The sequence below is a fragment of the Rhizobium sp. Root1204 genome, assembly GCF_001424965.1.
Lineage (GTDB): Bacteria > Pseudomonadota > Alphaproteobacteria > Rhizobiales > Rhizobiaceae > Pararhizobium.
Window position 1 is genome coordinate 56,501 of record NZ_LMCZ01000012.1, and the last position, 113,572, is coordinate 170,072.

Annotated in this window: 110 protein-coding genes and 1 tRNA gene (2 of these 111 cut by a window edge); 56 read left to right on the forward strand and 55 right to left on the reverse strand. The window is 60.1% G+C overall.

What is annotated here, in order from left to right:
- The 4 genes from rpsF to rplI form a co-directional block, all read left to right on the forward strand.
- A protein-coding gene (gene rpsF, locus ASC96_RS13375; RefSeq protein ID WP_037107253.1) for a 30S ribosomal protein S6 crosses the window boundary here: on the forward strand, positions 1 to 325 show its 3' portion. The gene continues 119 nt to the left of window position 1, outside the view; the window shows 325 of its 444 coding nt (coding positions 120-444); its start codon lies off the left edge, out of view; it ends in the stop codon at positions 323 to 325.
- Between the two features lie 12 nt (positions 326 to 337).
- On the forward strand, positions 338 to 586 hold the full coding sequence (rpsR, locus tag ASC96_RS13380; protein ID WP_037107250.1) for a 30S ribosomal protein S18: 249 nt from the start codon (positions 338 to 340) through the stop codon (positions 584 to 586).
- A 201-nt stretch (positions 587 to 787) separates the two neighbouring features.
- Positions 788 to 1,765 carry a DUF2232 domain-containing protein gene (locus tag ASC96_RS13385; RefSeq protein WP_060503550.1) on the forward strand — a complete coding sequence of 326 codons (978 nt, stop codon included), beginning with the start codon at positions 788 to 790 and terminating at the stop codon, positions 1,763 to 1,765.
- Between the two features lie 25 nt (positions 1,766 to 1,790).
- Entirely contained in the window at positions 1,791 to 2,366 is a 576-nt protein-coding gene (rplI, locus tag ASC96_RS13390; protein WP_060503551.1) for a 50S ribosomal protein L9, read from the forward strand.
- A gap of 108 nt (positions 2,367 to 2,474) precedes the next feature.
- Here the strand turns inward: rplI and ASC96_RS13395 are convergent, their stop codons facing one another.
- The 3 genes from ASC96_RS13395 to ASC96_RS13405 all read right to left on the reverse strand — a co-directional run bounded on the left by ASC96_RS13395 (position 2,475) and on the right by ASC96_RS13405 (position 5,673).
- The gene (locus ASC96_RS13395) at positions 2,475 to 3,530 is read right to left on the reverse strand and encodes an HlyD family secretion protein (protein WP_060503552.1); all 1,056 of its coding nucleotides are present in this window, start codon (positions 3,528 to 3,530) and stop codon (positions 2,475 to 2,477) included.
- Between the two features lie 18 nt (positions 3,531 to 3,548).
- Positions 3,549 to 5,120, reverse strand: a complete 1,572-nt coding sequence (locus tag ASC96_RS13400) for an MFS transporter (RefSeq protein WP_244482047.1) — start codon at positions 5,118 to 5,120, stop codon at positions 3,549 to 3,551.
- Between the two features lie 109 nt (positions 5,121 to 5,229).
- Complete coding sequence (locus ASC96_RS13405) at positions 5,230 to 5,673, reverse strand: MarR family transcriptional regulator (RefSeq protein ID WP_060503554.1); 444 nt, start codon at positions 5,671 to 5,673, stop codon at positions 5,230 to 5,232.
- A gap of 356 nt (positions 5,674 to 6,029) precedes the next feature.
- On the opposite strand from ASC96_RS13405, the gene ASC96_RS13410 reads away from it, so the two are divergent.
- The 7 genes from ASC96_RS13410 to ASC96_RS13440 all read left to right on the forward strand — a co-directional run bounded on the left by ASC96_RS13410 (position 6,030) and on the right by ASC96_RS13440 (position 14,460).
- Positions 6,030 to 7,532, forward strand: coding sequence for a replicative DNA helicase (locus tag ASC96_RS13410; RefSeq protein ID WP_060503555.1), 1,503 nt, complete (start codon positions 6,030 to 6,032; stop codon positions 7,530 to 7,532).
- Between the two features lie 134 nt (positions 7,533 to 7,666).
- A complete protein-coding gene (locus ASC96_RS13415) occupies positions 7,667 to 8,314 on the forward strand; it encodes a TerC family protein (protein WP_060503556.1) in 648 nt (215 codons plus the stop codon).
- 130 nt (positions 8,315 to 8,444) lie between these two features.
- On the forward strand, positions 8,445 to 9,605 hold the full coding sequence (gene alr, locus ASC96_RS13420) for an alanine racemase (RefSeq protein WP_060503557.1): 1,161 nt from the start codon (positions 8,445 to 8,447) through the stop codon (positions 9,603 to 9,605).
- A gap of 179 nt (positions 9,606 to 9,784) precedes the next feature.
- Positions 9,785 to 11,188, forward strand: a complete 1,404-nt coding sequence (gene radA, locus ASC96_RS13425) for a DNA repair protein RadA (protein ID WP_060503558.1) — start codon at positions 9,785 to 9,787, stop codon at positions 11,186 to 11,188.
- 143 nt (positions 11,189 to 11,331) lie between these two features.
- Entirely contained in the window at positions 11,332 to 11,946 is a 615-nt protein-coding gene (locus tag ASC96_RS13430) for a CvpA family protein (protein WP_060503559.1), read from the forward strand.
- A gap of 153 nt (positions 11,947 to 12,099) precedes the next feature.
- Positions 12,100 to 13,590 (forward strand): amidophosphoribosyltransferase, encoded by a 1,491-nt coding sequence (gene purF / locus ASC96_RS13435; protein WP_060503560.1) that lies wholly within the window; start codon positions 12,100 to 12,102, stop codon positions 13,588 to 13,590.
- 129 nt (positions 13,591 to 13,719) lie between these two features.
- Positions 13,720 to 14,460: an SDR family NAD(P)-dependent oxidoreductase gene (locus ASC96_RS13440; RefSeq protein WP_060503561.1), complete on the forward strand. Its 741-nt coding sequence runs from the start codon at positions 13,720 to 13,722 to the stop codon at positions 14,458 to 14,460.
- 88 nt (positions 14,461 to 14,548) lie between these two features.
- Here ASC96_RS13440 and pssA read toward each other — a convergent pair whose 3' ends face one another.
- A complete protein-coding gene (gene pssA / locus ASC96_RS13445; protein ID WP_060503811.1) occupies positions 14,549 to 15,406 on the reverse strand; it encodes a CDP-diacylglycerol--serine O-phosphatidyltransferase in 858 nt (285 codons plus the stop codon).
- Positions 15,407 to 15,438: 32 nt separating this feature from the next.
- Positions 15,439 to 16,137: a phosphatidylserine decarboxylase gene (locus ASC96_RS13450; protein ID WP_060503562.1), complete on the reverse strand. Its 699-nt coding sequence runs from the start codon at positions 16,135 to 16,137 to the stop codon at positions 15,439 to 15,441.
- 193 nt (positions 16,138 to 16,330) lie between these two features.
- On the opposite strand from ASC96_RS13450, the gene ASC96_RS13455 reads away from it, so the two are divergent.
- The gene (locus tag ASC96_RS13455) at positions 16,331 to 16,978 is read left to right on the forward strand and encodes a VOC family protein (RefSeq protein WP_060503563.1); all 648 of its coding nucleotides are present in this window, start codon (positions 16,331 to 16,333) and stop codon (positions 16,976 to 16,978) included.
- Positions 16,979 to 16,981: 3 nt separating this feature from the next.
- Here ASC96_RS13455 and ASC96_RS13460 read toward each other — a convergent pair whose 3' ends face one another.
- Positions 16,982 to 18,868 (reverse strand): ABC transporter ATP-binding protein/permease, encoded by a 1,887-nt coding sequence (locus tag ASC96_RS13460; protein WP_060503564.1) that lies wholly within the window; start codon positions 18,866 to 18,868, stop codon positions 16,982 to 16,984.
- 204 nt (positions 18,869 to 19,072) lie between these two features.
- The gene (locus ASC96_RS13465; RefSeq protein ID WP_060503565.1) at positions 19,073 to 20,938 is read right to left on the reverse strand and encodes a LysM peptidoglycan-binding domain-containing protein; all 1,866 of its coding nucleotides are present in this window, start codon (positions 20,936 to 20,938) and stop codon (positions 19,073 to 19,075) included.
- Between the two features lie 258 nt (positions 20,939 to 21,196).
- On the opposite strand from ASC96_RS13465, the gene ASC96_RS13470 reads away from it, so the two are divergent.
- The 3 genes from ASC96_RS13470 to ASC96_RS13480 all read left to right on the forward strand — a co-directional run bounded on the left by ASC96_RS13470 (position 21,197) and on the right by ASC96_RS13480 (position 22,464).
- Positions 21,197 to 21,817 (forward strand): TIGR00730 family Rossman fold protein, encoded by a 621-nt coding sequence (locus tag ASC96_RS13470; RefSeq protein WP_082512060.1) that lies wholly within the window; start codon positions 21,197 to 21,199, stop codon positions 21,815 to 21,817.
- A 117-nt stretch (positions 21,818 to 21,934) separates the two neighbouring features.
- Entirely contained in the window at positions 21,935 to 22,171 is a 237-nt protein-coding gene (locus tag ASC96_RS13475; RefSeq protein ID WP_060503566.1) for a hypothetical protein, read from the forward strand.
- A 5-nt stretch (positions 22,172 to 22,176) separates the two neighbouring features.
- A complete protein-coding gene (locus ASC96_RS13480) occupies positions 22,177 to 22,464 on the forward strand; it encodes a type II toxin-antitoxin system RelE/ParE family toxin (protein WP_060503567.1) in 288 nt (95 codons plus the stop codon).
- Positions 22,465 to 22,550: 86 nt separating this feature from the next.
- Here ASC96_RS13480 and rarD read toward each other — a convergent pair whose 3' ends face one another.
- Complete coding sequence (rarD, locus tag ASC96_RS13485; RefSeq protein WP_060503568.1) at positions 22,551 to 23,489, reverse strand: EamA family transporter RarD; 939 nt, start codon at positions 23,487 to 23,489, stop codon at positions 22,551 to 22,553.
- A 244-nt stretch (positions 23,490 to 23,733) separates the two neighbouring features.
- On the opposite strand from rarD, the gene ASC96_RS13490 reads away from it, so the two are divergent.
- Positions 23,734 to 25,719, forward strand: a complete 1,986-nt coding sequence (locus tag ASC96_RS13490; protein ID WP_060503569.1) for a bifunctional 2',3'-cyclic-nucleotide 2'-phosphodiesterase/3'-nucleotidase — start codon at positions 23,734 to 23,736, stop codon at positions 25,717 to 25,719.
- Between the two features lie 360 nt (positions 25,720 to 26,079).
- On the opposite strand, the gene ASC96_RS13495 is transcribed toward ASC96_RS13490, so the two are convergent.
- Entirely contained in the window at positions 26,080 to 27,111 is a 1,032-nt protein-coding gene (locus ASC96_RS13495; protein ID WP_060503570.1) for an IS110 family transposase, read from the reverse strand.
- 163 nt (positions 27,112 to 27,274) lie between these two features.
- Here ASC96_RS13495 and ASC96_RS13500 point away from each other — a divergent pair, with 163 nt between their 5' ends.
- Positions 27,275 to 28,156: a DMT family transporter gene (locus ASC96_RS13500; protein WP_060503571.1), complete on the forward strand. Its 882-nt coding sequence runs from the start codon at positions 27,275 to 27,277 to the stop codon at positions 28,154 to 28,156.
- Between the two features lie 83 nt (positions 28,157 to 28,239).
- On the opposite strand, the gene cimA is transcribed toward ASC96_RS13500, so the two are convergent.
- From cimA to cysS, 8 genes are all read right to left on the reverse strand, one after another.
- Entirely contained in the window at positions 28,240 to 29,856 is a 1,617-nt protein-coding gene (gene cimA / locus ASC96_RS13505; RefSeq protein WP_060503572.1) for a citramalate synthase, read from the reverse strand.
- 210 nt (positions 29,857 to 30,066) lie between these two features.
- Positions 30,067 to 31,026 carry a prolyl aminopeptidase gene (pip, locus tag ASC96_RS13510; protein ID WP_060503573.1) on the reverse strand — a complete coding sequence of 320 codons (960 nt, stop codon included), beginning with the start codon at positions 31,024 to 31,026 and terminating at the stop codon, positions 30,067 to 30,069.
- Between the two features lie 34 nt (positions 31,027 to 31,060).
- Positions 31,061 to 31,534, reverse strand: coding sequence for a GFA family protein (locus ASC96_RS13515; protein ID WP_060503574.1), 474 nt, complete (start codon positions 31,532 to 31,534; stop codon positions 31,061 to 31,063).
- 1 nt (position 31,535) lies between these two features.
- Positions 31,536 to 32,030: a GFA family protein gene (locus tag ASC96_RS13520; RefSeq protein ID WP_060503575.1), complete on the reverse strand. Its 495-nt coding sequence runs from the start codon at positions 32,028 to 32,030 to the stop codon at positions 31,536 to 31,538.
- Entirely contained in the window at positions 32,030 to 32,509 is a 480-nt protein-coding gene (locus tag ASC96_RS13525; RefSeq protein WP_060503576.1) for a GFA family protein, read from the reverse strand. The genes ASC96_RS13520 and ASC96_RS13525 overlap by 1 nt, the downstream gene beginning before the upstream one ends.
- The gene (locus ASC96_RS13530; RefSeq protein WP_060503577.1) at positions 32,506 to 32,928 is read right to left on the reverse strand and encodes a type II toxin-antitoxin system VapC family toxin; all 423 of its coding nucleotides are present in this window, start codon (positions 32,926 to 32,928) and stop codon (positions 32,506 to 32,508) included. Before ASC96_RS13530 ends, ASC96_RS13525 begins: the two co-directional genes overlap by 4 nt.
- The gene (locus tag ASC96_RS13535) at positions 32,925 to 33,179 is read right to left on the reverse strand and encodes an AbrB/MazE/SpoVT family DNA-binding domain-containing protein (RefSeq protein ID WP_112834565.1); all 255 of its coding nucleotides are present in this window, start codon (positions 33,177 to 33,179) and stop codon (positions 32,925 to 32,927) included. Before ASC96_RS13535 ends, ASC96_RS13530 begins: the two co-directional genes overlap by 4 nt.
- 56 nt (positions 33,180 to 33,235) lie before the next feature.
- Positions 33,236 to 34,666, reverse strand: coding sequence for a cysteine--tRNA ligase (gene cysS / locus ASC96_RS13540; protein WP_060503579.1), 1,431 nt, complete (start codon positions 34,664 to 34,666; stop codon positions 33,236 to 33,238).
- A 413-nt stretch (positions 34,667 to 35,079) separates the two neighbouring features.
- Here cysS and ASC96_RS33330 point away from each other — a divergent pair, with 413 nt between their 5' ends.
- A complete protein-coding gene (locus tag ASC96_RS33330) occupies positions 35,080 to 35,217 on the forward strand; it encodes a hypothetical protein (protein ID WP_164491950.1) in 138 nt (45 codons plus the stop codon).
- A gap of 4 nt (positions 35,218 to 35,221) precedes the next feature.
- On the opposite strand, the gene ASC96_RS13545 is transcribed toward ASC96_RS33330, so the two are convergent.
- A complete protein-coding gene (locus ASC96_RS13545; RefSeq protein WP_060503580.1) occupies positions 35,222 to 35,986 on the reverse strand; it encodes an SOS response-associated peptidase in 765 nt (254 codons plus the stop codon).
- 65 nt (positions 35,987 to 36,051) lie between these two features.
- Here ASC96_RS13545 and ASC96_RS13550 point away from each other — a divergent pair, with 65 nt between their 5' ends.
- From ASC96_RS13550 to ASC96_RS13590, 9 genes are all read left to right on the forward strand, one after another.
- Complete coding sequence (locus ASC96_RS13550; protein WP_060503581.1) at positions 36,052 to 36,474, forward strand: NUDIX domain-containing protein; 423 nt, start codon at positions 36,052 to 36,054, stop codon at positions 36,472 to 36,474.
- 54 nt (positions 36,475 to 36,528) lie between these two features.
- Positions 36,529 to 36,951 carry a TIGR02301 family protein gene (locus ASC96_RS13555; RefSeq protein ID WP_082512061.1) on the forward strand — a complete coding sequence of 141 codons (423 nt, stop codon included), beginning with the start codon at positions 36,529 to 36,531 and terminating at the stop codon, positions 36,949 to 36,951.
- 125 nt (positions 36,952 to 37,076) lie between these two features.
- On the forward strand, positions 37,077 to 37,346 hold the full coding sequence (locus ASC96_RS13560; RefSeq protein ID WP_112834535.1) for a hypothetical protein: 270 nt from the start codon (positions 37,077 to 37,079) through the stop codon (positions 37,344 to 37,346).
- A gap of 13 nt (positions 37,347 to 37,359) precedes the next feature.
- Entirely contained in the window at positions 37,360 to 38,109 is a 750-nt protein-coding gene (locus tag ASC96_RS13565; protein ID WP_060503582.1) for a hypothetical protein, read from the forward strand.
- Between the two features lie 72 nt (positions 38,110 to 38,181).
- Complete coding sequence (locus ASC96_RS13570; protein ID WP_060503583.1) at positions 38,182 to 39,021, forward strand: folate-binding protein YgfZ; 840 nt, start codon at positions 38,182 to 38,184, stop codon at positions 39,019 to 39,021.
- Positions 39,018 to 39,626 (forward strand): HD family hydrolase, encoded by a 609-nt coding sequence (locus tag ASC96_RS13575; RefSeq protein WP_112834536.1) that lies wholly within the window; start codon positions 39,018 to 39,020, stop codon positions 39,624 to 39,626. The genes ASC96_RS13570 and ASC96_RS13575 overlap by 4 nt, the downstream gene beginning before the upstream one ends.
- Before the next feature lies 1 nt (position 39,627).
- Positions 39,628 to 40,167, forward strand: a complete 540-nt coding sequence (locus ASC96_RS13580; protein ID WP_060503585.1) for a tyrosine phosphatase family protein — start codon at positions 39,628 to 39,630, stop codon at positions 40,165 to 40,167.
- Positions 40,157 to 41,131: an NAD regulator gene (locus tag ASC96_RS13585; protein WP_112834537.1), complete on the forward strand. Its 975-nt coding sequence runs from the start codon at positions 40,157 to 40,159 to the stop codon at positions 41,129 to 41,131. Before ASC96_RS13580 ends, ASC96_RS13585 begins: the two co-directional genes overlap by 11 nt.
- Before the next feature lie 93 nt (positions 41,132 to 41,224).
- On the forward strand, positions 41,225 to 42,049 hold the full coding sequence (locus tag ASC96_RS13590) for a mechanosensitive ion channel domain-containing protein (RefSeq protein WP_060503586.1): 825 nt from the start codon (positions 41,225 to 41,227) through the stop codon (positions 42,047 to 42,049).
- Between the two features lie 11 nt (positions 42,050 to 42,060).
- On the opposite strand, the gene ASC96_RS13595 is transcribed toward ASC96_RS13590, so the two are convergent.
- Both ASC96_RS13595 and ASC96_RS13600 read right to left on the reverse strand, forming a co-directional pair.
- Positions 42,061 to 42,573 (reverse strand): superoxide dismutase family protein, encoded by a 513-nt coding sequence (locus ASC96_RS13595; protein WP_060503587.1) that lies wholly within the window; start codon positions 42,571 to 42,573, stop codon positions 42,061 to 42,063.
- A gap of 103 nt (positions 42,574 to 42,676) precedes the next feature.
- Positions 42,677 to 43,408: a sulfite exporter TauE/SafE family protein gene (locus tag ASC96_RS13600; RefSeq protein WP_060503814.1), complete on the reverse strand. Its 732-nt coding sequence runs from the start codon at positions 43,406 to 43,408 to the stop codon at positions 42,677 to 42,679.
- 133 nt (positions 43,409 to 43,541) lie between these two features.
- Between ASC96_RS13600 and ASC96_RS13605 the strand changes: the two genes are divergently transcribed.
- Together ASC96_RS13605 and ASC96_RS13610 are read left to right on the forward strand one after the other, a co-directional pair.
- Entirely contained in the window at positions 43,542 to 43,772 is a 231-nt protein-coding gene (locus tag ASC96_RS13605) for a hypothetical protein (RefSeq protein ID WP_060503588.1), read from the forward strand.
- Positions 43,773 to 43,782: 10 nt separating this feature from the next.
- Complete coding sequence (locus ASC96_RS13610; protein ID WP_060503589.1) at positions 43,783 to 44,004, forward strand: DUF6434 domain-containing protein; 222 nt, start codon at positions 43,783 to 43,785, stop codon at positions 44,002 to 44,004.
- 11 nt (positions 44,005 to 44,015) lie between these two features.
- On the opposite strand, the gene nadC is transcribed toward ASC96_RS13610, so the two are convergent.
- The 5 genes from nadC to ASC96_RS13635 all read right to left on the reverse strand — a co-directional run bounded on the left by nadC (position 44,016) and on the right by ASC96_RS13635 (position 50,331).
- Positions 44,016 to 44,924 carry a carboxylating nicotinate-nucleotide diphosphorylase gene (gene nadC / locus ASC96_RS13615; protein WP_060503590.1) on the reverse strand — a complete coding sequence of 303 codons (909 nt, stop codon included), beginning with the start codon at positions 44,922 to 44,924 and terminating at the stop codon, positions 44,016 to 44,018.
- Between the two features lie 168 nt (positions 44,925 to 45,092).
- Positions 45,093 to 46,691 (reverse strand): L-aspartate oxidase, encoded by a 1,599-nt coding sequence (locus ASC96_RS13620; protein WP_060503591.1) that lies wholly within the window; start codon positions 46,689 to 46,691, stop codon positions 45,093 to 45,095.
- 169 nt (positions 46,692 to 46,860) lie between these two features.
- Positions 46,861 to 47,940 (reverse strand): quinolinate synthase NadA, encoded by a 1,080-nt coding sequence (gene nadA / locus ASC96_RS13625; protein WP_060503592.1) that lies wholly within the window; start codon positions 47,938 to 47,940, stop codon positions 46,861 to 46,863.
- Between the two features lie 171 nt (positions 47,941 to 48,111).
- A complete protein-coding gene (locus tag ASC96_RS13630) occupies positions 48,112 to 49,356 on the reverse strand; it encodes an MFS transporter (RefSeq protein ID WP_060503593.1) in 1,245 nt (414 codons plus the stop codon).
- Positions 49,357 to 49,464: 108 nt separating this feature from the next.
- Positions 49,465 to 50,331, reverse strand: coding sequence for an AraC family transcriptional regulator (locus tag ASC96_RS13635; protein WP_060503594.1), 867 nt, complete (start codon positions 50,329 to 50,331; stop codon positions 49,465 to 49,467).
- A 124-nt stretch (positions 50,332 to 50,455) separates the two neighbouring features.
- On the opposite strand from ASC96_RS13635, the gene ASC96_RS13640 reads away from it, so the two are divergent.
- Positions 50,456 to 51,394, forward strand: coding sequence for a phytanoyl-CoA dioxygenase family protein (locus ASC96_RS13640; protein ID WP_060503595.1), 939 nt, complete (start codon positions 50,456 to 50,458; stop codon positions 51,392 to 51,394).
- Positions 51,395 to 51,504: 110 nt separating this feature from the next.
- On the forward strand, positions 51,505 to 52,503 hold the full coding sequence (locus ASC96_RS13645; RefSeq protein ID WP_060503596.1) for an aldo/keto reductase: 999 nt from the start codon (positions 51,505 to 51,507) through the stop codon (positions 52,501 to 52,503).
- On the opposite strand, the gene ASC96_RS13650 is transcribed toward ASC96_RS13645, so the two are convergent.
- From ASC96_RS13650 to rpoZ, 16 genes are all read right to left on the reverse strand, one after another.
- Entirely contained in the window at positions 52,500 to 53,345 is an 846-nt protein-coding gene (locus tag ASC96_RS13650; RefSeq protein ID WP_060503597.1) for an MOSC domain-containing protein, read from the reverse strand. The genes ASC96_RS13645 and ASC96_RS13650 overlap by 4 nt on opposite strands.
- Positions 53,346 to 53,426: 81 nt before the next feature.
- The gene (locus tag ASC96_RS13655) at positions 53,427 to 54,083 is read right to left on the reverse strand and encodes an HD domain-containing protein (RefSeq protein ID WP_060503598.1); all 657 of its coding nucleotides are present in this window, start codon (positions 54,081 to 54,083) and stop codon (positions 53,427 to 53,429) included.
- Positions 54,084 to 54,123: 40 nt separating this feature from the next.
- Positions 54,124 to 56,982: a DUF2339 domain-containing protein gene (locus ASC96_RS13660; protein ID WP_060503599.1), complete on the reverse strand. Its 2,859-nt coding sequence runs from the start codon at positions 56,980 to 56,982 to the stop codon at positions 54,124 to 54,126.
- A gap of 168 nt (positions 56,983 to 57,150) precedes the next feature.
- Entirely contained in the window at positions 57,151 to 57,660 is a 510-nt protein-coding gene (locus ASC96_RS13665; RefSeq protein WP_060503600.1) for a PaaI family thioesterase, read from the reverse strand.
- Between the two features lie 14 nt (positions 57,661 to 57,674).
- Positions 57,675 to 58,421, reverse strand: a complete 747-nt coding sequence (gene recO, locus ASC96_RS13670; protein ID WP_060503601.1) for a DNA repair protein RecO — start codon at positions 58,419 to 58,421, stop codon at positions 57,675 to 57,677.
- Between the two features lie 93 nt (positions 58,422 to 58,514).
- On the reverse strand, positions 58,515 to 60,839 hold the full coding sequence (locus ASC96_RS13675; protein WP_060503602.1) for a Tex family protein: 2,325 nt from the start codon (positions 60,837 to 60,839) through the stop codon (positions 58,515 to 58,517).
- Positions 60,840 to 60,961: 122 nt separating this feature from the next.
- On the reverse strand, positions 60,962 to 62,218 hold the full coding sequence (locus tag ASC96_RS13680) for a cyclopropane-fatty-acyl-phospholipid synthase family protein (protein WP_060503603.1): 1,257 nt from the start codon (positions 62,216 to 62,218) through the stop codon (positions 60,962 to 60,964).
- A 301-nt stretch (positions 62,219 to 62,519) separates the two neighbouring features.
- Positions 62,520 to 63,518, reverse strand: coding sequence for a glutathione S-transferase family protein (locus ASC96_RS13685; protein ID WP_060503604.1), 999 nt, complete (start codon positions 63,516 to 63,518; stop codon positions 62,520 to 62,522).
- 163 nt (positions 63,519 to 63,681) lie between these two features.
- Positions 63,682 to 64,614: a GTPase Era gene (era, locus tag ASC96_RS13690; protein ID WP_060503605.1), complete on the reverse strand. Its 933-nt coding sequence runs from the start codon at positions 64,612 to 64,614 to the stop codon at positions 63,682 to 63,684.
- 111 nt (positions 64,615 to 64,725) lie between these two features.
- A complete protein-coding gene (gene rnc / locus ASC96_RS13695; protein WP_060503606.1) occupies positions 64,726 to 65,442 on the reverse strand; it encodes a ribonuclease III in 717 nt (238 codons plus the stop codon).
- Positions 65,439 to 66,185 (reverse strand): signal peptidase I, encoded by a 747-nt coding sequence (gene lepB, locus ASC96_RS13700; protein ID WP_060503607.1) that lies wholly within the window; start codon positions 66,183 to 66,185, stop codon positions 65,439 to 65,441. Before lepB ends, rnc begins: the two co-directional genes overlap by 4 nt.
- A gap of 188 nt (positions 66,186 to 66,373) precedes the next feature.
- Positions 66,374 to 66,781 (reverse strand): holo-ACP synthase, encoded by a 408-nt coding sequence (gene acpS / locus ASC96_RS13705; protein ID WP_060503608.1) that lies wholly within the window; start codon positions 66,779 to 66,781, stop codon positions 66,374 to 66,376.
- Between the two features lie 77 nt (positions 66,782 to 66,858).
- A complete protein-coding gene (locus ASC96_RS13710; RefSeq protein WP_244482031.1) occupies positions 66,859 to 67,488 on the reverse strand; it encodes a DUF2062 domain-containing protein in 630 nt (209 codons plus the stop codon).
- A 161-nt stretch (positions 67,489 to 67,649) separates the two neighbouring features.
- On the reverse strand, positions 67,650 to 67,802 hold the full coding sequence (locus ASC96_RS31695) for a DUF3563 domain-containing protein (RefSeq protein WP_081928008.1): 153 nt from the start codon (positions 67,800 to 67,802) through the stop codon (positions 67,650 to 67,652).
- Between the two features lie 292 nt (positions 67,803 to 68,094).
- The gene (locus tag ASC96_RS13720; protein WP_060503610.1) at positions 68,095 to 70,317 is read right to left on the reverse strand and encodes a bifunctional (p)ppGpp synthetase/guanosine-3',5'-bis(diphosphate) 3'-pyrophosphohydrolase; all 2,223 of its coding nucleotides are present in this window, start codon (positions 70,315 to 70,317) and stop codon (positions 68,095 to 68,097) included.
- Between the two features lie 158 nt (positions 70,318 to 70,475).
- On the reverse strand, positions 70,476 to 70,883 hold the full coding sequence (gene rpoZ, locus ASC96_RS13725; protein ID WP_060503611.1) for a DNA-directed RNA polymerase subunit omega: 408 nt from the start codon (positions 70,881 to 70,883) through the stop codon (positions 70,476 to 70,478).
- 584 nt (positions 70,884 to 71,467) lie between these two features.
- On the opposite strand from rpoZ, the gene ASC96_RS13730 reads away from it, so the two are divergent.
- Complete coding sequence (locus ASC96_RS13730; RefSeq protein ID WP_060503612.1) at positions 71,468 to 72,049, forward strand: NYN domain-containing protein; 582 nt, start codon at positions 71,468 to 71,470, stop codon at positions 72,047 to 72,049.
- Positions 72,050 to 72,106: 57 nt separating this feature from the next.
- Here ASC96_RS13730 and smpB read toward each other — a convergent pair whose 3' ends face one another.
- The gene (smpB, locus tag ASC96_RS13735; RefSeq protein ID WP_060503613.1) at positions 72,107 to 72,583 is read right to left on the reverse strand and encodes an SsrA-binding protein SmpB; all 477 of its coding nucleotides are present in this window, start codon (positions 72,581 to 72,583) and stop codon (positions 72,107 to 72,109) included.
- Positions 72,583 to 73,467, reverse strand: coding sequence for a 4-hydroxy-tetrahydrodipicolinate synthase (dapA, locus tag ASC96_RS13740; RefSeq protein WP_060503614.1), 885 nt, complete (start codon positions 73,465 to 73,467; stop codon positions 72,583 to 72,585). The genes smpB and dapA overlap by 1 nt, the downstream gene beginning before the upstream one ends.
- Before the next feature lie 299 nt (positions 73,468 to 73,766).
- On the opposite strand from dapA, the gene ASC96_RS13745 reads away from it, so the two are divergent.
- Together ASC96_RS13745 and ASC96_RS13750 are read left to right on the forward strand one after the other, a co-directional pair.
- Entirely contained in the window at positions 73,767 to 75,839 is a 2,073-nt protein-coding gene (locus ASC96_RS13745) for a lytic transglycosylase domain-containing protein (protein ID WP_060503615.1), read from the forward strand.
- Positions 75,840 to 75,966: 127 nt separating this feature from the next.
- Entirely contained in the window at positions 75,967 to 76,863 is an 897-nt protein-coding gene (locus tag ASC96_RS13750) for an alpha/beta hydrolase (RefSeq protein ID WP_060503616.1), read from the forward strand.
- Between the two features lie 110 nt (positions 76,864 to 76,973).
- On the opposite strand, the gene ASC96_RS13755 is transcribed toward ASC96_RS13750, so the two are convergent.
- Positions 76,974 to 78,017 (reverse strand): porin, encoded by a 1,044-nt coding sequence (locus tag ASC96_RS13755; RefSeq protein ID WP_060503617.1) that lies wholly within the window; start codon positions 78,015 to 78,017, stop codon positions 76,974 to 76,976.
- Between the two features lie 858 nt (positions 78,018 to 78,875).
- Positions 78,876 to 78,965, reverse strand: a tRNA-Ser gene (locus ASC96_RS13760).
- A 355-nt stretch (positions 78,966 to 79,320) separates the two neighbouring features.
- Here ASC96_RS13760 and ASC96_RS13765 point away from each other — a divergent pair.
- On the forward strand, positions 79,321 to 79,500 hold the full coding sequence (locus ASC96_RS13765) for a hypothetical protein (RefSeq protein ID WP_060503618.1): 180 nt from the start codon (positions 79,321 to 79,323) through the stop codon (positions 79,498 to 79,500).
- A gap of 88 nt (positions 79,501 to 79,588) precedes the next feature.
- On the opposite strand, the gene ASC96_RS13770 is transcribed toward ASC96_RS13765, so the two are convergent.
- A complete protein-coding gene (locus tag ASC96_RS13770) occupies positions 79,589 to 81,811 on the reverse strand; it encodes a caspase family protein (protein WP_060503619.1) in 2,223 nt (740 codons plus the stop codon).
- A 330-nt stretch (positions 81,812 to 82,141) separates the two neighbouring features.
- Between ASC96_RS13770 and ASC96_RS13775 the strand changes: the two genes are divergently transcribed.
- From ASC96_RS13775 to ASC96_RS13790, 4 genes are all read left to right on the forward strand, one after another.
- Positions 82,142 to 82,498: a PilZ domain-containing protein gene (locus ASC96_RS13775; RefSeq protein ID WP_060503620.1), complete on the forward strand. Its 357-nt coding sequence runs from the start codon at positions 82,142 to 82,144 to the stop codon at positions 82,496 to 82,498.
- A gap of 97 nt (positions 82,499 to 82,595) precedes the next feature.
- A complete protein-coding gene (locus tag ASC96_RS13780) occupies positions 82,596 to 83,009 on the forward strand; it encodes a DUF2177 family protein (RefSeq protein ID WP_060503621.1) in 414 nt (137 codons plus the stop codon).
- Between the two features lie 136 nt (positions 83,010 to 83,145).
- Positions 83,146 to 83,580, forward strand: coding sequence for a PilZ domain-containing protein (locus ASC96_RS13785; protein ID WP_244482033.1), 435 nt, complete (start codon positions 83,146 to 83,148; stop codon positions 83,578 to 83,580).
- Positions 83,581 to 83,721: 141 nt separating this feature from the next.
- Positions 83,722 to 84,843 carry a pyridoxal phosphate-dependent aminotransferase gene (locus ASC96_RS13790; RefSeq protein WP_060503622.1) on the forward strand — a complete coding sequence of 374 codons (1,122 nt, stop codon included), beginning with the start codon at positions 83,722 to 83,724 and terminating at the stop codon, positions 84,841 to 84,843.
- 61 nt (positions 84,844 to 84,904) lie between these two features.
- Here the strand turns inward: ASC96_RS13790 and ASC96_RS13795 are convergent, their stop codons facing one another.
- Positions 84,905 to 85,171, reverse strand: coding sequence for a sel1 repeat family protein (locus ASC96_RS13795; protein ID WP_060503623.1), 267 nt, complete (start codon positions 85,169 to 85,171; stop codon positions 84,905 to 84,907).
- Positions 85,172 to 85,710: 539 nt separating this feature from the next.
- Between ASC96_RS13795 and ASC96_RS13800 the strand changes: the two genes are divergently transcribed.
- The 5 genes from ASC96_RS13800 (at position 85,711) to ASC96_RS13810 (ending at position 88,764) form a co-directional block, all read left to right on the forward strand.
- Positions 85,711 to 86,052, forward strand: a complete 342-nt coding sequence (locus ASC96_RS13800; RefSeq protein ID WP_060503817.1) for a DUF2147 domain-containing protein — start codon at positions 85,711 to 85,713, stop codon at positions 86,050 to 86,052.
- A gap of 362 nt (positions 86,053 to 86,414) precedes the next feature.
- On the forward strand, positions 86,415 to 86,588 hold the full coding sequence (locus tag ASC96_RS33335; RefSeq protein ID WP_037107006.1) for a hypothetical protein: 174 nt from the start codon (positions 86,415 to 86,417) through the stop codon (positions 86,586 to 86,588).
- Between the two features lie 12 nt (positions 86,589 to 86,600).
- On the forward strand, positions 86,601 to 86,774 hold the full coding sequence (locus tag ASC96_RS33340) for a hypothetical protein (RefSeq protein WP_164491951.1): 174 nt from the start codon (positions 86,601 to 86,603) through the stop codon (positions 86,772 to 86,774).
- A gap of 90 nt (positions 86,775 to 86,864) precedes the next feature.
- Positions 86,865 to 87,185 carry a YnfA family protein gene (locus tag ASC96_RS13805; protein ID WP_060503818.1) on the forward strand — a complete coding sequence of 107 codons (321 nt, stop codon included), beginning with the start codon at positions 86,865 to 86,867 and terminating at the stop codon, positions 87,183 to 87,185.
- Positions 87,186 to 87,261: 76 nt separating this feature from the next.
- Complete coding sequence (locus ASC96_RS13810) at positions 87,262 to 88,764, forward strand: AMP nucleosidase (RefSeq protein WP_060503624.1); 1,503 nt, start codon at positions 87,262 to 87,264, stop codon at positions 88,762 to 88,764.
- A gap of 3 nt (positions 88,765 to 88,767) precedes the next feature.
- Here the strand turns inward: ASC96_RS13810 and ASC96_RS13815 are convergent, their stop codons facing one another.
- Positions 88,768 to 89,724 carry a lysylphosphatidylglycerol synthase domain-containing protein gene (locus ASC96_RS13815; RefSeq protein WP_060503625.1) on the reverse strand — a complete coding sequence of 319 codons (957 nt, stop codon included), beginning with the start codon at positions 89,722 to 89,724 and terminating at the stop codon, positions 88,768 to 88,770.
- 105 nt (positions 89,725 to 89,829) lie between these two features.
- Here ASC96_RS13815 and ASC96_RS13820 point away from each other — a divergent pair, with 105 nt between their 5' ends.
- Positions 89,830 to 90,840 (forward strand): glycosyltransferase family 2 protein, encoded by a 1,011-nt coding sequence (locus ASC96_RS13820; protein WP_200954861.1) that lies wholly within the window; start codon positions 89,830 to 89,832, stop codon positions 90,838 to 90,840.
- Positions 90,827 to 92,329, forward strand: coding sequence for a glycosyltransferase family 39 protein (locus ASC96_RS13825; RefSeq protein ID WP_060503626.1), 1,503 nt, complete (start codon positions 90,827 to 90,829; stop codon positions 92,327 to 92,329). The genes ASC96_RS13820 and ASC96_RS13825 overlap by 14 nt, the downstream gene beginning before the upstream one ends.
- An 18-nt stretch (positions 92,330 to 92,347) precedes the next feature.
- On the opposite strand, the gene ASC96_RS13830 is transcribed toward ASC96_RS13825, so the two are convergent.
- Together ASC96_RS13830 and ASC96_RS13835 are read right to left on the reverse strand one after the other, a co-directional pair.
- Positions 92,348 to 93,244: a diacylglycerol kinase family protein gene (locus ASC96_RS13830; protein WP_060503627.1), complete on the reverse strand. Its 897-nt coding sequence runs from the start codon at positions 93,242 to 93,244 to the stop codon at positions 92,348 to 92,350.
- A 119-nt stretch (positions 93,245 to 93,363) separates the two neighbouring features.
- Positions 93,364 to 93,711: a helix-turn-helix domain-containing protein gene (locus ASC96_RS13835; RefSeq protein ID WP_060503628.1), complete on the reverse strand. Its 348-nt coding sequence runs from the start codon at positions 93,709 to 93,711 to the stop codon at positions 93,364 to 93,366.
- A gap of 101 nt (positions 93,712 to 93,812) precedes the next feature.
- Between ASC96_RS13835 and ASC96_RS13840 the strand changes: the two genes are divergently transcribed.
- Both ASC96_RS13840 and ASC96_RS13845 read left to right on the forward strand, forming a co-directional pair.
- The gene (locus tag ASC96_RS13840) at positions 93,813 to 94,826 is read left to right on the forward strand and encodes a zinc-binding alcohol dehydrogenase family protein (RefSeq protein ID WP_060503629.1); all 1,014 of its coding nucleotides are present in this window, start codon (positions 93,813 to 93,815) and stop codon (positions 94,824 to 94,826) included.
- 200 nt (positions 94,827 to 95,026) lie between these two features.
- Positions 95,027 to 95,473, forward strand: a complete 447-nt coding sequence (locus tag ASC96_RS13845) for a DoxX family protein (protein WP_060503630.1) — start codon at positions 95,027 to 95,029, stop codon at positions 95,471 to 95,473.
- Between the two features lie 95 nt (positions 95,474 to 95,568).
- Here ASC96_RS13845 and ASC96_RS13850 read toward each other — a convergent pair whose 3' ends face one another.
- Complete coding sequence (locus ASC96_RS13850) at positions 95,569 to 96,141, reverse strand: ABATE domain-containing protein (RefSeq protein WP_060503631.1); 573 nt, start codon at positions 96,139 to 96,141, stop codon at positions 95,569 to 95,571.
- Between the two features lie 108 nt (positions 96,142 to 96,249).
- Here ASC96_RS13850 and ASC96_RS13855 point away from each other — a divergent pair, with 108 nt between their 5' ends.
- On the forward strand, positions 96,250 to 97,152 hold the full coding sequence (locus ASC96_RS13855) for an alpha/beta hydrolase (RefSeq protein WP_060503632.1): 903 nt from the start codon (positions 96,250 to 96,252) through the stop codon (positions 97,150 to 97,152).
- 81 nt (positions 97,153 to 97,233) lie between these two features.
- Here the strand turns inward: ASC96_RS13855 and ASC96_RS13860 are convergent, their stop codons facing one another.
- Together ASC96_RS13860 and ASC96_RS13865 are read right to left on the reverse strand one after the other, a co-directional pair.
- A complete protein-coding gene (locus ASC96_RS13860; protein WP_060503633.1) occupies positions 97,234 to 97,851 on the reverse strand; it encodes a L,D-transpeptidase in 618 nt (205 codons plus the stop codon).
- Positions 97,852 to 97,997: 146 nt separating this feature from the next.
- Positions 97,998 to 99,662, reverse strand: a complete 1,665-nt coding sequence (locus ASC96_RS13865) for an electron transfer flavoprotein-ubiquinone oxidoreductase (protein WP_060503634.1) — start codon at positions 99,660 to 99,662, stop codon at positions 97,998 to 98,000.
- Positions 99,663 to 100,035: 373 nt separating this feature from the next.
- Between ASC96_RS13865 and ASC96_RS13870 the strand changes: the two genes are divergently transcribed.
- The 5 genes from ASC96_RS13870 (at position 100,036) to ASC96_RS13885 (ending at position 104,503) form a co-directional block, all read left to right on the forward strand.
- Positions 100,036 to 101,334 (forward strand): Hsp70 family protein, encoded by a 1,299-nt coding sequence (locus ASC96_RS13870; RefSeq protein ID WP_060503635.1) that lies wholly within the window; start codon positions 100,036 to 100,038, stop codon positions 101,332 to 101,334.
- A 226-nt stretch (positions 101,335 to 101,560) separates the two neighbouring features.
- Positions 101,561 to 102,448 (forward strand): uracil-DNA glycosylase, encoded by an 888-nt coding sequence (locus tag ASC96_RS13875; RefSeq protein ID WP_060503636.1) that lies wholly within the window; start codon positions 101,561 to 101,563, stop codon positions 102,446 to 102,448.
- A gap of 153 nt (positions 102,449 to 102,601) precedes the next feature.
- Positions 102,602 to 102,778 carry a hypothetical protein gene (locus ASC96_RS33345; protein ID WP_112834538.1) on the forward strand — a complete coding sequence of 59 codons (177 nt, stop codon included), beginning with the start codon at positions 102,602 to 102,604 and terminating at the stop codon, positions 102,776 to 102,778.
- Between the two features lie 71 nt (positions 102,779 to 102,849).
- Positions 102,850 to 102,996, forward strand: coding sequence for a hypothetical protein (locus ASC96_RS33350; RefSeq protein ID WP_164491952.1), 147 nt, complete (start codon positions 102,850 to 102,852; stop codon positions 102,994 to 102,996).
- A gap of 226 nt (positions 102,997 to 103,222) precedes the next feature.
- Positions 103,223 to 104,503: an MFS transporter gene (locus tag ASC96_RS13885; protein WP_060503638.1), complete on the forward strand. Its 1,281-nt coding sequence runs from the start codon at positions 103,223 to 103,225 to the stop codon at positions 104,501 to 104,503.
- Positions 104,504 to 104,519: 16 nt separating this feature from the next.
- Here ASC96_RS13885 and ASC96_RS13890 read toward each other — a convergent pair whose 3' ends face one another.
- Complete coding sequence (locus ASC96_RS13890; protein WP_060503639.1) at positions 104,520 to 105,458, reverse strand: DMT family transporter; 939 nt, start codon at positions 105,456 to 105,458, stop codon at positions 104,520 to 104,522.
- Positions 105,459 to 105,978: 520 nt separating this feature from the next.
- Between ASC96_RS13890 and pepN the strand changes: the two genes are divergently transcribed.
- A complete protein-coding gene (pepN, locus tag ASC96_RS13895) occupies positions 105,979 to 108,627 on the forward strand; it encodes an aminopeptidase N (protein ID WP_060503640.1) in 2,649 nt (882 codons plus the stop codon).
- A gap of 208 nt (positions 108,628 to 108,835) precedes the next feature.
- Positions 108,836 to 111,205 carry an ATP-binding protein gene (locus tag ASC96_RS13900; protein WP_060503641.1) on the forward strand — a complete coding sequence of 790 codons (2,370 nt, stop codon included), beginning with the start codon at positions 108,836 to 108,838 and terminating at the stop codon, positions 111,203 to 111,205.
- A 4-nt stretch (positions 111,206 to 111,209) separates the two neighbouring features.
- Here the strand turns inward: ASC96_RS13900 and ASC96_RS13905 are convergent, their stop codons facing one another.
- A protein-coding gene (locus ASC96_RS13905; protein ID WP_060503642.1) for a bifunctional [glutamine synthetase] adenylyltransferase/[glutamine synthetase]-adenylyl-L-tyrosine phosphorylase crosses the window boundary here: on the reverse strand, positions 111,210 to 113,572 show its 3' portion. Its footprint extends 592 nt past the window's final position; the window shows 2,363 of its 2,955 coding nt (coding positions 593-2,955); its start codon lies beyond the right edge, outside the window — the gene reads right to left on this strand; its stop codon occupies positions 111,210 to 111,212.

Consider the following 113,572-nt stretch of genomic DNA (forward strand, 5'->3'; position numbering starts at 1 on the left):
CGAAAACTGGGGCCTCAAGTCCCTGACGTACCGCATCAACAAGAACCGCAAGGCTCACTACGTTCTGATGGACATCGATGCTCCGGCACCGGCCGTTCACGAGATCGAGCGCCAGATGCGCATCAACGAAGACATCCTTCGTTACATGACCATCGCTGTTGAGCAGCATGAAGACGGCCCGTCCGCCATGATGCAGAAGCGCGACCGCGACGACCGTCCGCGCCGCGATGGCGACGATCGTGGCCCGCGCCGCGAATTCGGCGACCGCCCGCCACGTGGTGATCGTGAAGACCGTCCGCGCCGTCCGCGCGAAGACCGGGCATAAGGAGAGAAGACCATGGCTGATACACTGTCCGCTCCGGCACGCCGCCCGTTCCATCGCCGTCGCAAGACCTGCCCCTTCTCCGGCGCCAACGCTCCGAAGATCGATTACAAGGACATCCGTCTGCTGCAGCGCTACATTTCCGAGCGCGGCAAGATCGTTCCTTCGCGTATCACGGCAGTTTCCCAGAAGAAGCAGCGCGAACTGGCCCAGGCCATCAAGCGCGCCCGCTTCCTCGGCCTCCTGCCTTACGTCATGTCCTAAGACTTGACCGTCCGTTGAGGCATTGACTCAACGGAAGCTGACTCAAGGTGAGGCGAACAGCCGATGGCATCGCCTCACCTTCTCCCTTCCGCGTTGGGCGCGGATCGGAAACACCGGCGCACTCAGCGCTAAAACCCATGTTGGGGCTTTGTTTCTGAATCAAGAAACGCCTCTAACTGCTTGATAGCAGGACAGCGAACCGTGAAGACATTGAACCAAACATCGCTGTTGACCGGCGCTTTCGCCGGCGTGACCGCTGCCTTGCTTTCGCTTGGCGCGAACACGCAGTCGTCGTTTGCAATCGTGCTTTACGCTGCGTCCGCGCTACCCATCCTGATTGCCGGCCTTGGCTGGGGCAACACCGCCGCGATCACCGCCGTCGTCGTTGCCGGCCTGACCGGCACCGTGCTTGTCTCCCCCTATTTCGCGCTTCTGATCGCCGTCATCACGCTGATCCCTGCCGCATGGCTCAGCCACCTCGCCAACCTCGCCCGTCCGGCGTCCGAGCTTGGCGGCCCTGATGGGGCAATGGCCTGGTATCCGCTCTCGGATATCCTGACCAATCTCGCCATCCTCGTGACGATCGGCATGCTCATCGTCGGCGTCATCATCGGTTACGACGGCGCCATGTCCGACCGGATGATCGATATCGTCATGGAAGCGCTGAAGGCGCAGGAACCCGGCTATAATCCGGATGCCGCCTCGATCGCGCAGATCAAATCGATCTTTTCCGTCGCCCTGCCTATGGTTCAGGGCGCCATCTGGGTGCTGATGCTGTTTGCGGCCTATTACATCGCCACCCGCATCGTCCAGACCTCCGGCAAGAGCCTTCGTCCGCGCGAAGACATGCCCTCGACGCTGCGCATGCACCGCTTTTCGATCTTTGCCTTCCTCGGAGGCCTTTTGCTCGCCTTCACGGGCGGCGTTCCGGCAATCGTCGGCGCCCTCATCTGCGGCACATTCGGCGCCGGATTCATGCTGGCCGGCTTTGCCGTCTTCCATTTCCGCACACGCGGCAAGTCCTGGCGGCTTCCCGTGTTGTGGCTTGGCTATCTGTCGGTTTTGCTCTTCACGATCCCGGCATTCTTCTTTCTCCTGTCGGGTCTGATGGACACGCGGCGCGCCATCGCGCTGTCACCGGCAGGGAAAACCACTGAGACTGACACTAAAGACCTCTGAACAGACACACGAAAGGACTAAACCAATGCAAGTCATTCTTCTCGAACGCGTTGCCAAGCTCGGCCAGATGGGCGAAACCGTCAAGGTTCGCGACGGCTTTGCCCGTAACTACCTGCTGCCGCTCGGCAAGGCGCTGCGCGCCAACGAAGCCAACAAGAAGCGTTTCGAAGCCGAGCGTGCAACGCTTGAAGCCCGTAACCTCGAGCGCAAGTCCGAAGCCCAGGCTGTCGCCGAAACGCTTGGCGGCAAGTCCTTCATCGTCGTCCGTTCGGCCGGCGAAACCGGTCAGCTCTACGGTTCGGTTGCTGCCCGCGACATCGTCGACGTTCTGGCTGCCGAAGGCTTCAACATCGGCCGCAACCAGGTCGACCTGAACAACCCGATCAAGACCATCGGCCTGCACGACGTTGTCCTGCACCTGCATTCGGAAGTCGAAATCAAGGTTCAGATGAACGTTGCCCGTTCGGCTGAAGAAGCTGAGCGTCAGCTCAAGGGCGAAAGCCTGACGTCGGCCGACGCCATCTACGGCGTTGACGAAGACGCCCTGAAGCCGGAAGACTTCTTCAACCCGGAAGCCGAATTCGAAGGCGAAGACGAGTAATCGTCAAAACGATCGGTGCACCGGCGGCACCTATCTTGCCAGACCGGCAAAACGAAAGGCCCGCGATGCAAATCGCGGGCCTTTCGCGTTTCAAGGGTTGATTGGCAATTACTTTAGCAGTTGCGGTTCCGCCGCCTTGTCGACGCTGACCTCCACCGACATGCCCGGCGCCAAAGCTGCTGCCAGCGGTTGGTCCGGATCGATCGAAACGCGAACGCCGACACGCTGGGCCACCTTGGTGAAATTACCGGTGGCATTGTCGGCACGGATGACGCTGAATTCGGAGCCGGCCGCCGGCGAAAAGCGCTCGACATGGCCGTTCAACCGCGCCTTGTTAAGGGCATCCACCGTAAACACCACCGGCTGGCCGATCTTCATCCCATCAAGCTGGGCTTCCTTGAAATTGGCGATGATCCAGACATCCTTCGGCACAACGGCCATCAATTGCGTGCCTGCCGTCACATACTGCCCGAGCCGCGCGCCGACTTCGCCAAGCCTGCCATCCTGCGGCGCGGTGATCGTGGTGTTGTCGAGATCGATCTGCGCCAGCTGGACGGCAGCTTCCGCGCTGCGCACACCGGCTTCGAGCCCTGCCCTGGAGCCGATCGTGGTGGCAAGATTTTGGCGAGACACCTCGATCGCCGCCGTCGCCTGATCGACACCGGCCTTTGCCTGATTAAGCGTTGCCTGAGCGGTGTCGACATCGACCGATGTGGCGATACCCTTTTCGGCCAGCGGTTGAATCCGCACCCAGGCCTGATTGGCCCTCGTCAACGCGGCGGCAGTGATGTCGCGCTGGGCTTCGCTGGCGACGATGCTTGCCCTGGCCGAGAGCTCCTGCTGGTATGAGTTGGCAAGCAACGCCTTCTGCGCGTCCAGCGTACCCTTGGCTTGCGCCAGCTTCTGGGCAAAAATCCGATCGTCGATCTTCACCAAAACCTGCCCTGCCCTGACCGCCTCATAATCCTTGACCGGGACTGCTGCCACATAGCCGGACAGCTGCGGGCTGACGATCGTCACAAAACCGCGAACGTAGGCGTTGTCGGTCATCTCTACGGTGGTGGCAAACGGCGGCAGGCGCCATGCGTAGAGGACCAGTAGCACGCCGGCAAGGCCTGCCAGGAGCGTCAGGATGGTCGCGGGGGAACGAAATGTCTTCAGCATGGATGAACTCTGGGCGTGTCAGGACTGGGTGGCAACCGCACTCGCGGCTGTTTTGTGCGGAATGAGGCGCTGCCAAGCGAGATGTCCGAGCAGCAGGACAAGACCAATGGCGGAGGCAACGGCAATGACGAGAAAGGCGTCGTTATAGGCAAGGATATTGGCTTCGCGCGTCACCTGCTGGCCAAGCAATTGCAGGCCTTCGGCATTCAGCAGCGACTTGTCGGTGATGACCTTGCCATAAGAGGCGGAGAGTTGCGACACGCGCTGCGCCACAAAGGGATTTGTAAGCAGGATATGCTCGACCAGGACGTTGGAGTGGAATTTTTCCCGCAGGGTGACAAAAGAACCGAGCGCCGCCTGTGCCAAAAGCGCTCCGATGCTCTGGGTGAACAGGAAGATCAGCAGGAAATTGACGATGAAAGCTGGCCCCCTGGCCAGGGCGGCAGCAAATCCTCGGGACATGACCGGCGGCAGGAACATCGCAGCGCCCGCCGCCACCATCGCCTGGCTAAGATACATCTGCTCCGGCCGGGTGAGGCTCGTCGATTGGCTGTCGAGAAAGGCGCCGGTGGCGATCAACACCAGGGCCAGCGCATGCGCCGTTTCGACATATCTCGTCAGCATCAGAACCGTGCAGGCTAGCCCGCCGGCAATCGAGGCCATCAGGATGATCGCGTACATCGTCTGCGTCTGCTCGTTGAGCAAACCCAGCTGCATGTAGAAATTGGCCGCTGTCGTGGTCTGCTCGGAACTGACAACACGAAACAGAAGCAGGATGCCGGCCATATGCATGTTCTCTTTCGAGAACACCCAGCGAAGATCGATCAAAGGTAATTTACGCGGCAACTCAAGCGCCACCATCAGCGTCAACGCTGCGATCGATCCGGCCAAAAGCAAACCGAGCCACGACGCCTCGAACCACCAGTAGAGCCGTCCGAGCGTCAAGAAGACCGCCAGACAACCGAAACCAACGGCCAGCAACAGATAACTGAGAATGTCCATCTTCTGGATGACGTTTGCACGTGGCGGCGGCGTCAACGGCAGAAGATAGACGACCGGCAGCGCCATCAATGCCAGCCCCATCTCGAAGGTGTAAAGCGCATGCCAGCCGCCGAGATCCATCAGCGGCGGCGAGATGATGCGGGCGATCGGCGCTGCGAGCGTCGTGTTCATCAAGGCAAGGCTCACCCCCACCGACAATTTACGCGCCGGCGGGAAGGCTTCGAGCATGTAGAGGAAGCCGAGTGTCGACAGAGGCGCCGCCGCCATGCCGCTGAGGAAGCGGACGACGGTTGCCGAATGCAGGTCGGAGACGAAGAGATTGAGGACGGACGCAAAAACGAAACAGATGATGCTGAGTTCGGCAAACCGCCGCAGGCCAAACTGGGCGCGAATCTTGAACAGCCCGATCGACATCGAGGCATAGGGCGCCATGTAAGCGGCCGAGAGCCAGGCGATTTCCGATGTCGTTGCCGAGAGTGATCCTTGAAGCTGGTAGATATTGGCGTTGAGCAGGTTCATGCCCAGGCCCTGTGTAAGAAACAGGAGAAGCGAGGACACCATGTAGATGGCAGCCCTCGCCGGGCTCATCGGCTCCGGCGGCGGCTGGATGGGGAGTGGGACCGGATCGGCGACCGGCGGTTCGCGCTCGATGTCATTGTCATCATCGATCCGCTGGTCCACCGTGCTCATGTGCAGCTCAGTTCCGGCCGATGGCAAGAATATTGCCATTCATCAGGCTGACCACCTGCAAAGCTGTCGCCTTGTCCCGCGCATCGACACCGCCCAGCACCTGTTCACGGATTTCGCAGGCGAGCTTGTCGATTTCGTCGGCGATGCCGCGGCCGTGGGCTGTCATGTGGATCTGCTTGGCACGTCTATCGCTCGCCTCGACCCGCCGCTCGATGAACCCCTGCTTCTCCATACCATCGAGCAGGCGCACGATCGTCGGCGTCTCGATGCCGAGCTCGTCGGCCAGTTCGCGCTGATTGAGGCCATCGCGCTTCGACAGGGCAAACAGGGCTCTGGCACGCGACAGCGTCAGCCCCCGCTCCTTCACCCGCGCATCAAACAGCGCCCGCAGCTTGCGGTTCACCGAAGCCAGCGCATCGAAGAGTTCGCGATTGACGGCGGAGTTCAACATTTCGTACCTTTTTCATATTAGTAGCATACTACTTATTTTAGTCCTACTTAATCGATCGAGGTCCGTCTTTCAAGCTGTTGATCCCGTCTCAGGTAAAAACCGTGTGAACTGCAATGGATCGGGGTAAGACACCGCAACCTACTGCCGGACGCCGATTCGAAAGGAATCCGGTCAACAGGAAATAGCGCTATCGACAGATTTTTCGAGTTCGCCCATAAGCCCCTGTGAACAACGGTGACGGCTGGCCGCTACTGCCACTGTGGCGGCCACTGTTGCAGCCAGGTCATTGACGCTTGGCAGCAAGCCGCTCAAACCGGTGGCACACCAAAAATGACGAAAGACAAAGGCGGAACGCCATGAATGAAGCAGCGCGGAGAATTGTACCCATGACGAAAGATCAGGGCGACACAGCCTATCGCGAAGCGCCAAACAATCTTGAGGCGGAACAGGCGTTGCTGGGCGCTATCCTGGTCAACAACGATGCCTTCTACCGCGTCTCGGACTTTCTGAAGCCCGTCCATCTTAACGAGCCCCTGCACCGTAAAATCTTCGAGGTCGCCGGCGACATCATCCGCATGGGCAAGACCGCCAATCCGGTGACGATCAAGACCTTTCTGAAGGCCGACGAGAAGGTCGGCGACATGACGGTGGCGCAGTATCTTGCCCGCCTCGCCTCGGAAGCCGTCTCGATCATCAACGCGGAGGACTATGGCCGGGCGATCTACGATCTGGCGCTGCGCCGCTCGCTGATCACCATCGGCGAGGACATGGTCAATATCGCCTATGACGCACCGCTCGACATGCCGCCGCAGAGCCAGATCGAAGATGCCGAACGCCGGCTGTTCGAACTTGCCGAAACCGGCCGCTACGACGGCGGCTTTCAGGCGTTCAACGATGCCGTGGCCCTGGCGATCGACATGGCCGGACAGGCCTTCGAGCGCGACGGCCATCTTTCCGGCATTTCCAGCGGCATCCTGTCGCTCGATGCCCGCATGGGCGGGTTGCAACGCTCCGACTTGATCGTTCTGGCCGGACGCCCGGGCATGGGCAAGACCTCGCTTGCCACCAACATCGCCTGGAACGTGGCGCATGCCTATGAACCGGAAGTCCAGGCAGACGGCTCCTTCAAGGCGAAGAATGGCGGCGTTGTCGGTTTCTACTCGCTCGAAATGTCCTCCGAACAGCTGGCCACGCGTATCATCTCCGAGCAGACCGACGTTTCGTCCTCAAAAATCCGGCGCGGTGATATTTCCGAAGCCGAGTTCGAGAAGCTGGTCGTCTTTTCCCAGACGATGCAGAAAACGCCGCTCTATATCGACCAGACCGGTGGTATCTCGATCGCCCAGCTATCGGCCCGCGCCCGCCGCCTGAAGCGCCAGCGCGGCCTCGATTGCCTGGTGGTGGACTATATCCAGCTGATGACCGGCTCGGGAAAGTCCGGCGAAAACCGCGTGCAGGAAATCACCCAGATCACCACGGGCCTGAAGGCGCTCGGCAAGGAACTGAACGTGCCGATCATCGCGCTGTCGCAGCTGTCCCGTCAGGTGGAAAGCCGCGAAGACAAGCGCCCGCAGCTCTCCGACCTGCGTGAATCCGGCTCGATCGAGCAGGACGCCGACGTCGTGCTGTTCGTGTTCCGCGAAGAATATTACGTGAAGAACCTTGAACCGCGCGACGAGTTCGACCCGAAATACGAAGAGTGGAAACAGAAGTTCGAATCGGTCAAGGGCACGGCGGACGTGATCATCGCCAAGCAGCGTCACGGGCCGACCGGCACGGTCAAGCTCGCCTTCCAGTCGGAATTCACCCGCTTCACCGATCTGGCAGATCCGTCCTTCACCCAATACGAGGAACCGTGACCCGCGAAAAATGACCCTTCCCCCGGCAACGGCCGCTGGCCGTGTTGCAAATATCCAGACTTGCGGTTAAGCGGGAAGAAATTTAGCAAAGCCTTCGCAGCCCTTGGCCGCGAAGGGCAGTCTGGAGAAATCAGTTGACGGAAGCTATTATCGCGCTGCTGCAGGTGCTTGCGATCGATCTCGTTCTCGCAGGCGACAATGCCATTGTCATCGGTCTTGCGGCAGCCGGTCTTCCCAAGGAACAGCGTGGCAAGGCGATCCTAATCGGCATCGCTGCAGCCACAGTCCTGCGTATCATCTTCGCCCTTCTCGCCACCCAGCTTCTACAGATTCTCGGTCTTCTGCTCGTCGGCGGCATCCTGCTTCTGTGGGTCTGCTGGAAGATGTGGCGCGAGCTGCGGACGTCCGCGAAGGAGGAAAACGAGGGCCTGGAGACGCTGACCGGCGAAGACATGGACAAGAGCGGCACAGTCGGCAACGGCGCGCCGCGCAAGACGCTGAAGCAGGCCGCAATCCAGATCGTCATCGCTGACGTTTCCATGTCGCTCGATAACGTGCTGGCCGTGGCCGGTGCCGCGCGCGAGCATCCGAACATCCTCATCCTCGGCCTTGCGGTATCCGTCGCGCTGATGGGCATTGCCGCATCCTACATCGCCAAGCTTTTGCACCGCTTCCCCTGGGTTTCCTATCTTGGCCTTGCCATCATCCTCTTCGTCGCGCTGAAGATGATCTACGAAGGCTTCATGGAAGTCGAACCGCTGATCACATCATCGCTGATGTAATCCGGCGGGCGAAACGTCGCCCTTTCCGTGATCGCAACCGTTGCGATCGCGGGCCACACAACGCACGGTGCCGGCCGATGCATGGTGCTGACGATTGCAGCCGCCCCGATCTGGCTGTATCTCTCTTGCCATGGCCAATTTGCACACTCCCCCCTTCGCCGATCCCGCCTTTGAGGCTGCGTCCAACCGTCTGACCATCGATCTCGGTGCGCTCGCCAGCAACTGGCGCCATATGGACAAATTGTCCGGCAAGGCGCGGGCCGCGGCGGTGCTGAAAGCCAATGCCTATGGGATCGGCATCGAACCTGCGGCAAGCACGCTCTATGCCGCAGGTGCCCGGGATTTCTTCGTCGCCAGTGTCGAGGAAGGCGTGGCGCTTCGCCCGATCGTTCCGGATGGCCGCATCCATATTCTTGCCGGTATGTGGCCGGGCAACGAGCAGCTATTCTTCGACAATGGTCTAGTGCCAATCATCAATTCCGAGGAGCAACTGGCCTTCTTCATGTCGGTGCTGTCGGAGCGCGGCGATCATCCTTGCGTCCTACACATCGATACCGGCATGAACCGCCTGGGGCTGACGCTGGACGAAGCACTGGCACTTGCCGGTGATCCGGCTCGCCCCGCGAGCTTCTCGCCCATTCTGGTCATGAGCCATCTCGCCTGCGCCGACGATCAGGCGCATCCGCTCAACCGCCGGCAACTCGAATCATTCCGCGCGGTTACGGCCGCTTTCGAAGGCGTCGAATCAAGCCTTGCCAATTCGGCAGGCATTCATCTGGGACCAGATTTCCATTTCGACATGACCCGCCCGGGCATTGCTACCTATGGCGGCGAAGCCGTCAATGACGTGAAAAATCCGATGAAACCGGTGGTGACGGCCGAGGCGCGCATCCTGCAGATCCGCCGTGTACGGACCGGCGACACGGCAAGCTATGGCGGCTCGGCCCAGTTTTCCCGCGACAGCCGGGTGGCGATCGTCGCCATCGGCTATGCCGACGGCTATCACCGCTCGGTCTCCGGCGGCGGCGTCACCCTGCGCCAGGCGACACCATCGGGTGCCTACGGCTTCCTGCACGGACAGAAGGTGCCGCATCTCGGCCGCGTCACCATGGATCTCAGCCTGTTCGACATCACTGATTTTGCTGACAATGCCGTTCGACCCGGCGACTATATCGAACTGTTCGGCAATCATGTCGCCATCGATGACGTTGCCCGCGCCGGTGGCACGATCGGCTACGAGATGCTGACGAGCCTCGGGAGCCGGTATGAGCGGGCGTATATCGAGGCCTGATAGCTTTTCGAGATTGCGGCTTGGAATCGGGAAAGTGATGTTATAGATTGGAACAAAAGGAGATCATCGCTATTTTTGCAACCTGACCTCCCGCCGCCCCATCCTCGCGTTTCACCTGTCCGCATCCTTCACGGCCGCCAGGACATGACCTCCGAAGACTTCCCCGAAAGCGAAATTTGATGGCGAAAGCCCGGACACAATTCATCTGCCAGAACTGCGGAACCGTTCACGCCCGGTGGGTGGGGAAATGCGAAGGCTGCAACCAGTGGAACACGATCGTCGAGGAAGACCCGATGGGCGGAATCGGCGGCGGGCCTGGCCGGACGCCGAAGAAGGGCCGTCCCGTTGCGCTCACCACGCTATCGGGCGAGATCGAGGATGCACCGCGCATTCAGACGGGGATTTCCGAGCTTGACCGGGCAACCGGCGGCGGGTTCGTGCGCGGTTCGGCCGTGCTGATCGGCGGTGATCCCGGCATCGGCAAATCGACGGTGCTGATGCAGGCGGCCGCGGCTCTCTCGCGGCGCGGTCACAGGATCATCTATGTCTCGGGCGAAGAGGCCGTGGCGCAGGTGCGGCTCCGGGCACAACGGCTGGGGGCTGCCGATACCGAGGTACTTCTGGCTGCCGAAACCAACGTCGAGGATATCCTTGCCACACTCGGCGAAGGTAAGCGGCCGGACCTCGCCATCATCGATTCGATCCAGACGCTTTGGAGCGACACGGCCGATTCGGCACCCGGCACGGTGACGCAGGTGCGCACCGGCGTTCAGGCGATGATCCGTTTTGCCAAGCAGACGGGGGCCGCCATCGTTCTGGTCGGCCACGTCACCAAGGAAGGCCAGATCGCCGGTCCGCGCGTCGTCGAACATATGGTCGATGCTGTACTCTATTTCGAAGGCGACCGCGGCCATCACTACCGCATCCTGCGCACCGTCAAGAATCGTTTTGGCCCGACCGACGAGATCGGCGTGTTCGAGATGTCCGACAAGGGACTGCGCGAAGTCACCAATCCGTCCGAACTGTTTCTCGGCGAGCGTAACGCGAAATCGCCGGGTGCTGCGGTCTTCGCCGGCATGGAGGGGACACGGCCCGTGCTGGTCGAAGTCCAGGCGCTGGTGGCGCCAACATCGCTTGGAACGCCGCGCCGCGCCGTCGTCGGCTGGGATTCGGCACGGCTGTCGATGATCCTTGCGGTGCTCGAGGCCCATTGCGGGGTACGACTCGGTCAGCACGACGTTTATCTCAATATTGCCGGTGGATACCGGATTTCGGAGCCCGCGGCAGACCTTGCGGTCGCTTCCGCATTGGTTTCCTCGCTTGCCGGTCTTGCCCTTCCCTCCGATTGCGTCTATTTCGGCGAAGTCAGTCTGTCCGGGGCCATCCGGCCGGTTGCGCATACCGCCCAGCGCCTTAAAGAAGCCGAAAAACTCGGCTTTTCACAGGCCGTCCTGCCTTCCGCCTCCGCCGACCTGCCCAAGGGCAACGGCATGAGTTGCGCGGAGATGGAAAGCTTGCCGGATCTGGTGGCGCGCATTGCCGGCTCGAAGGGAGCCCTGAAGCAGGCGGATAATGATGATTGAGGAAATTGCCGCTTAAAAATGGCGAATTCCGGTGAAAACAGTGTTCAATCATGGACCATCGAAAGACGCCCCTCGCGTCATCATATATGGTTCGCGAAAAATCAGCGTGGGGCCGTCTCAAGGCGGTTTCGGAGTAGGACAATATGCCCATTACAATTCTCGACGGTATCGTTCTCGGCGTCGCGCTCTTCTCGGCCATTCTGGCGATGGTTCGCGGTTTTTCCCGGGAAGTTCTGTCGGTCGCAAGCTGGGTCGGCGCTGCAGCTGCCGCCTATTTTCTCTACCCATATCTCCTGCCTTACGCCAAGAACTACACCAGCAGCGATACAGTCGCGATGATCGGCTCGGCCGGCGTCGTCTTTCTCGTCGCGCTGATCATCGTCTCCTTCATCACCATGCGGATCGCCGATTTCATCATCGACAGCCGCATCGGGGCGCTGGACCGGACACTCGGCTTTCTCTTTGGCGCGGCGCGTGGCGTCCTGCTGGTCGTCGTCGCCATGCTGTTCTTCAACTGGCTGGTCGCCCCGCAGCAGCAGCCGGTCTGGGTCACAACCGCAAAATCCAAGCCGCTGCTCGACAATCTCGGCGGCAAGCTGATCGCGCTCCTGCCTGAAAATGCCGATGCCACCATTCTCGACCGCCTGCGCGGTAAGGACACGACCGGCGAAGGCGAAAACGAGGCCCCTGCTGGCGCGACCACTCAGCCCCCGGCCGAAGAAACGCCCGCCACCAACGGCGCAGCTACCAACGGCTAAGGCCGGATGCTAAAATGAGAGCCCGCTCCGGCGGGCTCTGTGCATTTTGCAATGATGATATGCGAAACCCTCAAGTCATGACGGCTTGAAGGCCGCAAGACCCGATACGATATGCCAAACGCGTTCCAGCCGTTAACACAAAGGCCAACAGCGATGACCCATTTGCGAGCCGCAGAAATTCACGATGAGATCGACGGCGACACGCTGCATGAAGAATGCGGCGTGTTCGGCATTCTGGGACACCCGGATGCCGCGACGCTGACGGCGCTCGGGCTGCACGCCCTGCAGCATCGCGGCCAGGAAGCCGCCGGTATCGTCACCTTCGACGGCAAGCAGTTCCATACCGAAAAGCGCATGGGCTTGGTCGGCGACCACTATACCGACCCCGCAGTTCTCGCAAAGCTGCCCGGCTCGATTGCCATCGGCCATACGCGCTATTCGACCACGGGCGAAGTGGCACTGCGCAACGTGCAGCCGCTGTTTGCCGAACTCGAAGTCGGTGGTATCGCCATTGCCCATAACGGCAACTTCACCAACGGCCTGACGCTGCGCCGCCAGATCATCGCCACCGGCGCCATCTGTCAGTCGACATCGGATACCGAAGTCGTGCTTCATCTCATCGCCCGCTCGCGCCACACCTCGACAGCCGACCGCTTCATCGATGCCATCCGCCAGATGGAAGGCGGTTATTCGATGGTGGCCATGACCCGCACCAAGCTGATCGCGGCCCGCGACCCCACCGGCATCCGGCCGCTGGTGATGGGCGAACTCGACGGCAAGCCGATCTTCTGCTCGGAAACCTGCGCACTCGACATTATCGGTGCGAAGTACATCCGCGACGTCGAGAACGGCGAAGTGATCATCTGCGAGATCCAGGCCGATGGCTCGATCCAGATCGATGCGCGCAAGCCCGTCAATCCGCAGCCGGAGCGGCTCTGCCTGTTCGAATATGTTTATTTTGCCCGTCCCGATTCCGTGGTCGGCGGCCGTAGCGTCTATGTGGCCCGCAAGAACATGGGCATCAACCTTGCCAAGGAATCGCCGGTCGAGGCCGATGTCGTCGTCCCGGTGCCGGATGGCGGTACGCCCGCAGCGCTCGGCTATGCCCAGCAGAGCGGCATTCCGTTCGAATACGGCATCATCCGCAACCACTATGTCGGCCGTACCTTTATCGAGCCGACGCAGCAAATCCGCGCCTTCGGTGTCAAGCTGAAGCATTCGGCCAACCGCGCGATGATCGAAGGCAAGCGTGTCGTGCTCGTCGATGATTCGATCGTGCGTGGCACAACCTCGCTGAAGATCGTCCAGATGATCCGGGATGCCGGCGCAACCGAAGTTCACATCCGCGTTGCCAGCCCGATGATTTTCTTCCCGGATTTCTACGGCATCGACACGCCGAATGCCGAAAAGCTGCTCGCCAACCAGTACAACGACATCAAGGCGATGGCGAAATTCATCGGCGCCGATTCGCTGGAGTTCCTGACGATCGATGGCTTGTATCGCGCCGTCGGCGGCGAGGACCGCAACAATGCCCGGCCGCAGTTTACCGATCACTATTTCACCGGCGACTATCCGACACGGTTGCTCGACAAGAATGGTGAAGCCGTAAGCCCCAAGCTTTCCATGCTTGCCAGCAATGGCTGATCCCCTTCCTTGAGCCCGAAAGGGCTTGAGGATCGCGCTTGTTCCCTCAACATCCGGTTCCCGGCTTGCGCGGGAAGCAGGACGTGTGGCACAGCAAGCCCGCATCAATGAATTCGGAGCCACCCAGACATGATCGATCTCAAAGGCCGCATTGCCTTGGTCACCGGCGCATCGCGCGGTATCGGCTATTTCACCGCACTTGAACTGGCGAAAGCCGGCGCACAGGTCATCGCCTGCGCCCGCACGGTCGGCGGCCTGGAAGATCTCGATGACGCAATCAAGTCCGCGGGCGGCCTGCCCGCAACGCTGGTTCCTTTCGACCTTGCAGATATGGCAGCGATCGACAAGCTCGGCGGCGCCATCAACGAACGCTGGGGCAAGCTCGACATTCTCGTCGCCAATGCAGGCGTGCTTGGCGTCATCTCGCCGGTCGGCCATGTCGAGGCCAAGGTGTTTGAAAAGGTGATGACCGTCAACGTCACGGCCACCTGGCGGCTGATCCGGTCCGTTGATCCGCTGCTGCAGCAGTCCGATGCCGGACGCGCGCTGGTCCTGTCGTCAAGCGCCGCCCATAAGTGCAAGCCCTTCTGGGGACCCTACTCCGCCTCCAAGGCCGCCGTCGAAGCGCTGGCCCGCACCTGGGCCGGGGAAACGCAGCGCCTGCCCTTGCGCATCCTCTCGGTCGATCCCGGCGCCACCCGCACTGCCATGCGGGCACAGGCCATTCCAGGCGAAGACCCGTCGACTGTACCGCATCCGTCCGAGGTGGCCGCAAAGTTGCTGCCGCTGGTTGGTCCGGATCAGACGGAGACCGGCAAGCTCTTCATCGTCCGCGAAAACCGCATCGCCGACTACCGCCTGCCGGATTGAGATTCTTCGCAGCTGCGTGAACGCCGGCACAAAAAAGCCGCCCGCAACAACGTTGCCGGCGGCATTTTCTATGAACTCAATGTCATGTCTAAGTCTTGTCGCCCGGCAGGCCATCTTCTCCGGGCTGCGAATGATCGGGGTGACCCGGCCATTTGCTGCCATATTTGCGGTGCCAGGCGCGCGCGCCGAACGGTAGCGTCAGCAGATAGCCGACGGCGGTAATGGCCATCGTTTCCCACGTAAAGCTCATCAGCGTTGCGACATAGAGCACAACAACCAGAATGACCGGGAGAACCAGATCGCGACGGACGCGGTTTTCCGACTTGCCCGACCAGACCGGCAGACGGCTGACGAGCAGGAATGCAATGAGGGCGGTGTAGGCGGACGAAATCAGGCCCAGCACGCGGTCCGTCTCGACGCCCAGCAGCCCAAGATAGACGGGCAGCAAAACCAGCATGGCTCCGGCCGGGGCCGGCACGCCGACGAAATACTCCGACTGCCATTTGGCCTTGATGTCGCGCTCGGCCATGACGTTGAAACGGGCCAGACGAAGACCGGCGGCGATGACGTAGATCAGCGCTGCGATCCAGCCAAACGACCGTGCCTGATCAAGCACATAGGCATAGAGGACGAGCGCCGGCGCGACGCCGAAATTGACGATGTCGGCGAGCGAATCCATCTGCACGCCGAACTTCGACGTTGCCTTCAAGAGACGGGCGACGCGCCCGTCGATACCATCGAGGAAGGCTGCGACCAGCACCATGGCAACGGCAAGCTCGAAGCGGCCTTCGAAGGCGAGACGAATGCCGGAAAGCCCGGCACAGATGGCAAGCACCGTAATCAGGTTGGGCACGAGCAGCCGCAACGGAATTTCTCGAAGGCGCGGGCCACGGGCCTCGTCGTCGTTCGGACCGTGCGGGTCAAAGGGCGGAAAGGGCGTTTCCATGATCTGCTCCTGTTTCGCTTTCGCCTCTTGCATCAACCGCGACGGCTGATGACCGGTCCCTTGGCAGAGCCGAATTCCGCCAGAACGGTTTCACCGGCAATGGCCGTCTGGCCAAGGCTGACGCGGGGCTCGGCACCTTCCGGCAGGAAGACATCGAGGCGCGAGCCAAAGCGGATGAGGCCGAACCGTTCGCCCACCTGCAGCGTGTCGTTCGGGGCCGACCAGCACATGATGCGCCGGGCAACAAGGCCGGCAATCTGGACGACACCGATGTCGCCATGCGTGGTTTCGATGACGAGGCCGTTGCGCTCGTTCTCGTGGCTCGCCTTGTCGAGTTCGGCATTGACGAATTTACCGGCCCGGTAGGCGATCCGGCTGATCTTGCCGCGCATCGGCGCACGGTTCACATGGCAATTGAAGACATTCATGAACACGGTGATGCGCAGCATCGGCACCGTTCCAAGGCCAAGCTCTTCCGGCGGCGTCATCATCGCGATCGACGAGACGCGGCCATCGGCCGGGCTGATCACCAGATCGTCGTCGAGCGGCGTCATACGCTCGGGATCGCGGAAGAAATACGCGCACCAGGCTGTCAGGATGAAGCCGACCCACATCAGTGGCTCCCAGAGGAAACCGAGAACCAGCGAAACAACGAAGAAACCGGCAATAAAGCGATAACCTTCCTTGTGCACCGGAACCAGTGTGTTGCGCACTGTGTTGATCAAGCTCATCTTACGGCATCTCCTGCAAATTTAACGCCATCGACCTAACCTGAAAACATGGCGGGAGCAATGCGGGGCGGTTGCTTTGCAGCCATGTTGACAATCTACGTGCGACGAAAGAAAATCTCCTTGTTGCTGTAGGGCGCATCGGCAGGAGCCGAAGGGGCTAAGCCCACCTACGACAGAAACCGTAGTTGCGCCCATGCCAAACATCGAAAACCTGAAGAAGCAGGCCAAGCGATATCTGCGCTGGCATCGTGAACGGCACCATCCCGTGGCGGCGGTCATTCGCGCCACCCTGCCCCGTTTCAGGCATCTCGCTGACCGCGACGTACTGGATGCACCGTTCTCGCTGGCCGATGCACAGGAGCTTGTTGCCCGCCAGAATGGATTTGAGCGATGGGAGGCGCTGACGACAGGAACCCACGCCATGAACAATCCCACCGGGACAATCTCTGAACGTCCCTATCTCAGCGGGACAGAGGCGGTTCTCTATGTCTCCGACTTCGCCGCATCCCTCAGTTTCTTCACCGGAAAACTCGGCTTTGCCGTCGATTTCTCCTATGGTGATCCGCCATTCTTCGGCATCGTTAAACGAGACAAGGCGCGGCTTTGCCTTCGGCTTGTTTCAGAGCCTGTGTTCGTGGGCGATATCCGCCAGCGTGAGGAACTGCTGTCGGCGGCGATAACGCTCGACAGCGCCGCTGATATCAAGGCACTCTTCCTTGAGTATCAGGCGGCCGGGATTACCTTTCAGCAGACATTGAAGACACAGCCCTGGGGCGCACGGACTTTCATCGTGCTTGATCCGAACGGCAACCTGATCCTGTTTGCAGGACCGGGCGACTGACGCTCAGACCGCTGCCGGGCCACGAACGATGACGCCGAGATCGTCGCTCTCGCGCACCTTCTTGAGTGTCTCTTCCGCCTGCGTTGCCTCACGCTGACGGTTCCACATCGAGGCGTAGAGACCGTCTCGGTCGATCAGTTCGCCATGGGTGCCTCGCTCGGCGATGCCGCCGTCCTTCAGGACGATGATCTCATCGGCATGGATGACGGTGGACAGCCGGTGAGCGATCACCAGCGTCGTGCGGTTCTGCGAGACGATGTCGAGGGCCGTCTGGATTTCCTGCTCGGTGCGGGTATCGAGCGCCGAGGTTGCCTCGTCGAGAATCAGGATCGGTGGACTTTTCAAAACGGTGCGGGCGATCGCCACGCGCTGTTTCTCGCCGCCAGACAGCTTCAGGCCGCGCTCACCGACCATGGCGCCATAGCCTTCCGGCAGGCTCTTGATGAAACCGCCGATCTGGGCGATGTCGGCTGCCGCCTCGACCTCCGCTTGTGTGGCGGAGATGCGGCCGTAGCGGATATTGTAGGCAATGGTGTCATTGAACAGCACGGTATCCTGCGGCACCATGCCGATGACGGCGCGCAGGCTCTTCTGCTTCACGTCGCGCACGTCCTGACCATCGATGGTGATCGAACCGTCCTGCACGTCGTAGAACCGGTAGAGCAGCCGCGACAAGGTTGATTTTCCGGCACCCGAGGGACCGACGACGGCGACCGTCTTTCCGGCCGGCACCTCGAAAGAGATGCCCTTGAGGATCGGCCGGGCCGGATCATAGGCGAAATGCACATCCTTGAAGGCGATGGCGCCCTTGTCGATCGCCAGTTCCTTGGCATCCGGGCTATCGACGACCTCTGCCTCGACTTCCAGCAGGTCGAACATCTGCTCGATATCCGTCAGGCCCTGACGGATTTCGCGGTAGACGAAGCCGATGAAATTGAGCGGAATGGAAAGCTGCATCAGCATGGCGTTGATGAAGACGAAATCGCCGAGCGACTGTTCGCCGCGCTGCACCGCCAGGGCGGACATTACCATCATCACCGCGGTGCCTGCGCCGAAAATCACCGCCTGGCCGAAGTTCAGCCAGCCAAGCGACGTCCAGACCTGCGTCGCCGAACGCTCGTAGCGCTCCATCGACTGATCGAAGCGCTGGGCTTCCATCTGCTCGTTGCCGAAATACTTTACGGTTTCGAAGTTCAACAGAGAATCGATCGCCTTGGTGTTGGCGTCGGTATCGCTGTCGTTCATCGAGCGGCGGATCGCAATACGCCAGTCGCTGGCCTTGATGGTGAACCAGATATAGAGGGCGACGGTGACGGCCGTGACCAGCAGGTAGCTGAACCCGTACCCCCACCAGAAGATCACCGCCGTCATCAGGAACTCGATTAGCGTCGGCACCGTGTTGAGGATGGTGAAGCGGACGATCGTTTCTATGCCCTTGGTGCCGCGCTCGATGATGCGCGACAGGCCGCCGGTGCGCCGCTCCAGATGGAAGCGCAGCGACAGCTGATGCATGTGGACGAAGGTGCGATAGGCAAGCTGGCGCACCGCATGCTGGCCGACACTGGCAAACAGCGCATCGCGCAGCTGGTTGAGACCAGCCTGCAACAGGCGGGCAAGATTATAAGCCAGCACCAGCATGACGGCACCGGTGAAGACCGCCGGCAGGACGCCGACAATATCGGTCTTGCCGTTAAGCGCATCGGTCGCCCATTTGAAAAAATAGGGAACAAGCAGCAGCACGACCTTGGCGACCAGCAGGATCACGGTCGCCCAGACGACCCGCATCTTCAGATCGGTGCGGTCACTCGGCCACATATAGGGCCAGAGATTGATGATCGTCTGCAGCGGATTACCCGAATCCGCCGATACCGTTTTCTTTTGCGCTGCCACGTCCTGTCCCGCCTTCGTTCACCCACCGCACGTCACATGCGGCAGTCCTTGCGCGTCTTGGATGTCACGACAATGAAGGACATCGAGGAGGTGGCGCGCAGATGCTATTTTCAATCAAAAGCGGCGCCCTTTTCAAGGCGCCGCTTTGTATCTCAGATAGGTCTTATCATCGGCAGCCGCAATGGAGCGGCAGTTAAAAACCGGTCAGGGCAGATGCTTCACATGCTTGCGGTGCATCTCTTCCGATTCGGATTCCGACATCGCCTTGTCCGGCACGCCGAAAATCTGGCCCGGAAGAATCCGGTCCGGATCGGCGATCTGGTCCTCATTGGCAAGGTAGATCGTCGTGTAGCGGACACCGGCGCCATAGACGCGGCGCGAAATCTGCCAGAGCGTGTCGCCACGGCGGATGATCACCGAGGTCTTGCTCTGCTGTAACGGTGCCTGCTGGACGGTTTTCGGTTCGGCAGATGCTTGGCCGGTGGCAGCGGAGGCATCATCGGTTACCGTAGCGGCAGTGCCTGACTCTGCGGCAGGCTTCTGTGCCGTCTCCGTCGTCGCAGGCTTGGCTGCATCGCTGCTTTCAACCGGTGCCGTGCCTGCCGCTGCGGCAGAATCCTGAGCAGGTGCCGGTGTCGTGGTTTGGCTGGCAACGGCATCGTTACCCGTACCATCAGTGCGCGGCATCAAGGCCGAACCGACCGCAGTCTCGATCTTGCCGAGCGATGCAGAGACACTTGCCGCATCCTTGGGGAGCGCCTTCAGCATGGTCAGCGCATCCGTCGCGGCCGAGGCGGTCTTGGCCGCCATTTCCTTGACATTCGCATCCAGATTGTCAGCAACCTTGAAATCGGCGAGCGACTTCAGAGCGATTTCTGTCGCCGAACGCGCCGCCGCCAGTTCTTCTGCCGACGGCACCTTGCCACCCGCAAACAGGCCCTTCAGCAGGCTCAGAGCCTTGGTCGCTTCCAGACGCAAGCCATCGAAGCTGCCGCCTTCGAGCGGCACGACGGAACCCTGTGCGTTACCCTGCGCCACGGCTGCCACCTGATCACCGGCCGGACGATCGAACGGCACGGCGGCACGCAACTCGACCTTGCTGCCATCAGCGCCCATCATGTCGGCACGGATCGTGTGGTTGCCGACAGGCAGCTCGATCGTGCCGTCGACGACGAAGCGGCCCTGCTCGTCGGTCTTGGTTTCTCCGACCAGCGTGTCGTCGGCGTAGATGCGCACCAGCGCACCCGCCTTGGCGTTACCGGCCACGAAAATCTTCTTGCCTTCAATCTCGACGGCCGAAACGCCAACAACGGATTTGTCGCCGGTTGCTGCGGCGGCAGCCGCATCGCCTGTCGCCGGAGGCTGAGCGGAAATTGCCGTACCGGCAGGCTGGGCGACATCCGTCGCGGTCTGTGCAACCGCCGGTGAAGGCTCGGCTTTGGCCACTTGACCGGAAGCAACGGCGGCCGCGCCTGCTACCGGCTTGGTGATGATACGGCTGGCCTCACCGGGCTTGGAGACCATGGCGAGCAATTCGCCTGTCTTGTCTTTCGGGATCGAGACGGTTGCGACTTCATCCGAGGACGTGGTCACGCCGTTTTCACCGATGCTGCGCAGCGTCAGCTGATAGTCGCCTGCCGGCAGCGGATTATCGAAGATCGCAGCGAAATCGCCGGTCGCACCGACATCTGCAGTCGCAACGACTGTTTCGCCGTTGACGATCTCCAGTTTGGTATTGGGCTGTGCCCGTCCTGCAATCACCGTCGAACCATCGGGCTCGACGCGCAGCACGTCGAAGGCAGGCACGGTCAACGCCGAAGCCGCATCGGCGGGCTTGGCATCGGTCGCAGTCGCGGTGTCGCCTGCGGCGGCCGGGCGCGCACTCTTGGCGTCTGCCGGCTTGGCGTCTGCCGTTTTGCTATCGGCGGTATCTGCTGGCGTTTGCGCCGGAGCTTGCGCCGTGACCTTGTCCTTACTGCCGTTGATATTGGGCATGACAAAGAAAATCATCAGCAGTGTCGCAATTGCCAGGACGATAAGAGCCACCCAGCCGGCCTTGTTCTTCATCATGCACATCTCCAAATGGCCCGGAACCGCCTACGCCCGGCATGGGCGCAGAAGGGCAGCTTTTTCCAAGCCTTACTGCCAGCAGCTTTCCGTCAGTTGCTGTTGAACGGAATCAACCTCACTATAACGTCAGCTCAAGCTTAAAAAATGCTAACGATTCCCGAGGTTTTCCACAAGCATCGCCGCATGTTCAGACCGGCCGAAAGCCCCGTTTCCCGTCATTTTTCTTGACGCATCCTGCCCACGGTGTCTCTTTGGGGCATGAGCGAGAAAAACATCCCGATTCGATCCGTTTGCGTCTACTGTGGCTCCCAGCCCGGACGCGATCCGTCCTTCATGGACGCCGGCCGGATTCTCGGCAAATCCATCGCCGAAAATCACCTTCGCCTCGTCTATGGCGGCGGCACGAAAGGCATCATGGGAGCCGTCGCAAGCGGCGTTCTTTCGCATGGCGGCCGCGTGACAGGTATTATACCAGAATTCCTGATGGATATGGAGGCCACCCGCCATTCGCTGGGGCAGCTCAGCGAACTGATCGTGACGCCGGACATGCATGAGCGCAAACACAAGATGTTTGAGCGTTCGGATGCGTTCGTCACCCTGCCCGGCGGCATTGGCACGCTCGAGGAGATCGTCGAGGTCATGACCTGGGCGCAGCTTGGCCGCCACCGCAAACCGATCGTGCTGGTCAACATCAACGGCTTCTGGGATCCGCTGATGAAGCTGATCCATCATATGGCCGACAGCGGCTTCATCCACACCGCCCACCTCGTCCAGCCGCTGGTCATCGACAGCGCCGACGAAGTCGTTCCGGCCCTGCTTGCCCATTGGGCCAGCCAGGTCGACCGCGACGGCGACGACGGCATCATCGCCAAGCTGTAATCGTCGCGGCGCAATGGTATTTGACGAGACCATTCGGCCGGTTCCTGCCCGTATTGATCGACCGGCTGCAGAGTTGTACTCTGGCGGTAGAACAAGGTGTGCCGGAAATATATTTTGATGAGCGACAAAAACAGCATTTCCGAAGATTTAAGCCGCCGCATCGATAAGCTGGCTGCCCGGTCAGCTTTGACGCGCCAGCAGATCATTGAGGATGCGCTATCGCATGGCCGCTCCCTTGCCTGGCAGGAAAAATGGGTTGAAGGCGTGCAGGACGGCATCGAAGAAGCCGATCGTGGCAATTTCGCCACCTCGGAGGACATTGCAGCGGTTCTGAACAAGTACAACCAGGCATAAGGGCCGTGCGGATCGTATGGACGAAACGCTATCTGCTCGAGCTTAGCCGCATCGGTGATTACATTGCCACGCGAAACCCACGGGCCGCTGCGCGCATCGTCAACGACATTCACGCAAAAACAGAAAGGCTGCTGTCCAGCAATCCTTTCATCGGACGCCGTGGCGAAATTCGCGGGACGCGGGAACTCGTCATTCCCGGCACGCCCTACATTGTTGCCTACCGCGTCGGAGATACGCAGGTAGAAATACTCTTCGTCCAGCATGGCGCCCGTGAATGGCCGGAAGACGCTTAACGCACGTCCGGATCCATCGGGATCAGGATGTCTCCAGGCTCATCGCGCCACGCAAACCCGCAAAGCGGATTTTGCGTGGCTTTGGCCTATTCGGCCGCGTTCGGCACGGCTGCCCGGCGGGCGCGGCTTTCCAGGATCATCGATGTCGAATAGACCGCCAGCGCTGCCCAGATCAGGATGAAGGCTATCAGCTTCGATGTGCCGAAAGGCTCGTGGAAGACGAAGACGGCGATGATGAAGATCATCGTCGGGGCGATGTACTGCATGATGCCGATCGTCGACAGTTTCAACAGCTTGGCGCCGTTGGCGTAGATCATCAGCGGGATCGCCGTGACCACGCCGCAGGCCATCAGCCACGCGACATCGGCCCAGCCGGTATCGGTGAAATGGCCCTGCCCGGTGAATTCCAGATAGGCGATATAGCCGAGTGCGGGAACGCTGAGCAACAGCACTTCGAGGAAGAAGCCCTGATTGGGTCCAACCGGCAACGTCTTGCGGAAGAAGGCATAAAGCCCCCAGGACAGCGCCAGGCCGATAGACACCCAGGGCAGACCACCTGCATCGAAGGCAAGCACAACGACGGCGATGGCGGCGAGAACGATCGCCACGATCTGTGCCGGGTTGAGCTTTTCCTTCAAAAGAACCGCGCCGAGGAAGATCGAGAACAGCGGATTGATATAATAGCCAAGCGCGGTTTCGAGCGCCCGCCCTGCCCCGATCGCCCAGACATAGATGCCCCAGTTGATGGTGATCAGCACCGCCGTCAGCATCGCCATCTTCAGCATGCGCGGGCTGCGCAACGCCACCTTCACGTCCTCCGTGCGGCCAAGCAGGATCAAGACGGCACCGGCGAGCGGCACCGACCAGACGATCCGGTGCGCCACAACCTCGAAGGCCGGAATATGCGCCACAGCCTTCATGAAGAACGGCAGGAAACCCCAGAGCAGATAGGCCGTTAGCGCAAAGGCGAAGCCACGAGGAGAATCGCCGTTTTGCACCGCTGGTGTTTGTTTCGCGTCAGTCATGGCATTTCATCCCGTTGCAGGCTGCCAATGGCAGTCCTTTGTCATTACGGCCGTCCTACTCCAAACACGGGTGATCAACCAATTCATTTCCGTGAACCTTGCTACAGCAATGCTCACAATGCTCTGCCCCGGCTGTTTCACCGCAGCTTGTCGAAAATACCCGATATTTTACGGGGTGCATTCTGGCGTTTGCCGCTTTAGGTTCCTTACCAGGCAATGACCGGTCAGAGATAAGGACTTCACGATGTCATCCATCCTCGCGCTCCACCCGATTACCCGCCGCTCGCTCCTGAGCGGTGTCGCAGCCACCTCCGCCCTGGTTCTCCTGCACCCCTTTGCCGCGCGCGCGGCCGCCAACCAGGCGCATCTGCGCATCATGGAAACCACCGACATCCACGTCCACGTCTTCCCTTACGACTACTACGGCGACAAGCCGAACGACACGCTGGGACTTGCCCGCACCGCCTCGATTATCGACAAGATCCGTGCCGAGGCCGGTAATTCCTTCCTCGTTGACAATGGCGATTTCCTGCAGGGCAATCCGATGGGCGATTACATGGCCTATCAGCACGGCATGAAGGAGGGCGATGTCCACCCGGTCATCAAAGCGATGAACGTGCTTGGCTACGAGGCCGGCACGCTGGGGAACCACGAATTCAACTATGGCCTCGACTATATGTTCAAGGTGCTGGGTGGTGCCAATTTCCCTTATGTCTGCGCCAACCTGACCAAGGGGCAGCTCGCAGCGAATCCGAAGGACGACCAGCTGTTCTTCAAGCCCTACACGATCGTTGAAAAAACCATCACCGATGGTTCCGGCGCCGCAAACGAACTGAAGATCGGCATCATCGGCTTCGTGCCGCCGCAGATCATGCTCTGGGACATCAAGAATCTCGAGGGGAAGGCACAGACGCGCGATATCGTCGAGGCGGCCAAGGCTTGGGTGCCTGTGATGAAGGAGGAAGGTGCCGATATCATCATCGCGCTCTCCCACTCCGGCATCGATGGCTCCGGCCAGAGCGACCGCATGGAAAATGCCTCGCTCTATCTTGCCGGTGTCGAGAGTATCGACGCCGTGTTTACCGGCCACCAGCATCTCGTCTTCCCTGGCCCCAAGAGCTTTGACGGCATCGACGGCGTCGATCCAGTCAAGGGCACGCTGCTTGGCAAGCCGGCCGTCATGGGCGGCTTCTGGGGCTCGCATCTCGGCCTGATCGATCTTCTCTTGGAAAAGGACGGCAACAGCTGGAAGATCGTCGATTTCACCACCGAGGCGCGGCCGATCTATCACCGCGAAGACAAGAAGGTGGTGGCTGATGTGCCCGACCGCGCCGATGTCCTCGCCGCCGCCAGCGCCGAGCACGAGGCGACGCTTGCCTATGTCCGCACGCCGGTCGGCAAGACCTCGGCGCCGCTCTATTCCTACTTTGCGCTGGTGGCCGACGATCCTTCGGTGCAGATCGTCTCCAACGCGCAGACCTGGTACATCCAGGACATGCTGAAGGACACGGAATACAAAGACCTTCCGGTTCTTTCGGCCGCTGCTCCCTTCAAGGCGGGCGGGCGCGGCGGTGCGGACTACTACACCGACGTTCCGGCCGGCGACATCGCCATCAAGAACGTCGCCGACCTCTATCTCTATCCGAACACGGTTCAGGCCGTCGTCATCACCGGCGCGCAGGTGAAGAACTGGCTGGAAATGTCGGCCGGCATGTTCAATACCGTTGCGCCCGGCGCCAAGGACGTGGCTCTGCTCAACACCACCTTCCCCTCCTACAATTTCGACATTATCGACGGTGTCACCTACCAGATCGATCTGTCGCAACCGGCGAAATATGACGGCGACGGCAAGGCCGTAAACCCGGATTCCAACCGTATCCGCAACCTGTCGTTCGAAGGCAAGCCGATCGACCCGGCCCAGAAATTCGTCGTCGCCACCAACAATTATCGCGCCGGTGGCGGTGGCAAGTTCCCGGAAATCGCCAGCGACAAGGTGGTCTTCGCCGCCCCCGACACCAACCGCGACGTCATCGTCCGCTATATCATCGCCGAAGGCACCATCAACCCGTCGGCCGACGGCAACTGGAGTTTTGCGCCCGTGGAAGGTGCAACGGCGCTGTTCGAGAGCGGCCCGAAGGCACGCGGGCTGATGGCTGATGTCAAGAGCGTGAAGATCGAGGATGCCGGCGATGGCGCGGACGGGTTTGCGAAATTCCGGCTGGTGTTGTGACTTTCGAGCGCTCCGATAGGCGCGCTCCACCGGCACAGGATCCGAAGTGTACCGGGGCATGACGTCTTAGCCCGCCTGATTAAATCAGGCGGGCAAGCTCCCGCCCCCTATAATACTTCTGTAATGGGCCTTTGTTCGTCAAGTCCCTCAGTACCAAAATCTCGTCACCAGGATCATGCTTCTGTCCGTGGTCAACACGAAGGCCGCCACACCATGCCATAAGATCAGAACCGGCAGGTCAATCTAGGCGGCGTGATTGCCTAGGCATCACAGCACTACTTACGACCTTGCCAGGCTCTCGTCCCGGTGACGGGACCTCGTTGAGACGAAATTATAATTGCTTCGTCTCGATGCTTTTATTTACGCCGCAGAGGCTTCTTTGCCCCAACGAAACTCGGTCTCATCCACCCATAGACGATGAAGGACAGTCGCAAGCTTGCGGGCAAGCGCGACTTTGGCGCGTTTCATGCCACGCCGCTTTGCCACATCGACTGCCCATCGCTTCAGTGCAGAGAACCGGGTGGCGCGGGTCAGCATGATGTGAGCCGCCTCGTAAAGGGCCGTGCGCACCATTGTGTCACCGACCCGGCTGATGCCACCGTCCAGATCCGTTTCGCCGGATTGGTACTTCTTCGGCGTTAGTCCGAAGTACGCTCCGACGGTTTGGGATTTTGCAAACCGACCAGGGTCGTCGACCGCCGAGCGATAGGTGATCGCAACGAGTGCGCCAACCCCCGGCGTGGTCATCAGTCTCTGGCAGACCCGATCCTGGCGAACGATCTTCAGCATCTCACGATGTATTTTGGTGAACTCGTTCCAAAGTGCATGACGGGCATGCAACATAGCACCGATGACGGTCTCCAACACAGGATGTCCGTCGACGAGCTCCAATATCCGTCCTTCAAATCGACCGCGGCTCACATCGCCGACCTTCAGACCATAGCCACGCAAAATGCCCCGAATGCTCAACTCCACGTCACGCAATTTAGCTTGCAGTAGTTTGCGACCGGTCAAAAGCGCACGAACATCCTGCGAGCCGGGAGACTTCGAATGCACTGAGCGATACCATCCCATCCGCAACAGCTGCGCGATGCCACGTGCATCTTTCCTGTCGGTCTTGATGATCATCGCCGACAGGGCAGCCTTCACATGGCGGGTTTCCAGCAGAACGACATCAAAGCCAGCCTTCGTCAGACCTTCATGCAGCCATTGAGACAATGGGCCTGCTTCAAGGCCGATCCGCTTCAAAGCAAGCCCCAGCGATGCAAAATGTTCGATGAGCGCATCCGGCTCGCTCGCCACCTTGGTCTCGCAGATGATCTTGCCCGCCGAATCCACCAAACACACACTGCTTGCTTCCAAAGAAACATCAATTCCGGCAAAGTACTCCATGGCTGTTCCTCGCTTGATGTTTGGGGCCGACCCGTTCGGACCCCGTTTCAACATCGTCATTCTGAGGGACAGCCACCAATCTGGCTACAATCTCGGAAGCGCCGGCCCATTACGGCATCTAGGTGATCCCGAGCCACCACTCGAACTTGAAAGCACACCTCGCATGGATAACAGCCCGTCAATCGCAAAGGCGGCAGCATGGATGGTGACGTCTGTGGTCCTAATCCTGCTCATGGCTGTGTCGGGCCGCGTTATTACCCGCGAGCTCGACGTTTTCCAGGCAATGGAGATGCGGTCCGTCATTGCCTTTTTCATGCTGTTGCCGCTGGTATATCGCGAAGGCGGTATCAGAGCGATGCGAACCGGCATCCTGCCCAAACATATCGGCCGCAACGTTGCGCACTATGCGGGGCAATATGCCTGGTTGATGGGCCTGACGCTCATTCCGCTGGCTCAGGTCATTTCGATTGAGTTCACCGCCCCCATCTGGGCTGCGTTTCTGGCCGCAATCTTCCTCGGCGAGCGGCTGACATGGCGAAAAGGTGTCGTGATCCTTTTCGGTCTGGCAGGTGTGGCGCTCATCGTGCGTCCGGGGGCAGCGCCCCTCAATCCCGGCCATCTGATCACACTGGGCGCCGCCTTCGCGTTTGCGATTTCCTTCATTTCCACGAAGGCACTGACCCGCTCCGACAGCGCAACAAAAATCCTTTTCTGGATGCTCGTCATCCAGTCGATCATCGGGATCATTCCGGCGATCAACGTCTGGCTTTGGCCATCGGCCTCAACATGGCCGTGGATATTCCTGTTCGCATTCGCTGGCTCGTTTGCCCATTTCTGCATGGCGAAGGCGCTGTCTCACGCGGATGCCACTGTTGTCATGCCGATGGATTATCTGCGGGTGCCCTTGTCGGCAGTGCTGGGTTTCCTCCTGTATTCCGAGGCGATCGACAGTTTTACGGCGATCGGCGCTGGACTGATCCTGGTTGGTAACCTCTTCAATCTGCGGCGGCCGAATGCCAAGAAAGTCGAACCGACACCGACGTGACGATTGCAGGAGGTGGCGCGCGCCCTCGGTTAAGAAAGCGCGCCTCCTCCACAACAGCAACATGGGGCTTGCAGGCGAATACCCTACTCGGCCGCAGCCAAACCGGCCTGATCGCGGTTCTTCAACAGCTTGAACACGATCGAATCCATCAGCGCCTGGAATGATGCGTCGATGATGTTGTCCGAAACCCCGACCGTCCACCAGCGGGCACCGGTACCGTCGACGGATTCGATCAGGACGCGGGTGATGGCCTCGGTGCCGCCATTGAGAATACGCACCTTATAGTCCACCAGTTCCAGGTCCTCGATCTCCGACTGGTATTTGCCGAGATCCTTGCGCAGGGCCAGATCGAGCGCGTTGACCGGGCCGTGGCCCTCGGCGACCGACATGGTGGCTTCGCCATCGACCGAGACTTTGACCACCGCTTCCGAGACGGTCTTCAAATGACCGTTGGCATCGAAACGCCGCTCGACCATGACGCGGAAGCTTTCGACATGGAAGAAATCCGGCACCGAGCCGAGAATGCGCTGGGCAAGGATGGCGAAGCTGGCATCAGCACCTTCATAGGCATAGCCGGTTGCCTCGTTTTCCTTGACGATGGAAATCAGCTGATCGAGCTTGGGATCATCCTTGGAAACGGTGATACCGCGGCGCTTCAGCGCGTTGATGAAATTGGCCTTGCCGCCCTGGTCCGACACCATCACCTTACGCAGGTTGCCAACGCTTTCCGGCGTCACATGTTCGTAGGTGCGCGGGTCCTTCAGGAGTGCCGAGGCGTGGATGCCGGCCTTGGTGGCAAAGGCGGAGGCGCCAACATACGGCATCTGATGATCCGGCGAGCGGTTGAGAAGCTCATCGAACGAATGCGACAGCTGGGTGAGTTCCTGCAGCCGGTCGGCGTCGATCGCCGTCTCGAAGCGGCTGGTATAGGTTTCCTTCAGTGCCAGCGTCGGGATCAGCGTCACCAGATTGGCGTTGCCGCAGCGCTCGCCGATGCCATTCAGCGTGCCCTGGATCTGGCGCACCCCCGCCTCGACGGCAGCGAGCGAATTTGCAACCGCCTGGCCGGTGTCGTTATGCGCATGGATGCCGAGATTGGCGCCCGGTACGCCATGGGCAATCACAGCTGCGACGATGTCGCAGATTTCGGGCGGCTGCGTGCCGCCGTTGGTGTCGCAAAGCACGACCCAGCGGGCACCGGCGTCATAGGCGGTCTTGGCGCAGGCCAGCGCATAGGCCGGGTTGGCCTTGTAACCATCGAAGAAATGTTCGCAATCGATCATCGCTTCCTTGCCACTTGCGACAACAGCTTCGACCGAAGACTGGATCGATTCGAGGTTTTCTTCATTGGTGCAGCCAAGGGCGACGCGGACATGATAGTCCCAGCTCTTGGCGACAAGACAGATCGCATCGCTTTCGGCCTGCAAAAGTGCTGTCAGCCCCGGGTCATTGGAGGCGGACACACCGGCGCGCTTGGTCATGCCGAAGGCGACGAAGCGCGCGTTCTGGGTGCGTTTTTTTCCGAAGAATTCGGTATCGGTCGGGTTGGCGCCGGGATAGCCGCCTTCAACATAATCCATGCCGAACTCGTCCAGCAGCGCGGCAATGGCGATCTTGTCCTCGACGGAAAAGTCGATGCCCGGCGTCTGCTGGCCGTCGCGCAGCGTGGTGTCGAAGAGGTGGATTTTTTCGCGGGTCATCGGCTGGCCTCCGAACGTGTATTCCGAGCATGAGGTACATTACCCCCCTCTGTCGGCGACGCCGACATCTCCCCCACAAGGCGGGAGATTAACCGAATGCTCCGTGCTCGCCTCAACGGAAAGCTGGAAAGGGAAATGAATGATCTCCCCCCTTGTGGGGGAGATGTCACGAAGTGACAGAGGGGGGGGCAAGCGGCAAACGCTGTCATGTCAATTCTTCCCCGCAAACCCGTCCGTCGCCCGGATCAGCCGGTCGAGAATGCCGGGCTCGGAATAGGCATGCCCTGCCCCTTCGATCAGGTGAAACTCGGCTTCCGGCCAAGCCTTGTGCAGCGCCCAGGCATATTTTGCCGGGCATGGCATGTCGTAGCGGCCATGGACGATGACGCCGGGAATGCCATGCAGCTGGTGGGCGTCACGCAGCAACTGCCCCTCATCCAGCCAGCCGGCATTGACGAAGAAATGGTTTTCGATACGGGCAAAGGCGTGGGCATATTCCTCCTGCTCGAACGGCGTCGAGGTCGACGGTTCCGGCAAAAGCGTAATGGTTTCGCCTTCCCAGATGCTCCAGGATTTGGCGGCGGCAACACGGGTCGCCCGGTCATCGCTTGTCAGCCGCCGGTGATAGGCGTGCATCATCTCGTGGCGTTCGTTTTCCGGGATCGGTGCGATGAAGCGCTCCCATTTGTCGGGAAACAGTTCCGAGACGCCGAACTGATAGTACCAGTCGAGTTCGGCCTTGGTCAGCGTGTAGATGCCGCGCACGACGAGTTCGGACACGCGTTCGGGATGTTTTTCCGCATAGGCGAGCGCCAAAGTCGAGCCCCAGGAGCCGCCGAAAACCAGCCATTGTTCGACGCCGGCCATTTCACGCAGCCGCTCGATATCGGCAACGAGGTGCCAGGTGGTGTTGGCTTCCAGTTCCGCTTGCGGCGTTGACTTGCCGCAACCGCGCTGGTCGAACAGGGTCACGTCATAGAGTTTTGGATCGAACAGCCGGCGATGGTTCGCAGAGATCGTGCCGCCCGGGCCGCCATGCAGGAAGACGGCCGGCTTTGCGCCCGGCGTTCCGGATTTTTCCCAATAGATCGTGTGGCCGTCGCCAACGTCGAGATGGCCGGACGCATAGGCCTCGATTTCAGGATAGAGCGTGCGGAGAATTTCGGTCATGCTGTCTGCTTTCAAGGATGATCTTAAGCGCCGGTCAGGAGGCGTGCGGAAATTGCGGCCAGACTTCGGTGTCGTGGTCGGGATGCTGGAAGGAGATGATCTGTTCCTGCTGCATGTAGTAATTGGGATCTTCATGCACCGGCTGGTCGAAGATCGTTGTCACCCAGGCATTGCGGGCGGCGAAATTGACCTGGATCTGCGGCGCGAGATCGTCGCGGTTGTCGAAGGCGCCGATGGCAATTTCGAGCCCACCCGGATGCCTGTAGGTCAACGGCGTGCCACAGGCGGCGCAGAAGCCGCGGGCAATGTTGATGGATGACTGGAAATAGCTCGGCTCGCCGCGGGTCCATTCCGCCTCGCCTTCAACGGTGACCAATGGGCCGAAGAAGCCACCGAAGGCTTTCTGGCACATGCGGCAATGGCAGATCGACGGGCGGCCGAGGGCGCCATGGATCTTGAAGCGAATGGCACCGCACTGGCAGCCTCCGGTTCGGGTGGTTTCGGTCATCTCAGTCCTCCGGTGGCCAATGTTCAGTATCGTAGTCGGGATGCTGGCGGTTCGATTCCAGAATGGCAATGTGCCGCTCGGCGCTCGGCGCTGCGCCGTCATCGGTCTCCGTGCCGGGCAATCCCGGCAGGTGCGAAAACCATGGCATGCGCGATTCGACGCCGGATTGGGTCAGCGGCCGCACGTCATAGGGATCATCGAGCGACCCCAGCACGATATTAATGAAATCAGCCTCCGGCATATCGTAAAACAGCGGCGTGCCGCAAAGAAAACAGAAGCCGCGCCGGACCAGATGCGAGGAACGAAACCAACCGGGAGCGCCGCGGGTGATGCTGAAACTGGCGCGCGGCGCATTGGCGAGCGGCATGAAATAGTTTCCGGACGCCTTCTGGCACATGCGGCAATGGCACAGATGCGGATCGCCAAGCGTTCCTTCCGCCCGGTAACGCACCGCGCCGCACTGGCAGCCGCCGGTATAGATGCGGCTGATGCTCATCAGCGCTCCTCCGGCGGCCATTCGGCCGTATCATGATCCGGGTGCTGATAGGAAACCAGATTGGCAAGGAAGGATACGGCGTCCTGATCGGCCATCGTATCGTCGCCCGGCAATTGCGGGATGTGATCCACATAAGGCAGCTTGGCCTCAATGCCCCACTGGATTGTCGGGACGATCCCTTCCGGCCGGTCAAAGGCGGCGATCGTCAGCGCCACACCATCCGGTGCCTCGTAGGTCAGCGGCGTACCACAATCGCCGCAAAAGCCGCGCGACGCTGCGTTGGAGGACTGGAAGCGCTTGGGTTCGCCGCGTGTCCAGACAAGCTTTGCCTGACGCACAGAAACCAGTGGCAGGTAGAAATTCCCCGCGGCCTTCTGGCACATCCGGCAGTGGCAGACGGACGCATCGCCAAGCGCGCCTTCGACACGGAAGCGAACCGCACCGCATTGGCAGCCGCCCGTATGGACGATAGCGGTCATGGATGTTCCTCCGGCGCCAACCAGTTTTCGATTTTCAAACCCTCGACACGGGAAAATTCACGGGTGTTGTTCGTTACGAGCGTTAAATTGAGCGAACATGCATGAGCGGCGATAAAGAGGTCAGCCAAACCGATTGGCTGACCCTGACGCTCCAAATCATTACGAATGACACTGTAGTTCTGGGAAGCCGCGTCATCGTAGGGGAGGATGGCGATGCGGGATAAGGTATTCTCGACGAGATCGGATAGCCGGGGCGATCCTTTCTTCCTGATCCCGTAGCGCATCTCGGAGGCGACGACGGCGCTCACGCACAGTGCATCTTCACCGACCCGTTCCATGTACTGACTTGCAATACCGAAAGGGTTGCGGATCGCATCAGACAGAATATTCGTATCGAGCATGTAAAGCACACCGTTCACAGACTGAAGTCCTTCGGAAGCGGGCTGTCTTCATCAAGGTCCGGGAATTCTTCATCGAGCGGTTCCTGCGCGCGAAGCCACTCCAGCAAGCCGCTTTTCTTCTTCGGCTCGATGATCAACCGGTCACCTTCCTTGCGCATGATCGCCTCGTTTCCCGGGAGTTCGAACTCCACGGGAATACGGACGGCCTGATTTCGGCCGTTGCGAAAGAGTTTTACCTCGCGTCCCTGGTCAACCTTGATGACATTCATGACAGCCTCCTTCGGCATAGGCCTCAGCATATGCCTGTATCGTCAGTGAGACAAGTTCAGCGCCTGACCTCCCACGTCGTGACCCGCTCGCCCGTCGCCGCATCCTTGCCGTCCTTCAGCTGGATGCCCTTGGCGGCGAGATCGTCGCGGATCTTGTCGGCCTCGGCAAAGTTTTTGGCCTTGAGCATTTCAAGCCGCATCGCCACAAGCGCATCGACCGCCGATGCAACCGCACCGTCAACTTCCGCCTCCTTCGGCAGAACGCCAAGCAATGCAGCACTGGCGGCAAAGACCGGCAATGCGGCCGGGTCTGCATTCGCAGCCGATGCCAGCGCATGCAGGGCCTGCACCGCGGCGACCGTGTTCAGATCATCGGCCAATGCGTTGAGCACGGACGCATCCGGCGCCACATCGCCAGGCTTGCCGGCCGGCCATTTGGCCAGCAGGCGCTCCGCCTCCTCCAGCCGTTTGATCGAAAAATCGATCGGCTCGCGGTAATGCGTCATCAGCATGGCCAGACGCAGAACCTCGCCCGGCCACTTGCGGCCGCCAAACGTCTCGGTGTGCAGCAATTCGTAGATGGTGACGAAATTGCCTTCGGACTTCGACATCTTGCGGCCTTCGACCTGCACGAAACCGTTATGCATCCAGACATTCGCCATCACCTTGGTACCATGGGCGCAACGCGACTGGGCGATCTCGTTCTCGTGGTGCGGAAAGATCAGGTCGAGCCCGCCACCGTGGATATCGAAGACCTCGCCGAGATAGGCGGCCGCCATGGCCGAGCACTCGATATGCCAGCCGGGACGGCCCCGGCCCCAGGGCGAATCCCAGCCGGGTTCTTCCGGCGAAGAGAGCTTCCAAAGCACAAAGTCGCCAGGGTTTTTCTTGTGAATGTCCACAGCGACGCGTGCGCCAGCCTGCTGTTCGTCAAGGTTACGTTTGGAGAGCTCGCCGTAAGCCGACGTCGAAACGGTATCGAACAGGACTTCGCCATTGGTTTCATAGGCATGACCGCGTTCGATCAGCCGCCCTATCAGCGTGATCATGTCCGACTTTCCGTCCTCACGCGGCTGCACGAATTCGGTGGCACGCGGCTCGTGTGTCGGTTCAAGGCAGCCAAGTATCGCCACGTCGGAATGGAACTGGTTCGCTGTCTTCTCCGTCACGCGGCGGATCGCTTCGTTCAGCGACAGCGTACCATTGCCGATCTCTGTGCCGAAATCCCGCAGCGCCCGCGCATTGATCTTGTCGTCGAGGTCGGTGATGTTGCGGGCGTAGGTCACGTGGCTTTCGCCATAGACATGGCGCAGCAGCCGGTAGAGCACGTCAAAGACGATAACCGGGCGGGCATTGCCGATATGGGCGAAGTCATAAACCGTCGGGCCGCAGACATACATGCGGACGTCATCGGGATCGATCGGCGCAAAGGCCGCCTTCTCCCGGGTCAGCGTATTGTAAAACTTCAAGTCTGGCAGTCCGCTCATTTCCATCTCCCATTCCGCACGATACCGGATACACGCAGCCGCCAGGCTGGACCTTCACGTTGTCATCTTGGATTTTGGGAGACGAAAACGGCCAGGCCAGCGTTGAGGCTAGCGAATAATAATCCGGCAGATGCAGCAGATAACCGTTTTCATGGGCTGCTTTATCGCGCTTCGATCCGTCCTGGTCAAGAGGTCAGCCGCGCTCCAGCATCTTATGTTGCAATACTGGATTATTCGTCATCGTTTTGTCATGATTGCGCTTATCTGGAGAGGCCAGATGTCTGGGGAATCAAGGCTTTGAGAACTTGCACATTAAAGCCTGTTTCCCGGGGCACAATAAGGAGCGCCGTTCTGGTGGAGAACACAACGGACGAAGCGATTCCGCTTAGGGAAGCATCTGAGGAGAATTTGAAATGCCTGGCACAAAAACCGACAAGAACAGTCCGCGAGCGGCGGCCAATCTCGTCGAGCAATATCGTCCGCTTGGCCTGAAGGCCGTGCTTGCCGCTGCCCTGCAGATCAAGCCAAAGCCGGTGAAAAAGCCGGCCTGATCGCTCAAAAGAGCGACAGCTGCGGATTTGCAGGTGTTTCTTTCGGCTTTGAGGAAGGCCGCGCCGATACATGCACCGGCGTCTGAAGATCGGCGCCGGTATTGGCCACCTTGTTCACCTTGTCCGACACGGCGATGACGTCGAAATAGTCATCATCGACCGGGGCCAGCAAATCGGCGACATCGCGCGGTTCCTGTGTCCTGCAATCAAGCCAGCGGGCAAAATCCTCCGGCTTGATCACCACCGGCATGCGGTCATGAACATCGCCGACGCGCGTGTTGGCACAGGTCGTCAGGATGGCGGCCGTATCGACCTCGGATCCGTCCGCCGAAGACCAAGTTTCCATCAGTCCCGCAAATGCAACAATGCCGCCGTCTCTCGGCTTGATCCAGTATGCCTGCGCCGCCTCGCCGCTTTCCTTTGACGGCCGGTGCCATTCGTAGAAACCGGAGGCCGGGATCAGAACGCGCCTATGGCGCATCGCTGCCTTGAACGAGGCTTTTTCCGCGGCAGTTTCAGCCCGCGCGTTGATCAGCAGCGGAAAATCGCGCGGGTCCTTGACCCAGGACGGCGTCAGCCCCCAGCGCACCAGCAGCGCCCGGCGATCCGGCAGGTTGCTGCCGGGGCGCTGCCTCTCACCGGACATGACGATGATAATCGGTTGCGTCGGGGCAATATTGAAGCGCGCCGGAAAATCCTCAGTCTCCATAAGACCGAAAATATCCGCCAGTTCCTTGGGTGTCGCTGTCAGCGAAAATCGTCCGCACATGGCTTTCAGATCGCACTTCGCCTAAGGTGGGTCAAGATTTACAGCACTTTTCCGGTTCCATCGATATGACAGTTCCCCCCCAACTTGCCTCTTCCGCCATTCTCGAACGCAACGGGCGCTATCTGCTCGTGCGCCGCGCCAATCCGCCATCCGCGGATATGTATGCGTTTCCGGGCGGCCGCGCCGAGGCAGGCGAAACGCCGGCGCAAACGGCGGTACGCGAGTTTCATGAGGAGACCGGTATTCTGCCACGCAATCCGCTGCTGTTCGAGACTTACGATCTACCACCGCGTGAATCAGACGGGCCGAGTGCCCGGCATTTCTTTCTTTCGGTGTTCACGGTGGACGCCGACCCCGATCTTGTTGCCATCGCGGCTGACGATGCAGCCGATATCGGCTGGTATACGGCCGATGAAATCTTCGGCCTTCCCATTCCAGAAAGCGTGTGGGAATGCGTGGAAAAACTCGAGGCGCTGCGGCAGCGATGAGCCTGCCGCCAAAATCCACTTGCCCGCAGGCATGATTCGGGGCTTGAAAGGGAAATGATCCGTTTTCTGGCCGCACGATCGTCTCTTCTCCTGGCTTTTGCCTGCCTGCCGCTTGCCGCGCTGGCGCAGGGCGTTCCACCGGCGGGCGCGCCTGTTGCTGTCGCCGAGAAGCCTGCACCTTACGATGCGCGCCTGCTGCGTTTATCGGAAATCCTTGGATCCGTTCACTATTTGCGCACCCTCTGCAAGGATTCCACTGCAGATACCTGGCGGCAATCGATGCAGGATCTGCTCAACAAGGAAGCAAAGGGCGAAGCCGACCGGCGTGCGCGGATGACCGCCGCCTTCAACCGCGGCTACCGGACATTTGCCTCGGTTTATACGGCCTGCACGGCTCCGGCCGTGGTCGCTGACGAGCGATACCGTGCCGAAGGAGCAACACTTGCTTCAGAAATAACCGCCCGCTTTGGAAATTAACGATAAATTAACCTCTTTCTTCAGGAGCCCGTGTCGTTTTGGGAAAAGGCTGCTAAGGTTGTTAAGAGAGTGGTAAGAAGTGGCATCGCCCTGAGTCAGGTGCCAAGTAAAGAGCGTGAAACGGCATGGAACGAATGATGGAACCAAGTCTGAATGACATCGACGACATGATTGTTCATGAGAAGATGCAGGCAGCCCTGGAACACCAGAATGAGGCCTGGGCGGATGGCATGGCCGATGGCATCGAGCCTGAAATCATTGCCGACGCTGCCATTGCGCTTGCCATGCGCGAAACGATCCGCCTTCATGGCGAAGAAGGTGCCGAGGCCATGCTGAATTCGCTTCGCGAGCGTATGCTGGCCGGTGAATTCTCACCGGAACGCACCCTGCAGTAGTTTCGAGGCTATCATGGAACGTCAGCTGTCAGCATGCCGGATGCGTGCGGTTCGCCTTTCTGCGTTGCTGCTTTCCAGCCTGCTCGCCGTATCCATCCTTCTGCCCCATCCAGCCTTCGCACTCAGCGAATTGAAGCGGATACCTGGCGAAACGAGCCAGGATAAGCCGGCCAAGGACATTCCCGAAGAAGACGAGCCACGCGATACCGACCCCATGCAGATTCCGATGCCGGATCCGCTGGTCAACAAGCCTGCCCGTGACGCCAAGGATGATTCGATAGAGGACAAGGCGCCAGCCGCTCCGGTCGAGGTCCTGTCGGACGTTTCCAAAATTCCCAAGCCGGTCGCCCGGATGCGCGAATTGATCGTCGAGGCTGCCGCCTCCGGCGACATCGAACGGCTGCGGCCCCTGCTCGGCAAAGGTCCGACCCAGACTCAAGTCGGCGAGGCCGATGCCGATCCGATCGAGACGCTGAAGGGCCTGTCGGGCGATCCGCAAGGGATCGAAATCCTGGCGATCCTGCTCGATGTGCTGTCGGCCGGTTTCGTTCTCGTCGACAAGGGTACGCCTGAAGAAGCCTATGTCTGGCCCTACTTCACCGAAAAGCCGCTGGCATCCCTGACCCCGCCGGAAAAGGTTGATCTGTTCCGTCTGGTGACCGCCGGCGATTTCGCCGAGATGGAAGAAGGCGGCAATTACAATTTCTACCGCGTGGGGATCACACCTGACGGCCAGTGGAAATTTTTCGTGGCTGGCGACTAACGGCGGCGCAAAGCGCTTGCCGCGGCGCGTGCGAAATCCTACCTGTTTCACCTGACAAACAGGATAAACGCCATGCAGCCCGCCACCCTTCCAGATCGTGCCATGATTACCGTGTCGGGACAGGACGCGCAGGAATTCCTGCAAGCGCTGATCACCACCGATCTCGACCTTCTCGAAGACGGCGAAGCAAAGCCCGGCGCGCTTTTGACACCACAGGGCAAGATTCTGTTTGACTTCATGGTCAGCCGCGACGGCGCGACGATCAATCTCGAAACCGGCGCGGATCAGGCCGAAGCGCTGTTGAAGCGATTGACCATGTACAAGCTACGCGCGCCGATTTCACTGTCGCTCGCCAATCCTGCCGCCGTTGCCATCCGTTTCGACGAGGCGCCCGGCGCCTATCGCGATGCGCGTTTTGCCAAGGCCGGACTGGCCGTTTTCCGCACCTATGGTGGAGAGGGCGAAACGGCTGGCACCGGCGACTATGATCGCCTTCGCATTCAGAGCGGTATTGCCGTTTCGGGCTCCGATTATGCTCTGCAGGACGCTTTTCCCCATGATGTGCTGATGGACAAGAACGGCGCACTGTCCTTCAAGAAGGGCTGCTATGTCGGCCAGGAAGTCGTGTCGCGCATGCAGCATCGCGGCACCGCGCGGCGGCGTGTGGTGATTGTCGCAGCAGAAACCGCACTGCCGGAAACCGGAACAGCGCTGACGGTCAAGGGACGCTCGATCGGCACGCTCGGCAGCGTCATTGGCGCATCAGGCTTGGCGATCGTGCGCATCGACAAGGCTGGCGAAGCCATCGCTTCGGGCGAGCCGATCCTTGCCGGAGACACCGCGGTAACGCTCACCCTGCCCACCTGGACAGGCCTGGATTTCCCGGCTGAAGCCGGTGAGGAAAGCGCCTGATGTCTGCCCGTGCCTGGCAGCGCATGCTTTCCGGACGGCGGCTCGATCTGCTCGACCCCTCACCGCTCGATGTCGAGCTGTCCGATATCGCCCACGGGCTTGCCCGTGTTGCCCGCTGGAACGGCCAGACGGACGGTGATCACGCCTTTTCCGTTGCCCAGCATAGCCTTGTCGTCGAGGAAATCTTTCGCCGCCAGTTCAGCTGCACAGCCGAGGAATGCCAGATGGCCCTGCTGCATGATGCCCCGGAATATGTGATCGGCGACATGATCTCGCCGTTCAAGGCCGTGGTCGGCGGCGGCTACAAGGTGGTCGAGAAGAGGTTGGAGAGCGCCATTCATCTGCGTTTCGGCCTTCCTGCCGCGGCATCGGCGGAGCTGAAGACCCGGATCAAGAAGGCCGATCAGATCGCTGCCTATTTCGAGGCGACCGTGCTTGCCGGATTTTCACTGACCGAAGCGCGCAAGTTCTTTGGCCAGCCGCGCGGCATCACCCGCGAGATGATCCTGATCGATCCGCTGCCGGCCATCGAGGCGCAAAGATTGTTTGCCGAACGGTTTGCCGCGATCGAGGCGGAACGTTCGGCTTTACGGGCGGTGTCCTGAGATGCCGGTGATTGTCGTCTCGCCCCTGTCGCGCATCGCCGAAATGGCTGTGCGCCATCGCGCCCGCGAAATGATCAGCCTGATGGCCAAGGAGCAGGCCTTTCATCGTCCGGCCGTGATTACGGCTGACCGGCATCTACTGCTGGGAATGAACGATATTACCTTTTCCGGAAATGCCGCTCTTGTCGCTCCGGGCGAAGAGCACGTGCAACAGATCATCGACTTTGCGCGGCAATGGGATCGTTCGGCTCCGTTGCTGATCCACTGCTGGATGGGCATATCGCGCTCGCCTGCCGCTGCCGTTCTCGCCTCCCTGGCGGTTGAGCCCGATCAGGACGAAACAGAGCTTGCATTGCGGCTGCGCGCCGCCTCCGCCTATGTCACGCCCAATTCCCGGCTGATCGAGATCGGCGATCGGATGTTGTCGCGCGACGGCCGGCTGGTGGCGGCAATCAAGGCCATCGGCCGCGGTGCCGATACCGATGGAAACGTGCCCTTCGTCTTTTCCCCGCTGCCGGAGCCTGCCGCCCATGCCGGCTGACAGGACCGTTGGCGTCGAAATCGGCCTCAACGCCGCGATCGTCGCGGTGACCAGCCGCTCGCCGCGTATCCTCGCTGTCAGCGACGAACAGAGTGACAGCCGGGACGGCCTGCCCTTCGGCCCCTTCGACCCTGCCCGCCACCGGACATTCGAAACCAGCCTTCGAGCCAGCGTCGAGCAGCAGACGGCGCTTGATCTCGGGTACATCGAGCAACTCTACACATTTGGCGACCAGGGCCGCCACCGCTCGGCGGGCGAAAGCAGTACGCATATGGTATCGGTCGGCTATCTGGCGCTGACCCGCACGGACGCGGAAAACAACGCCCGCCTCGCCGAGGCCGGCGCCCATTGGCGCGACTGGTACAGCTACCTGCCGTGGGAAGACTGGCGGCAGGGCCGGCCAGTGCTGATCGACCAGATCATTCTCCCCGCCTTGCGCCAGTGGGAAATGGGCGGGCATCAGGACGAACGGATGGGCCTGCCGCAACGGCGCACCCGCACACGCCTTGCCTTCGGGCTCGATGATTTCCCCTGGGACGAGGAGCGCGTGCTGGAGCGCTACGAACTTCTCTATGAGGCCGGCCTGGTCGGCGAAGCCGTGATCGACGGCCGCGCCAGCGCCACCGCCACTCCGCCGGTTGGCCTGACAATGCGTCACGATCATCGCCGCATCGTTGCCACGGCGGTTGCGCGGCTGCGCGGCAAGATCAAATACCGGCCGGTGATCTTCGAACTGATGCCGCCGGAATTCACGCTGACGGATCTGCAGGCGACGGTGGAAGCGATTTCAGGCCGCCACCTGCACAAACAGAATTTTCGCCGTCTGGTCGAAGGCGCGGAACTGGTCGAGCCGACCGGCATGCTGACGGCCGCGACCGGTGGACGGCCAGCCGCCCTCTTCCGTTTCCGCCGCCAAATTCTCGACGAACGTCCGGCCCCCGGCCTCAAAGTTGGTGGTCGATAAATGCTGCTGACAGCAACTGCCTTTTTTCAGGGTTGACGCACCGGCCCCGCGCTCCATCTCCCTCCCCTTCAAGCATGACAAGGGAAAGGCCCGATGGAACAACAGGCAACGGACGTCATCATCGCCACACGCACGGCGCTCAGTCAGGCAAGCGCGCTGGCGGTGCAATATTCCTTCTCGGTCCTCGGCGCCGTCATCCTTTTGTTTGTGGGATGGATCATTTCGCGGCTTCTGCACAACTGGGCTTATTCCGGCCTGTCACGGGTGCGCGGCATCGACGAGACGCTTGCCCGGTTTTTCTCCAATATCGTGCGCTACGCGGTCCTGTTGCTGGTCTTCATCACGGTTCTTGGCCAGTTCGGGGTGCAGACAGCCTCGATCATCGCGACCTTGGGCGCCGCCGGTCTGGCCATCGGGCTCGCGCTACAAGGAACACTGCAGAACATAGCGGCGGGAATCATGCTCCTGGTGCTGCGGCCGTTCCGGGTCGGAGAGTCGATCGAAACGCCTGCCGTCACCGGCACCGTCACGGAAATCGGTCTCTTCGCAACGGAGTTGAGGACAGCGGATGGGCTCTATCGCCTCGCACCAAACTCGACGCTCTGGAATGTACCGGTCACCAACTACAGCCGCGAGCGCCTGCGGCGCCATGACCTGACGGTAATCATCGGCAATCACGAGGATATCGATGCGGCTCAGGCCGCCTTGCTGGATCTTGCGAAAGGAAATCCGGCCATAGAACAAACCCCGGCCCCCTCGACTTTCATTGCCGATCTGAGCAAGGACGGGACATCGCTGACGCTTCGCTACTGGGTGGGCACCGCCAAATGGTGGGCGACGACACGCGATATGCTGCGTGCCGCCAAGCGTGTCTTTTATCTGCCTGAACAGCCAGCCGAGGATCCGGCTGCCTCGTAAGGCCGGAGCTGCTATTCGATAACCGCACAAGCGAGCCGGTCACCGGCATCACCCGAAGGCTGGCTGCGATTGTCATCGGATTTCGCATGCACCATCAGCGCCCGGCCGCGAATGCCGTTATCGGCATTGTCGAGCACCACCATGCTGTTGAAGACCTGCGCTCGCATGACGCCATCGGCGCCGACATACTGGTTGGGCATATCACCGGCATGCGGGCCGTTGGCGGCGAGAAAACCATGTTCGGCATTACCCGGGTTGAAATGCTTGCCGGCCGATTCATGATTGTGCGCGGCGTCGCATTTGCCGGTCTCGTGCACATGAAAGGCTACCCACTTTCCGGGCGGCAGGTTCGTCACCTCCACCTCGATCAGTACGCCATTCTTACCCTTCGTCAGGGTTGCCCGTCCCGTCTCCTTGCCATCCTTGCCGATGAAATTGGCGATGGCAGTCTGGGATGACGATTGCGCAAAAGCGCCTGTCGATGTGACGAGAACAAGGGCGAGCGTAGGGAGCAAGCATTTCATCAGACATTCCTCCAGTGGATGATTGGCTGAAGATGCAACGCCTGATGCGGCCAGCAGTTCCACAATCAACCGGTATGGCTGGAGAAACCCTGTGATGTGCGGATCAGAATATCCGGATCGCCGACGTGGTGATGATGACGAGGGAAACGGCGATCAGAAGCGGCCTGACCGGCAGGTGCTTGACGACGATCGCGCCGATGGGAGCAGCCAGCACTCCACCCAGCACGAGACCGATCGCCGAGCCGAGATCGGACCAGCCGAGCGTGAATACGAACGTCGCCGAGATCGTCAGGGTGACGAGAAACTCGGTCAGGCTGGTGGAACCGATGACCTTTTTCGGGTCATGGCCGCGGCCGATCAGTGATGTCGTCACGATCGGCCCCCAGCCGCCGCCGCCCGCAGCATCGAGAACGCCGCCACCCAAACCGATGAACGGCACGGCCCAATCCTTAACCTCGCGCACCCAGAGCGGCCGCACCGCCTTGAACAGGATATAGAGGCCGACCAGCACCAGATAGGCCGAAACGAACGGCTCGATCACCTTGCCATCAATGTTCGACACGCCGTAGGCGCCGAGCGCCCCGCCGATCATGCCAGCGGGAGCCAGCCGCGCGACAAGCCGCCAGTTGATGTTGCGCTGATAGGTATGCGATGCACCGGATGCAGCGGTCGTGAAGATTTCGGCGATATGAGTCATCGCGCTTGCCGTTGCCGGCGGGACACCGAAGGCCAGAAGGCTGGTGGTGGACAGCAGGCCGAAGGCCATTCCCAGAGCGCCATCGACCAATTGTGCGAAGAAACCGATGACAACGAAAATCCAGAAATCTGCCGACACGAACAATCCTTCTTCAAATCCAGCGATTGGAAACGCGGCCTATTTGCGCCAACCACGCCGTGTAGGTAAAGGTTCCCTGACGGCAATTCACAAGCCCTATGACCAACGGCCGTGATGAAAACAGGAGAAACCGATGAAGGTCATTGCTCTTCTCCTCGCCGGTGCTGTTCTGACGGCCCCGGAGGACAAGCCTGCCATTTCCGATTATTTCGGTAACAACGGTACCACCAGCCAACCGGCGATTACCCAATGCAACCTGACCAGCGACGACCTGAATGGACAGTTCAAAACCTGCCGCTACGACTGCGGCAAGACGCTGACGATCGGCGCGTGCCTGGTCTGTCCGTTCGTACTGCAACGATAGGAAGCAAGAGATGACGGGTTTCGACTGGCACGGCGATCCGATCAACCGCGACACAGTGGTCACCCGAACCTATCGCAACACCCAGAACGTCCGCCGTTTTCTCACCGCAGAATGCGGTGACGACTTTGCGTTCGATCGTGCTTTCATGGCCTGGATCAAGGACGGCGCGGAGAAGACGATGGGCGATGTTGCCGACGAATGGAAGCGGCGTCGGACAATTGCTGGTGCCTGACGCGCCCGCATTTAGCCGATGACGATATCAAGCCCGATATCCAGTGTCGGCGCGGCCATGGTGATTTTTGAGGTCGAGATATAGTCGACGCCGGTTTCGGAGATAGCGCGGATGGTCTGGAAATTAACGTTGCCGGAGGCCTCGAGCTTGGTCCGGTGCGGGTCGGCGGCATAGGCGTCCGTAGACAGCTGCCAGTGGGCGGCATTGACGGCCACGGCCTCCCTGAGCAGATCAGGTCCCATATTATCGAGCAGGATCACATCCGGGCTGGCGGTCAGCGCCTCGCGCATCTGGTCGAGACCATCGACCTCGACCTCGATCTTGACCAGATGACCGCAATAGGCGCGTGCCGCATGAACAGCAGAGGCAACGCCGCCGGAGACGGCGATATGGTTGTCCTTGATCAGGATCGCATCATCCAGGCCGTATCTGTGATTGGATCCGCCGCCGAGGCGCACCGCATATTTTTCCAGCGCCCGCAGGCCGGGAATGGTTTTTCGCGTGCAGCAGACTTTTGCCCGGGTATGGGCGATCTCGGCCGCGAACTTCGATGTGTAGGTGGCAACGCCGCAGAGATGCATGAGGAAATTCAGCGCGACGCGCTCGGCCGACAAAAGCCCGCGCGCCGGACCGGAGATGCGGGCCATCGCCGTGCCCGGCGCAATCCGGTCGCCGTCCTTCACCAGCGCCTCGAAGCGGATCGTCGGATCGATCAGGCGAAAGGCGGTGCGGGCAAGCTCCATGCCGGCAACGACACCGGTTTCACGGGCGTTCATTTCAGCTGTTGCCGTCCGGTCCGGGGCAATCGTCGCATAGGTGGTGATATCACCGGCGCGGCCGAGATCTTCCAGAAGGGCCATGCGAACCTGATCCTCGACCATCAGGGCGGGCAGTTCTGGGCGAAGGGCGGTTTGTGTCATGATTGAGCACTTTCGGTTTCGAACTGGTAGAATTCCTCTTCTCCCCTGCGGGGGAGAAGTGCCGAGCGAATGCGAGGCGATGAGGGGGGCGGCACGGCACAGTCCGGGTTTGCGGCCCCCTCATCCGCCCCTACGGGCCACCTTCTCCCCGGTGGGGAGAAGAACCACCTATACACTCTCCGTTTCCGCCACTTCGGCGACGACCCGGTCGGCTTCAGCGAGTGTGAGGAACGTGCGGTGCTTCCATTCCGGGCGCGGATCCGGGTAGTCGGAGCGGTAATGACCGCCGCGGCTTTCCGTTCGCAGATAGGCGCCGGTGGTGATCAGTTTGGCCGTGGTGACGATGTTGCTGAAGCGCAACCGGGTGTTCTGACGCTCGAGATTGGCAATTGCCCGGATGGCGCGCGTCAGCGTGTCCTGGCTGCGGATGACGCCGACATGATCGCTCATGATATGGCGCAGCGCCGTCAGCGGCGGGCTGTCTTCCAGCGTTACCGGATCGTCATTTTCTCCGGCATTGGCGCCCCAGTCGGTGATCTTCGGCTCCGGCAACATGCCCTTGATATTTTCGGCGATGCGGGCGGCAAAGACCACGGCCTCAAGCAGCGAATTGGAGGCGAGCCGGTTGGCGCCGTGGACGCCGGTGGAGGTCACCTCGCCCGCGGCCCAGAGTCCATCGATCGAGGTCCGGCCTTCCGCATCGGTCAGGACGCCACCCATGTGATAATGAACCGCCGGAACGACCGGGATGGGCTGTGTGACCGGATCGATGCCTGCCGACATGCAGGAGGCATAGACAGTCGGGAACGCTTCGGGGAAATGTGCGCCGACCGCCTTGGTGCAATCGAGAAACGCGCCGCGCCCGGCCTGCACTTCGGCAAACACACCCCGCGAAACGATGTCGCGCGGTGCGAGTTCGCCGTCCGGATGGATATCCAGCATGAAGCGTTTGCCGGCCGAATTGATCAGGTGGGCGCCGTCGCCGCGCAGGGCTTCGGTTGCCAAAGGGGCAGGATCGCGGCCGATATTGATCGCGGTCGGATGAAACTGGATGAATTCCGGATCGGCGATGATCGCACCGGCACGCGCTGCCATACCGACACCCTGGCCGCACGCTTCGGTCGGATTGGTGGTGACGGAAAAGAGATGGCCGACGCCGCCTGAGCACAGCACCACCGCGCGGGCCGGAAACGACACACGGTTCTTCGACTGTCCGGCATCCGGACGGGCGATGACGCCGGAGATGAACCGGCCCTGCCGCACCAGTTCCTCGACGACATACCCTTCCAGAACGCGGATCGACGGCGTGTTGCGCACGGCGGCAATCAGCGCTTCCATGATCGCCTTGCCGGCCATATCACCCTTGACGCGGACGATGCGGCGCTCGGAATGGGCGGCTTCGCGCGACAGAAGCAGCTTGCCTTCCAGATCGTGATCGAAGGGCACGCCATAGCCGAGCAGATCGTGGATGCGGGCCGGGCCTTCCGCCACCATCAACCGCGTCATCTTTTCATCGACGATACCGGCCCCGGCCACCAGCGTATCGGCAACGTGTTTGTCGATCGTATCGCCAAGTCCCATGGCAGCAGCAATGCCGCCCTGCGCCCAGGCGGACGAAGCGCCGTGACCGATGGGCGCTGCTGCGAGCACCGTTACAGGACGCGGGCTGAGCTTCAGCGCGCAGAAAAGCCCGGCGAGGCCACCGCCGACAATGACGATATCGTCGATGCCGTTGAAGGACTGTGGGCGGAAATGATCGGTCAGCATGCTCTTCCTCCTCCGGGAGTGTCTCCCTCTTCTCCCCTGCGGGAGAAGTGCCGAGCGCAGCGAGGGGATGTGGGGGCGGTAGGGCAAACTCCGGTTTGCTCGCCCCCGTCATCCGGCCTCCGGTCACCTTCTCCCCGCTGGGGGGAAGAGGCAGCGCCCGGCTTCCCCTTTATTGCTTCAAATTCACCATCCGCTCGACGGCAAGCCTGGCGCGATCGGCGATTGCCGGATCGACCAGAACTTCCTCCGTCATGAACAACAGGCTGTCGAGAATCTTCGGCAGCGTGATGCGCTTCATGTGCGGACAGAGATTGCACGGCTTGATGAAATCGACGCCGGTGATCTCGGCCTGGATGTTGGAGGCCATCGAGCATTCGGTGACCAGCAGCACGCGCGGCGGGCGCTTGTCCTTGACATAGTTGATCATGCCGGCGGTCGAACCAGCGAAATCGCAGACGGCGATGACATCCGGATGGCATTCCGGGTGACCGATGATCTCGATCGACGGATCGGCTTCCTTGTAGGCCAGCAGCTCGGCCGCCGTGAAGCGCTCGTGCACTTCGCAATGGCCCTTCCAGGTGAGGATCTTCTTGTTCGTCTGCTTGGCGACGTTCATGGCCAGGTATTCGTCGGGGATGCAGAGGACGGTGTCGCTCTCCAGGCTTTCAACGACGGCCAGCACGTTGGACGACGTGCAGCAAATGTCGGTCTCGGCCTTCACGTCAGCAGAGGTGTTGACGTATGTCACCACCGGCACGCCGGGATAGCGCTGTTTCAAAAGCCGGACATCGGCGCCGGTGATCGATTCCGACAGCGAGCAACCGGCCTTGCCGTCCGGGATCAGCACGGTCTTTTCCGGATTAAGCAGCTTGGAAGTCTCGGCCATGAAATGCACGCCGCACTGGATAATGATCTCGGCATCGACCTTGGTGGCATCACGCGCCAGCTGCAGACTGTCGCCGACGATATCGGCGACGCAGTGGAAGATGTCCGGGGTCTGGTAATTATGGGCGAGGATGACCGCGCCACGCTCTTTCTTCAGCCGGTTGATGGCATGCACATAGGGCGCATAAACCGGCCATTCGAAGGCGGGCACGAACTGCTTGACGCGCTCATACAGATGCTCGGTTTCGCGGGCGATCTCCGGCGTGAACGTCAGGTCCGGCCGCTCGATTATGCCGAAACGCTCGGCTGCGGTCTTTACCGCGCCGGAACCTTCAAGGGTTGCCTTGCTCTGTGCGATGGTCATCGACTGCTCCTCTTGCCGCCCCTCCGGCGGCTGACCTATTTTGCTCAAACTGAGCATAATAGGATCAAAACAAAACCGGCAGGGCCGGGAGATGAGATTTAGAAAGTTTTGTGACAGTTTTCAAGAATGCACTCCCGCTATTTTCTGCGGGAGTGCAAGAAATCGCGGGTGTCAGGCCACCGCTGGACGGGTCACAGCCTTTTCCTCGATCGGCCAATGGACGATGGCGGCAAAGACGCCAAGCGCCACGCCGAGCCACCAGACCGGATCGTAGGACCCGAAATGGTCATAGAGATAGCCGCCCATCCAGACGCCAAGGAAGGAGCCGATCTGGTGCGACAGGAAGACAATACCGCCAAGCAGGCCGAGATGGCGCGTGCCGAACATGATGGCGACAAGCCCGTTTGTCGGCGGCACCGTCGATAGCCAGAGCAGGCCCATGAGCGCGGCAAAGATGATCACCGACGTTGGCGACTGCGGCAGCAGCAGGAAGGCGGACACCACCACCGACCGGCCAATATAGATCCACGACAGAAAATACGGCTTCGAATAACGCTGGCCGATGAAACCGGCAGCGAGCGAACCGATGATGTTGAAGAAGCCGATCAGGGCGAGCGCAATCACCGCGTAACGCGCATCGATGCCGATATCGCCGATATAGGCCGGAAAATGCGCAGTGATGAAAGCCACCTGATAGCCACAGACGAAGAAGCCGGTGACAAGCAAAAGATAGCTCTTGTGGCCGAGTGCTTCCTTCAGCGCCTCGCCGATCGACTGCTTGTACTGCGCTTCCTTCTGGGTGCCGGACGAGGAGTTGCCACGCAACGGGATGGCAAATAGCGGCACCAGCAACATCAGCGCGCTCATGTAGATCAGGCTGTCCGACCAGCCGAAGGCGGAGATCAGGCCCTGGCTCAGCGGCGCAAACAGGAACATCCCGGCGGAACCGGCCGCCGTGCAGATGCCGAAGGCCATCGAGCGCTGCTCCGGCGTGACGTTGCGGGCGAAGGCCGACAGCAGGATACCGAACGAACCGGAACCGACCCCCAGCCCCACCATGACGCCGCCGCCGATATGCAGCCAGATCGGCGCGTTGGCAAATGCCATGATGATCAGGCCAGCGGCATAGACGAGACCGGAAAAAGCCAGCACTCGCCAAGAGCCGTATTTATCGGCGATTGCCCCGAAGAACGGCTGGCTGACGCCCCAGGCAAGGTTCTGGAAGGCCATGGCAAGGCCGAACGTGGTGCGGTCCCAGCCGGTATCGGCGAGCATCGGCAGCTGGAAGAAGCCCATGGCCGAGCGCGGTCCGAAGGTCAGAACGGCGATGAGGGACCCGGCAATGATGATTAGCCAGGGCAGACCGGGACTGGCTGCGGGCGCCCGCGTTGCGGATGGGGAGGAAACGGCGGACATGAGCGACTCCGTGTGATTGAGGCCGCAACTTACGCTGTAGCATCTTGCTAAAAAAGCGAAATAAAATGACGTTCGGATCAGCCACATTGATGGATAAGCCGCTATCGATCAGCGACGCGCGCGAAAACTATTACGATAATCCCGCGGCGTACGCATCTTCAACGCCTTGAACTGGCGATTGAAATTGGCAAGCGAGCCGTAACCGACCTCACCGGCGATATGGGCAACCGGCCGGTCCGTTCCCGATAGCAGCGCGCAGGCTTCGCCGATCCGCAGGCGCATGACATAGTCCGATATTGTCGTTTGCAGATGGCGCCCGAACAGACGGTGCAAGCCGGACGGACTGAGGGCGGCGATCCCCGCCAGTACATCGACCGGCAGGCTTTCGGCGTAGTGGAGGTGAATATGATCGAGAACACGATCGAGACGGGCGCGATCGCCCTGCCCTGCCGCCGGTACAGCCAGTGTGCTCGACAGGGGCTTTGCTTCCCTATCACGGGCAAGCAAGGTCAGAATTCGAATGGCGCTCAGCAACCGGTCTTCCGGCGGCTCGGTGAAAGCTGCCTCGATCAGCGGCCGGGCTTGCGCTGCAAACTGCGGCGAGAATTTCAGGCCGGCGCTTGCGCCTATCAGCATGACGCGCGCGGCGGCCAGTTCCGTGAAGGTCGCATCGAGGGCCTCCACCCATTCCGGGCGGAACCACAGGACCAGCGCCACATGCGGACGGTCCGTATCGATCTTTTCGGCCGAACACCAGGTATGCGGCAGGTTGGAGCCCACCAGCACGAGGTCACCGTCGTCATACGTCCCGATATGATCGCCGATGAACCGTTCGCCGCGCGAATTGAGCGTCAGCGTCAACTCCAGTTCGGGATGGTGGTGCCATTGAAACGGGATACCGTCGTCCAGCCGGCGGTTGAGCATCGACCAGGATGAATCGGCGGCAGGCCGCAAGCGCTCAAGATGTGGCTTCATTCCCGCATATTCCCAAACAACTACGCCAGAATAGTATCAGAACTTGCGTCGTGGCGACAACATCAACACTCCAAGGGGGCTATCCTCTCTTCATCGATACACGTCATGGAGAAGAGGAAGCGCCATGCAGACTGCCGCCAAGAAAGACAGCCATCCGACCAGCAGCGCGGTCGAGACGCAGCTGAAGGACATCAAGAAGACACTGCCGCTCAGGGTCTTGTCTGAAGCCGATTGGCAACACTGGATCACCCGCGGTTACGTGATCGTGCGCCAGGCCGTACCGATGGCGAATGTCGAGCGGCTGGTCAACCTGCTCTGGCAGTTCGACGAAAAGGACCCGGCCAATCCGGACACTTGGTATGCGCCGCAACGCCGCGAACACAAGATGAAGGAACTCAACAATACTGGCATGCTGGAGATCTACAATCACCAGCATCTCTGGGACAATCGCCAGGAGCCGCGTGTCTACGGCGCCTTTGTCGATATCTGGGACCGCGAAGACCTCTGGGTGACGATCGACCGGGCAAACCTCAATCCGCCGAAACGGGTGAAGGGCAATCCGGGCGGCTTCATCCACTGGGATGTGGATACCTCGATCACGCCTCTGCCTGTCGGCGTGCAGGGCGTTCTCAGCCTGAAGAAGCAGGACGGCGATGTCGGCGGATTCCAGTGCATTCCCTGGCTGTTCGAGCACCATGAAGAATGGGTGAAAACGCAGCCCACTGACCGCGACCCGATGCATCCGGACACAGCAGGCCTTGATGTCGTCAACATCGAGATGGAGCCCGGCGATCTGTTGATCTTCAACTCGTTGCTGGCGCATGGTGTGCGGCCAAACCATTCCGGCGACCGGGTGCGAATGGCGCAATATATCTCCATGCACCCGGCCGAGGAGAGCAACGAAACCGAACGGCAGGAACGCATCCGGCTCTGGCGCGAACGCGACCATCCCCGCCGCGATGCCTTTCCCGGCGACCCACGCGAATGGGAAAAGCAGAATGCCGCGACCGCTGAACTCAGCCCCCTCGGTGAAAAGCTGCTTGGCTTGAAGAGCTGGACATAACGTTTTTAAGCAGGGTGTTTTTCACCGGTGAAAAACACCCTGCAAGACTGTCCGTATGGGCAAGGGCCAGCGGCTGATAGCTTTCCCGCAAACATCACGCGGAGGTCATCATGCTCGACAGGACAAAACCAACCGGCATCACACTTTGGGACGGACGCAGCATTCCGCGTCTTGGCATGGGCTGCTGGGCCATCGGTGGTCCATTCTATGCCGGAGACGTGCCGCTCGGCTGGGGTGATGTCGATGATGCGGAATCGATCCGGGCGATCCATCGCGCCATCGATCTCGGTATCCGCTTCTTCGACACGGCGTCGAACTACGGCGCCGGTCATTCCGAGGATGTTCTGGGCCAAGCCCTCGCCTCTCATCCCGACATTGTCATCGCCACCAAATTCGGCTTCGCCACCGATCCGGCAACAAAACAGGCGACAGGCGCCTTTGCGTCGCCGGAATTCATCCGGGCCTCAGTGGAAACCTCGCTAAAGCGGTTGAAGCGCCAGCGGATCGACCTCCTGCAATTCCATCTCAATGAATTCGATCCGCATGAGGCCGATGCGGTCTTTACCACACTCGACGGCCTGCGAGCCGAGGGCAAGATCGCCGCCTATGGCTGGAGCACGGACTGGCCGGACCGGGCGGCGCGCTTTGCCGGGCGCGATGGCTTCGTTTCGGTGCAGCATACGATGAACGTTCTGGAGCCGGCAGACGAGATGATCAGGCTCGTCGAACAGACCGATCTCATTTCGATCAACCGCGGCCCTTTGGCAATGGGTCTGCTCTCCGGCAAGTTCAAGCCGGGCGACCGACTGGCCGCAAACGATGTGCGCAGCGCCGATCTCGACTGGCTGCAATATTTCCGCGACGGCGTGGTCTCTCCTGAGTTTTCACGGCGGCTCGATGTGATCCGCGACCTCCTGCAAACGGACGGCCGGACATTGACGCAAGGGGCTCTCGCCTGGCTTTGGGCACGCTCGCCCAACACACTACCGATCCCCGGCTTTCGCACGGTGAAGCAGGTCGAGGAAAATGCCGGGGCGCTGGAGAAGGGGCCACTACCAGCACTGGTCATGGAGGAGATTGACGGCGCGTTGCGGTGCGAACGGCGTTAAGCCCTGATCTTCATCGGCCAGCGGTCGGCTCGTTCGCTGACAACACGCATCTCGTCGCCGAGATTGATCGCGCCCTCGCTGCGCGGCACGGCATTCCAGCCGAACAGGACACCCGGAACGCGACGGTCGGCTGACATGCGCTTTTCGGCAAGCCCCTGGATCGGGTTGCCGCCGATGCGCTCGCCGGTGACCTGGTCCTGCGTTGTCATGATGCAGCGGGCGCAGGGTTTGACGAGATCGAAGATGATGCCCCCGATCTCGACGCTTTCCCAAAAATCCTCTTCCCAGGGATCGTCATTGTCGATCAGGATATTGGTGCGGAAACGGTCCATACCGACCGGCTCCTGTCCCTTTGCAATCAGCGTGACGTTGAGATCGGCAAGCGACGATGTGGTGGTGATCAGCACCGGAAAACCATCGGCAAAGCCGACGGGTGCCGCCTTGCCCGCCCATTCCTCGCCGACCGCGCGGGTGGCGCGCTCATCCATATGCACCAGCTTGACCGGGCGGCCGAACCAGCCGGACAGCGTGGTATTGGTATGGTCTTCGGACACGGCGGCGTTGACCTTGCTGTCCCAGACGCGAACATCCAGCCGCCGGGCGGGATCGAAGGAGACGGTGGTGGACCGGGTTCCCATTTTCAGGTGAACGCCGCCGGTCACATGGGTGGCTTCCACCTGCGCCAGAAGCTGCAATTCGCGCTGGGTGATGAACTTTCCGTCGGGATCGACGACCATGAAGCGGCGGTCTCCGGCCAAGCCGTCATGCTGGATCGAAACCGAAGTCTGCGGGATGGCGCGGCCGCTCTTCAGCGGGTGGATGTTGAGACCAGTCACCTTCATGTCGTCACTCCCGAGCGTTCAGATTGTGATTCAAGCGCATTGCAGATCGATTCCGCAGATCACGGCAAGGCTTTGGTTTTTCTAGATTTCCTCAAGCAGCATGCCGAGCACAGCACGCAGCCGCTCCTGCCCTTGGCGGGCAAGCGCCCGGCCCGCCGCCGTCTGGAAACCATCGGTCAGCTTGAACAGTTTTGTCTCGAAATGATCAATGGCAAAGGCCTTGTCGTCGAGCGGGCGATTTTCGGCGAGTGGATCCAGCGGATCATAAAGGCCGCTGCCCATGCGTCCGGCAATGTAGAAGCAGCGGGCAGCACCAATCATGCCGATCGCATCGAGCCGGTCCGCATCCTGCAGAATTTTCGCCTCGAGGCTTTCAGGGGCAATGTTGGCAGAAAAACTGTGCGTGACGATCGCGTGGGCGACCGCAGTGATGTCCATGGTCCGCCAGCCGAGCGCATCCAGTATTTCGAATGCCTTCTCGGCCGCAAGCCGCGAGGCATGGGCGCGATCGGGCGAATTCTTTTCGACCGAAACGCAATCGTGCAGCAAAACCGCGGCCGCGATGATGCGCAGGTCTCCGCCTTCCGAGCCGTGGATGCGCAGCGCATTCTTCCACACCCGGATCAGATGAGCGGCATCATGCGAGCCGTCATTGCCGGAGACGGCGTAAGGCAGCAATTGTTCCGCAAGAGCCTGGTGAGGCGCAAAAGCGGCGGCGAGCGAAACACTGTGGCTCATGCGGCGTCCATCCAAACGGTTGCTGGAGAATCGAAACAGCTCAGGCTGTTTGACCCGGTTCCGCCTCGATGTCCACCGGTGTTTCCTGCTGTGGCCCGGCACCCGCCCTGCCGGACAGGATCTTCTGGTAGAACAGCCCGATGCCGATCAGCACCGCGCCGAGGCCGATAAACGAGAGCGCGCGCAGAAAACCTTCGAGATTGGCCATGTCGATCAAGAACACTTTCAGCACCGAAACGAAGACCAGAACCGCCGAGGCGATGCGGATGCTCTTGGCATTGAAGCGGGAGCCGAGCACCAGCAACAACACGCCGAGCAGCAGCCAAACGACGGAATAGGTATAGGTCTCGCCCTGCACAAACCCTTTCCAATCAGCGATGTTCTGCCCCTGCCAGAACCGGCGCACCGACAGCGTTGCCCAGGCAAAGGCAAGTACCGCAGCGGCGACGGCAAGGATCGTCACGTAAGGCACCGGCCGCTTGCCTCGGGCATACCAGGCGAGGCCGGCATAACCGAGCCCCGGCAGCAGGTAGCCGATCAGCAAGAGATCGAAGAACGGGATCGAGCCGAGCAGTTCGCCGCTGAAATAAGGATTGAGCCCGATCAGATGGGCAAAAAGGATCGACAGGATCGACAGGACACCAATCACCATACTGCCATAGTGGAAAATCGGGCTCGGTGACTTGCGGTCGAGCGTCATCATGATGCCCGAGGCGCCGATGGCAAGCAGCGTGTAGATCGACTGTTCGCCGAGTGTCGGCACGGCGCTGTCGAGCACGCCGCCGTTCATGGCATGGCGCACGAGGATGGCGACCGTCAGAAGCACGAACAGGCTGGCAAGCGCCTGTAATAGATTGCGCACCCGCAGATCCGGCCAGCGGCGCAACTCGAATGCCGAGAAGACCAGCAGCAGCGCCGGAATGCCATAACCGGCCAGAAGCGCGTTGAAGACCGGTGTTTTGCCAAGATGGAGAGTGCCAACGATGGTCGGTTCCCAGGCGATACGGGCAAGCACGGCGATGGCGGCGCCGACCATCATCCAGGGCAGTGACGGCCAGGTCCGCAGACGCGTGGCCGCGACATAGGCTGCGCCGACAAGCGCAATCAGGATGGTGGTCGCGAGACCATCAGTCAGGGCATGCAGCGCAATGATGATCAAGCCAAGCGAACCGGCGACGAGGAAAGCCTGTGGCAGATCGAGGCCGTCATCGCCGCCCTTGCTGCGCGAGAACCACTCGGTGAGGCCGAGGAGGACGAGGCCCGCAGCCAGCGCAAACAATCCATGTGGCAGATCGAATGTCAGATTGCCAGTCATCAGCAGAGACATGCCGATCAGTGCGATCGGAACAACAGCCGTGATGGTGGCCCAGATGGTGGCGAGCGGCGGACGGTCCTTGCCATGCAGATGGATGGCAAGGGCTCCAAGCGCGATGAACACGCCGGACAAAATCATACTGGCCAGCATCGCGGTGTGACCGGAAACAGCAAACGTGACGATGTGGCCGGGGATGGTTGGAGCGATGAATGTCAGAAGGCCGCTCAGCGCCGTCATGCTCCAGACGCCCAATATCGTGCCGACGGCGGAGAAGATGGCAGGATAGACGGCATAGCTGCGCGTCGCACCAAGCGCTGCCAAAGAAGCAACGACAAGGCTGAACTCGATGACCGGATAGCCGGAGGCGGTGGCGAGCGGGCTGATCATCGCCAGCGCAGTGAGAAGAGCGGAAATGCCCGCTGTTACCGTGATCGCCACGAAGGGCGGGGTCATGGTGCGCTCCCACGACGACGGCACGGCTGCAAGCGGCTGGTCCGGCTCTGCCGGCTGGTCATCGATGGTGTCCGCCAGTTTGCCCGGCCAAATTAAGCCGACACCGGCGATCATCACCAGCATGATCAGGGTGACGGGCCGTGTCTCAAATGGCGTTGCCGAGGCGATATAGGCCAGTGCCCAGAGGCAAAGGCCGATATTGGCCATCGATGGCACCACCGTCCAGCGGCGGATGCGGGCGGCAAGAAGGGTGGCGATCCAGGCGATGCTGAGAAAGCCGAACAGGCTCCAGGGACTGGGGCTTTCAGACGAAACCACTGCCGGCGTGACCAGCGAGGCCAGCAGCCCGAGACCGGCCAGAGCCTGCCCATGCAGCAGCGACAGGCCAACGGTGGCAAGCGATACCAAGGCCAACAGCGCAAAGGCGGTAACCGGCCCGATGAAACCATAGATGCCATGGGCGGCATAACACACCCCGAACAGGGTGACGGCGCCTGCCGCGGTCAGGATGCCGGGGATCATCGCATTCTGGAATGCGTCGGCCACCAGAGGCACGGCGCGGCGGCGGACAAACTCGCCGATGGCCATCAGGACGAGACCGAAGACGGCCGCCATCGACAACCGTACGACCGGGCTGAGCAGACCTGCATCGATCGAATATTTCACCATGAAGACGCCGCCAAGCGCCAGCGCGATACCGCCGACCCAGACCGCCCAGCGCGCGCCGAGACGGCTCTCGAGGCTTTCCTTCTGGCGCGGGGCGACGGCGTCGATCGTGGTGCTCGCCGCGTTCGAACGGGCGGCCACCGGTTCGCCACGCGACGCTTTTTCGACGGCATCCTGGCTGGGTGGCAGGCCGCCGAAGATCGCGTCACCCTTGCGGATTTCGGCAGCGCGCGGCGTTTCCGCCGGTATCACCTCCAGCGATTCCGGCGCGCTTTCCTGCATTTCGGGCTGATCGGCTGCTTCGACCACCGCATCAGCGGCCGGAATGACGGGTAGGCGCGCCTGAAGCTGCGCCAGCTGTTCCTTCAGCGCGGCAATCTCGGCATCCAGCCGTCCATCTGTCTTACGCCCGTTGAAAAACGCCGCAAGCGCTAGACCAAAAGCAATGAAAGCAATGACTTCCATTCTGATTTCTCCATGGCGCCAGTGACGGCGCGATCCTGCGAACCATACAGCTTTTCAGCCGGACGCCAATCATAGACGGTTCAGATCGACGATATGTTCACCGGATTGTTGTCCCCTCTGGTTGTGCCGCAGCACCCGTCTTTCGAGTGACAACCATTTGCAGCGCACTCAGCGCATCAGGTTCTCGATCGGAAAAATCGCGCAGGTTTCCGTGCCGTGAGCCAGAAGCTTGCCGTTCTTGCCTTTGAGCCACGCTTCCGAGGTTGCAATCGTGCGGCCGCGATGGACGATCTTGCCTTCGCAGAACACCTCGCCCATGCCGGGCAGCAGCGGGCGGACCAGATTGACCTTGAACTCGACGGTCGTATAGGCCTCGCCCGGTTTCAGCATCGTCATGACGGCGCAGCCAAGAGCCGAATCCATGATGGTCGCCGCCCAGCCGCCATGCACGGTACCCAGCGGATTGAGATGTTCGGCGGCTGGCAGCCCCTTGAAGACGACCCTGCCCTCTTCGACCTCACTCAATCCGAATTTCAGGGTTGCCGACATCGGCGGCGCGGGATGCACGCCGGCCAGAAGGTCGAGCATCGCCTTCAGCCCGCCATCGCGCGCGACAGCCTCAAGCGGCACCGTGCCGACGCCGGACACGGTCATTCCGGGATAAAGTTCGACAGTCATGCGTGAAGGATTCCTTATGGGAGGATTGTCGCGCTCTGCGGCTTCAGGGCCTTGAGTGCCGCCTGCACAAACCCTTCGCGGGCGGCCGAAAGGCCAATGCCGCGCGGCTCGTAGACATGGCGATGAAGAAAGAACGCCGTCATGCGGAACGCTTCGGACAGGCTATCAAAATCGGCGGCGCCGCCCTGCGCCAGGAAACCCGGCAGCGCCAGCATCTTGCCGGCATAGGGCGCGCCTGCGGCCCGGCTGACCGCCCGGCCGGATTTCGGCGAAACATAAATGAGATCGTCGCGCGTTCCGGTGGCTGCACATTCCGCAAGATCAAGTCCAAAGCCGAGATCATTCAATACAGCGATCTCGAAGCGCACGAACAGTTCACCGGCATCGCGGGGGTCGTGCAGATTTTCCAGGATGACATCGAGTGCTTCATAGAGATGCGGGTGCGGATCGCGCTCAGGTAAGAGCCGAAGCAGTGCACCCATGGCCTGAACGCCGTAAACGGAAGTTGCCGCCTCCATCAACCGTGCCGCACGCAGGCGCACAGGCTCCATCTTGAACTCACCCAGATGCTCGTCGAGCCGCGCCCGCCAGGTGACTTCGACCTCGTTGCCGGGCTGCAGCACCGGCTGCATCGTCCGCGACCTGCCGCCGCGCACAAGCCCGAGATGGCGGCCGCGCACCCGCGTCATCACCTCGGCGACCACGGAGGTTTCCCCGTGCCGCTTGACGCCGATGATGATGGCCTGATCGCTCCACTGCATGGCTTCAGTTTTACTCCCGGCGGCAGGCGAAAACAATCAGAACGCCACCCGATCGCCAGATCACCCGGCAACCGGACGTCCCCGAGCCAAGCTCTACTTCCGCTTCATCGCCTCGGCGAGCGCCGCGCCAAAGGCACCCTGCGACGGAGCCTGCGGCTTCTGCTGCTGGACGCGGGACAAGGTCTGGCGTGCCTGCTGGGCCGCCTTCGGATCGCTCTTCATGTCATTGCGTCCACCTGACTCTGCGGCACCATCCTTGCGCATGGTGAGCCCGATGCGCTTGCGGGGAACATCGACCTCGGTGACGCGCACCTGCACGACATCACCGGCCTTGACCACTTCATGCGGGTCCTTGACGAAACGATCGGCAAGCTGGGAGACGTGAACCAGGCCATCCTGATGCACGCCGATATCGACGAAGGCGCCGAAGGCCGCGACGTTGGTCACCGTGCCTTCCAGAAGCATTCCCGGCTTCAGGTCCTTGATGTCATCGACACCATCGGCGAAGGTCGCCGTCTTGAAGCTCGGGCGCGGGTCGCGGCCGGGCTTTTCCAGCTCAGAGAAGATATCCTTGACCGTCGGCAGGCCGAAGCGCTCATCGACGAAGGTCTTTGGATCGAGGCTCTTCAGCGCAGCACTATCGCCCATGATGGCGCGCAGGTCGCGGCCGCAGGCGGCGACGATCTTCTTCGCCACGCCATAAGCTTCCGGGTGCACGGACGAGGCATCCAGCGGCTCCTTGCCATCACGGATACGCAGGAAGCCTGCGCATTGTTCGAACGTGCGGGCCCCCAGACGCGGCACTTTCAGGAGTTCCTTGCGGCTGGTAAAGGCGCCGCTCGCATCGCGATGGGCGACGATGGCTTCGGCCGATGACTTTCCAAGTCCGGAAACGCGGGCAAGCAGCGGAGCGGATGCGGTGTTCAGATCGACGCCAACCGCGTTCACCGCGTCTTCGACGACAGCTTCAAGCGAGCGGTTGAGACGGCCCTGATCGACATCGTGCTGATATTGGCCAACGCCGATCGATTTCGGTTCGATTTTCACCAGTTCGGCCAGCGGATCCTGCAGGCGGCGCGCTATCGACACAGCGCCGCGCAGCGAAACGTCGAGGCCAGGGAATTCATCGGCTGCGGCCTGCGATGCGGAATAAACCGATGCTCCGGCCTCAGAAACGATGACCTTGGTCGGCTTCGGGCCTGCCGGCAGCTGCGTCAGCATGTCGGCGACCAGACGTTCGGTCTCGCGGCTGCCGGTGCCGTTGCCGATGGCGATCAGTTCGATCTTGTGCTTGCGGATCAGGCTGGCAAGTTCCGCCTGCGTGCCGCGAATGTCGTTCTTCGGCGGGAACGGGTAGACCGTCGTCGTGTCGAGCAGTTTGCCGGTGCCATCGACGATGGCCACCTTGACGCCGGTACGGATGCCCGGATCGAGGCCCATCGTGGCACGCGATCCGGCGGGAGCAGCAAGCAGCAGGTCCTTGAGATTGCGGGCGAACACGTGGATCGCTTCCTCCTCGGCCCGCTCGCGCAGTTCGCGCATCAGGTCAAGCGACAACGACATGGAAAGCTTGACCCGCCAGGTCCAGCCGATCATCTCCAGCAGCCACTTGTCGCCCGGCAGCGTGCCGCCGACCGCGTAGGCGGCGGCGATGGTGCGCTCGACTGGCTTGACCGGCGATGTATCGTCGAGATCGACGACGATATCGACGGACAGAAACTCTTCGTTCCAGCCGCGCAGCATGGCCAGAGCCCGGTGACCCGCAGTCGTTGCCCAACGTTCGGAATGGTCGAAATAATCCGAAAACTTGGCGCCGGCCTCCTGCTTGCCATCAACGACCTTGGAGCGCAGCATCGCATACTGGCGCATATGGGCGCGCAGGCGGCCGAGCAGATCGGCATTTTCGGTAATGCCTTCGGCGATAATATCGCGGGCACCATCGAGCGCCGTCTTCACATCCGGCACTTCAGCGGTGATATAGGCGCTGGCGCGGTCGGCCGGGGCAATCTTACGATCGGCAAGGATCGCGTCGGCTAGCGGCCCAAGGCCGCGCTCCCGGGCGATCTCGGCCTTGGTGCGGCGCTTCGGCTTGTAGGGCAGATAGATGTCTTCCAGTTCCGCCTTGGTGGTGACCCCGGCGATCTTGGCTTCCAGTTCCGCCGTCAGCTTGTCCTGGCTGCGGATCGAATCGAGAATGGATGTCCTGCGCGCCTCTAGCTCGCGCAGATAGACCAGCCGTTCGGCGAGGTTTCGCAGCTGCGTATCATCCAGCCCGCCGGTCACTTCCTTGCGGTAGCGAGCGATGAAGGGAACGGTCGCGCCTTCGTCCAAAAGCTCGATGGCTGCGATCGCCTGGGCGGGCGTGGCCTTGATTTCCTGGGCGATGAGGACGGCGATGGACTTTGATGGCAGGGACATGGCATTCCGGATTCAGTTGAGATGGCGGGACAATAGATGCACATGCCATCAAGGCCAAGTGAAGGCGCGCCCTCGCCCCGGCGCGTCCACAGATGGATACCTGCAAAGCACTGACTGCTGGCTTAAAACTCCACAGGCTCCAAGGGCGGCCGGGTCTTTTCGAATTGACGCAACGCCTCTTCCCGTTCGCCAATATAATTGCGCGTATAGGGTACGGATTCCAGTTCGTGCGACAACTGGATCTGGAAGATCGCCATTTTGTCATAGAGGAAGGCCGTTTCCGACGAGGCCAGATAGAATTCCCACATGCGGAAGAAACGCTCGTCGTAGAGCCGGACAGCCTCTTCCTTGCGGGCGGTAAACCGTTCGCGCCAGGCCCTGAGCGTGTGGGCATAGTGCATCGGCAATATCTCGATGTCGCGGATCATCAAGCCCGCCTTTTCAATGGACGGAACCACCTCGGACAGGGCCGGCATGTAACCGCCGGGAAAGATGTACTTTTCGATCCAGGGATTGGTGGCCCATGGTTTTTCCGCTTGGCCGATCGCGTGCAGCACCATTACGCCCTTCGGCGCCAACAATCCGGCCATCTTGATGAAAAAATTGGGATAATTGGGCATGCCTACATGCTCGAACATACCGACCGAAACGATGCGGTCAAATTGGCGCTCGGCCATCGTGCGGTAGTCCTGTAGCTCGAACCGGACGCGATCCTCAAGCCCGCGCTTCTGCGCCCGGCCGCGCGACACTTTCAGCTGTTCTTCACTGAGTGTGATGCCCGTGACATCGACGCCGGAGGATTCGGCCAGATACATGCCCATGCCGCCCCAGCCGGAGCCCACTTCCAGCACCGACTGCCCGGGCTCCAGCAAAAGCTTGGCAGCGATATGGCGCTTCTTCGCCGTCTGCGCCTCATCAAGGTGGATACCCGGAGGATCGAAATAGCCGCAGGAATATTGCCAGTCCTGATCGAGAAACAGGTCAAACAGCTTGCCGTCGAGATCGTAGTGATGGGCGACATTGTGCTTGTTGCGATTGACCGGCAGGCGGCTTTTGATCTGCTGTTCGGCCACGTGCATCAGTGCCGTCGCCGTGTTGCTGATCGTTGCGGCCTTTTCCAGGCCATTGGCCTTCACCATCGATAACAGGTCGAAAATATTGCCCTCATCGATGACGATGCGGCCTTCGACATACATTTCACCGAAACGGAGGCCCGGATCGTGCAGGATCGCTTTTTCGGCTTCCTCATCCAATGTGCGCACGGTCACGGCAACGCCGGACCCATCGCCAAGAATGGCGCGCTCTCCAGAAGACAGAATGAGTGTCAGATTGCCTTTTTGAACCAGCCGGCGGAAAATCTTCAGAAATGTCGTATTCATTCCGGACCTCGACCACAGATGCAGAACATTCTGGTGAAGGGTCACGTGCCGCCGGTCTTGGTTTTGCCGGACATTCGCAAACGAGAAGAACCACAGCTAGCGCGCCGTCGGCGTCGTCCGGGGGCAAACAGGAACGGTAACATCACGGGGTCGCCGCCGTCTGGCTGCCGGACAGATCGTCTGGGCACCCCGGCCAGGGAGCTCAATCCATCAGAACACCCGTTTAAATAGTGCTGTTTTACAGCCGTGCAATGCCGGCGCTGGTCCCTCAAGAATTTATTTGCTTAGCAAATCCCGTGGATCATATGGACATCACGCCCTGCCCCGGCAACCGTGCCCGATCATGCGGCCGGTCAAGATCAAGCAGCGGACCGAGCGGCACGATCTTCGTTGGGTTGATATGCACAATGGAGTAATAGCCCCGCTTGATATGATCGATCCGTGCCGTCTCGCGGATGCCCGGCCATTGATAGATCTCGCGCAGGTAGTTCGACAGGTTCGGATAGTCTTCCAGGCGGCGCAGATTGCACTTGAAGGCACCGAAATAGGCGGCATCGAAGCGGATCAACGTGACGAACAGCCGGATGTCGACTTCGGTGAAAAAGGCACCGGCGACGTAGCGATTGGCAGAAAGATGCGCTTCCAGCGTATCCAGCATATCGAACAGGCTGGTCACGGCCTCTTCATAAGCACCCTGCATCTTGGCAAAGCCTGCCCGGTAGACGCCATTGTTGACCCGTTCATAGATTGGCGCATTCCAGCGGTCGATCGAGGGGCGCAAGCTCTCCGGATAGAAATCCCGAGTGTTGCCTGTCAGGTGATTGAAGGCGGTGTTGAGAATGCGGATAATATCGGCGGACTCGTTGTTGACGATGCGGCCTTCCTTGCGATCCCAGAGCACCGGCACGGAGACCTTGCCGGTATAGTGTGGATCTGACGCAGTATAGAGTTCGTGCTGGTAGCGGATCTTTGCAGTGCGCGGGCCGGCGTCCTGCGGTGCGGCATAGGTCCAGCCGTTTTCACCCAGCTCCGGTTCCGAGATCGACACGGAAATGATGTTCTGCAAGCCTTTGAGACTGCGCATCATCAGCGTGCGCGAGGCCCAGGGGCAGATGAAGGCGACGAAAAGCTGATAACGGCCTGCCTCTGCGGGCAATGCCGGCTGGCCGTCAGGCCCCGGCGCGCCATCCGGCGTGATCCAGTTGCGGAAACTGGTCGGCTCACGATGAAAGGCGCCGTTCTTCATCTCGCTGGCGGCGACATCGCCGGTTTCCCACTTTCCATCGACCAGCTGCGGCATCGTCCAAATCCTCACGCGCCCGGAAACGCCGGGACATCAAACTCACCTTCAGATCTCATGCGCCCGCGCGACGGGCAAGACTGTGGTTGTGCGACAGACTGTTCGATGATCCGGTCCGGATACGAAAAGGCGCCGTTTCCAGCGCCCTCGTCCTACCTTGATCTTACTTCGGGAATTCCAGCCCCATCTCGCGGAAGCGCTCGGGATCGTCGCCCCAGTTTTCGCGGACCTTGACGAACAGGAACAGGTGCACTGGCTGTTCGAGGATTTCCGACAGCTCCTTGCGGGACGCCATCGAGATGGCCTTGATCGCATCGCCGTTCTTGCCGAGCGCAATCTTTTTCTGGCTGTCGCGCTCGACATAGATGACCTGCTCGATGCGCACCGAGCCGTCCTTGCGCTCTTCCCACTTTTCCGTCTCGACATGCGACGAATAGGGCAGTTCCTGGTGCAGCCGCAGGAACAGCTTTTCGCGGGTGATTTCGGCGGCGAGCTGGCGCATCGGCAGATCGGAAATCTGGTCTTCCGGATAATACCAGGGACCTTCCGGAAGCTTCATGGCGAGATAGTCGAGCACGTCGTCACAGCCCGAGCCGTTCAGTGCCGAGATCATGAAGGTGCGCTCGAAATCGACATATTCGTTGGCGGCGGTCGCCAGCTTCAACAGATCTTCGCGCGATACCTGGTCGATCTTGTTGAGGACCAGCATCTTCGGCTGCTCGACTTCCTTCAGACCGTTCAGGATGGTTTCGGCATCGCCCTTCAGCCCGCGTTCGCTGTCGATCAGCATCATGATCGCATCGGCATCCTTGGCACCGCCCCAGGCGGTCGTGACCATGGCGCGGTCGAGGCGGCGGCGCGGCTTGAAGATGCCGGGCGTGTCCATGAAGACGATCTGGGCGTTCTTGTGGATGGCGATGCCGCGCACGATGGCGCGCGTCGTCTGTACCTTGTGGCTGACGATCGACACCTTGGCGCCGACCAGCTTGTTGACCAGCGTCGACTTGCCGGCATTGGTGGCACCGATCAGGGCGACGAAACCTGAGCGGGTCGGGCCTTTTTCGGTTTCTACTGCGGTTGGTTCTGTTTCGCTCATGATGTCCGTAATTTCCGATTGAGCGACCGGGCGCCGCTGAGGCGCGCAGGATCGCAAGTGTCTGTCAAAAGATTGCCTGATCTTTCGGGAGGAACCGTACCTCCGGACAGATCAGGCCGTCGTCGCTTTCTTCCAGACGCCTTCGCGCTCCAGAATTTTCGTGGCAGCCACCTGTTCGGCGGCGCGCTTGGACCGGTCGATGCCCGTTTCAGGACCGATACCGGGTATTTCGACCGTCACCGTGAAGCGCGGGTCGTGATCCGGGCCGGAGCGATCGTCGATACGGTAGTTTGGCGTCACGCCGAATTTGGCGTGTGCCCATTCCTGCAATTCGGTCTTGGCATCGCGCCGCGCGCCATCGACACGGCTTGCCCGTGACGACCAGTGGCGCTGAATGAAACCACGCGCAGCCTCCAGCCCGCCGTCGAGATAGATCGCCGCGATCAGCGACTCTACCACATCGGCGCGCACATTGAGCATCGATTTTCCGGTGAGCTTCTTCACGTCGGCACCGGTGCGGATGAACAGGTGCAGCGACAGCGTATCGGCGACAAGCGCACAGCTGTCTGCGCTTACGAGCTGGTTCAAGCGAACCGAAAGTTCGCCCTCATCGGCATCCTTGAAAGTATCGAACAGCAGTTCGGCGACGCAGAGCCCAAGCACGCGGTCGCCGAGAAACTCCAACCGTTCATAGTTGGAGCCCTTGGCATTGCGGGCGCTGGCATGAGTCAGCGCCCGGTCGAGCCGTTCCTTCTGGACAAAGCTGTAGCCGATCGCAGTCTCAAGCCGCTGCCGGTCTTCGGTGTTCAGAGAACGGCCCTTGCTCATTCTACGCCCTTGAAAAGACGGTCGTAGCGCAGGTTGGTCGGCCACTTCCAGATTTCGCGGAACGAAGTGTCGTTGCCCAGCGAGAAGAAGATCATCGAGGCGCGGCCGATCAGGTTCTGCGCCGGGACGAAGCCGACGTCGAAACGGCTGTCTGCCGAGTTGTCGCGGTTGTCGCCCATCATGAAGTAATGACCTTCGGGAACGATGAATTCGCGGGTGTTGTCGCCGCGCGAATCCGGAAACTGGTCGAGCGTGTCGAAGCTGACGCCGTTGTCGAGCGTTTCGCGGTAGACCGGAACGTCGGCACCGGTGTCGTACTGGTCGTCGGCCCGGAACATGCCGTCCGGAACGCGCTGAACGGCCTTGTCATTGACGTAGAGAATGCTGTCGCGAACCTGGACCTTGTCGCCCGGCAGACCGATCAGGCGCTTGATGTAGTCGATGTCCGGATTTGGCGGGAAGCGGAACACCACGACATCGCCGCGCGCCGGCTCACTGGCGAAGATGCGGCCTTCAAACAGGTCGGGCGAAAATGGCAGGGAGTATTTCGAATAGCCATAGGCGAACTTGTTGACGAAGATATAGTCCCCGACCAGGAGCGTCGGCATCATCGAGCCGGACGGGATGGTAAACGGCTGGAAAAAGACGGTGCGGATCACCACGGCCAAGAGAAGCGCCTGGATGATGACCTTGACGTTCTCCCAAAGGCCGCCGCCCTGCTTCTTGTCGATATTTTCTGCCACGCCACTTGTTCCTTGATCTGATTCCGCGCGCGCTGCAAAGCGGGCGGGTATATTGTATGGGGTCCGTATGCTGCCGGGTCATTCGATTGGAGGCTGCCTGACGCAAATGGTCCGCGGCGCCGTCCTTTCAAATGAACTTGAGGCAGATCATACGGTCCACGTCATCCGGACATGCTCTAAACGCTTCCTCAATCTTGAGCAACGGGCAGAGCCTCAATTATGACGAAGGCCTGCGCCAGCGGGAAATCGTCCGTGATGGTCAGATGAATGACGCCGCGATGGGCGGCCGGCAGCATTGCGGCAAGCCGCTCGGCAGCACCACCGGTGAGTTGCATCGTTGGCTTGCCACCCGGCAAGTTGACAACGCCCATGTCCTTCCAGAAAACCCCCTGCGCCAAACCGGTACCGAGCGCCTTGGAACAGGCTTCCTTGGCGGCAAACCGCTTGGCATAGGATTCGGCGCGGTTCTTGCGGCCTTCCGATTTGCGGATCTCGACATCGGTGAAACAGCGATGAGTGAACCGCTCGCCAAAACGCTCCAGCGAACTGGCGATACGCCGGATGTCGATCAGGTCACTGCCGATGCCGATAATCATCGAAATGAAAATACCTTAGTGAGAGTGTGACAAGAGCAAACGATAAGCCCTCTGCCAAGTTAAAAATTTGTCAGAAATCAAACATCGTCGGCCCAGGCGACGGCCCGTGCGCGCATTTTGCTGAGACGGCGGACCTGCCGGCGCGACTGGAACAGTCTGGCGGCATAAAAAGCAGCAACGTAAAAGACGGCAGCGCTTGCGGCAGCAAGCGGCAACGAGCCGACCAGCATCGGCTTGAGCACCGGCCCCCACAAATGGGAAAGTTCGAGATGCCGCAGCATGTGGAGGATATCCTGGCCGGCCATCGCACCGTTGCCCTCCGTCCCGAGCATGATCAGGCCAAGTTCGTAGGTCGCCGCCAGGATGAACGGAATGGTCAGGGGATTGGCCAGCGCAGTCGAAATGCCGGCCGCAATCATGTTGCCGGACAGGAGATAGGCGAACGCCAGGGCGATGAGAATGTGAAAACCGACAAACGGGGTTGCCGAAGAGGCCGCACCGGCAGCGACGCCGAGCGCGATCGAATGGGGCGACGACGAGAGCCTGAGCACACGCATCGACAGATAACGCAGCCCACGCGAAAAACCTTTTCGCGGCCACAGAAACTCACGGAGCTTTCCCGACCAGGTCGCCGGCTTCTTGCGTCTGAACAACATAATGCTCTGATAGACGATGCGGATATGGCTGTTCAATGGCAGCGGCAGCAAAATCAGCTTTTCCGGCGCCGCAAATGCTAACAGCCTGAGACTGGCTGGCGCCGGTGATGGCCGATGGGCCGTGTATCGTGCACAGTGAGCAAATCCGCTATACGCTACATGCATAGGTCCCGGCAGCCTGACGATGCAGGCAGCCGGACAAGGGCATCTTTTTAGAACGAGTTGCGGAACAGGCCACGGTCAATCTGACGCTGACGGTATTCCAGGTCGATCCGGTCGAGCGAACCATTGAGATAGCTCAGTTCACGGTCTTCGACGGACGGGACGCGCAGGGCGTTGGTGATCTTCTTCAGTTGCTTAAACATGGTAAACCTTCTTTCGTTTACCTCCCGACGCTGAAGATAGTGGAACCACCCCTTTTTCACCAGAGCCACAAAAAGACGGCAGCCATGCACAGAACGCATGACCTGCACCTTTTCGCCCCAGAGAATGCACAATCAAACGGCAATTGCCACCAAGCCGTGCGTAACTACTGGCGATCATGGCGAAATATCGGCATGACCTTGCGCCCGCCCTCGAACCATGCGGACGCGGCTGTGAGCCGAGCATCATTTCAGCCCTGTGCACGGATGACAAAGCAATGCCGCCAGGGCGGCATTACTCGAAGACGCGCTTGACCGTCGAAACGCTTGGCAGATCGCGAATCTGGGTGATCAGGTGGTTGAGCTGGCGAAGATCCCAAACCTCGATATCCAGCTGAAACTCGCTGAAATCGGTCGCCACCTGCCCCATCGACAGGGTGCGAATGTTGATATCGCTGGTGGCAACCGCCTGGGCGATCTCGGCCAGTGTGCCCGGTTCGTTGAGCGCATTGATCTGAATGCGCGCCATGAAGCGGGTGTTGTTGGCCTCGTCGAGATCCCAGCGCACATCGATCCAGCGCTCCGATTCCTCGTCGAACTTCTGCAGGCTCGGCGACTGGATCGGATAGATGGTGATACCCTTATCCTTCTCCATGATACCGACGATCCGATCGCCAGGGACAGCCCCGGACGCGCTGAAATGCACCTCGGCATTGCCCGAAAGACCACGGATCGGCAGAGCCTCCGGCCCCTCGCCGTCGAGGACGTCGAACATGTCCTTCGGGCGCCCCGGCAATTTGAAGACCATGCCGGCGGCGCTGCGCATATTAAACCAGCCCTCATCATTCGGCTTGAGCGTGACGCGCTCATCCTGATGGTCGGGATAGACGGCCCTCAGCACATCGAGCGACGACAGTTCGCCACGGCCGACGGCGGCAATGGCGTCCTCGATCTCCTTGTGGCCGAGCCGGTGCAGGACCGGCTTCATACCCTCGCGGGTAAACTGTTTGCCGGCCCGCTCGAACGTGCGCTCGAGGATGCGGTAGCCGAGACCGGAATATTGCTTTCTGACGGCCGCACGGGTGGCGCGCCGGATGGCGGCACGCGCCTTGCCGGTCACGACGATCTCTTCCCAGGCCGGCGGCGGCACCTGGATGCCGGAGCGGACGATCTCCACCTCGTCACCATTGTTCAGCCGCGTGACCAGAGGCATGATCCGGCCGTTGATCTTGGCGCCGACGCAGGTATCGCCGATATTGGTGTGAACCGCATAGGCAAAGTCGATCGGTGTTGCGCCGCGCGGCAGAGCGATGAGCTGGCCCTTCGGCGTGAAGCAGAAGACCTGATCCTGGAATAGTTCGAGCTTGGTGTGTTCGAGAAACTCTTCCGGATTATCGCCTTCGGCCAACGACTCGATCGTCCGGCGCAGCCAGGAATAGGCGTTCGATTTCGGCGAAAGCTTCACCTCGCCCACCGGCTCGATGCTATCCTTGTAGAGCGTATGGGCAGCGATACCGTATTCGGCGATCTCGTGCATCAGCCGTGTGCGGATTTGCAGCTCGATACGCTGACGGGACGGGCCGACAATGGTCGTGTGGATCGACTGGTAATCGTTCTGCTTCGGCGTCGAGATATAGTCCTTGAACCGGCCCGGAACAACGCGCCAGCGCGTGTGGACGATCCCGAGCGCCCGGTAGCAGTCCGGTATATCGGCAACGATGATCCGAAAACCCCAGACGTCCGAAAGCTGTTCGAAGGACAATGACTTCGACTGCATCTTTTTGAAGACGGAATAGGGTTTCTTCTGCCGTCCCTTGACCATCGTGCCGGTCAGGCCCCTCGCCTGAAGCAGTTCGTCCAGCTCGGCCTCGATCTTCTTGATCAGACCCTCATTGCGGGTCGACAGTTCCTCAAGGCGGCGGGTTACCGTTTCGAAGGCTTCCGGATTGATATGGCGGAAGGAGAGGTTTTCCAGTTCCTCGCGCATGTCCTGCATGCCCATGCGGCCGGCAAGCGGCGCATAGATATCCATCGTCTCCTCGGAAATCCGGGCACGCTTTTCCGCCGACATATGATCGAGGGTGCGCATGTTATGCAGCCGGTCGGCGAGCTTGACGAGAAGGACGCGCACGTCGTCGGAAATCGCGAGAAGCAGCTTGCGCAGGTTCTCGGCCTGCTTGGCCTTCTTGGTGACAAGATCGAGCTTCTTGATCTTGGTCAGACCTTCAACCAGCGCGCCGATGTCTTCGCCGAAGAGATCATCGATCTCGGCCCGCGTCGCGGTCGTATCCTCGATCGTGTCATGCAGAAGCGCGACCGCGATGGTCGATTCATCGAGATGCATCTCGGTGAGGATCGCGGCAACTTCGAGAGGATGGGAAACATAGGGGTCGCCGCTTGCCCGCTTCTGCTGGCCATGTTTCTGCATGGCGTAAACATAGGCCTTATTGAGGAGTGCCTCGTTTACATCGGGCTTGTATTTTTGAACGCGCTCAACGAGCTCGTATTGGCGCATCATCCGCTAGGGACTCCAGGAGGGATCCGGAAAACAAAAAGTGCGCCAATCATAGGAGTGGCGCACTGCTTTGCAAATACCGGTGTCACGCGAATTCCGAATGAAAACGCGGCATTGCGTCAGAGCGTCGCGCCCAACCCAAGGCCGGGCACGCCATTGGCTCAATAATCGTCACTTTTTTCCGGCGGAACGAGGCCTTCGATACCAGCCAGAAGCTCCTCTTCCGACATGCGGTCGAAGGTGACGGCCTCAGGCTGATCGTCTTCGGCCGACTGGTCGGCAAACACGGAAGCAGCATCGCCGCTGATCATCGAAGCCGGATCGGGCTCAGGCTCATCGACTTCGACATGCTTCTGCAGCGAATGGATCAGGTCTTCCTTGAGGTCGCCGGGCGACAGCGTTTCGTCAGCGATTTCGCGCAGGGCCACGACCGGGTTTTTGTCGTTATCGCGATCGATGGTGATCGCTGCACCCTGCGAGATCAGGCGGGCGCGGTGGCTTGCCAGAAGCACGAGCTCAAAACGGTTATCGACTTTGTCGATGCAATCTTCAACGGTGACGCGGGCCATGCCTGTCCTTTGGATCTCAGGAGCGCAGCTAAAAACATGGATGCCGTGAGAGGCCCCGTTGCTGCGCCGATTAACAACACCGGAACCCGTCCAGCCGTCGGCTTGACGGTATGCGCGGCTCCGATTTCAGGAATTACCCTGCCCGATACAATCAAAACCGCATAAATTCAAGTTTTTCCTGCAATGCGAAAAAAGATATCCAAAAATCCGCCCAGCCACAGCTGCCGGAACAAAAATGCTATCTGGTAACCACTCCCAATCGATTGGCTTTGACATCTGCTTAAATGATGATTGAATATCGCTAAACCCTGATGTGCCATGGAGAAATTGACATTTGCGCCGATGACGCCCGGCCCCGCCCATCAGAAAAAAAATCTAAACATTTCTGGATATCTCATATTTTTAGCAAAAAACTGCGAGATATAGCTATTCCAAGCGGAATTTTCTTAGACTAAAGCGAATGCTGGCTTAGAAAGCTAGAATATGATGAAATCTTAATGTATTCGAGTTGTTCTGCGGCCGGGAACATTATCGCTCGCTCAGGTTGAAATCAAAAACATTGAGACAACAAAAAAGGAATTACGATGTTCGACCCACGCGAAAAAATCGCGCTCTTCATCGATGGGGCCAATCTTTACGCCGCGTCGAAAAGCCTTGGTTTCGACATTGATTATCGCAAGCTTCTCAAAGCCTTCCAGAAGCGCGGCTATCTGCTTCGGGCGTATTATTACACGGCGCTGATCGAGGATCAGGAATACTCATCGATCCGGCCACTGATCGATTGGCTAGACTATAACGGTTACAAGGTTGTGACAAAGCCGGCCAAGGAGTTTACCGATTCTCTCGGCCGCCGGAAGATCAAGGGCAACATGGACATCGAACTGGCCATCGATGCGATGGAACAGTCCGAAACAGTTGATCATCTGGTGATCTTTTCCGGCGATGGCGATTTCACCACGCTGGTGGAAGCACTGCAGCGCAAGGGGCGCAAGGTCTCCGTCGTCTCTACCATGTCGACCCAGCCACCAATGATCGCCGACGACCTACGCCGCCAGGCAGATCACTTCATCGAACTTGTCAGCCTGAAAGCCGAAGTCGGGCGCGACCCCTCGGAACGCCCCGTCCGGGTGGCGGCCGAACCGGTCCATGACGAAATCCACGACTAAAAAAGAACCGGCTGATCGCAGCCGGTCCTTTTTTCAATCCCAACGCCGCTTTGTGATCTAATGGTCCTTCAGCAACCGGCTCTTCTGCCGGTTCCAGTCGCGTTCCTTTTCGCTTTCGCGCTTGTCGTGCAGCTTCTTGCCCTTGCCCAGCGCCAGTTCCAGCTTAGCCCTGCCCTGATCATTGAAATAGATCTTGAGCGGGATGAGCGTCATGCCGTCGCGGTTGATCGCGCTTTGCAGCCGGTGCGCCTCACGCTTCGACAGCAGGAGCTTGCGCCGGCGGCGCGGCTCGTGGTTGAAGCGGTTGGCCTGCAGATATTCCGGCAAGTACGAATTGATCAACCACATCTCGCCGCCCTCGTCCGTGGCGTAGGACTCGGCGATGTTGGCCTTGCCTTCGCGCAGCGACTTCACCTCGGTGCCGGTCAGAACCAGACCGGCCTCGTAGGTATCGATGATCTCGTAGTTGAAGCGGGCCTTCCGGTTTTCCGCGACAACTTTCTTGACCACACGCTGGCTGCCCTTCGGTGCCATCAGTTCATCAGCCCCGCATGGCGCAGCGCTGCGTCGATGGCAGCCTCGGTTGCCGGCTCCAGCGTCGACAGAAGCGGCGAACGCACGGTGCGGCTCATCTGGCGCAGGCAGTTGAGCGCATATTTGGCACCGCACAGGCCCGGCTCCATGAAGATCGCCTTATGCAGCGGCATCAGCTTATCCTGATAATCGAGCGCCTTGGCGTAATCACCGGCTAGAGTGGCCTCCTGGAATTCGGCACAGAGGCGCGGCGCCACATTGGCCGTGACCGAGATGCAGCCGACGCCGCCATGCGCGTTGAAACCAAGGGCCGTTGCGTCCTCGCCGGAAAGCTGGACGAAGCCTGCGCCGCAGGACAGGCGCTGCTCGGAGACGCGCTCGATCTTGCCGGTCGCATCCTTGACGCCGATGATCGACGGATAGGCCTTGTGCAAGGCAGCCATCGTTTCGACGCTCATATCCACGACGGAGCGGCCGGGAATGTTGTAAATGACAACCGGCAGTTTCACGCTTTCGGCAACAGCTGCAAAATGGGCGAAAAGCCCCTTCTGGGTCGGCTTGTTGTAATAAGGCGTCACGACCAGAACGGCATCTGCCCCCGCCTTTTCGGCGTGCTGAGCCAACTCGATAGCCTCTGTCGTGTTGTTGGAGCCGGCACCTGCGATCACCGGGACGCGCTTGGCCGCGGTTTCGATGCACAATTCCACCACGCGTTTATGCTCGGCATGCGACAGGGTGGGCGATTCACCGGTGGTGCCGACCGGCACCAGACCGTGACTGCCTTCGCTGATCTGCCATTCGACATGCGCGGCAAAGCTATCCGTGTCCACAGCGCCGGAGGCGGTGAACGGGGTGACGAGTGCGGGAATGGATCCCTTGAACATGCACGACTCCTGACGGCCGGGGAGCTTGAAACCAACCCACGCTTTAGCCGCATTTCATGGTTAGAAAACTGGCGCACCTTAATCATGTGCAGTGCCTGCGGCAAGCACTCTATCGCGCCATTCGTTGCCGGCTCCCGTCAATTACGCTGGCATCAACGGCGGTTTTACGCATTTCGGGGCTCGCCCAACCGCGAGAACAGGCCGACCGATATTTATGGGATTGAATGGAAGCGGGTAACCTTTCGTTAACAATTGCGTCGCCAAATGAGAGAATGTCAGGGGCAAGCGTGGGGTTCTGGATGCGTGGGCAGATTTTACGCCGCATGATTGCGATGCTCGGCGCGTCGGCAGTGCTTTTTTCAGCGGTGACCGTTTCGGCGCAAGGCCTTCCGGTCCCACTGCCCCGGTCAAAGCCGGAGACGCTGGTAAAGGCCGGACGGGTGCCCTCCTCTGAAGTCACAGGCTCCATCATTTCCGCCACCGCCTCGATACCGGTCAACTCGAACCTGAAAGCCGGGCTGGACGCACTCTCCAACAGAGATGCGGCGAAGGCTATCGTGGCGCGAAACGCCATGACCCAAGGCACGCTCGACCGCCACATTCTCACCTGGGCGATCGCCACCTCGGGTCAGAAAGGCGTGCCTTCCTATGAAATCGCCGCTGCGCAGCAGGAATTGAAGGGCTGGCCGGGGCTTGGCGCACTGCGTGCCAATTCCGAGCGTGCGCTCTATCGGGAAAACCCGGCAGCCGCTGATGTGCTCTCCGCCTTTGGCACGACACGGCCGGAGACGGCGGATGGGACCATCATTCTTGCCCGGGCCCTGCAACAGACCGGCAACATGAATGCGGCAGCGAAGTTGCTACGAGGCCTATGGCTGAAAGATGCCCTCGACAAGGACAACGAGACCCGGATTCTCGCAGAATTTCCGGGCCTCCTGACAACCGCTGACCACAAACAGCGCATGGAAATGTTGCTCTATCGCGGCCGCCTCGACCAGGCATCCCGCTTCAGCGACCTCGGCAAGGCGCAATCGCTGTATCGCGCCTGGGTCGCGACGGCCAAGAAGGCCGATAACGCGGCGGCACTGATTGCAGCCGTCGACCGGTCCTGGGCCAACGAACCGGCCTACCTGTTTATCCGGGTCGAATACCTGCGCAAGCAGGAGAAATATGAAGAGGCAGCCAAGCTTCTAGCCGGCCTGCCGAAAGACAAGGACGCGCTGGTCAATCCGGGCGAATGGTGGGTTGAACAACGGATCATCAGCCGGGGCCTGCTCGACCAGGGTAAGTTCAAGGCTGCCTATGCAATCGCCGCAAACAATTCCGCCGCCAACCCGGCCGATATCGTCGATGCGGAATTCCATGCCGGCTGGTATGCGCTGCGCGGACTGAAGGACGCAACAACCGCAACGCAGCACTTTCAACGCATCCTGAAAGCATCTAATAGACCTATTTCGGTTTCGCGGGCCTGGTACTGGATGGGCCGCGCAGCTGAAGCAGGCGGCCCCGGCGATGCAAAAGAGTATTTTGCCAAGGCCGCAACGCTTTCTGGGACATTTTACGGGCAGCTTGCCGCAGCCCGGCTTGGCCGCACGGGGCTGAATGTTACCTACCCATCACCGACGGCCGAGGATCGCGGGCGGTTCGAGGGGCGCGAGGCAGTTCAGGCTATCGCGCGGCTGGAACAGGCAGGGCATGCGTGGCGGGCCGACAATCTCTACCGCGCGCTGGCCGAGGAGCTGACCAGCCCGGGAGAACTTGCCATCCTTTCAGCCCGCGCGGAAAAAGCCGGAGGGCACCAGTTGTCGCTGCAGATCGGCAAACTCGCCTTCGGCCGGGGCATCGACGTCGCAGCCCTCGCCTTCCCGATCGGCGTCATTCCGGCAAATGCCAATATCAGTGGCGCGGGCAAGGCTTTGGCCTATGCGATTGCCCGCCAGGAAAGCGCCTTCAACCCGGCAGCCATCTCGCCGGCCAATGCACGCGGATTGCTTCAGATCCTGCCCGGCACCGCCAAGGGCGTCGCCGGGCGGCACGGCCTTGCCTATTCCCAGGAGCGGCTGACGACGGATACCGCCTATAATGCCACGCTCGGCGCGCATTATCTTGGCGAACAGATCGATGATTTCGGTGGCTCCTATATCCTCACCTTCATCGCCTATAATGCCGGCCCCCGGCGCGTACCGGACTGGATAAACCGGTACGGCGACCCGCGCGGCAAATCGATCGACGACGTCGTCGACTGGATCGAGCGAATTCCATTTGCCGAAACCCGAAATTATGTGCAACGGGTGATGGAAAACTATCAGGTCTACAAGTCCCGGCTCGGGCAGACAGCAGATATAGTACAGGATCTGCGCGTGGGCCGCTGACAACAGTCCTTTTGTTCACCTGCCAGAAACAGCACCCGGATTGCCGGCGGATATAAACCCGCCGCCCCTCTTCCGGGACTGCCCTGATGAGCTATGCTTCTCCCGACAATCAGCAACGGGAGAGATCGTGACAAGCGCCACCAAGACGAGTTTTCAAGAACTCCGGTTTTCAACCAGCGACGGATTACAGCTCTATGCCCGCGACTATGGCAATGGCGATCCACGAACGGCAGGAACGCTTCCGATCGTCTGCCTGCCTGGGCTCAGCCGCAACAGCCGCGATTTTCATCTTCTGGCAATGCGGCTCTCAACTCACCCCGAAAACCCGCACCGCGTCATTGCGCTCGACTATCGAGGCCGCGGATTTTCAGATTGGGACACAGATAAAAGCCGCTATCAGCTGCCGGTGGAGGCCGAAGACGTTCTGTGTGCGTGCGCCGCTTTCGATGTAACGCGCGCCATTTTCATTGGCACGTCCCGCGGCGGTCTGATCCTTCATCTTCTTGCTGCGATGCGCCCGGCCCTGCTGGCAGCCATCGTCCTCAACGACATCGGGCCAGTCATCGAAATTGCCGGTCTGCTACAGATTCGACGGTATCTGGAGGCGCAACCGACGTTGCACTCCTGGGACGAGGCAGTCGAAAGCTTGAAAAGAGTGCATGGCCCGGCCTTCCCGTCCCTGGAAGAGCCAGACTGGAGGGATATGGCGGATGCCATCTTCCGTGACAAGGACGGTATGATCGTCGCCGATTTCGACCCGGCCCTGATCGAGCCACTGAAAAACTTGGATGCAGATATGCCGGTTCCTGATCTCTGGGCGCTTTATCAAGGTTTTCAGACAATGCCCCTGATGGCCATCCGGGGTGAGAATTCCAGCATTCTGTCACGCGCAACCTTCGCGGAGATGGCAAAACGGCATCCACATATGACGCTGGTCAATGCCGTGGGACAAGGACACGCGCCGCTTCTGCATCGCCCAGATTTGCTTGACGAAATCACGGCGTTCATCGGCAGGATTTTGTAAAGGCGCCGATTACGCGAATGGCGGTTAAAAGGCCAAGGCCAGGTAAACCGTAAAACGGAAAAAGCCCGGTCTTTCGACCGGGCTTTCCATCACTGATATGAAATCAGAGATTAGAAGTCGCGCTGCAGACGGAGGAAGCCGGAGACTTCGTCGCCGCCAATGCCGTAACGACGGGAGTCGTCTACGTCCTGGTACTGAACCGTTGCGAGGGTCTTCAGACCGTCGGTGATCTGGTAGCCAGCCGTCAGGCCTACACGCCAAGCGTCAACACCGTTGATGAAAGCGTAGTCGCCGAAGTACTGAGCAGCCGGAGTGATGGTCAGCTTGTCAGTTGCCTTGAATTCATACGAGGCAGCAACGGTCCATTCGGATTCGTTGTAGTATACGTTCGGGTCAGAAGCCCAGACGCCTGCCAGGTTGAATGTGCCAGCACCGAGTTCAGCGGAGATGATAGCGCGGATAGCGCCTTCTTCGCGTTCAGTGTCGTAAGCGCCGAGCAGGGTAGCTGTTACGCCACCAACCGAGCCGGACAGCATGGCAGCAACGCCGAGGCCGTTGTCTTCACGACCGAAGTCGTTCGGCAGACCCATCGGCAGGCCCTTTACGCGGCCAATGCCTTCGATTTCGTCAACCGAGAGACCGGCCTTGAATGCGCCGCCATCGTAGGTGTACGAGATCGAGTTGAACAGGGTGTTGGTTGCAAGAGCGTCGGTTTCGCCGGCGATGCCGTCGTCCCACCAGCTGTAGTAGTAGCCGAACTTGAAGCCAGCGATCGCGATCGAAGCTGTGTCAAGGAAGGTCGAGCCGCCGTTTACAGAGCTGTCAGCATTGGTCTGCAGAACGATGGTGCTTTCGAGCGTGCCAAGTTCAGTGTCGTTCTTGGCGTCGAACTGCAGCTGGCCACGTGTGAACGTATCCCAGTCAGACGTGCCCGAACGGTCACGACCGAAGTTGGTCTGGAAACGGACGTAACCGCCGATCTTCAGGCAGGTTTCCGTGCCCGGGATGTAGAAGTAGCCAGTGCCGAAAGCGTCGCAAACGCGAACGTATTCCATTGGTTCCGGCTCAGCAGCAACGATTGCGTCAGCTGCCTGGGCGCCGGATACTGCTGCGAGAGCTGCAGCGGAGCCGAGAAGAAGGCTCTTGATGTTCATTTCTGACCTCCAGTCAAAAGTTTCAAACAGGTCTGGGTATTATACTGAAGGACAGTATTCCCTGCCCCATCCCCAACATTTAAGAAGTCGGACGATCAACCGCCCTTGCTTCCGGAGTTGAAAATACAAGACGGGACCGCTGGCGCAATCACCAACTTGCGAGTTCGTCATGTTTGGCCCGCCCTTCCCCCTGCGCTGTTGCTGAAACGACACAAAAACGCCCCAAGCGGCCGGAAGTTATTAACAAGACGTTAAGAAAACCCTTTATTCATCGGGACTTAGCTGCACCCTTCGCGGTGCGATCCGTATCATAACGGGGCGAAAATGGGGCGAAACGGCTGTGCGCAGCCGGATTCGCGGCACGGTCCACGAGGCGCTTCGACGGCCGCTACACCAATCGCGGACAGTCGAGAACCGGAATCATGGTGTCATTCGATGAGATCAGCGGCACGATTCGGAGAATCATTAATGCGGGGAGCCCGCCGGCACGATTCGTATGTTCCTGACGAACAATCAAACTGCGCATGCCAATTTATTGCGTAGGCCGTCCTGACCACCGATCGGATATCGACCTCGCCGTGGAGCAGACAAGAGACATCAAAGAGCTGCGTAACCAGAATCGATTGCCGCTGACCAAAAGGGAGAGTTGAGCACCTGTCGTACTCGCCCCGTCAGCGAAGACTGGAGGGAGCCATTCCGGCGTCGCGATCAGCAAGCCGCACCTAAACCCGCGAGAGGATGAAATGGAGCCAGGCTCTTTGGAACCGGAAAAACGGCAAGGTGCGATTTGGAACTGATTTCCGGCGCAGCAATTGATGCGGGCCGATGTGCGTGCCAAAAATCGAGCTTAAGATCTGATGGCGGAGAAGATGGGATTCGAACCCACGATACCCTTCCGGGTATACTCCCTTAGCAGGGGAGCGCCTTCGACCACTCGGCCACCTCTCCGTTAGCGCCTGACTAGAGTCAGGAGCCTTTCATTGCAAGGAGTTTTTGCGGTTTCCCGCGACAAAGTTGTTTTTCCATGCCCGTTTCAGGACATGATGGACCGCAAACTCGCTTGATGAGCAACGCACCGGCCATATGAAATGTCCAGCACTTCCGTTCCCGCAAGCTACAGCAACAGCTACGGTGGGGACAGTGGCGTCCGCCGGGATGATGCGACTGCCGAGGGAGAAGGCTTACATCATTGCCGATTGCCCGATGCGGGACTGTTGCGCTAATTCATGTCTCTATAAAGATCATTAAAGCCATTCCGCCGTCATCATGCGGGCGGCATGCAACAACAGGTTCGGAATCCATCATGAGCAATGACAGCAAACCGGAAACCAAGGTGACGATCGAAAAGCTGCGCAACGGGCGGTGGGCTTTCGTGCTCAAGCGCGGCACGGTCGTCTATCCAGCCCACGGCCAGTTCTCCAACCAGATCGAGGCCATCGCCGCCGGACAGGCCGCACTCAGGGCGCTGGAAAGCAACCGCTAAGCCGATCTGCTTACTCCTTACATAAAGGGCCGGACCTGTCTCACAGGTCCGGCCCTTTATGTTTCCTGTCATTTCCGCTGCCGGCACCTCAGCTCTTTTTCGCCAGCCGGTCGATCGCGTTCTGTGTGGCGGCACCGAAATCACCATCCAGTGGGCCGCTGTAATAGCCGCGATCCTTGAGCAACGCCTGGATTTCCTTGCGGAAGGCGGGCGTGAAATTATCCGGGGATGTCTTCAGTTCTTCAAGTTTGGCCGGATCGCCGCCCTCGACGCTGGCCGCAGCCCAGCGCACTGCCTCTTTTGGATCCGCCTTCGTACCCAACCCCCAGTCATAGAGGCGGCTCAGATTGCCCATGGCATAAGCGCTTCCGGCGTTGGACGCCATTTCATACCAGTTGCGAGCCTGCGCATAGTCCTGCGGCACGGCCTTGCCGTCATCATAGAACCAGCCGAGCAGTGCCATCGAATAGGCGTCGCCGACATTGGCTGCCTTTTCGTACCAGACCTTTGCCTGGGTATAATCCTGTGGCGTGCCGAGACCATTCTGATAGGCCCAACCGAGCGACGACATCGCATTGGCATCGCCGCCTTCGGCCGCCTTCTGGTACCAGGAGAGCGACTGGTCGAGATCTTTTTCAACCCCGTTGCCCTCGCGATAGAACCAGCCAAGGGTCGCCATGGCATTGGCGTAGCCCTGATTGGCCGAGAGTTGGTACCATTTCAGCGATTCCGCGTAATCCTGCGGAACGCTGCCATAGCCATCGCGATAGAGCCAGCCGAGCGATGCCTGGGCGTAGGAATTGCCGTTATTGGCGGCGTGCTCGAACATTTCCTTGCCCTTGTCGACATCGACGGGACCATCGGTGCCGTAGATCGAGAACCAGGCGAGGTTCGTCAGTCCATACATATTGCCGCCGTCGGCTGCCTTTTGATAGTTGCTGCGGGCATCGACGTAATTGCGCCCGGCGTCCTGGGCACGGCCGAGCATGTTGACGAGCATCATATCGTCGGGGTTTTCGTTGACCGCCTGGGCGCAGGCGGTGAGCGCGCGCGCCGAATCGATCTTGAGGAAATTGACGCCGAGGAAGCCAGGCATCGATTGCGGTTCGCCGGCGAGCAGATAGCAATCACGCGAAGCCTGCGTATCCTTGCCTGTCCGGGAAATATTCAAGCCCTTCTTCGGCTCGAGCGCCGCGATTTGGGTCTCCGCTTCCACTCTGTGCTTGCTGTCCGGATACCGTTCAACGAAACGGGTGAGCGCTGCTCCATCGGTCGACTGCTTGAGCGCCTCCCAGGCGATTTCATCCGGCGTCACCGCGGTCTGCGCTGCCTCATCCAGCAGCTTCAGCTTCTTTTCCGCCAGCATCTTGTAGACCGGATCAGTGCCATGCTTGGCCAAAAACACCTCGATCAGGTCTTTATCGGCAAGATCGCGGATATTCTGCCAGTCCGCCGCCGCAGCAGACTGGCCGTTCGGCGAGACTTCCTGCGTGTTGCCGTTATTGGTGATGTTGATGTTCACTTCCTTGATATTGAGGAAGATCTGCGCGCCGCCGAGCGATCCATAGACGAACGGCTCCTGTTCGCGGTTGGTCGCCGTCACCACGTCATCACGAACCTTGCCGAGCGCGATGCGCACATCAACGCCGGGTTCGGTCAGATATTTCGCCAACGCTGTCGCAAACGGGCTGTTCTTTCCCTCTCCGTCCATCGCCACCGTACCGGCCTTCGAGGCGAAGGCCACCAGGAGGTCGGCCGATTCAGGCTCAACACGTGCCAGACCACGGCTGACGGCGCGGGTGGAGATCGAGCGGCTCATCGATTGTTCGAAGGGATTGTTGCGGCAGGCGTCGAGAATAACCAGTTTCAGACGTGTCGCGCCTTCCAGCGAGCGCTGCACGCGGTCGAGCGGGATTGCCTCGTCTTCGACATCCTTGTCGGTCTTCAGGCTGACATCGACCGGAAGCAGAAAGTTCTCGCCGTTCATCTCCATGCCGTGGCCGGAATAATAGATGATGGCGACATCAGCGCCGGCGGCAGTGTCCTCGAAGTCGCGCAGTGCACGGACCATCGAGGCGCGGTCGAGATCGTGCACCGCCGTCACCATATCGAAACCCGCCTCTTCGAACGAAGCCTTCATCAACTCGACATCGTTGGCCGGGTTGTTCAGCTGCGATGTCGCCTCGTATTTCTCGTTTCCGATCAGAAGCGCGACGCGTTTTGCCGCTTCGGCAGAACCGGCCTGAAACACGACAACCGACAGCGCCAGAACGAAGATGGGCAGCCAGCCGTGGAAATAACGCTTGAACATGATTTTCCCCTCCGCGCTCGTGCAGTCTGCCGGGGTGTAATGCACCCTTTGAAACTGCGCAAACATGATCCCTGCTTCACCGGGTATTTTCGTTGCCGGCGCGCCTTGCATGAAAGTATTACGTATGGGCTGGTGGGTTTCAATGTCCGGTTTCAGGCTTTTTTTAAGCACGCACGAAGACGGAGTTGCGTGACCGCAAGCTCAGAGCAAGGATGGCGACGGAAACTGCGGCCATAGCAGCATGCGGCGTGGCGAAACGCAGCGCGAACCTGACCCAAAGTTCCAGCATCCAGCAAAACGGCGCGTAGCCGCAGATTTCCGGAGTTTCCCATGTCGATGGTGATGCATCTCGCCGAGGCAAAACCGGGTCAACTGACCACCAGCTACAAGCACTATTATATAGAGCGTCCGTGCCGCATCCTTGTGGTCGGGCAGCACCTGAAGACGAAGACGAAATATCAATGCCTGCTGCGCCATATCTCGATCGGCGGCGCCATGGTGGATTTCAACGCCAATATACTTTTGCCAAAACATTTCTTCCTGCAGATCGACGGCTTCCAGGAGGAGATCGGTTGCTCGCAGGTTCATCGGCACCGGAGCGAACTCGGCGTGCGCTTCAACATGCAGCTGGCGCCGGAATTCCTGAGCCGCCTGATTCGGCTGAACTTTACCAGTGGCCTGATCTGAAAGCGGGCCGCTGACCGCAAGGCTTCTCCTATTATCGCTCACCGGCAATCCAGACAGGGCTACCAGCCGTAGTAAGGGCGAAAGAGGATCGAGCGTCATGAAAACTGTTTTGATCGCCTACGCGGGAACGCTGGTGTCCCTGATGATTGCCGACGCCATCTGGCTGGGGCTGGTCGCAAGGGCATTCTATCGAGATCAGCTCGGCGAACTCATGCTGCCATCGCCAAATTTCGCCATCGCCTCGATTTTCTATGTGTTTTTCGCGATGGCCATCGTTCTCCTGGCCGTCCTGCCAGGAGTGCGGGCCAGCTCTCTCCTCACCGCGCTCGGATATGGTGCTGTTCTCGGCCTTGCTGCTTACGGCACCTACGACATTACCAATCTGGCGACATTGAAGGGCTGGCCGCCGATTGTCAGTCTGGTCGATATGGCCTGGGGAACCTTTGTCACCGCGTTTTCGGCAAGCTGTGGCCTGCTAACCTGCAGCTATCTTGCCGATCCGATGTCCTGATTCGTGACGCAGTGACCGGCAGAATGCATCAATTTCTACCCTCATTAAAACTTTAGGGAATGTTTTCAAAGGATTGCAATATCCCTGACCGATCCTGCATTCATCGCACACTGCCCTCATGAGGAGGATAAGAGCGGTGAACGCAAACGATGCGGCAGATGTGGATCAATCATCCAGGCCGATCGCTATCGAGGGAGTGACGATGCAGAACTCGACGATGTATTCGGTGGTCAGTTCCAAGCTGTACGAACAGCGTTTCGAACGTTTTGTGATCGGACAGGCCGGTACGTTGATGGCAGTCAAGCCTGGGCTCGGCGGCGTCTCGACCCGAACCTGCAAGATGACAGAGATTTCTCGCGGGGGCGCCAGCTTCGTCGTCAATACGACGATCGGCCTTCCCCAGCACTATTATCTGACCATCGTCGGAACCAAGAAGCGAATCGGCTGTGCTGAGGTCTACCGGCGCGACAACCGGATTCAGGTGCATTTCATCAAACCGATCGATGAGGAATTCCTGCATCAGATCGTCCGTTACGAATTCTTCACCGGCGGCGAAGTGAAGAAGCACTAGCACTAGCACTAGCGCCAGCGCCAATTCGAGCATGCCTTGCCAGGAATGTGGTCTCTCGCGCGATGGATTTGGTTTCCATGACTGCGAATCCTCGCTAATCTCCGCCACGATTTCATTCGTCGTCAGGCTCGATATTCAGCAATGTCCGCATTCTCCAGATTTACCCCGCTCGTCACCTCGCTTCCCTCCACCATTCCCTTTGTCGGGCCTGAAGCGATCGAGCGTCAGCGTGACCGCCCGATCGCAGCGCGAATCGGCGCCAATGAGAGCGGCTTTGGCCCGGCTCCATCGGTGCTGTCGGCGATGGCGGCGGCCGCCGCAGGGGTCTGGCAATATAATGACCCGGAAAATTTCGAGCTGAAGAAATCGCTTGCCGCCCATCTGGGTACCGGGGCGGAAAACATCGCCATCGGTGAAGGCATCGACGGCCTGCTCGGGCAGATCGTTCGCATGGTGATCGAGCCCGGAATGCCGGTTGTCACCTCGCTTGGCGGCTATCCTACATTCAATTTCCATGTCGCGGGGCATGGCGGCCGGCTGGTGACGGTTCCCTATGTCAACGACCGCGAAGATCTCGACGGGCTGCTGGCCGCCGTCAAACGCGAAAATGCGCCGTTGGTCTATTTCGCCAATCCCGACAACCCGATGGGCAGCTGGTGGGACGCAGACAGCGTTATTGCCTTCGCAAGAGCCTTGCCCGAGACCTGCCTTCTCATCCTCGACGAGGCCTATGGCGAAACCGCCCCGGCGGGCACCATTCCCCCGATCGCCTCATTGATCGACATGCCGAACATCGTCCGTACCCGGACCTTCTCCAAGGCTTATGGCTTGGCGGGAGCCCGTGTCGGGTATGTCATCGGTACGCCGGGAACCGCACAGGCCTTCGACAAGATCCGCAACCATTTCGGCATGAACAGGATCGGGACCGCTGCGGCTATCGCAGCGCTGGCGGACAAGGACTATCTGGCCGAGGTTCTGGAAAAAATTGCCGCCTCACGCGGCAGGATCGCCGAAATCGCTGATAGCAACGGACTGAAGCCCCTGCCTTCGGCAACGAATTTCGTGACGATTGATTGCGGCAAGGATGCCGTCTTTGCCCGCGCCATCGTTGACGGGCTTATGGCCGACCACGGCGTTTTCATCCGCATGCCGGGTGTTGCGCCCCTGAACCGTTGTATCCGCATCAGCACCGGGCCGGAGGCGGACATGGCGCTTCTGGAGGAAGCTTTGCCGAAAGTTCTGGAATCGCTCGGCAGGCAGTAGAAACCGCGCCCCATCTTCGGAGGTCTCGGTCCCTACCGCCTGTCGTCGATGCAATCCTGTTTCAATGCACTGTCATCCATTCGCGGGCGGCGCGCAGGGCCGTGGCGAGGTCGGTCTTGTTCATGGTCATCGCCAGATCGGCACGCAGCGCTGCTGCCCGGTCCGATCCCTTGATGGCCGCGATGTTCAGCCATTTGTGCGCGGCGACGAGATCGACATCGCAACCACGTCCGGTTGCATACATCAAGCCCATTTCACAAAAGACGTCCGCGCGGTTTTCGCCACCCATTGTGGCATCCGAAGCATTCTGAATGTCAAAGCGTGCCATTGTCTCTGTCCCTGTTTACCTGGTTTGTTACGTCGGTAGTCCCTGTTTTATCTGCCTTTTTGAGGCTCCTTTAAGGGGCCGCCGTCTTGTGCGGCTTTGGCCCCCTGAAGGATGTCGGCGGGGTGTTTTTCCCTGCTCGTCTTATGGGTCTGAATATGCAGCAGCGGTTTCAATACACGCTTAAAATGCATGATTAATGTGAGGCAAACAAAGTTCAAACGATTGGTAAACTTGGGTTTTTGTTAAACATCGGACTGACCGGAAACGCTGGCTTTTGCCTCAATCTTTACGGAAAATTCAGACGCCGATTTCAACCAATCGCTAACCACGCAAAACGGTCGCATGTTGGGCCTTGCGGAAAGAGACGGCGCAACAAGCCGCATTTTGCTCGATCCCTTCATCGCAAAACCAGTGACTTCCGTATTTACGTTTACGTCCGCGTAAGTTATTTTCCGGAAATTGAGCGGTGAGGAGACCGACTCTGACAACCTTTCGCCCGGAACCATCGGGTGTCCGGCGAATTTTACGGGAGGGACATGATGATTCGTACATTGATACTTGCGGTAGCCATGACAATGGCCACGGCAGCGTCCGGCTTCGCCGCCGAACCGATTGTCGGCAATTGGAAGACGGCCAGCGGCGAGACCGCCGTCATCACGTCCTGCGGCGGCAGCTATTGCATCACGTTGAAGACGGGCAAACATGCCGGCAAGCGCATCGGCAGCATGAGTGGCAGCGGCGACAGCTATTCCGGCGAGATCACTGATCCCGCCAACGACAAGACCTACAGTGGCAATGCATCGATCAGCGGCGCCTCGCTGAAAATGCAGGGCTGCGTTCTCAAGGTTCTCTGCAAGTCGCAGACCTGGACACGGATGTAATCAAGCTGGACATCCGGTGGCCACGCTGGATTCTGCTCTTGATCTTCGGCGCGCCGCCGCGTCCGGCGCGCCGCCTAGCTGAACAGAATTGTTTCGGCTGGCCGCCTGCAGGCACTTGTTCTTCCTTCTCCCAAATCAGCAGACCTTTTCTGAACAGCGATGTTCATAATCAGCGCCCGATTCTGCTCCTTTGACGCCAGTATGGCTGCCAAACGGCTTTAAGCACCCCTTGAGCGGTTCAGAACGCCGCGAAGATGAACGGGAGATGAACCGAGGTCTCAGGAAGAGTTCAGTTTGCTTGTGCGAAAACGTCATCATCGAGTTGAACCCCGATCGACACACCAGATCAAACGGACATAGCCATGGACATTCTCGCCCGCCGCCTCACCATCATCAGCATGCTTATGGTCGTTTTCGCATTGACGCTCGCAGCCGCTGTCAGCGCCGATAGCCAGCGCCGCCGTCACAACTATGCCGGCTCGATTGCCGACTGCACCGTGCACACCACGAAGTTCTGCGAACAAGCCAAGCTCTAAGGATCAAAGACGATGTTCTCCCTCACCCATTCCGCAACCATCGCACTGCGCATGCTGACGCTCGCAGCCCTTTTGATGGCTCCGATGGGTGCAGTTGCCTACAGCAAGGCCTCCGGCCTTGGTATCGGCAAGCAAGGAGCCGGCCTTGTCCTTTTCGTCACGCTGCAGCGCCAGTCGATGAGCTGAAGCTGCAAGCCTGATTTAAGCTCCGGGTGCGCTTGCACATTTGAACCGACTGCCTTCCTATAATCAGCTACAGGAAGGAACCCGATGCCCATTTCCGCATTCGCCGTCTATGCCCTTGCCGCTCTTGCGGAGATCGCCGGCTGCTTTGCCTTCTGGGCCTGGTTGAAGCTCGACAAACCGATCTGGTGGCTCATTCCCGGCGTGGCAAGCCTTGCACTGTTCGCCTGGCTTCTCACTCTTATCGAAACAGCAGCGGCCGGACGTGCCTATGCGGCCTATGGCGGCATCTACATCGCCGCTTCGCTGGCTTGGTTGTGGATTGTCGAGGGTGTCCGGCCGGATCGATGGGATGCGACCGGCGTCATTCTCGCCCTTGCCGGCACCGCTATCATCCTTGGCGGACCGCGCTGAACGGCTTTTCCTGAACGTGACCTGTGCAATCCAATCTTGTCGTTTGCTTGTAAAAAACAGCATCCTATAATGCCGTATGAACAATCGAATCTCTTCCCTCTCCGCCCTTTCCATCGCAACGCCCGACGTTTTCGAACCACAGACGTTTGACGATCCGGTTGCCGCCGTCGATGCGCTTCTGGCGCTTTACGAGCGCAATACGAAATTCCTGGTCGATGCCTTCACCGAACTTGGCCGGACCGGAACGCCGGTCTCGCGTTACCGTGCCTGCTATCCGCAGGTCAGCATCGAGACCAGCAGCTTCAGCCATATCGATTCGCGCCTCTCTTACGGCTATGTCAGCGCGCCCGGGGTCTACACGACCACGGTCACCCGGCCGAAACTGTTCCGGCATTACCTGAAGGAACAACTTGGGCTGTTGATCCGCAGTCATGGCGTCGGTGTTACCGTATCGGAATCGACGACGCCGATCCCGCTGCATTTCGCCTTCGGCGAAGGCGCCTATGTCGAAGCGGCAATGGCTGAGAATATCGACATTCCGCTGCGCGACCTGTTTGACACGCCGGATCTGACCACCACAGACGATGAAATCGCCAACGGCGCCTATGAGCCCGGCCCCGGCGAGCCCTCGCCGCTTGCCCCGTTCACCGCCCAGCGCATCGACTATTCGCTGGCTCGTCTCAGCCACTATACGGCGACCAGCGCGACGCATTTCCAGAATTTCGTGCTGTTCACCAACTATCAGTTCTATATCGACGAATTCTGCGCCTGGGCACGTCAGCAGATGATCGATGGCGGCAATGGCTACACCGCCTTCGTCGAGCCCGGCAACATCACCACCCAGCCCGGATCGGACAAGCCCGATTCGGACCTGACGCTTGCCCGGCTGCCACAGATGCCGGCCTATCATCTCAAGAAGAAGGGCCATGGCGGCATTACCGTCGTCAATATCGGCGTCGGGCCTTCGAACGCCAAGACGATCACCGACCATATCGCCGTGCTGCGGCCGCATGCCTGGCTGATGCTTGGTCATTGCGCCGGCTTGCGCAACAGTCAGACGCTTGGCGATTATGTGCTTGCCCACGCCTATGTCCGCGAGGACCATGTGCTGGACGACGACCTGCCGGTCTGGATCCCGATCCCGGCGCTCGCCGAAGTTCAGGTGGCGATGCAGGATGCCGTGGCGGAAGTGACCGGTTACGAGGGCTATGATCTCAAGCGGATCATGCGCACCGGCACCGTTGCCACCATCGACAACCGCAACTGGGAACTGCGTGACCAGCGCGGTCCGGTCAAGCGACTGTCGCAATCACGCGCCATCGCACTCGATATGGAATCGGCGACCATTGCCGCCAACGGTTTCCGCTTCCGCGTTCCCTACGGCACCCTGCTCTGCGTCTCCGACAAGCCGTTGCATGGAGAACTGAAACTGCCGGGCATGGCGACGGCCTTTTACAAGACACAGGTCAGCCAGCATTTGCAGATCGGTATTCTTGCATTGCAAAAACTGGCAGCCATGCCGCCGGAAAAACTGCATTCCCGCAAGCTGCGCAGCTTCTTCGAAACTGCGTTCCAGTAAGTTTCAACGGCGCGGCGATAGAACCATCGACAAAAGCGTGCCGGCAACCGCCGACACGACGATCAGCAGATGCGCATTGACGCTGGCGCTGGCAAGCAGGTCAAAGGCGGCGCCTTTCGCTGGCGCACCGAAGGATATAGCGCCGGCGGTAATGCCGGCCGGATAGGTGCCGACACCGGCGGGGGCATGCACCGGCAGAACCGACGACAGTTCACCGCCAAGCGCGCCGCCGAAACAGGCGGCAAGCGGCAGAACGCCCATGGTCGCCAGAACCCAGGCGAGCACGGCGACCTTCGTTGACCAGTTGAGAACGGTCATCAACCATGCCCTGACGAAGACCAGCGCATTGGCGGGTAGCCCGGCTTCGACCTCGACTAGAAACTGGCCGAACTTTTCCGGCAGCCGACGCTGCAGAACGGCAAGGGCATGACCCTTCAATAGAAACAGCGCCAGCGGTGACACAAGAAAAAGCCCCCACAGCAACCAGCCAAGCGCCTGGTTATCACGGCCAATGACGAGGCCGACGCCCGCGGCGGCGAACAGGGCGTGCAGATCGAGAAGGCGCATGAGCAGCAGCGCCGAGGTGCTGCGCGTCAAAGGGACGGCAAATTCCGACCGCATCAGGATCGGAAAACTGGTCTCGCCTGCCCGGAATGGCAACATGATGTTGAGAAGGTTATGGACTTGCGTCACACGCAGAAGCGTGAGGAAACGGCCGCGTGTTTCGTTCGGAAAATAGTCGTAAATCCGATAGCAGCGGATGAAATAGGTTCCGACCAGAAGCAGCAGCGCCGACAGGACAGGAAAGAGACCAATCCCGGCCCATTGCCGCAAAAGAACCGGCCAACCCCAGATCCATTGGATGAACGCGGCGTAGGCGACGACAGCCACAAGGGAGATGGCGCTCATCCGGTTGCGGACAAGCCATGAGCCCCGGCTGGCATCCTCTCCTGCATTCATATATTTGGTACTTTCCTGTCCGGTGCTATGGCACGGCTGGTTATCACGATAACCCAGGCGAGAGAACCTGCACGTTTTTAAAAGGCTTTGATTTTGGATCCCATCTTGGAAGCAAACAGGGTAGATAGCGAAACGGCCCCGCCGGTCGAGTTGTCCGTTGTCGTGCCGATCTATAACGAAGAAGAAAGCGTCGGTCCGCTGGTCGCCCGCATCCGGGAAGCCATGCTCAATTTCGACAAGCCGTGGGAACTCATTCTCGTCAACGACGGAAGCACCGACGGCACGCTTGTCAGCGCCCGCAAGGAGCTCGAAAGCGGCCTACGCTTGAGAATCGTCGAATTGCAGCGCAATTTCGGCCAGACCGCCGCCATGCAAGCGGGTATCGATCTCGCATCCGGCAGATTGATCGCTACGCTCGACGGCGACCTGCAAAACGATCCGCGCGATATTCCGCCGATGGTCAAGGCGATCGAGGAGCGCGAACTCGATCTTCTGGTCGGCTGGCGCAAGAACCGCCAGGACGGCCTTTTCCTGCGCAAGATCCCGTCCTGGTGCGCCAACTACCTGATCGGCAAGATCACCGGCGTGAAACTGCACGACTACGGTTGCAGCCTGAAAATCTATCAGGCGTCTATCATCAAGCAGGTCCGGCTGATGGGCGAGATGCACCGGTTCATTCCGGCCTGGGTTGCCGGCGTCGTGCCGAGCAGCCGCATCGGTGAGATGCCAGTCACCCACCACGCCCGCCAGCATGGCACGTCGAAATACGGAATTTCCCGAACCTTCAGGGTGATCCTCGACCTGCTGTCAGTGTTGTTCTTCATGCGCTACAAGGCGCGGCCGGGGCATTTCTTCGGGTCAATCGGACTTGCTGCCGGCGGCCTCAGCGCCCTGATCCTGTTCTACCTGTTCATCGACAAGTTCCTGCTCGGCAACGATATCGGCACGAGACCGATGCTGATCGTTGGCGTCATGCTGTTCCTGTCCTCGGTTCAGCTGATCACCACCGGCATCCTCGCCGAAATGATGGCGCGGCTCTATTCCGGCGAGAACGACACGCCGCCCTATATCGTGCGCAAAGTTTTCGAGCAGGATAAAGCTGATGCCTCACGCTGATTCCCGCCGCGCCGATGCAATGATTTTTGCCGTCGCCGCGTATTTTGTGCTGTGTGTGGCCCTGCGCGTGTTCATCTCTCCGGCGCTCGAAATCGACGAAGGCGAACAGGCCTTCGTTTCGCAGTTTCTGGCGCTCGGCTATGGTCCGCAGCCTCCCTTCTACAATTGGCTGCAATATGCCGTGGTGGAGGCATTCGGCGTCTCCCTGACGGCGCTGACCATCCTCAAGCATCTGCTGCTTTTTCTCTGTTGTCTGTTTTATGGTCTCGCCGCCCGGACCGTCATCAAGGATCGAACGCTGGCGGCCATGGCCATGCTGGGCGTGCTGACCCTGCCGCCGGTTTTTCTGCTGGCTCAGCGGGACCTTTCGCACACCGTCTCCGCACTCTTTGCGGTGTCGCTGTTTCTCTACGGATTTTTCAGGACGCTACGCAATCCAAGCCTGTTTTCCTATCTCCTGACAGGGGTCGCCGTCGGTATCGGGCTGATTTCGAAGTACAATTTTGCGCTGGTGCCGGCTGCTGCCGTTCTTGCCGTTCTGCCGGAGCGGGATTTGCGTCAACGCATTTTCGATTGGAGGCTGATTGCCTCCCTCGCCGTCGCCTTTGCGATCGTCCTGCCACACGCTTACTGGATTCTTCACAACCTCACATCGGCCTCGGCCGGCACCATCAACGAGATGAAGGAAGGACTGGAAGGCGGGCGGCTGGCTCAAGCGTTCAAGGGAACCATTTCGCTGATCTCGGCGATCTTCGGGGCGACCATTCTACCGATCGCCTTCTTTCTTGCGGTCTTTCCCTTCGACATCAAACGCATCTGTCTCGCGGAAAGCCAATGGACCCGGATAACGGGGCGGATCATCTGCCTCTGCCTGATTGCCGTCCTGCTGATCGTTCTCGGCCTTGGCGCCACCCATATCCGGGAAAAATGGCTCGCCCTGTTCGTGGTTATTCTACCACTGTATCTCTGCCTCAAGATTGATGCGGCCGGGATCGAAACAACCGGAAAACTCAAGCGTTTTGCCATTCCCCTTTTCATCATGATCTTCGCGGTGCTCATCGGCGTTTCGGCGCGGGTCGTGACCTCGCCAATGCTGGGCTCCTACAACAAACTCAACGTTCCCTATGAGGCATTCATCCGCGAGATTACGCAAAATTACACCATCCAGCCTGCCCTGGTCATTGCCGACGATACCAATCTTGCCGGTAGCGTGCGTTTGCAGTTGCCGCTGTCAACCGCCATCACGACCTACAATCCGCCAGTTCCTCTTGCGGCCGGGTGGCGATCGGCTGGACCGGTTCTGGTGATGTGGCGCGGCAAGGGAGAAGCACAACCGGCTCTTCCCGAGAACCTCCGGCAAAAGCTTATCGAAGGCGGCGTGGCGCCCGGCGATATCGTGCCGCTCTTTAGTGCGCCGCTCTATCATCTCGCCAAAGGAGATGATCGCTACGGCTTCGGCTATCTCTGGCTGGCACAGCAAAAGCCATAGCGCCGCAGCGCGTCCCGGTCACTGGCCGACGAGCAATTTCAATTCGCCCGGATGAATGCGCAGAGCGACATCCCGGCCGATCGGCAGCAACTCACCGTCGATGACGCAATTGATGTTGCGGCGCTCGCGAGGAAAATGCAGGTCGACGGCGGTGGCGCTCATCTCGGTGATCAGCGGGCTGTCACGGAATTTCCCACGCAGGATATCGACAGTCAGCTTTGCGACGCCATGTGGCTTCAATGGAGGCGCTGTATAGAAGCCCAGATGCCCCCCTGTAAGATCGTCCGCATACATCAGCGCATTCGGCCCGAAATGATTGTTGGACACGGAGATGGCGGAAACCTTGCGCGTTTCGCGAACCCCATCGACCTCGAACTCGATCTCGAATTCCGGCGGGTTGAACATCACACCGAGGGCTGCGCGTGTGCTGGCCCGGATTTTTCCGAGCCTTGAGGCAAAACTGTAGGATTCGCGGTAGCGCACCATGCGGGCATGCAGCCCCATGGAAAACTGATGCACGAAGGCACGGCCATCGGCACTGCCGATATCGGCTTCAATGATCCTGCCTTCGGCAAGCACATCCAGCACTTTCCAGATATCCAGCGGCAGTTTCAGCGCCCGGGCAAACAGGTTCATCGTTCCAGCGGGTACCACGCCGAGCGGCATGCCGTTCTTCCACGCAACGCCTGCCGCCGCGGAAATGGTTCCATCACCACCACCGGCCAGCATCGCATCCAGATCATCGCGACGCGCCGTTTTTTCGAGGATATCTGCCATGCCATCGCCGGAAGCCACGGTGATTTCGATGTCATGCCCGGCTGCACGGAAGACTTCCGCAGCCTTTTTGCTATAGGCGTCCATATCGGTTGTGCGGAATGTTCCGCCGTCGCGATTGAAGATGGCCTTGATTTTCATTCGTGCTCCTTGCAGCTCGTTGGGCTACATATGGAGCGGCACTAACCTTTTTTCAGCCGGCGTCGGCAAAATGACGAATCTTTAATATCGCCCGCCCCAAACTTGCCGTGATGCGCCAGCTATTCGGCAGCCTGCAGCAGGATATGTTCGTCGCCCCAGAGCTTCATCGCCATGATGACAGGCTCGAGGCTACGGCCACGCGGGGTCAGACAGTAATCCACCCTCGGCGGGACGACGGCAAAAACGGTGCGCTCGACAAGGCCGTCGGCTTCCAGTTCACGCAGTTGCTTGGTCAGCATGCGCTGGGTGACGCTTGTCAGGCGGCGGCGGATTTCGTTGAAGCGCATCGTGCCATCCAGCAGATGATAAAGGATGACACCCTTCCACTTCCCATCGATCAGATGCAGTACGCCCTCGACCGGGCAGCCGGGAGAGCAAGTCAGGAGCTTGTGGCGAACACGCGGCATTCACGGTATCCTTTTGGGTACTATATACACTTATTGTGCATTCTTGCGCTCCTGCATCATAATGCGCATCTAGCTTCTGTTCAAACATCAAGGAGCCACCCATGCGCGCCATTGCCTACAAGATTCCCCAGCCCATTTCGGCCGAGACCTCGCTGATCGATGTTGACCTGCCTGTGCCGACGCCGGAAGGGCGAGATATTCTGGTCGAGGTGAAGGCGATCTCGGTCAATCCGGTCGATGTCAAAATTCGTGCCAACGCCAAGCCGGAGCCGGATCAGCTGAAGGTGCTTGGCTGGGATGCGGCAGGGATCATCAAGGCGGTTGGCCCGGGTGTGAAACTGTTCCAGCCGGGGGATGCTGTCTTCTATGCCGGTGCCATCGACCGGCCAGGAGCCAATTCCGAATTCCATCTGGTTGACGAGCGCATCGTCGGCAGGAAACCGGAAACACTGGATTTTCCGGCCGCGGCCGCCCTGCCACTGACCTCTCTGACCGCCTGGGAGGCCCTGTTCGACCGGCTGAAGGTCAACGATCCGGTTCCCGGCGCTGCCAACGCGATCCTGATCATCGGCGGTGCCGGTGGCGTCGGCTCGATTGCCATCCAGCTTGCCCGGGCGCTGACCAATCTCACCGTGATCGCCACCGCTTCGCGGCCCGAAACCCAGAAGTGGGCCTATGATCTCGGTGCTCATCATGTGCTCGATCATTCCAAGCCGCTGGCACACCAGATCGACCAGCTGGCGCTCGGCGCGCCGGCCTTTGTCTTTTCAACGACCAATACCACCGATCATCTGGAAGAGATCATCCAGCTGATCGCCCCGCAGGGCCGCTTCGGGCTGATCGATGATCCGAAAGTGCTCGATGTCGTGCCGTTCAAGCGCAAGGCCGTGTCCATCCACTGGGAGCTGATGTTCACCCGGTCGCTATTCAAGACCAAGGACATGGAGGAGCAGAACAGGATACTCACCGAGATCGCCCGGCTGGTCGATACCGGCAAAATCCGTTCGACGCTGACAGAGACGCTGGGGCTGATCAACGCCGAAAACCTGAAAAAGGCGCATGCCCTGATCGAAACCGGCCGGACCAAGGGCAAGCTAGTGCTGGCGGGATTCTGACGCGACCGGCACCCCGAGAAACCGGCTTTTCCGCAGTTCCTGCGGGAACGCTTCATTGGCCGCGCTCGCCATAAACAGGAGGTAGCGCGGTACACCCGATAGTCTCTGAAAGAGAGGATGCCGCGTTACCCGGAATTGTTCTCCGCACCCCAGCGGGCCGGTTCCGGGGTTCGTTTCATAACCTGTTTCTGGAGAGAGAAATGCCTTCCCTTATTGATTTTCTCATCGGTTCCCGTACCTTCGGCTATCTGGCGCGCACTGTCCTGACCTCCATGTTCTGGGCAAGTGGGCTGGCCAAACTCTTCGATTTCAATGCCGGCGTCGCCGAAATGTCGTTCTTCGGCCTAGAGCCTGCGCCGCTCGTCACCATTGCCGTCATTGTCACCCAGCTTGGCGGATCAGCCCTGATCATCGCCAATCCCTGGACCTGGCTTGGTGCCGGGGCGCTGGCAGTCTTCACCGCACTGACCATTCCGATCGCCCATACGTTCTGGACCATGCAGGAGCCGATGAAGACGCTCGAATTCTATGTCGTCATGGAACATATCACGGTCATCGGCGCACTGATGGTCGTTGCCTGGAAGTCTGCGCCGGTGCGCGAAGCCCCTACCCTTCCCGGCGCTGGTTTTGCTGAACTCAACGCATAGAGTTGTCTCGCCACCGTCGCGAAAACGCCTGCGGATCGCATCCAGCAGGCGTTTTCATTGCGGTATCCTCGGGAGCCCGCGCGCTACCCGAACCATCACGTCAACTTACTGCGGTGATAGTAGCGCGAAACGCGGACGCGGTTGCCGCAGCGGGCAGCCGAACACCAGCGGCGGCGGGCATTGCTGCCGACGAACAACATGACGCAATCCTCTGCCGCGCATTTGCGGATCAGCGTCACGTCGCCGGAGGTGAGCAGTGCGGCCGCATCCTCGGCTAGAAACCCGGCAAGCCTAACCGCCGGTGCGCCTGCCCGTTCGCTGGCCAAAACCGGCGGGTCACCCCATGCAAGCTGGCGCATGACGGGCGACGCACGCATGGCGGCGTTCAAGCCATCAATTTCCGCGCGCGGCACCGGCCTACCGTCGCGGGCATGGGCGATTGCCGAAGCGGTGTGATCGCGCACGGCCATCACCGGCGCCAAGTCACCAGCCGTCAAGGCGTCAAACTCCATAACCACGCCCTCTGGCAAACGATCGGATTCCGCCTCCAGCCAAAGCTGCAGACCCGCTGCCGTTTCGAGCAGATCCACTTGGCCATCAGCCGTCAGGGGCCGGGTATTGACGAGATCGAGGGCCAACGGTTCGCCAGTGAAAGGGATCAGATCCATGCTCAGCCTTTCGTCTATCTTTCGTCTATAATGTATATTTTTACGATTGACACATTAGTTACTCGAATGCAAACCTAACGCATAAATTCAAACCATACGGGTGTTAAAATGGCATTGCACAGCATTCCCTCCATCCGTCACCGGTTTATCGAGGCCGGCGGCGTTCACGTTTTCTATCGAGAAAGCCTGCCGGAAACGGGCAAGGACGCACCAACCATCCTGCTGCTGCACGGCTTTCCCGCCTCGTCGCACCAGTTCCGGCGCGTGATGGACGCCCTCGGCAGCCACTACCGGCTGATTGCCCCCGACTATCCGGGCTTTGGCCACAGCGAAGCGCCCACTTCCACCAACGAGAACGGCACATTTACCTATAGCTTCGACAATCTGGCGACTGTGATGGAGGCCTTTGTCGATGCGCTGTCACTCAAGCGTTTCATGCTCTACGCCTTCGATTTCGGCGCACCGGTCGGGTTTCGGCTGGCAACCCGCCGGCCAGAGCTGATCGCCGGGTTGATCGTCCAGAACGGCAATGCCTATCTGGAGGGACTTTCGGACATCGCCCGCGACTTTATCGCCCTTGCCCCATCCAACGACGGCGCTGTGGAGCAGGTTCGCAATCTTCTGACACTGGACATGACCCGCGGGCAATATGAGGGCGGCACGGCGCAGCCGGAACTCGTCCCTCCCGATGGCTGGACGATGGACCAGCACTTCCTCGACCGGCCCGATCGCCGCCAGCCGCAACTCGATCTCGCCTTTGACTACAAGAGCAACCTTGTCCGCTATCCGGAATGGCAGCAGTGGCTGCGCCAAAGCCAGCCGCCGACGCTGATCACCTGGGGCCGCAATGATCCCTTCTTCACCGAGGCAGGCGCCCGTGCCTTTTTGGCCGACGTACCGGAGGCGGAGCTGCACCTGTTCGACACCGGTCACTTCGCCCTTGAAGAAAGGCTGCCCGAGATCGCACCACTGATCGCCGATTTCGTCGAGCGCAAATGGTCCCTTGGATGAGACAGCAAAGGCGCCGGAGCATTGAGCTCACGGCGCCTTTGTCGAGTTGAATATACTTGCGCCCAGTTCTCTGAATTTGGCTTACGCCTGCAGGACGACGACGCGGCCGCCGACGATTGCGCGCTCGTAGAGATCAACAACATCGTGGTTGAGCATGCGCACGCAGCCGCTCGACATCGCCTGGCCAATCGACCAGGGTTGTGTCGTACCGTGGATGCGGAACATCGTGTCGTTGCCATCCTGATACAGATAGATCGCCCGGGCGCCGAGCGGGTTGTTCGGGCCGCCAGGAACACCACCAGCATATTTGCGATTTTTGCCCGGATCGCGGCGGATCATGTTGTCGGTCGGCGTCCACGATGGCCATTCGGCCTTGCGGCCGATATAGGCAGACCCTGCCAGCGCATAACCGTTGCGGCCGACGCCGATGCCGTAGCGCATCGCCTGCCCGTCGCCGAGAATATAGTAGAGCCGCCTCGCCGGCGTATCGACGACAATGGTGCCGGCATCATGTTTCGTCGAATAGGCGACCTGCTGGCGGCGCAGTTCCGGCTTGACCTTTTCCAGCGGCATGGCCGGCATTGGAAACTTTTCGTCCGGTTTTGCAGCATAGTTGGCTGCATGGTTCGGTCCGTTGGTGGCGCAACCGGCAAGGAGAGCAGAAAAGCCGAGCAGCAGGCCACGGCGGGAGATCGACATCGTGTGTTTCCTTAAGATCCGGTTGATGCAACCGAAAATAGGGAAAACATGGTTAATGGCTGGTTAAGCGCGTTGAAATTGTGCGCAATAGAAAAGGGCGGCAGGTTTTCGCCTGCCGCCCTTTTCATGCCATCGAGGCACCCACCTCACATATTCGGATAGACCGGGCCCTCGCCGCCCTGCGGCGGTACCCAGTTGATGTTCTGGTTGGGGTCCTTGATGTCGCACGTCTTGCAGTGGACGCAGTTCTGGGCGTTGATGACGTAGACATCCTGCCCATCCTTTTCCACCCATTCATAGACACCGGCCGGACAGTAGCGGGTCGAGGGGCCGGCATAGATATCGTGCTCGGACGATTTCTGCAGGGCCATATCCTTGACCTTCAGGTGCACCGGCTCGTTTTCCTCGTGATTGGTGTTCGACAGGAACACAGAGGAGAGACGGTCGAAGGTCAGAACACCATCCGGGCGCGGATACTCGATCTTCTTGTGCATCGACGCCGGCTCCAGCGACTGCGCGTCGGTCTTGCCATGCTTCAGCGTGCCGAAGAAGGAGAAGCCGAACAGCGTGTTGGTCCACATATCGAGCCCGCCGAGCGCCACACCGGCTGCCGTGCCAAGCTTCGACCACAGCGGCTTGACGTTGCGCACGCGCTTCAAGTCCTGGCCGATGGCGCTGTCGCGCCAGCCGTTCTCGATCTCGATCACTTCATCGTTGGCGCGCCCGGCGGCGATAGCATCCGACAGCTTTTCAGCGGCGAGGATGCCCGACAGAACGGCATTATGGCTGCCCTTGATACGCGGCACGTTGACGAAACCGGCCGAGCAGCCGATCAGCGCGCCGCCGGGGAAGGTCAGCTTCGGCACCGACTGGTAGCCACCCTCGGTGATGGCGCGGGCGCCGTAGGTCAGCCGCTTGCCGCCTTCGAAGGTGCCGCGAATGGCCGGATGCGTCTTGAAGCGCTGGAATTCCTCGAACGGATAGAGATAGGGGTTCTTGTAGTTGAGGTGCACGACGAAGCCGACGGCGACCAGATTGTCCTCAAGGTGATAGAGGAACGAGCCGCCACCCGTCTTCATGCCGAGCGGCCAGCCGAACGAGTGCTGGACGAGGCCTTGTTTATGGTTTTCCGGTTTGACCTGCCAGAGTTCCTTGATGCCGATGCCGAATTTTTGCGGCTCGCGGTCCTTCTGCAGGTCGAATTTCGAGATCAACTGCTTGGCGAGCGAACCCCGCACGCCCTCGCCGATCAGCGTGTATTTGCCGAGCAGTTCCATGCCGCGGGCAAAGTTGGGACCCGGCTCGCCGTTTTTCTCGACACCCATATCGCCGGTGGCGACGCCGATGACGGCGCCCTGATCGTTGTAAAGCACTTCAGTGGCAGCAAAGCCCGGATAGATTTCGACACCGAGCGCCTCGGCCTTTTCGGCCAGCCACCGACAGACGAGGCCAAGCGAGACGATGTAGTTGCCATGATTGTTCATCAGCGGCGGCATGGCAAAATTCGGCAGGCGGATGGAGCCGGCGGGACCAAGCAGCAGGAACTGGTCGTCCTTGACTTCGGTCTTGAAGGGATGCCCCTCTTCCTCGCGCCAGCCCGGCAGCAACCTGTCAATACCGATCGGATCGACAACGGCGCCCGACAGGATATGCGCCCCGACTTCGGCGCCCTTTTCCAGAACGACGACCGACAGATCCGGATTGACCTGCTTCAGACGGATAGCCGCCGCCAAACCGGCAGGCCCAGCGCCGACGATAACAACGTCGAATTCCATGCTTTCGCGCTCGGGCAGCTCATGTTTGTCGGTCATCTCTTCGTCTCCAGTCGCACCCGGCTATTTTGCACGGTTTTGTTCCCAATTCTTGACCTCCGTCATGGCAAATACGGCCGGACTTGTCGAGCCGGTCTGCGACGGCAGCCCAGCGCATTTGCGCATGAGGTCATGCCGCAGGATACAAACATATGACGTGAACGTAAACGTCAAAATACAAAAAGACTTCTTCCACTACCGGCCTTTCATCTTGCCTTGCTTTGGCCTTCGACCCATGCGAATACGCGCCCTCCAAATAACCAAGCCCTCCGCCACAAACCGCATACCGGCTGCCGTAAGGCATTCCGAGGCCGTGCGTGTAGGCGAGACGACTTCTGCCGCCAGCTGGCGGACACCCAAGACGGAGACTTTCATGGCCAAGGCACTCGGCTTCGATTTCGGCACGACCAATTCGGTGCTTGCCGCCTCAAAGGGCGACTCGACGCAGTCGCTCAGCTTTTCAAGCAAAGCCGGCACCACAGATTCGATGCGCACCGCGCTATCGTTCATGAAGCATGCACAGATGGGGGCCGCCGCAGTGAGCATCGAAGCGGGACAGGCGGCGATCCAGCAGTTCATCGACAATCCCGGCGAGGCGCGCTTCCTGCAGTCGATCAAGACCTTTGCCGCCAGCCCGCTGTTTCAAGGCACGCTGATCTTTGCCCGTCGCAACAGCTTTGAAGACCTGATGCGCGCCTTCCTTTCCCGTATCGCCGACTATGCCGGCGATGGCTGGCAGCAGGAGTACAAGCGCATCGTCGTCGGCCGGCCGGTTCGTTTTGCCGGAACCAGCCCGGACGAAAACCTGGCGCTCGAACGCTATGACCGCGCGCTATCTTCGTTCGATTTTCCCGAAGTCCACTATGTCTACGAGCCGGTGGCGGCGGCGTTTTACTTCGCCCAGAACCTGAAGAAGGATGCGACCGTGCTGGTGGCCGATTTCGGCGGCGGCACCACCGACTATTCGATCATCCGTTTCGAAAGCCATGCCGGCAAAATGACGGCGGTTCCGGTTGGCCATTCCGGCGTCGGCGTCGCCGGTGATCATTTCGACTTCCGCATCATCGACACGGTGGTTTCGCCGTTGATCGGCAAGGGCAGCCAGTTTAAGAGCTTCGACAAGCTGCTCGACGTGCCTTCCAGCTACTATGCCAATTTCGGCCGCTGGAACCAATTGTCGATCTTCAAGACGCTGAAGGATTTTACCGACCTGAAGCAGCTGGTACGCTCGGCCGTCGAGCCGGAAAAGCTTGAGGCCTTCGTTGATCTCGTCGATCACGACGAAGGTTATCCGCTCTACCAAGCGATTTCGGCCACCAAAATGAGGCTGTCACATGAGGAAGAGACCGAATTCTTCTTCAAGCCGCTCGGCGAAAAGAGCCGCCAGACCGTACGCCGCAGCGATTTCGAAAGCTGGATCGCACCGGACCTTGCCCGCATCGAGGAAGCACTGGACGAGGTGCTGGTCACCACCAACACGCCGGCTGATGGCATCGACAAGGTGTTTTTGACCGGGGGTACTTCGTTCGTACCGGCCATCCGGCGCATCTTTGAAGACCGCTTTGCCAGTGACCGGATCGAAAGCGGTGGCGAGCTTCTCTCCATTGCCCACGGGCTAGCGCTGATCGGCGAGCGCGACGATATCGAACGCTGGACGGCGATGGCGGCGTGATTGGTACCTCATCGTCTCCCCAGCGGGGAGAAGGTGGCCCGCAGGGCCGGATGAGGGGGAGCCAAACACGCGAGAACCGGCCGAACCGCCCCCTCATCGTCTCGCTTTGCTCGACACTTCTCCCCGCTGGGGAGAAGTGGGAGACTGCCGCTCTTTCGCCGGCATAAATCCATATTGCGTCCGCGATGGCCTTCCCTGCCCGCCCCCCCTTCTGTACAAGCAGACCATGATCTCCTGCGACACCATGAGTCCGGCCGAACTTGCCGCCCTTCTGCATTTTCATGCAGAATCCGGGGTCGAATGGATGCTGGAAGACGATCCGGTCGACCGGTTCGCCGAATTTGCTGAAGCGAAGGCGGCGCGCGGCAATGGCGCCTCGCAAGCCATGCAGCGAACGCAGACCTTGGAGCGCAGCGATGCGCCCGCCACACCGGTTGCCCGTGAGAACGGCAATCGCGCGACCGGCAAGGCTCCGGCCGCTCCTACCGCCACGCCACAAATGGCCATTCCCGACGAGCAGGCCATCGCCGAAGCCCGGTTTGCGGCTGAATCTGCCCGCTCCCTTGATGAACTCAAGAGCGCCATGGAAGCCTTTTCCGGCTGCAATCTGCGCAACAGCGCTCGCAACATGGTGTTTGCCGACGGCAACCCCGCGTCCGGCATTCTGGTGATCGGCCCGGTGCCAAACGGCGACGACGACCGCGAGGGCGTTCCATTTTCGGGCAAGCAGGGCCAGATGCTCGAACGCATGCTGGCCGCCATCGGGCTCGATCGGACATCCGTGCTTTTGACCAATGTCATTCCGTGGCGGCCGCCGGGAAACCGCCCGCCCTCGCCGCGCGAAACCGATATCTGCCGCCCCTTCATCGAACGGCAGATCGCGCTCAGCGAACCGCGCCACCTGTTGATCCTCGGCAATTTTGCCGCCCGTTTCTTCTTCGGCGGCAACGAGATGATCCATCACATGCGGGGCGAATGGCGCGACATTCAAATTGGCAATGCCACGGTCCCGGCCCTGGCCACCCTGCATCCGCAGGACCTGACCTCGGCCCCGGCCAGCAAGCGGCTCGCCTGGCAGGATCTGCTGGCCTTTCGCGCCCGGATTCGTGGTTAAGAGCGCCTGAACCCGACGCCTGCCCGAAACATGAACAAACGATGAAAAAAGCCATGCGGATTGCGCATACCAGCAACGCGAACGCGTCCGTTGCGGAATTGATGTTGCAGTGCAATATAGAACGACGGGAGGACTGGAATAAGGAATTGAACCATGACGACCCGTTTTCGCCCTTTGCATTCGAGCTTTGAAACGCTCCGCCATGCCGGCTCGGCGCTGCGCACGCCGTTCAACAGCTTCGGCTCGGCAGCCAACGAACAGATGACCGCTGCAGGCTACGGCCACAAGACACGCCCGGCCCAGATCTTCGCGGAATTCATCCAGCGTTGATTTTTAACGGTCTGCGCAGCCGCGCTCGCCTCTGCCTGGATTAACAGACCAAAGATGAAAGGAATCCGATCATGACAGCATCCATCCGCTCGCTCCGGGTTCTGATCGCCGATATCGGCACCGCCGTGCGCGCCTCCGGCGAATATAGCCGTTTGAGCCGTGAAGCCCCGGCTGCCAATGCCGACCGTCATGCGGTCAGCGCCTTCCTGCCGAAGTAAATCGCTGGCTTCCGGCCGCCCTGCGGCCACATCTCCTCTTCTGCGCCAAGCCTTGTCGCAATCGACAGCGTCAGCAAAACTGGATAGAGCGACACTCGTTCTTTGATTCCAACAGCGGCGTGTCGGGCACCGGTTTTCAAGCGCGCAATCCGCTCCAACATTTTCAGCGTTTCTCCTGAGGCTTGTGCGTCACAGGCACCCCGGCAGATCCGTACCCGGAGCCTTCATGCTGGCAAGCCTCAGATCCGTGTTCAGCCTGATGCTTTCGACGCTGCTGATGATGGTCGGCTTCGGGCTGGCGAGCTATGTCTTGCCAGTACGGTCGGTGACCGAGGGCTGGTCGACGCTGACCATTTCGCTGATCGCAACCGGCTATACGCTGGGCTTTACAATCTCCTGCATCATCACCCCGAAATTCGTTCTGCGCGTCGGCCATGTACGGGTATTTGCAGCGCTGATCACGCTGCTGAGCATCGCCATTCTGATGTGCGGGCTGGTGGTCGACTGGCGGGCCTGGATCCTGTTTCGCGCCATTTCCGGCTTTGCGATTTCAGGCAGCTACCTGGTGATCGAAAGCTGGCTGAACGAACGGGTGACCAATGAAAACCGCGGCATGCTGTTTTCGCTGTACCTGATCACCACCATGGTCGGCACCATCGGCGGGCAATATCTGGTGCCGCTTGGCGATCCGACGAATTCGTCGCTGTTCATTCTGTGTGGCGTGCTGTTCTCGCTGGCGCTGTTGCCAACGGCGCTGTCCTCGTCCGCGATGCCTGCCCCGCCGTCACAGGCCAAGTTCGATGTGCCGGGACTCTATCGCCGCTCGCCGGTTGCCGTCGTCGGCGCATTTCTTGCCGGTGCCATGTCCGGCGCCTGGCTCAATCTCGGCGGCGTCTTTACCCAGAAGATCGGCCTTTCCACCGCCGAAGGCGCAACGCTGCTGGCTGCCCTTCTTGCTGGCAGCGCCGTCTCGCAAATCCCGATCGGGCGAACGTCCGACCGGATCGACCGGCGCATTGTCATGGTCGGCTGCGGTATCGTCGGCGTTATCTCCTGCCTTGCGATGGTCGCCTTCGTCGGTTCCAGCCCGCTGGTACTCTATGTCATCGCGGCTTTTGTCGGTTCAGTTCTGTTTCCGATCTATGCGCTGAATGTCGCCCATGCCAACGACCTTGCCCGGCCGAACGAATATGTCGAGGTCTCCTCCGGCATGATGATCACCTATGGCATCGGTACCATTTCCGGCCCGCTGATGGTGGGGCCGGTGATGGACCGTTTCGGCCCGCCATCGCTGTTCATGGTTCTGGCCGTCTATTTCGCACTCTACGCCGCCTATGCCGCTTGGCGCATTGCCCAGCGCGGCCATACGGACGGGCTCGTTTCCAAGACGGACTTCCAGGCCAATACCGTGCCGACGCCGGGGACTGAGGCCGTCAACGCAATGAACCAGGCTGTGCGGCCGGCCGACCTGATCGAGGACGACACCGCCCCGACGGCCGCGCCCTGATCATTCGGGCAATGTGTCACCCCTGCGGGGTGATATGCTTGCGCGCGCCCCGGCGCTCGAGACCGAGCTGGTGTTCACGGAAAATGATGAAGATGCCGGCACCGACGACGATCGCCGTGCCGACCAGCATGACGCCTGTCGGCACCTCGTCGAACAGGAAATAGCCGATCAGCAGCCCGAGCAGGATCGAGGTATATTCGAACGGCGCAATCGTCGACATGTCGGCATAACGATAGCTCTGCGTCAGAAGAATTTGCGCAACGCCACCACAGAAACCCGCTCCCATCAAAAGCAGAAACGAACTCAGCGGCAACGGCTCCCAGCCGAACGGAAGCGTCAGCAGCGAGAAACAGGAGGCCGAGAGGGAGAAATACAACACGATCGTGTGGGTCTTTTCCTTGGCGATCAGCTTGCGCACCAGCACCATGGCGATTGCGCCGAGCGCGGCCGAGAGAAGCACGGCCAGCGCACCGAGCGCCTCCTGCGAGCCAAACCCGCCATCGCGCAGCAGCGTTACCCTCGGCCATGTGATGATCATCACCCCCACCAGCCCGATCAGGACGGCAGACCAGCGATAGACCCGCACGGTTTCCTTGAGAAACACCGCTGCGAAGACGACGGCCAGCAGCGGCATGGCATAGCCGATCGCAATCGCTTCGGGCAGTGGCAGGTGCACCAGACCGTAAAACCCAAAGCTCATCGCCAGGATGCCGATGAAGCCGCGTGCCAGATGGCCGAAAATATCCTTGGTGTGGAAAGCCGTGCGCAGATGTCCCTTGACGGCGAGATAGCCGAGGATCGGCACCATCGCGAAAGCCGAGCGGTAGAAGGTAATCTGGCCGGTGGCGATCTCCGTTCCCGCCGCCTTGATCAGCGTCGACATGCAGACGAAGACCAGCACGGACAGAACCTTGAGGGTAATGCCCTTCATCGGGTGGGGGAATTCGGAATCCATGCGGGTCGCACTCATCGGACTGAGGGCAGCGGGCCGGAAATCAAGGGAAACGACAGGCTGCGGGAAAAATATGCGACCGGAGAATCCGTCGCTTGGGCCCCGTCACCTTAACCCGCGATATTCGAAAGAGGCATCAATTTTCGTGATGGGTAGCGGAAATATTTGATGCGTCGATGGCGATACCCTAGTCTCGAGCGGAATGGGCAAGCAGAAACGCCGCCAAGCAATCCGACAGCCGAAACTGCACTCCTGCACCAAGAAGACTGGTAGCGGGCTGTAAAAATCCGAAACCTGTGCCAAAAATACACGACTGGTTTAAATATTGTTAGGGCGAATTTCGTAAGTCTCTGAACAAGCAAGGAATGGGACAGATCACACTTGCCGGAAAACGGCATATGTCAGCGAAAAGAACCGCCTTGCGATCACACCGGAAGCTTCGCATCTTCTGCGCAGCCTCTTCATCGAGACAAGCCTCATCGCCAGCGTCTGGACGCAGCGGATGATGCAAGCGGGACAAACAATGCGGACAGATACGGGCGCGATCATTCATCTGGAAGACTACCGGCCGACGGATTTTGTCCTCGAGAGGGTGGACCTCACCTTCGAACTCGATCCTACCGAAACCAAGGTCGAAGCCCGGCTGATCTTCCACCGTCGTGAGGGGGTAAGCGCCGATGCGCCGCTGATCCTCGACGGCGACGAACTGAAGATGACGGGCCTGTTGCTTGACCAGGTGGAGATTCCGGCTGCGAACTACGATGCGGCGGACGATACGCTGACGATCCGCGGCCTTCCGGCAACGGTACCCTTCGAGGTAACGATCACCACCGAGATCAATCCGGAGGCCAACACCACGCTGATGGGTCTCTACCGCACAAGCAATGTCTATTGCACACAGTGCGAAGCCGAAGGCTTCCGGCGCATCACCTATTTCCCGGACCGCCCGGATGTGCTTGCCGTCTACACGGTCAACATCATCGCCGACAAGGCGACCGCGCCGCTGCTGCTCTCCAACGGCAACTATCTCGGTGGCGCCGGTATGGGCGACGGCCGCCATTTCGCTGCCTGGTTCGATCCGCACCCGAAGCCAAGCTATCTGTTCGCGTTGGTCGCCGGCGATCTGGGAGTGGTGGAAGACACTTTCACAACCATGTCCGGCCGCGAAGTCACGCTGAAAATCTATGTCGAACACGGAAAAGAGCCGCGTGCATCTTACGCAATGGATGCGCTGAAGCGCTCAATGAAGTGGGACGAGGAACGGTTCGGACGCGAATACGATCTCGATATCTTCATGATTGTCGCCGTGTCTGATTTCAACATGGGCGCCATGGAAAACAAGGGACTAAACGTCTTCAACGACAAGTATGTCCTTGCCGATCCGGAAACAGCGACCGATGCCGACTACGCCAATATCGAGGCGATTATCGCGCACGAATATTTCCACAACTGGACCGGCAACCGCATTACCTGCCGCGACTGGTTCCAGCTCTGCCTGAAGGAAGGTCTGACGGTCTATCGCGACCACGAATTCTCGGCCGACCAGCGTTCGCGCACCGTCAAACGCATCGCCGAAGTCCGGCATCTGAAAGCCGAGCAGTTTCCGGAAGATGCCGGTCCGCTTGCGCACCCGGTTCGCCCGACAAAATTCAGGGAAATCAACAACTTCTATACGACGACCGTCTACGAAAAGGGTTCCGAAGTCACCCGGATGATCGCCACCCTGCTCGGTGCTGATCTCTTCAAGCAGGGCATGGATCTCTATTTCGACCGCCACGACGGACAGGCCGTGACCATCGAGGATTTCGTTGCCTGCTTTGCGGAGGTGAGTAAGCGCGACCTCACCCAGTTTTCACTCTGGTACCATCAGGCGGGCACGCCGCTGGTCAGCGCCTCGACGGCCTATGACGCCGCCAAGCAGACATTGACGCTGTCGCTGGAACAGATGGTGCCGCCGACCCCCGGCCAAAGCGCCAAGGAGCCGATGTATATCCCCTTGCGTATCGGGCTCCTGCTGGAGGATGGCTCAGAAGCCAACGTCACCTCCGTCACCGGCGCCGAGATGACCGGTGACGTGCTGCATCTCATCGAGCGCAATCAGACGGTCGTGTTCGGTGGCATCACGTCACGCCCAGTCCTGTCGTTGAACCGTGGGTTTTCGACGCCGATCAACCTGCATTTCGAGCAGACGGCCTCTGATCGCGCCCACATCGCCAAACATGAGAGCGATCTGTTTGCCCGCTGGCAGGCCCTGAACGATCTTGCCTTGCCCAATCTCGTCGCTGCCACAGCCAGCGCCAAGGCAGATGAACCGGTTCAATGCGACGCCGCCCTGATCGATGCCCTGCTTGCGGCCGCCGCCGACGGTGATCTTGAACCTGCCTTCAGAGCGCAGGCGCTGGCACTGCCGAGCGAAGCCGATATCGCCCGCGAAATCGGCGGAAACAACGACCCGGACGCGATCCACGTCGGACGCCAGCAGATCATGGTGGCGATCGCCACGGCCGGTCAGGCCATTTTCGAAAAGCTCGCAGACGAGATGATCGTCTCCGGCCCGTTCAGCCCGGATGCGGCAAGCGCCGGACGCCGGGCACTGCGCAACACCGCCCTCTCCTACCTCGTTTATGCCGAAAACGAACCCACTCGGGCAGTCGCCGCGTTCAAGTCCGCCAACAACATGACGGATTTGAGCCAGGCCTTGACAATCCTTGCACACCGGTTCCCGGACGCTGCCGAAACGGCGGATGCCTTGGCTGCGTTCAAGGCCCGGTTCGCCGGAAATGCGCTGGTGATCGACAAGTGGTTCACCATCCAGGCAACCATTCCGGGCGAAGCCGCGCTTGCCCGCGTCAAGGTCTTGATGGCCGACCCGCTGTTCAACGGCTCCAACCCGAACCGGGTGCGTGCACTCGTCGGCACATTTGCCTTTTCGAACCCGACCGGCTTCAACCGCGCTGATGGCGAAGGTTACCGGTTCCTGGCGCGCCAGATTCTCGACATCGATCCGCGCAATCCGCAACTGGCAGCCCGCATCCTAACCTCGATGCGGTCGTGGCGCTCGCTGGAATCCGGCCGCGCCGATCACGCCCGCAACGCGCTGCGTGAAATCGCGGCTGCAGCGAAACTGTCAGCCGATGTCAGCGACATCGTCGAGCGCATGCTCAAGGGATAGGAAATAGCAACCGGAAATGATTGGAAAACCCCGTAAGCGCGGGGTTTTTTCGTTTCTGCCGTGGCGCCAAAGCCAATAGTGCAATTTTCCCATGACGATAAATGGTTAACAAACTTTTACGTTTTCCTCTGGACAAGGCGAATCACAATTGATTCATTGGGTCAGGTTCAAGCGAGCGGCGCTTCGAATCACATGAGGGTTTACAGAATTGACGAAGATGGCGGAAGCGCAGCGGGGACGCGCAGCCGGTGAGCGGTTGCGTCCCAGATTTCCGGGTTTTTCACGCCTGGAACGGGACGTTATCCAGCACGCACGGATTTTTACCGAGCCGGCAGTGCGCCGTCTTGCGGGCGCCGAGCCATTGCTCAAGCGTTCGATCCCGATCCTGATCACCGCGTTTCTTCTCGTCGTTGCCATTTCCCGCATCAACGGCATCATGGTCGAATATGCCCGCATGGAGGCAAGCGCGCGCCAGGTCACCGTCCTTGCTGCGGCCACCGCCAGTGCCGCTCTTCAGGAAAACGGCGTTGCCCTGTTCGACAAGGCGCAAAAGTGGGATGTCGAGCAGCGGTTGAATGCGGTCCTTTCGCCCGACATGCTCGAAAATGGTGCCTTTGTTCTCACCGTGCGCAATGACGGCCGAATTTTCGCCAGCTCTCCGGAGGGCGCGGCCTACACGGGACGCACGCTGAACGCTGTGGCGCCGGAAGTCGCCGCTTTCCAGTATTTTGGTGAACGTTCGACAGTGATGAAAACCTTCATCGGCGGTACGGAGCATACCGTCGCGATGATGCAGGTGCCCGGCGGCGCGGGAACGCTGTTGGTCGCCACACCGCTGGCAGGCATCCAAAAGCTATGGCGGGATGAAGTCTCGCTCAACGTCACCCTTTTTGCCGGAATCTCGGCAATCCTGCTGATCGTTCTCTATGCCTATTATATCCAGGCCAAACGCGCCCGTGATGCCGACCAGATTTTCGCGGAATCCAACCTGCGCGTCGAAACCGCCTTGTCGCGGGGGCGCTGCGGCCTTTGGGATTTCGACATGCCCAACCGCCGGCTTTTCTGGTCGCGCTCGATGTATGAAATGCTCGGCATGCCGCCGCAGAGCAATGTCCTGTCGTTCGGCGACGCGGCGCGGCTGATGCACCCGGATGACGGCAGCATCTACAAGGTCGCCCGCACCATCGCCAGGGGCGATGCCCGCCAGATCGACCAAATCTTCCGGATGCGCCATGCCGATGGCCATTATGTCTGGATGCGCGCCCGCGCCCAGGTCATCCGCACCGCCTCCGGCCGCGTGCACCTGATCGGCATCGCCATGGATGTTACCGAGCAGCATCGCCTGGCTCAACGCTATGCGGAAGCTGACCAGCGGCTCGCCGATGCGATCGAATGCACGTCCGAGGCCTTTGTGCTCTGGGACAAGAACGACCGGCTGGTGATGTGCAACACCCATTATCAGCAGGCCTACAAGCTGCCCGACCGGGTTCTGGTTGCCGGCACGGAGCGTTCCGTCGTCAACGCCGCATCCGCCCGTCCGATCATCGAGCGGCGCATTGCCGATCCCGACCGGTCCAATCAATCACAGACTTCGGAAGTGCAACTCGCCGACCAGCGCTGGCTGCAGATCAACGACCGGCGAACCCGTGACGGTGGCCTGGTGTCGGTCGGCACCGACATTACCCTGCTGAAACGCCACCAGGTGCGCCTGCGCGAATCCGAGCGGCGCCTGATGGCGACCATCGGCGACCTGTCGACGTCTCGCATCACCCTGGAACGCCAGAAGGCCGAACTCTCCGTCGCCAACTCCAATTATCAGGCAGAGAAAGAACGCGCGGAAGCAGCCAACCGGGCCAAGTCCGAATTCCTCGCCAACATGTCGCACGAGCTGCGAACCCCGCTGAACGCCATTCTGGGCTTTTCGGAAATCCTGCAGAACCAGATGTTCGGCCCGCTCGGTTCGGAAAAATACGACGAATACTCCCACGATATCCATGACAGCGGCAAACATCTGCTCAACGTCATCAACGACATCCTCGACATGTCGAAGATCGAGGCCGGCCAGATGAAGATCAACCGCGAGACGATAGATCTCGCCCCGCTGATCGAGGAAACCCTGCGTTTCACCACCATCCCGGCACAGCAGAAGAACATCTGCGTCGATCAGCAGATTTCCTCCGGTCTGACGATCACCGCCGACCGCCGCGCCATGAAGCAGGTCCTGCTCAACCTGTTGTCCAACGCCGTCAAATTCACCAACGAGGGCGGAAAGATCTCGCTGCGCGCCCGCAAGGTCGCCGGTGCTGTGACGCTGACCATCGCAGATACCGGCATCGGCATACCGCGCCTGGCATTGGAGAAAATCGGCCAGCCCTTCGAACAGGTGCAGAGCCAGTACGCCAAGAGCAAGGGGGGCTCCGGCCTTGGTCTGGCCATCTCGCGTTCATTGACCCACCTGCATGGCGGCGCGATGAAGATCCACTCCCAGGAAAATGTCGGCACGATCATTTCGCTGCGCATCCCCGACACGGCCCCACGCGCCGTGTCGGAGGCCAAGGCCACACTGGCCGTGGCGTAGCCTTTCAGGGCTTGACGGTTGTTTGAAATATCCGGCGCACCGCCTTCGAAAGGCGCCGGATATCAGCTTCCAGCACCTTGATATCCGGCGCATCCCCTGCCCGGCATAAAAGCTCGATCAGCCCGGCCGGCGCATCCTTCAGTTCCAGATCACCTTCGATGCACAGGCGCACGATCTGGGAAAGATCCGTGAACAGCGCCAGCGCCTCCTGCACGGTATCGAGATCGGCAGGTGCAATCAAAGCCGGGCCAAGCAGCGCCAGGACATCGGCCGTTGATGTGCCGCTCGACGGCGGTGCGACGCCACGCGCCGGAGCGATCAGCGCAAGATATTGGGCGATGAACTCGATATCGACCAGTCCGCCGGGAATGAGCTTGAAATCCCAGACATCGCTTGGCGGCTTTTCCTTGTCGATCAACCCCCGCATCTCGGCGACATCGGCAGTCACCTTTGCCAGATCCCGGCTTTGACCGAGCACTTCCTTGAAAATCCCGCCGACGTCGGCGATCAGGCTTTCCTCGCCACACAGCGCCCGCGCCCGTGTCAGCGCCATGTGCTCCCACGTCCAGGCTTCCTCGCGCTGGTACTTTGCAAAAGCGTTGATGCGGGTGGCGACAGGCCCCTTGTTGCCGGAAGGGCGCAGCCGCATGTCGACCTCGTAGAGCACGCCTTCGGCGGTGGGAGCGGACAGCGCCGAGATCAGTCGCTGCGTGATGCGGGTGAAATAGCGGACAGAATCGAGCGGCTTGGCGCCATCGGATTCACCCGCAGCGTCATCGTAATCGTAAAGCAGGATGATATCGACATCCGACCCGGCCGTCAGCTCATGGCTGCCGAGCTTGCCCATGCCGATAACAGCGACGCGGCCGCCGGGGAATTTGCCATGCGCCGCTTCCACCTCACGTAAGACGGCGTCCAGTGCGGCGGTCAGGATCAGGTCGGCCAGATCGGTAAACGCATGCCCCGCCTGGACACCGGTGATGACGCCGGTCAGCAGCCGGATACCGATCAGGAACCGTTGCTCGGAGGCAATGATCCGCAAACGGTCGAGGATCTCCTCATAGTGCCGAGCGGTTGCCAGAAAGCCCTTGATCCGCTCGGCCAGATAATCCCGCGTCGGCAGTTCGGCGAGAAGCCGGGGATCGAGCATGCCATCGAACACATGCGGCTTGCTGGCGATGATATCGGCCAGCCGTGGCGCTGAGGACATGATATTGACAATCAGCGACAGAAGCCCGGGATTGTTGCCAAGCAGCGAAAACAGCTGGATACCGGCCGGCAGCCCGGCAATAAACTGGTCGAAGCGCAACAGGGCGTCATCGGCACGCTTGTTCTGCCCGAACACACGCAAAAGCTCCGGCGTCAGCTCGGTTAGCCGCTCGCGCGCCTCCACCGATTGCGTCGCCCGATAGCGCCCGTAATGCCAGGTCCGGATGGTGCGGGAAATGTCCTGCGGCCGGTCGAAACCAAGCTTTTTCAGTGTCTCCAGCGTATCCGGGTCATCTCTCTGCCCGGTAAAGACCAGATTTCCGGTTTCGGTTGAGAGCTTGGCTTCCTGCTCGAACAGTTGCGCATAACGACGCTCCACCGTCTTGAGTGTTCGCGACAGTTCGGCCGAAAACGCCGGGACATCGGCAAAGCCCATCATGTAGGCGATGCGTTTCAGTTCGGCATCGGTGGTTGGCAAAACATGCGTCTGCTCATCGCGCACCATCTGCACCCGGTGCTCGACATCGCGCAGGAACCAGTAGGCGGAAATCAGCTCCTCGGCGGTTTCCCCATCGATCCAGTTGGCCCGTGCCAAGCCGTGCAGCATCGGCTCGGTGGCGCGCAGCCGCAGTTCCTGCATGCGGCCGCCGGCGATCAATTGCTGCGTCTGGACGAAGAATTCAATTTCCCGGATGCCGCCGCGGCCAAGCTTGATATTATGGCCTTTGACGGCGATCTCGCCATGCCCCTTATGGGCATGAATCTGCCGCTTGATCGAATGGATGTCGGCAATCGCCGCATAGTCGAGATATTTGCGGAACATGAACGGCGTCAGTTCCCGCAGGAAGGCATCCCCTGCCTTGAGGTCGCCGGCCACCGGCCGCGCCTTAATGAAGGCCGCCCTCTCCCAGTTTTGGCCCCGGCTTTCATAATAGAGCATCGCCGCCTCGACCGGGATAGCAAGCGGCGTCGCACCGGGATCAGGACGCAGGCGCAGGTCGGTGCGGAATACATAGCCGTCGCCAGTGCGTTCCTGCAGGATGCGGATCAGGCGGCGCAGCAAACGGGCGAATGTCTCCGGCGCGTCGTCGCGGGACGTGATCAGCGGCGCCTGCGGCTCATAAAAGACCACGAGGTCGATATCTGACGAATAATTCA

What these genes read in the sequence shown, in the direction of transcription:
- pssA (WP_060503811.1), bottom strand. Translation starts at nt 15,406, where the DNA reads ATGGAAACGCCCTTTCCGCCCTTTGACCCGCACGGTCCGAACGACGAC.
- ASC96_RS13545 (WP_060503580.1), bottom strand. Translation starts at nt 35,986, where the DNA reads ATGTGCGGACGATTTTCGCTGACAGCGACACCCAAGGAACTGGCGGAT.
- ASC96_RS31695 (WP_081928008.1), bottom strand. Translation starts at nt 67,802, where the DNA reads ATGTTTAAGCAACTGAAGAAGATCACCAACGCCCTGCGCGTCCCGTCC.
- ASC96_RS13790 (WP_060503622.1), top strand. Translation starts at nt 83,722, where the DNA reads ATGTCCGCATTCTCCAGATTTACCCCGCTCGTCACCTCGCTTCCCTCC.
- rplI (WP_060503551.1), top strand. Translation starts at nt 1,791, where the DNA reads ATGCAAGTCATTCTTCTCGAACGCGTTGCCAAGCTCGGCCAGATGGGC.
- ASC96_RS13765 (WP_060503618.1), top strand. Translation starts at nt 79,321, where the DNA reads ATGAGCAATGACAGCAAACCGGAAACCAAGGTGACGATCGAAAAGCTG.
- smpB (WP_060503613.1), bottom strand. Translation starts at nt 72,583, where the DNA reads ATGGCACCGAAGGGCAGCCAGCGTGTGGTCAAGAAAGTTGTCGCGGAA.
- ASC96_RS13655 (WP_060503598.1), bottom strand. Translation starts at nt 54,083, where the DNA reads ATGAGCCACAGTGTTTCGCTCGCCGCCGCTTTTGCGCCTCACCAGGCT.
- ASC96_RS13520 (WP_060503575.1), bottom strand. Translation starts at nt 32,030, where the DNA reads ATGAGCATCAGCCGCATCTATACCGGCGGCTGCCAGTGCGGCGCGGTG.
- nadA (WP_060503592.1), bottom strand. Translation starts at nt 47,940, where the DNA reads ATGACCATCGCACAGAGCAAGGCAACCCTTGAAGGTTCCGGCGCGGTA.
- ASC96_RS13825 (WP_060503626.1), top strand. Translation starts at nt 90,827, where the DNA reads ATGCCTCACGCTGATTCCCGCCGCGCCGATGCAATGATTTTTGCCGTC.
- purF (WP_060503560.1), top strand. Translation starts at nt 12,100, where the DNA reads ATGACCCATTTGCGAGCCGCAGAAATTCACGATGAGATCGACGGCGAC.
- ASC96_RS13650 (WP_060503597.1), bottom strand. Translation starts at nt 53,345, where the DNA reads ATGAAGGTGACTGGTCTCAACATCCACCCGCTGAAGAGCGGCCGCGCC.
- ASC96_RS13835 (WP_060503628.1), bottom strand. Translation starts at nt 93,711, where the DNA reads ATGCCGCGTGTTCGCCACAAGCTCCTGACTTGCTCTCCCGGCTGCCCG.
- cysS (WP_060503579.1), bottom strand. Translation starts at nt 34,666, where the DNA reads ATGAGCGGACTGCCAGACTTGAAGTTTTACAATACGCTGACCCGGGAG.
- acpS (WP_060503608.1), bottom strand. Translation starts at nt 66,781, where the DNA reads ATGATTATCGGCATCGGCAGTGACCTGATCGACATCCGGCGTATCGCC.
- rnc (WP_060503606.1), bottom strand. Translation starts at nt 65,442, where the DNA reads ATGAGCAAGGGCCGTTCTCTGAACACCGAAGACCGGCAGCGGCTTGAG.
- ASC96_RS13580 (WP_060503585.1), top strand. Translation starts at nt 39,628, where the DNA reads ATGCCGGTGATTGTCGTCTCGCCCCTGTCGCGCATCGCCGAAATGGCT.
- ASC96_RS13440 (WP_060503561.1), top strand. Translation starts at nt 13,720, where the DNA reads ATGATCGATCTCAAAGGCCGCATTGCCTTGGTCACCGGCGCATCGCGC.
- ASC96_RS13830 (WP_060503627.1), bottom strand. Translation starts at nt 93,244, where the DNA reads ATGAAAATCAAGGCCATCTTCAATCGCGACGGCGGAACATTCCGCACA.
- ASC96_RS13860 (WP_060503633.1), bottom strand. Translation starts at nt 97,851, where the DNA reads ATGTCGATCTCCCGCCGTGGCCTGCTGCTCGGCTTTTCTGCTCTCCTT.
- ASC96_RS13495 (WP_060503570.1), bottom strand. Translation starts at nt 27,111, where the DNA reads ATGGAGTACTTTGCCGGAATTGATGTTTCTTTGGAAGCAAGCAGTGTG.
- ASC96_RS13585 (WP_112834537.1), top strand. Translation starts at nt 40,157, where the DNA reads ATGCCGGCTGACAGGACCGTTGGCGTCGAAATCGGCCTCAACGCCGCG.
- ASC96_RS13410 (WP_060503555.1), top strand. Translation starts at nt 6,030, where the DNA reads ATGAATGAAGCAGCGCGGAGAATTGTACCCATGACGAAAGATCAGGGC.
- ASC96_RS13595 (WP_060503587.1), bottom strand. Translation starts at nt 42,573, where the DNA reads ATGAAATGCTTGCTCCCTACGCTCGCCCTTGTTCTCGTCACATCGACA.
- radA (WP_060503558.1), top strand. Translation starts at nt 9,785, where the DNA reads ATGGCGAAAGCCCGGACACAATTCATCTGCCAGAACTGCGGAACCGTT.
- ASC96_RS13885 (WP_060503638.1), top strand. Translation starts at nt 103,223, where the DNA reads ATGCTGGCAAGCCTCAGATCCGTGTTCAGCCTGATGCTTTCGACGCTG.
- ASC96_RS13450 (WP_060503562.1), bottom strand. Translation starts at nt 16,137, where the DNA reads ATGAGCTTGATCAACACAGTGCGCAACACACTGGTTCCGGTGCACAAG.
- ASC96_RS13470 (WP_082512060.1), top strand. Translation starts at nt 21,197, where the DNA reads ATGAGCGAGAAAAACATCCCGATTCGATCCGTTTGCGTCTACTGTGGC.
- ASC96_RS13755 (WP_060503617.1), bottom strand. Translation starts at nt 78,017, where the DNA reads ATGAACATCAAGAGCCTTCTTCTCGGCTCCGCTGCAGCTCTCGCAGCA.
- ASC96_RS13815 (WP_060503625.1), bottom strand. Translation starts at nt 89,724, where the DNA reads ATGAATGCAGGAGAGGATGCCAGCCGGGGCTCATGGCTTGTCCGCAAC.
- ASC96_RS13500 (WP_060503571.1), top strand. Translation starts at nt 27,275, where the DNA reads ATGGATAACAGCCCGTCAATCGCAAAGGCGGCAGCATGGATGGTGACG.
- ASC96_RS13645 (WP_060503596.1), top strand. Translation starts at nt 51,505, where the DNA reads ATGCTCGACAGGACAAAACCAACCGGCATCACACTTTGGGACGGACGC.
- ASC96_RS13455 (WP_060503563.1), top strand. Translation starts at nt 16,331, where the DNA reads ATGCCAAACATCGAAAACCTGAAGAAGCAGGCCAAGCGATATCTGCGC.
- ASC96_RS13720 (WP_060503610.1), bottom strand. Translation starts at nt 70,317, where the DNA reads ATGATGCGCCAATACGAGCTCGTTGAGCGCGTTCAAAAATACAAGCCC.
- ASC96_RS33335 (WP_037107006.1), top strand. Translation starts at nt 86,415, where the DNA reads ATGGACATTCTCGCCCGCCGCCTCACCATCATCAGCATGCTTATGGTC.
- ASC96_RS13395 (WP_060503552.1), bottom strand. Translation starts at nt 3,530, where the DNA reads ATGCTGAAGACATTTCGTTCCCCCGCGACCATCCTGACGCTCCTGGCA.
- ASC96_RS13770 (WP_060503619.1), bottom strand. Translation starts at nt 81,811, where the DNA reads ATGTTCAAGCGTTATTTCCACGGCTGGCTGCCCATCTTCGTTCTGGCG.
- cimA (WP_060503572.1), bottom strand. Translation starts at nt 29,856, where the DNA reads ATGACCCGCGAAAAAATCCACCTCTTCGACACCACGCTGCGCGACGGC.
- ASC96_RS13610 (WP_060503589.1), top strand. Translation starts at nt 43,783, where the DNA reads ATGACGGGTTTCGACTGGCACGGCGATCCGATCAACCGCGACACAGTG.
- ASC96_RS13865 (WP_060503634.1), bottom strand. Translation starts at nt 99,662, where the DNA reads ATGACCGACAAACATGAGCTGCCCGAGCGCGAAAGCATGGAATTCGAC.
- ASC96_RS33345 (WP_112834538.1), top strand. Translation starts at nt 102,602, where the DNA reads ATGACGACCCGTTTTCGCCCTTTGCATTCGAGCTTTGAAACGCTCCGC.
- alr (WP_060503557.1), top strand. Translation starts at nt 8,445, where the DNA reads ATGGCCAATTTGCACACTCCCCCCTTCGCCGATCCCGCCTTTGAGGCT.
- ASC96_RS13405 (WP_060503554.1), bottom strand. Translation starts at nt 5,673, where the DNA reads ATGTTGAACTCCGCCGTCAATCGCGAACTCTTCGATGCGCTGGCTTCG.
- ASC96_RS13665 (WP_060503600.1), bottom strand. Translation starts at nt 57,660, where the DNA reads ATGACTGTCGAACTTTATCCCGGAATGACCGTGTCCGGCGTCGGCACG.
- ASC96_RS33350 (WP_164491952.1), top strand. Translation starts at nt 102,850, where the DNA reads ATGACAGCATCCATCCGCTCGCTCCGGGTTCTGATCGCCGATATCGGC.
- ASC96_RS13590 (WP_060503586.1), top strand. Translation starts at nt 41,225, where the DNA reads ATGGAACAACAGGCAACGGACGTCATCATCGCCACACGCACGGCGCTC.
- ASC96_RS13685 (WP_060503604.1), bottom strand. Translation starts at nt 63,518, where the DNA reads ATGCCGCAGCTGGTCGATGGAAAGTGGGAAACCGGCGATGTCGCCGCC.
- ASC96_RS13475 (WP_060503566.1), top strand. Translation starts at nt 21,935, where the DNA reads ATGAGCGACAAAAACAGCATTTCCGAAGATTTAAGCCGCCGCATCGAT.
- ASC96_RS13565 (WP_060503582.1), top strand. Translation starts at nt 37,360, where the DNA reads ATGGAACGTCAGCTGTCAGCATGCCGGATGCGTGCGGTTCGCCTTTCT.
- ASC96_RS33330 (WP_164491950.1), top strand. Translation starts at nt 35,080, where the DNA reads ATGCCTGGCACAAAAACCGACAAGAACAGTCCGCGAGCGGCGGCCAAT.
- rarD (WP_060503568.1), bottom strand. Translation starts at nt 23,489, where the DNA reads ATGACTGACGCGAAACAAACACCAGCGGTGCAAAACGGCGATTCTCCT.
- recO (WP_060503601.1), bottom strand. Translation starts at nt 58,421, where the DNA reads ATGCAGTGGAGCGATCAGGCCATCATCATCGGCGTCAAGCGGCACGGG.
- ASC96_RS13870 (WP_060503635.1), top strand. Translation starts at nt 100,036, where the DNA reads ATGGCCAAGGCACTCGGCTTCGATTTCGGCACGACCAATTCGGTGCTT.
- ASC96_RS13745 (WP_060503615.1), top strand. Translation starts at nt 73,767, where the DNA reads ATGCGTGGGCAGATTTTACGCCGCATGATTGCGATGCTCGGCGCGTCG.
- ASC96_RS13400 (WP_244482047.1), bottom strand. Translation starts at nt 5,120, where the DNA reads ATGAGCCCGGCGAGGGCTGCCATCTACATGGTGTCCTCGCTTCTCCTG.
- ASC96_RS13635 (WP_060503594.1), bottom strand. Translation starts at nt 50,331, where the DNA reads ATGAAGCCACATCTTGAGCGCTTGCGGCCTGCCGCCGATTCATCCTGG.
- nadC (WP_060503590.1), bottom strand. Translation starts at nt 44,924, where the DNA reads ATGACACAAACCGCCCTTCGCCCAGAACTGCCCGCCCTGATGGTCGAG.
- pepN (WP_060503640.1), top strand. Translation starts at nt 105,979, where the DNA reads ATGCGGACAGATACGGGCGCGATCATTCATCTGGAAGACTACCGGCCG.
- era (WP_060503605.1), bottom strand. Translation starts at nt 64,614, where the DNA reads ATGAGCGAAACAGAACCAACCGCAGTAGAAACCGAAAAAGGCCCGACC.
- ASC96_RS13490 (WP_060503569.1), top strand. Translation starts at nt 23,734, where the DNA reads ATGTCATCCATCCTCGCGCTCCACCCGATTACCCGCCGCTCGCTCCTG.
- ASC96_RS13660 (WP_060503599.1), bottom strand. Translation starts at nt 56,982, where the DNA reads ATGGAAGTCATTGCTTTCATTGCTTTTGGTCTAGCGCTTGCGGCGTTT.
- rpsR (WP_037107250.1), top strand. Translation starts at nt 338, where the DNA reads ATGGCTGATACACTGTCCGCTCCGGCACGCCGCCCGTTCCATCGCCGT.
- ASC96_RS13535 (WP_112834565.1), bottom strand. Translation starts at nt 33,179, where the DNA reads ATGAATGTCATCAAGGTTGACCAGGGACGCGAGGTAAAACTCTTTCGC.
- ASC96_RS13675 (WP_060503602.1), bottom strand. Translation starts at nt 60,839, where the DNA reads ATGTCCCTGCCATCAAAGTCCATCGCCGTCCTCATCGCCCAGGAAATC.
- ASC96_RS13605 (WP_060503588.1), top strand. Translation starts at nt 43,542, where the DNA reads ATGAAGGTCATTGCTCTTCTCCTCGCCGGTGCTGTTCTGACGGCCCCG.
- ASC96_RS13465 (WP_060503565.1), bottom strand. Translation starts at nt 20,938, where the DNA reads ATGATGAAGAACAAGGCCGGCTGGGTGGCTCTTATCGTCCTGGCAATT.
- ASC96_RS33340 (WP_164491951.1), top strand. Translation starts at nt 86,601, where the DNA reads ATGTTCTCCCTCACCCATTCCGCAACCATCGCACTGCGCATGCTGACG.
- ASC96_RS13570 (WP_060503583.1), top strand. Translation starts at nt 38,182, where the DNA reads ATGCAGCCCGCCACCCTTCCAGATCGTGCCATGATTACCGTGTCGGGA.
- ASC96_RS13775 (WP_060503620.1), top strand. Translation starts at nt 82,142, where the DNA reads ATGTCGATGGTGATGCATCTCGCCGAGGCAAAACCGGGTCAACTGACC.
- ASC96_RS13795 (WP_060503623.1), bottom strand. Translation starts at nt 85,171, where the DNA reads ATGGCACGCTTTGACATTCAGAATGCTTCGGATGCCACAATGGGTGGC.
- ASC96_RS13800 (WP_060503817.1), top strand. Translation starts at nt 85,711, where the DNA reads ATGATTCGTACATTGATACTTGCGGTAGCCATGACAATGGCCACGGCA.
- ASC96_RS13550 (WP_060503581.1), top strand. Translation starts at nt 36,052, where the DNA reads ATGACAGTTCCCCCCCAACTTGCCTCTTCCGCCATTCTCGAACGCAAC.
- ASC96_RS13850 (WP_060503631.1), bottom strand. Translation starts at nt 96,141, where the DNA reads ATGGATCTGATCCCTTTCACTGGCGAACCGTTGGCCCTCGATCTCGTC.
- ASC96_RS13560 (WP_112834535.1), top strand. Translation starts at nt 37,077, where the DNA reads ATGGAACGAATGATGGAACCAAGTCTGAATGACATCGACGACATGATT.
- ASC96_RS13630 (WP_060503593.1), bottom strand. Translation starts at nt 49,356, where the DNA reads ATGTCCGCCGTTTCCTCCCCATCCGCAACGCGGGCGCCCGCAGCCAGT.
- ASC96_RS13640 (WP_060503595.1), top strand. Translation starts at nt 50,456, where the DNA reads ATGCAGACTGCCGCCAAGAAAGACAGCCATCCGACCAGCAGCGCGGTC.
- rpoZ (WP_060503611.1), bottom strand. Translation starts at nt 70,883, where the DNA reads ATGGCCCGCGTCACCGTTGAAGATTGCATCGACAAAGTCGATAACCGT.
- ASC96_RS13855 (WP_060503632.1), top strand. Translation starts at nt 96,250, where the DNA reads ATGGCATTGCACAGCATTCCCTCCATCCGTCACCGGTTTATCGAGGCC.
- ASC96_RS13680 (WP_060503603.1), bottom strand. Translation starts at nt 62,218, where the DNA reads ATGAATACGACATTTCTGAAGATTTTCCGCCGGCTGGTTCAAAAAGGC.
- ASC96_RS13845 (WP_060503630.1), top strand. Translation starts at nt 95,027, where the DNA reads ATGCCTTCCCTTATTGATTTTCTCATCGGTTCCCGTACCTTCGGCTAT.
- dapA (WP_060503614.1), bottom strand. Translation starts at nt 73,467, where the DNA reads ATGTTCAAGGGATCCATTCCCGCACTCGTCACCCCGTTCACCGCCTCC.
- pip (WP_060503573.1), bottom strand. Translation starts at nt 31,026, where the DNA reads ATGACCGAAATTCTCCGCACGCTCTATCCTGAAATCGAGGCCTATGCG.
- ASC96_RS13515 (WP_060503574.1), bottom strand. Translation starts at nt 31,534, where the DNA reads ATGACCGAAACCACCCGAACCGGAGGCTGCCAGTGCGGTGCCATTCGC.
- ASC96_RS13555 (WP_082512061.1), top strand. Translation starts at nt 36,529, where the DNA reads ATGATCCGTTTTCTGGCCGCACGATCGTCTCTTCTCCTGGCTTTTGCC.
- ASC96_RS13730 (WP_060503612.1), top strand. Translation starts at nt 71,468, where the DNA reads ATGTTCGACCCACGCGAAAAAATCGCGCTCTTCATCGATGGGGCCAAT.
- ASC96_RS13620 (WP_060503591.1), bottom strand. Translation starts at nt 46,691, where the DNA reads ATGCTGACCGATCATTTCCGCCCACAGTCCTTCAACGGCATCGACGAT.
- ASC96_RS13430 (WP_060503559.1), top strand. Translation starts at nt 11,332, where the DNA reads ATGCCCATTACAATTCTCGACGGTATCGTTCTCGGCGTCGCGCTCTTC.
- ASC96_RS13810 (WP_060503624.1), top strand. Translation starts at nt 87,262, where the DNA reads ATGAACAATCGAATCTCTTCCCTCTCCGCCCTTTCCATCGCAACGCCC.
- ASC96_RS13525 (WP_060503576.1), bottom strand. Translation starts at nt 32,509, where the DNA reads ATGACCGCTATCGTCCATACGGGCGGCTGCCAATGCGGTGCGGTTCGC.
- ASC96_RS13875 (WP_060503636.1), top strand. Translation starts at nt 101,561, where the DNA reads ATGATCTCCTGCGACACCATGAGTCCGGCCGAACTTGCCGCCCTTCTG.
- ASC96_RS13890 (WP_060503639.1), bottom strand. Translation starts at nt 105,458, where the DNA reads ATGGATTCCGAATTCCCCCACCCGATGAAGGGCATTACCCTCAAGGTT.
- ASC96_RS13780 (WP_060503621.1), top strand. Translation starts at nt 82,596, where the DNA reads ATGAAAACTGTTTTGATCGCCTACGCGGGAACGCTGGTGTCCCTGATG.
- ASC96_RS13840 (WP_060503629.1), top strand. Translation starts at nt 93,813, where the DNA reads ATGCGCGCCATTGCCTACAAGATTCCCCAGCCCATTTCGGCCGAGACC.